Annotated in this window: 119 protein-coding genes and 2 pseudogenes (2 of these 121 only partly in view); 41 read left to right on the top strand and 80 right to left on the bottom strand. The window is 63.2% G+C overall.

The window, feature by feature from the left end; translation table 11 throughout:
• From EJ075_RS22860 to EJ075_RS22830, 7 genes are all read left to right on the top strand, one after another.
• Window positions 1-2659: the final stretch of an alpha-2-macroglobulin family protein gene (locus tag EJ075_RS22860; RefSeq protein ID WP_126105838.1), read on the top strand. The gene continues 2822 nt to the left of window position 1, outside the view; only the last 2659 of its 5481 coding nucleotides appear in the window; the start codon falls outside the window, past its left edge; its stop codon occupies window positions 2657-2659.
• Between the two features lie 258 nt (window positions 2660-2917).
• The gene (pbpC, locus tag EJ075_RS22855) at window positions 2918-5008 is read left to right on the top strand and encodes a penicillin-binding protein 1C (protein WP_126105837.1); all 2091 of its coding nucleotides are present in this window, start codon (window positions 2918-2920) and stop codon (window positions 5006-5008) included.
• Window position 5009: 1 nt separating this feature from the next.
• Window positions 5010-5735, top strand: a complete 726-nt coding sequence (locus EJ075_RS22850; protein WP_126105836.1) for a M15 family metallopeptidase — start codon at window positions 5010-5012, stop codon at window positions 5733-5735.
• Between the two features lie 244 nt (window positions 5736-5979).
• A complete protein-coding gene (locus tag EJ075_RS22845) occupies window positions 5980-7008 on the top strand; it encodes a sulfate ABC transporter substrate-binding protein (RefSeq protein ID WP_126105835.1) in 1029 nt (342 codons plus the stop codon).
• Between the two features lie 32 nt (window positions 7009-7040).
• Window positions 7041-7892 carry a sulfate ABC transporter permease subunit CysT gene (gene cysT, locus EJ075_RS22840; RefSeq protein ID WP_095482918.1) on the top strand — a complete coding sequence of 284 codons (852 nt, stop codon included), beginning with the start codon at window positions 7041-7043 and terminating at the stop codon, window positions 7890-7892.
• Complete coding sequence (cysW, locus tag EJ075_RS22835) at window positions 7885-8769, top strand: sulfate ABC transporter permease subunit CysW (RefSeq protein ID WP_095482919.1); 885 nt, start codon at window positions 7885-7887, stop codon at window positions 8767-8769. Before cysT ends, cysW begins: the two co-directional genes overlap by 8 nt.
• Before the next feature lie 68 nt (window positions 8770-8837).
• On the top strand, window positions 8838-9878 hold the full coding sequence (locus EJ075_RS22830; protein ID WP_126105834.1) for a sulfate/molybdate ABC transporter ATP-binding protein: 1041 nt from the start codon (window positions 8838-8840) through the stop codon (window positions 9876-9878).
• A gap of 67 nt (window positions 9879-9945) precedes the next feature.
• Here the strand turns inward: EJ075_RS22830 and EJ075_RS22825 are convergent, their stop codons facing one another.
• Window positions 9946-10422 (bottom strand): GNAT family N-acetyltransferase, encoded by a 477-nt coding sequence (locus EJ075_RS22825; protein ID WP_126105833.1) that lies wholly within the window; start codon window positions 10420-10422, stop codon window positions 9946-9948.
• Entirely contained in the window at window positions 10422-10703 is a 282-nt protein-coding gene (locus EJ075_RS22820) for a DUF1778 domain-containing protein (RefSeq protein ID WP_095482922.1), read from the bottom strand. Before EJ075_RS22820 ends, EJ075_RS22825 begins: the two co-directional genes overlap by 1 nt.
• Before the next feature lie 271 nt (window positions 10704-10974).
• On the opposite strand from EJ075_RS22820, the gene EJ075_RS22815 reads away from it, so the two are divergent.
• Both EJ075_RS22815 and EJ075_RS22810 read left to right on the top strand, forming a co-directional pair.
• On the top strand, window positions 10975-11961 hold the full coding sequence (locus EJ075_RS22815) for a sulfate ABC transporter substrate-binding protein (RefSeq protein WP_126105832.1): 987 nt from the start codon (window positions 10975-10977) through the stop codon (window positions 11959-11961).
• A 251-nt stretch (window positions 11962-12212) separates the two neighbouring features.
• Window positions 12213-12662, top strand: coding sequence for an Rrf2 family transcriptional regulator (locus EJ075_RS22810; protein ID WP_006202816.1), 450 nt, complete (start codon window positions 12213-12215; stop codon window positions 12660-12662).
• A 111-nt stretch (window positions 12663-12773) separates the two neighbouring features.
• Here EJ075_RS22810 and EJ075_RS33805 read toward each other — a convergent pair.
• The 15 genes and pseudogenes from EJ075_RS33805 to EJ075_RS22735 all read right to left on the bottom strand — a co-directional run.
• Window positions 12774-12872, bottom strand: a pseudogene (locus EJ075_RS33805) (IS5/IS1182 family transposase); the annotation flags it as partial.
• A gap of 104 nt (window positions 12873-12976) precedes the next feature.
• The gene (locus EJ075_RS22800; protein ID WP_126105831.1) at window positions 12977-13525 is read right to left on the bottom strand and encodes a dihydrofolate reductase family protein; all 549 of its coding nucleotides are present in this window, start codon (window positions 13523-13525) and stop codon (window positions 12977-12979) included.
• Window positions 13526-13743: 218 nt separating this feature from the next.
• Window positions 13744-14670 (bottom strand): SRPBCC family protein, encoded by a 927-nt coding sequence (locus EJ075_RS22795; protein ID WP_126105830.1) that lies wholly within the window; start codon window positions 14668-14670, stop codon window positions 13744-13746.
• On the bottom strand, window positions 14667-15008 hold the full coding sequence (locus EJ075_RS22790; RefSeq protein WP_126107425.1) for a metalloregulator ArsR/SmtB family transcription factor: 342 nt from the start codon (window positions 15006-15008) through the stop codon (window positions 14667-14669). The genes EJ075_RS22795 and EJ075_RS22790 overlap by 4 nt, the downstream gene beginning before the upstream one ends.
• Window positions 15009-15282: 274 nt before the next feature.
• On the bottom strand, window positions 15283-15768 hold the full coding sequence (locus EJ075_RS22785; RefSeq protein WP_095482927.1) for a gluconokinase: 486 nt from the start codon (window positions 15766-15768) through the stop codon (window positions 15283-15285).
• Window positions 15769-15838: 70 nt separating this feature from the next.
• Complete coding sequence (locus EJ075_RS22780; protein ID WP_126105829.1) at window positions 15839-16825, bottom strand: ABC transporter permease; 987 nt, start codon at window positions 16823-16825, stop codon at window positions 15839-15841.
• Window positions 16822-17802, bottom strand: a complete 981-nt coding sequence (locus tag EJ075_RS22775) for an ABC transporter permease (RefSeq protein ID WP_126105828.1) — start codon at window positions 17800-17802, stop codon at window positions 16822-16824. Before EJ075_RS22775 ends, EJ075_RS22780 begins: the two co-directional genes overlap by 4 nt.
• Entirely contained in the window at window positions 17799-19346 is a 1548-nt protein-coding gene (locus EJ075_RS22770) for a sugar ABC transporter ATP-binding protein (protein ID WP_126105827.1), read from the bottom strand. The genes EJ075_RS22775 and EJ075_RS22770 overlap by 4 nt, the downstream gene beginning before the upstream one ends.
• A 71-nt stretch (window positions 19347-19417) precedes the next feature.
• Complete coding sequence (locus tag EJ075_RS22765; protein ID WP_095482929.1) at window positions 19418-20542, bottom strand: sugar ABC transporter substrate-binding protein; 1125 nt, start codon at window positions 20540-20542, stop codon at window positions 19418-19420.
• Between the two features lie 296 nt (window positions 20543-20838).
• Window positions 20839-21867 (bottom strand): LacI family DNA-binding transcriptional regulator, encoded by a 1029-nt coding sequence (locus tag EJ075_RS22760; protein WP_126105826.1) that lies wholly within the window; start codon window positions 21865-21867, stop codon window positions 20839-20841.
• Window positions 21868-22115: 248 nt separating this feature from the next.
• The gene (locus EJ075_RS22755; RefSeq protein WP_126105825.1) at window positions 22116-22331 is read right to left on the bottom strand and encodes a hypothetical protein; all 216 of its coding nucleotides are present in this window, start codon (window positions 22329-22331) and stop codon (window positions 22116-22118) included.
• Between the two features lie 135 nt (window positions 22332-22466).
• Window positions 22467-22877 (bottom strand): SRPBCC domain-containing protein, encoded by a 411-nt coding sequence (locus EJ075_RS22750; RefSeq protein ID WP_095482932.1) that lies wholly within the window; start codon window positions 22875-22877, stop codon window positions 22467-22469.
• The gene (locus EJ075_RS22745) at window positions 22874-23197 is read right to left on the bottom strand and encodes a metalloregulator ArsR/SmtB family transcription factor (protein ID WP_126107424.1); all 324 of its coding nucleotides are present in this window, start codon (window positions 23195-23197) and stop codon (window positions 22874-22876) included. Before EJ075_RS22745 ends, EJ075_RS22750 begins: the two co-directional genes overlap by 4 nt.
• A 149-nt stretch (window positions 23198-23346) precedes the next feature.
• Window positions 23347-24318 (bottom strand): squalene cyclase, encoded by a 972-nt coding sequence (locus EJ075_RS22740; RefSeq protein WP_126105824.1) that lies wholly within the window; start codon window positions 24316-24318, stop codon window positions 23347-23349.
• A 281-nt stretch (window positions 24319-24599) separates the two neighbouring features.
• Window positions 24600-25772, bottom strand: a complete 1173-nt coding sequence (locus EJ075_RS22735) for an MFS transporter (RefSeq protein WP_126107423.1) — start codon at window positions 25770-25772, stop codon at window positions 24600-24602.
• 236 nt (window positions 25773-26008) lie between these two features.
• Here EJ075_RS22735 and EJ075_RS22730 point away from each other — a divergent pair, with 236 nt between their 5' ends.
• Window positions 26009-26296, top strand: coding sequence for a DUF3175 domain-containing protein (locus EJ075_RS22730; protein WP_095482934.1), 288 nt, complete (start codon window positions 26009-26011; stop codon window positions 26294-26296).
• Window positions 26297-26341: 45 nt separating this feature from the next.
• Here EJ075_RS22730 and EJ075_RS22725 read toward each other — a convergent pair whose 3' ends face one another.
• Together EJ075_RS22725 and EJ075_RS22720 are read right to left on the bottom strand one after the other, a co-directional pair.
• Window positions 26342-27118, bottom strand: a complete 777-nt coding sequence (locus EJ075_RS22725) for a FadR/GntR family transcriptional regulator (RefSeq protein ID WP_126105823.1) — start codon at window positions 27116-27118, stop codon at window positions 26342-26344.
• A 100-nt stretch (window positions 27119-27218) separates the two neighbouring features.
• Window positions 27219-28115 (bottom strand): NAD(P)-dependent oxidoreductase, encoded by an 897-nt coding sequence (locus tag EJ075_RS22720; protein WP_126105822.1) that lies wholly within the window; start codon window positions 28113-28115, stop codon window positions 27219-27221.
• Window positions 28116-28270: 155 nt separating this feature from the next.
• Here EJ075_RS22720 and EJ075_RS22715 point away from each other — a divergent pair, with 155 nt between their 5' ends.
• On the top strand, window positions 28271-29197 hold the full coding sequence (locus EJ075_RS22715) for an NAD(P)-dependent oxidoreductase (RefSeq protein ID WP_126105821.1): 927 nt from the start codon (window positions 28271-28273) through the stop codon (window positions 29195-29197).
• A 148-nt stretch (window positions 29198-29345) separates the two neighbouring features.
• Here EJ075_RS22715 and EJ075_RS22710 read toward each other — a convergent pair whose 3' ends face one another.
• From EJ075_RS22710 to EJ075_RS22700, 3 genes are all read right to left on the bottom strand, one after another.
• Window positions 29346-30551: an integrase core domain-containing protein gene (locus tag EJ075_RS22710; protein WP_126105820.1), complete on the bottom strand. Its 1206-nt coding sequence runs from the start codon at window positions 30549-30551 to the stop codon at window positions 29346-29348.
• A gap of 186 nt (window positions 30552-30737) precedes the next feature.
• Window positions 30738-31535: a FadR/GntR family transcriptional regulator gene (locus EJ075_RS22705; protein ID WP_095482938.1), complete on the bottom strand. Its 798-nt coding sequence runs from the start codon at window positions 31533-31535 to the stop codon at window positions 30738-30740.
• A gap of 135 nt (window positions 31536-31670) precedes the next feature.
• The gene (locus EJ075_RS22700) at window positions 31671-32660 is read right to left on the bottom strand and encodes a sugar-binding protein (protein WP_095482939.1); all 990 of its coding nucleotides are present in this window, start codon (window positions 32658-32660) and stop codon (window positions 31671-31673) included.
• Between the two features lie 431 nt (window positions 32661-33091).
• Between EJ075_RS22700 and EJ075_RS22695 the strand changes: the two genes are divergently transcribed.
• The 12 genes from EJ075_RS22695 (at window position 33092) to EJ075_RS22640 (ending at window position 44091) form a co-directional block, all read left to right on the top strand.
• Window positions 33092-33832 carry an ATP-binding cassette domain-containing protein gene (locus EJ075_RS22695; RefSeq protein WP_126105819.1) on the top strand — a complete coding sequence of 247 codons (741 nt, stop codon included), beginning with the start codon at window positions 33092-33094 and terminating at the stop codon, window positions 33830-33832.
• Window positions 33833-33872: 40 nt separating this feature from the next.
• Window positions 33873-34871 carry an ABC transporter permease gene (locus tag EJ075_RS22690; protein WP_126105818.1) on the top strand — a complete coding sequence of 333 codons (999 nt, stop codon included), beginning with the start codon at window positions 33873-33875 and terminating at the stop codon, window positions 34869-34871.
• Between the two features lie 90 nt (window positions 34872-34961).
• Window positions 34962-35729, top strand: coding sequence for an SDR family oxidoreductase (locus EJ075_RS22685; RefSeq protein ID WP_126105817.1), 768 nt, complete (start codon window positions 34962-34964; stop codon window positions 35727-35729).
• 326 nt (window positions 35730-36055) lie between these two features.
• Entirely contained in the window at window positions 36056-36883 is an 828-nt protein-coding gene (locus EJ075_RS22680) for an AraC family transcriptional regulator (RefSeq protein WP_126105816.1), read from the top strand.
• A gap of 103 nt (window positions 36884-36986) precedes the next feature.
• A complete protein-coding gene (locus tag EJ075_RS22675; RefSeq protein WP_126105815.1) occupies window positions 36987-37430 on the top strand; it encodes an SRPBCC family protein in 444 nt (147 codons plus the stop codon).
• Between the two features lie 31 nt (window positions 37431-37461).
• Window positions 37462-38256 (top strand): FAD binding domain-containing protein, encoded by a 795-nt coding sequence (locus tag EJ075_RS22670; RefSeq protein ID WP_126105814.1) that lies wholly within the window; start codon window positions 37462-37464, stop codon window positions 38254-38256.
• A gap of 50 nt (window positions 38257-38306) precedes the next feature.
• On the top strand, window positions 38307-38789 hold the full coding sequence (locus EJ075_RS22665) for a (2Fe-2S)-binding protein (protein WP_126105813.1): 483 nt from the start codon (window positions 38307-38309) through the stop codon (window positions 38787-38789).
• Window positions 38790-38803: 14 nt separating this feature from the next.
• Window positions 38804-40171, top strand: a complete 1368-nt coding sequence (locus tag EJ075_RS34050; protein WP_126105812.1) for a xanthine dehydrogenase family protein molybdopterin-binding subunit — start codon at window positions 38804-38806, stop codon at window positions 40169-40171.
• Window position 40172: 1 nt separating this feature from the next.
• Window positions 40173-41183 (top strand): molybdopterin cofactor-binding domain-containing protein, encoded by a 1011-nt coding sequence (locus EJ075_RS34045; protein WP_126105811.1) that lies wholly within the window; start codon window positions 40173-40175, stop codon window positions 41181-41183.
• A gap of 9 nt (window positions 41184-41192) precedes the next feature.
• Window positions 41193-42074: a MoxR family ATPase gene (locus EJ075_RS22650; RefSeq protein WP_126105810.1), complete on the top strand. Its 882-nt coding sequence runs from the start codon at window positions 41193-41195 to the stop codon at window positions 42072-42074.
• Between the two features lie 53 nt (window positions 42075-42127).
• Window positions 42128-43204 carry a VWA domain-containing protein gene (locus tag EJ075_RS22645; RefSeq protein WP_206437572.1) on the top strand — a complete coding sequence of 359 codons (1077 nt, stop codon included), beginning with the start codon at window positions 42128-42130 and terminating at the stop codon, window positions 43202-43204.
• Window positions 43204-44091 carry an amidohydrolase gene (locus EJ075_RS22640; RefSeq protein WP_164547312.1) on the top strand — a complete coding sequence of 296 codons (888 nt, stop codon included), beginning with the start codon at window positions 43204-43206 and terminating at the stop codon, window positions 44089-44091. The genes EJ075_RS22645 and EJ075_RS22640 overlap by 1 nt, the downstream gene beginning before the upstream one ends.
• Window positions 44092-44309: 218 nt before the next feature.
• Here EJ075_RS22640 and EJ075_RS22635 read toward each other — a convergent pair.
• Window positions 44310-45744, bottom strand: a pseudogene (locus EJ075_RS22635) (DHA2 family efflux MFS transporter permease subunit).
• A gap of 200 nt (window positions 45745-45944) precedes the next feature.
• On the opposite strand from EJ075_RS22635, the gene EJ075_RS22630 reads away from it, so the two are divergent.
• Both EJ075_RS22630 and hutH read left to right on the top strand, forming a co-directional pair.
• The gene (locus EJ075_RS22630) at window positions 45945-46946 is read left to right on the top strand and encodes an ornithine cyclodeaminase family protein (protein ID WP_126105807.1); all 1002 of its coding nucleotides are present in this window, start codon (window positions 45945-45947) and stop codon (window positions 46944-46946) included.
• Window positions 46943-48424, top strand: a complete 1482-nt coding sequence (hutH, locus tag EJ075_RS22625; RefSeq protein WP_126105806.1) for a histidine ammonia-lyase — start codon at window positions 46943-46945, stop codon at window positions 48422-48424. Before EJ075_RS22630 ends, hutH begins: the two co-directional genes overlap by 4 nt.
• Window positions 48425-48441: 17 nt before the next feature.
• Here the strand turns inward: hutH and purU are convergent, their stop codons facing one another.
• The 15 genes from purU to EJ075_RS22550 form a co-directional block, all read right to left on the bottom strand.
• The gene (purU, locus tag EJ075_RS22620; protein ID WP_126107422.1) at window positions 48442-49290 is read right to left on the bottom strand and encodes a formyltetrahydrofolate deformylase; all 849 of its coding nucleotides are present in this window, start codon (window positions 49288-49290) and stop codon (window positions 48442-48444) included.
• Between the two features lie 29 nt (window positions 49291-49319).
• Window positions 49320-50120, bottom strand: a complete 801-nt coding sequence (locus tag EJ075_RS22615) for a 3-methyl-2-oxobutanoate hydroxymethyltransferase (protein ID WP_095482635.1) — start codon at window positions 50118-50120, stop codon at window positions 49320-49322.
• 37 nt (window positions 50121-50157) lie between these two features.
• Entirely contained in the window at window positions 50158-50472 is a 315-nt protein-coding gene (locus EJ075_RS22610; RefSeq protein ID WP_095482636.1) for a MocE family 2Fe-2S type ferredoxin, read from the bottom strand.
• A 45-nt stretch (window positions 50473-50517) separates the two neighbouring features.
• Window positions 50518-51606 (bottom strand): fatty acid desaturase family protein, encoded by a 1089-nt coding sequence (locus tag EJ075_RS22605; RefSeq protein ID WP_126105805.1) that lies wholly within the window; start codon window positions 51604-51606, stop codon window positions 50518-50520.
• Window positions 51607-51697: 91 nt separating this feature from the next.
• The gene (locus tag EJ075_RS22600; RefSeq protein ID WP_095482638.1) at window positions 51698-52879 is read right to left on the bottom strand and encodes an aldose 1-epimerase family protein; all 1182 of its coding nucleotides are present in this window, start codon (window positions 52877-52879) and stop codon (window positions 51698-51700) included.
• Between the two features lie 16 nt (window positions 52880-52895).
• The gene (locus EJ075_RS22595) at window positions 52896-53678 is read right to left on the bottom strand and encodes an ATP-binding cassette domain-containing protein (protein ID WP_164547311.1); all 783 of its coding nucleotides are present in this window, start codon (window positions 53676-53678) and stop codon (window positions 52896-52898) included.
• The gene (locus tag EJ075_RS22590) at window positions 53675-54679 is read right to left on the bottom strand and encodes an ABC transporter permease (protein WP_245457993.1); all 1005 of its coding nucleotides are present in this window, start codon (window positions 54677-54679) and stop codon (window positions 53675-53677) included. The genes EJ075_RS22595 and EJ075_RS22590 overlap by 4 nt, the downstream gene beginning before the upstream one ends.
• 61 nt (window positions 54680-54740) lie before the next feature.
• Window positions 54741-55682: a substrate-binding domain-containing protein gene (locus tag EJ075_RS22585; protein WP_095482641.1), complete on the bottom strand. Its 942-nt coding sequence runs from the start codon at window positions 55680-55682 to the stop codon at window positions 54741-54743.
• Window positions 55683-55750: 68 nt separating this feature from the next.
• Entirely contained in the window at window positions 55751-56665 is a 915-nt protein-coding gene (locus EJ075_RS22580) for a sugar phosphate isomerase/epimerase (protein WP_126105803.1), read from the bottom strand.
• Window positions 56666-56691: 26 nt separating this feature from the next.
• A complete protein-coding gene (locus EJ075_RS22575; protein WP_126105802.1) occupies window positions 56692-57789 on the bottom strand; it encodes a Gfo/Idh/MocA family oxidoreductase in 1098 nt (365 codons plus the stop codon).
• A gap of 35 nt (window positions 57790-57824) precedes the next feature.
• Complete coding sequence (locus tag EJ075_RS22570) at window positions 57825-58901, bottom strand: ABC transporter ATP-binding protein (protein WP_126105801.1); 1077 nt, start codon at window positions 58899-58901, stop codon at window positions 57825-57827.
• Window positions 58902-58905: 4 nt separating this feature from the next.
• Window positions 58906-59997: an ABC transporter ATP-binding protein gene (locus EJ075_RS22565; protein WP_126105800.1), complete on the bottom strand. Its 1092-nt coding sequence runs from the start codon at window positions 59995-59997 to the stop codon at window positions 58906-58908.
• The gene (locus EJ075_RS22560) at window positions 59994-60953 is read right to left on the bottom strand and encodes a sugar ABC transporter permease (protein WP_126105799.1); all 960 of its coding nucleotides are present in this window, start codon (window positions 60951-60953) and stop codon (window positions 59994-59996) included. Before EJ075_RS22560 ends, EJ075_RS22565 begins: the two co-directional genes overlap by 4 nt.
• Window positions 60950-61810: a carbohydrate ABC transporter permease gene (locus EJ075_RS22555; protein ID WP_095482646.1), complete on the bottom strand. Its 861-nt coding sequence runs from the start codon at window positions 61808-61810 to the stop codon at window positions 60950-60952. The genes EJ075_RS22560 and EJ075_RS22555 overlap by 4 nt, the downstream gene beginning before the upstream one ends.
• Before the next feature lie 77 nt (window positions 61811-61887).
• A complete protein-coding gene (locus tag EJ075_RS22550; protein ID WP_126105798.1) occupies window positions 61888-63501 on the bottom strand; it encodes an extracellular solute-binding protein in 1614 nt (537 codons plus the stop codon).
• Between the two features lie 341 nt (window positions 63502-63842).
• Here EJ075_RS22550 and EJ075_RS22545 point away from each other — a divergent pair, with 341 nt between their 5' ends.
• On the top strand, window positions 63843-64874 hold the full coding sequence (locus EJ075_RS22545) for a LacI family DNA-binding transcriptional regulator (RefSeq protein ID WP_126105797.1): 1032 nt from the start codon (window positions 63843-63845) through the stop codon (window positions 64872-64874).
• 67 nt (window positions 64875-64941) lie between these two features.
• Here the strand turns inward: EJ075_RS22545 and EJ075_RS22540 are convergent, their stop codons facing one another.
• The 7 genes from EJ075_RS22540 to EJ075_RS22510 form a co-directional block, all read right to left on the bottom strand.
• Window positions 64942-65967 (bottom strand): aliphatic sulfonate ABC transporter substrate-binding protein, encoded by a 1026-nt coding sequence (locus EJ075_RS22540; RefSeq protein WP_126105796.1) that lies wholly within the window; start codon window positions 65965-65967, stop codon window positions 64942-64944.
• 40 nt (window positions 65968-66007) lie between these two features.
• Complete coding sequence (locus EJ075_RS22535; RefSeq protein WP_095482649.1) at window positions 66008-66916, bottom strand: ABC transporter permease; 909 nt, start codon at window positions 66914-66916, stop codon at window positions 66008-66010.
• Window positions 66917-66927: 11 nt separating this feature from the next.
• The gene (locus EJ075_RS22530) at window positions 66928-67764 is read right to left on the bottom strand and encodes an ABC transporter ATP-binding protein (protein ID WP_126105795.1); all 837 of its coding nucleotides are present in this window, start codon (window positions 67762-67764) and stop codon (window positions 66928-66930) included.
• Between the two features lie 17 nt (window positions 67765-67781).
• A complete protein-coding gene (locus EJ075_RS22525; RefSeq protein ID WP_126105794.1) occupies window positions 67782-68105 on the bottom strand; it encodes a ferredoxin family protein in 324 nt (107 codons plus the stop codon).
• Window positions 68102-69736 (bottom strand): FAD-binding protein, encoded by a 1635-nt coding sequence (locus EJ075_RS22520; RefSeq protein ID WP_126105793.1) that lies wholly within the window; start codon window positions 69734-69736, stop codon window positions 68102-68104. The genes EJ075_RS22525 and EJ075_RS22520 overlap by 4 nt, the downstream gene beginning before the upstream one ends.
• 54 nt (window positions 69737-69790) lie before the next feature.
• Window positions 69791-70378 carry a thioredoxin family protein gene (locus EJ075_RS22515; RefSeq protein ID WP_126105792.1) on the bottom strand — a complete coding sequence of 196 codons (588 nt, stop codon included), beginning with the start codon at window positions 70376-70378 and terminating at the stop codon, window positions 69791-69793.
• 319 nt (window positions 70379-70697) lie between these two features.
• Window positions 70698-71648: an ABC transporter substrate-binding protein gene (locus EJ075_RS22510; protein WP_126105791.1), complete on the bottom strand. Its 951-nt coding sequence runs from the start codon at window positions 71646-71648 to the stop codon at window positions 70698-70700.
• A gap of 184 nt (window positions 71649-71832) precedes the next feature.
• Here EJ075_RS22510 and EJ075_RS22505 point away from each other — a divergent pair, with 184 nt between their 5' ends.
• Window positions 71833-73959: a TonB-dependent hemoglobin/transferrin/lactoferrin family receptor gene (locus EJ075_RS22505; protein WP_126105790.1), complete on the top strand. Its 2127-nt coding sequence runs from the start codon at window positions 71833-71835 to the stop codon at window positions 73957-73959.
• 2 nt (window positions 73960-73961) lie between these two features.
• Entirely contained in the window at window positions 73962-75047 is a 1086-nt protein-coding gene (locus tag EJ075_RS22500) for a siderophore-interacting protein (protein WP_126105789.1), read from the top strand.
• Here the strand turns inward: EJ075_RS22500 and EJ075_RS22495 are convergent.
• The 9 genes from EJ075_RS22495 to EJ075_RS22455 all read right to left on the bottom strand — a co-directional run bounded on the left by EJ075_RS22495 (window position 75044) and on the right by EJ075_RS22455 (window position 83406).
• Window positions 75044-75481, bottom strand: coding sequence for a DUF126 domain-containing protein (locus EJ075_RS22495; protein ID WP_126105788.1), 438 nt, complete (start codon window positions 75479-75481; stop codon window positions 75044-75046). The two genes, EJ075_RS22500 and EJ075_RS22495, sit on opposite strands and share 4 nt — an antisense overlap.
• Window positions 75478-76725, bottom strand: coding sequence for an aconitase X (locus EJ075_RS22490; protein WP_126105787.1), 1248 nt, complete (start codon window positions 76723-76725; stop codon window positions 75478-75480). The genes EJ075_RS22495 and EJ075_RS22490 overlap by 4 nt, the downstream gene beginning before the upstream one ends.
• A gap of 66 nt (window positions 76726-76791) precedes the next feature.
• On the bottom strand, window positions 76792-77856 hold the full coding sequence (locus EJ075_RS22485) for an ABC transporter ATP-binding protein (protein WP_126105786.1): 1065 nt from the start codon (window positions 77854-77856) through the stop codon (window positions 76792-76794).
• Entirely contained in the window at window positions 77856-78644 is a 789-nt protein-coding gene (locus tag EJ075_RS22480; RefSeq protein WP_126105785.1) for an ABC transporter permease, read from the bottom strand. The genes EJ075_RS22485 and EJ075_RS22480 overlap by 1 nt, the downstream gene beginning before the upstream one ends.
• Window positions 78644-79513, bottom strand: a complete 870-nt coding sequence (locus EJ075_RS22475; RefSeq protein ID WP_126105784.1) for an ABC transporter permease — start codon at window positions 79511-79513, stop codon at window positions 78644-78646. Before EJ075_RS22475 ends, EJ075_RS22480 begins: the two co-directional genes overlap by 1 nt.
• A 27-nt stretch (window positions 79514-79540) precedes the next feature.
• Window positions 79541-80602, bottom strand: a complete 1062-nt coding sequence (locus EJ075_RS22470; RefSeq protein ID WP_126105783.1) for an ABC transporter substrate-binding protein — start codon at window positions 80600-80602, stop codon at window positions 79541-79543.
• Between the two features lie 55 nt (window positions 80603-80657).
• Window positions 80658-81626, bottom strand: coding sequence for a PfkB family carbohydrate kinase (locus EJ075_RS22465; RefSeq protein ID WP_126107421.1), 969 nt, complete (start codon window positions 81624-81626; stop codon window positions 80658-80660).
• A gap of 17 nt (window positions 81627-81643) precedes the next feature.
• Window positions 81644-82678 (bottom strand): ADP-ribosylglycohydrolase family protein, encoded by a 1035-nt coding sequence (locus tag EJ075_RS22460; protein WP_164547167.1) that lies wholly within the window; start codon window positions 82676-82678, stop codon window positions 81644-81646.
• 2 nt (window positions 82679-82680) lie between these two features.
• Window positions 82681-83406 carry a GntR family transcriptional regulator gene (locus tag EJ075_RS22455; protein ID WP_095482664.1) on the bottom strand — a complete coding sequence of 242 codons (726 nt, stop codon included), beginning with the start codon at window positions 83404-83406 and terminating at the stop codon, window positions 82681-82683.
• 106 nt (window positions 83407-83512) lie between these two features.
• On the opposite strand from EJ075_RS22455, the gene EJ075_RS22450 reads away from it, so the two are divergent.
• Complete coding sequence (locus EJ075_RS22450) at window positions 83513-83986, top strand: hypothetical protein (protein WP_245457990.1); 474 nt, start codon at window positions 83513-83515, stop codon at window positions 83984-83986.
• 80 nt (window positions 83987-84066) lie between these two features.
• On the opposite strand, the gene EJ075_RS22445 is transcribed toward EJ075_RS22450, so the two are convergent.
• The 4 genes from EJ075_RS22445 to EJ075_RS22430 form a co-directional block, all read right to left on the bottom strand.
• Complete coding sequence (locus EJ075_RS22445) at window positions 84067-84327, bottom strand: DUF2934 domain-containing protein (protein ID WP_126105782.1); 261 nt, start codon at window positions 84325-84327, stop codon at window positions 84067-84069.
• 80 nt (window positions 84328-84407) lie between these two features.
• Window positions 84408-84614, bottom strand: a complete 207-nt coding sequence (locus EJ075_RS22440; protein ID WP_095482666.1) for a hypothetical protein — start codon at window positions 84612-84614, stop codon at window positions 84408-84410.
• Between the two features lie 100 nt (window positions 84615-84714).
• Entirely contained in the window at window positions 84715-85020 is a 306-nt protein-coding gene (locus EJ075_RS22435; protein WP_095482667.1) for a DUF1236 domain-containing protein, read from the bottom strand.
• A 324-nt stretch (window positions 85021-85344) separates the two neighbouring features.
• On the bottom strand, window positions 85345-85659 hold the full coding sequence (locus EJ075_RS22430; protein WP_095482668.1) for a hypothetical protein: 315 nt from the start codon (window positions 85657-85659) through the stop codon (window positions 85345-85347).
• A 265-nt stretch (window positions 85660-85924) separates the two neighbouring features.
• Between EJ075_RS22430 and EJ075_RS33250 the strand changes: the two genes are divergently transcribed.
• Window positions 85925-86071 (top strand): hypothetical protein, encoded by a 147-nt coding sequence (locus EJ075_RS33250; RefSeq protein ID WP_164547166.1) that lies wholly within the window; start codon window positions 85925-85927, stop codon window positions 86069-86071.
• 56 nt (window positions 86072-86127) lie between these two features.
• Here the strand turns inward: EJ075_RS33250 and EJ075_RS22425 are convergent, their stop codons facing one another.
• From EJ075_RS22425 to EJ075_RS22400, 6 genes are all read right to left on the bottom strand, one after another.
• Entirely contained in the window at window positions 86128-86421 is a 294-nt protein-coding gene (locus tag EJ075_RS22425; RefSeq protein WP_095482670.1) for a hypothetical protein, read from the bottom strand.
• A 120-nt stretch (window positions 86422-86541) separates the two neighbouring features.
• The gene (locus tag EJ075_RS22420; RefSeq protein WP_245329720.1) at window positions 86542-86868 is read right to left on the bottom strand and encodes a hypothetical protein; all 327 of its coding nucleotides are present in this window, start codon (window positions 86866-86868) and stop codon (window positions 86542-86544) included.
• Window positions 86865-87062 carry a hypothetical protein gene (locus EJ075_RS22415; RefSeq protein WP_126105781.1) on the bottom strand — a complete coding sequence of 66 codons (198 nt, stop codon included), beginning with the start codon at window positions 87060-87062 and terminating at the stop codon, window positions 86865-86867. The genes EJ075_RS22420 and EJ075_RS22415 overlap by 4 nt, the downstream gene beginning before the upstream one ends.
• Complete coding sequence (locus EJ075_RS22410) at window positions 87047-87313, bottom strand: hypothetical protein (protein WP_095482671.1); 267 nt, start codon at window positions 87311-87313, stop codon at window positions 87047-87049. The genes EJ075_RS22415 and EJ075_RS22410 overlap by 16 nt, the downstream gene beginning before the upstream one ends.
• 1 nt (window position 87314) lies before the next feature.
• Window positions 87315-87533, bottom strand: coding sequence for a hypothetical protein (locus EJ075_RS22405; RefSeq protein ID WP_126105780.1), 219 nt, complete (start codon window positions 87531-87533; stop codon window positions 87315-87317).
• On the bottom strand, window positions 87530-88315 hold the full coding sequence (locus EJ075_RS22400) for an N-acetylmuramidase family protein (RefSeq protein ID WP_126105779.1): 786 nt from the start codon (window positions 88313-88315) through the stop codon (window positions 87530-87532). The genes EJ075_RS22405 and EJ075_RS22400 overlap by 4 nt, the downstream gene beginning before the upstream one ends.
• A gap of 80 nt (window positions 88316-88395) precedes the next feature.
• Here EJ075_RS22400 and EJ075_RS22395 point away from each other — a divergent pair, with 80 nt between their 5' ends.
• The 4 genes from EJ075_RS22395 to EJ075_RS22385 all read left to right on the top strand — a co-directional run bounded on the left by EJ075_RS22395 (window position 88396) and on the right by EJ075_RS22385 (window position 90534).
• Window positions 88396-88581, top strand: coding sequence for a hypothetical protein (locus EJ075_RS22395; protein WP_095482674.1), 186 nt, complete (start codon window positions 88396-88398; stop codon window positions 88579-88581).
• A 422-nt stretch (window positions 88582-89003) separates the two neighbouring features.
• Window positions 89004-89204 carry a hypothetical protein gene (locus EJ075_RS22390; protein ID WP_126105778.1) on the top strand — a complete coding sequence of 67 codons (201 nt, stop codon included), beginning with the start codon at window positions 89004-89006 and terminating at the stop codon, window positions 89202-89204.
• Window positions 89205-89354: 150 nt separating this feature from the next.
• Window positions 89355-89525, top strand: a complete 171-nt coding sequence (locus tag EJ075_RS33245) for a hypothetical protein (protein ID WP_164547164.1) — start codon at window positions 89355-89357, stop codon at window positions 89523-89525.
• A 262-nt stretch (window positions 89526-89787) separates the two neighbouring features.
• Window positions 89788-90534 carry a hypothetical protein gene (locus tag EJ075_RS22385; RefSeq protein WP_126105777.1) on the top strand — a complete coding sequence of 249 codons (747 nt, stop codon included), beginning with the start codon at window positions 89788-89790 and terminating at the stop codon, window positions 90532-90534.
• Window positions 90535-90730: 196 nt separating this feature from the next.
• Here the strand turns inward: EJ075_RS22385 and EJ075_RS34040 are convergent, their stop codons facing one another.
• From EJ075_RS34040 to EJ075_RS22365, 4 genes are all read right to left on the bottom strand, one after another.
• The gene (locus EJ075_RS34040) at window positions 90731-91318 is read right to left on the bottom strand and encodes an acyltransferase (RefSeq protein ID WP_095482677.1); all 588 of its coding nucleotides are present in this window, start codon (window positions 91316-91318) and stop codon (window positions 90731-90733) included.
• A gap of 33 nt (window positions 91319-91351) precedes the next feature.
• Window positions 91352-94084 (bottom strand): SGNH/GDSL hydrolase family protein, encoded by a 2733-nt coding sequence (locus EJ075_RS22375; RefSeq protein WP_126105776.1) that lies wholly within the window; start codon window positions 94082-94084, stop codon window positions 91352-91354.
• A gap of 329 nt (window positions 94085-94413) precedes the next feature.
• Complete coding sequence (locus tag EJ075_RS22370; protein WP_245457989.1) at window positions 94414-95244, bottom strand: thermonuclease family protein; 831 nt, start codon at window positions 95242-95244, stop codon at window positions 94414-94416.
• A 57-nt stretch (window positions 95245-95301) separates the two neighbouring features.
• Window positions 95302-95598: a hypothetical protein gene (locus EJ075_RS22365; RefSeq protein WP_126105775.1), complete on the bottom strand. Its 297-nt coding sequence runs from the start codon at window positions 95596-95598 to the stop codon at window positions 95302-95304.
• 217 nt (window positions 95599-95815) lie between these two features.
• On the opposite strand from EJ075_RS22365, the gene EJ075_RS22360 reads away from it, so the two are divergent.
• Window positions 95816-96037 (top strand): hypothetical protein, encoded by a 222-nt coding sequence (locus EJ075_RS22360; protein ID WP_245457988.1) that lies wholly within the window; start codon window positions 95816-95818, stop codon window positions 96035-96037.
• 374 nt (window positions 96038-96411) lie between these two features.
• A complete protein-coding gene (locus tag EJ075_RS22355; protein WP_126105774.1) occupies window positions 96412-96618 on the top strand; it encodes a hypothetical protein in 207 nt (68 codons plus the stop codon).
• A gap of 488 nt (window positions 96619-97106) precedes the next feature.
• Here EJ075_RS22355 and EJ075_RS22345 read toward each other — a convergent pair whose 3' ends face one another.
• Window positions 97107-97529, bottom strand: coding sequence for a YidB family protein (locus EJ075_RS22345; RefSeq protein ID WP_126105772.1), 423 nt, complete (start codon window positions 97527-97529; stop codon window positions 97107-97109).
• A gap of 242 nt (window positions 97530-97771) precedes the next feature.
• Between EJ075_RS22345 and EJ075_RS22340 the strand changes: the two genes are divergently transcribed.
• The gene (locus EJ075_RS22340) at window positions 97772-97984 is read left to right on the top strand and encodes a KTSC domain-containing protein (protein ID WP_126105771.1); all 213 of its coding nucleotides are present in this window, start codon (window positions 97772-97774) and stop codon (window positions 97982-97984) included.
• Between the two features lie 367 nt (window positions 97985-98351).
• Here the strand turns inward: EJ075_RS22340 and EJ075_RS22330 are convergent, their stop codons facing one another.
• Window positions 98352-98537 (bottom strand): hypothetical protein, encoded by a 186-nt coding sequence (locus tag EJ075_RS22330; protein WP_126105769.1) that lies wholly within the window; start codon window positions 98535-98537, stop codon window positions 98352-98354.
• 102 nt (window positions 98538-98639) lie between these two features.
• On the opposite strand from EJ075_RS22330, the gene EJ075_RS22325 reads away from it, so the two are divergent.
• Window positions 98640-99503 carry an ATP-dependent DNA ligase gene (locus tag EJ075_RS22325; RefSeq protein WP_126105768.1) on the top strand — a complete coding sequence of 288 codons (864 nt, stop codon included), beginning with the start codon at window positions 98640-98642 and terminating at the stop codon, window positions 99501-99503.
• Window positions 99504-99578: 75 nt separating this feature from the next.
• Window positions 99579-99872 (top strand): hypothetical protein, encoded by a 294-nt coding sequence (locus EJ075_RS22320; protein WP_126105767.1) that lies wholly within the window; start codon window positions 99579-99581, stop codon window positions 99870-99872.
• A 349-nt stretch (window positions 99873-100221) separates the two neighbouring features.
• On the opposite strand, the gene EJ075_RS22315 is transcribed toward EJ075_RS22320, so the two are convergent.
• From EJ075_RS22315 to EJ075_RS22270, 10 genes are all read right to left on the bottom strand, one after another.
• Window positions 100222-100626: a hypothetical protein gene (locus EJ075_RS22315; protein WP_245457987.1), complete on the bottom strand. Its 405-nt coding sequence runs from the start codon at window positions 100624-100626 to the stop codon at window positions 100222-100224.
• 258 nt (window positions 100627-100884) lie between these two features.
• Window positions 100885-101748, bottom strand: a complete 864-nt coding sequence (locus EJ075_RS22310) for a hypothetical protein (protein WP_206437503.1) — start codon at window positions 101746-101748, stop codon at window positions 100885-100887.
• On the bottom strand, window positions 101748-102239 hold the full coding sequence (locus EJ075_RS22305) for a hypothetical protein (RefSeq protein WP_126105766.1): 492 nt from the start codon (window positions 102237-102239) through the stop codon (window positions 101748-101750). The genes EJ075_RS22310 and EJ075_RS22305 overlap by 1 nt, the downstream gene beginning before the upstream one ends.
• Before the next feature lie 2 nt (window positions 102240-102241).
• Window positions 102242-102685, bottom strand: a complete 444-nt coding sequence (locus tag EJ075_RS22300; RefSeq protein ID WP_126105765.1) for a hypothetical protein — start codon at window positions 102683-102685, stop codon at window positions 102242-102244.
• A gap of 164 nt (window positions 102686-102849) precedes the next feature.
• Entirely contained in the window at window positions 102850-105315 is a 2466-nt protein-coding gene (locus tag EJ075_RS22295) for a hypothetical protein (protein ID WP_126105764.1), read from the bottom strand.
• Window positions 105315-105914, bottom strand: coding sequence for a hypothetical protein (locus EJ075_RS22290; protein WP_126105763.1), 600 nt, complete (start codon window positions 105912-105914; stop codon window positions 105315-105317). The genes EJ075_RS22295 and EJ075_RS22290 overlap by 1 nt, the downstream gene beginning before the upstream one ends.
• Before the next feature lie 298 nt (window positions 105915-106212).
• The gene (locus EJ075_RS22285; protein WP_095482685.1) at window positions 106213-106464 is read right to left on the bottom strand and encodes a hypothetical protein; all 252 of its coding nucleotides are present in this window, start codon (window positions 106462-106464) and stop codon (window positions 106213-106215) included.
• A gap of 214 nt (window positions 106465-106678) precedes the next feature.
• Window positions 106679-107668 carry a Coat protein gene (locus EJ075_RS22280; protein WP_126105762.1) on the bottom strand — a complete coding sequence of 330 codons (990 nt, stop codon included), beginning with the start codon at window positions 107666-107668 and terminating at the stop codon, window positions 106679-106681.
• A gap of 203 nt (window positions 107669-107871) precedes the next feature.
• A complete protein-coding gene (locus EJ075_RS22275) occupies window positions 107872-108783 on the bottom strand; it encodes a hypothetical protein (RefSeq protein WP_126105761.1) in 912 nt (303 codons plus the stop codon).
• 212 nt (window positions 108784-108995) lie between these two features.
• A complete protein-coding gene (locus tag EJ075_RS22270) occupies window positions 108996-109568 on the bottom strand; it encodes a hypothetical protein (RefSeq protein ID WP_126105760.1) in 573 nt (190 codons plus the stop codon).
• A 283-nt stretch (window positions 109569-109851) separates the two neighbouring features.
• Between EJ075_RS22270 and EJ075_RS22265 the strand changes: the two genes are divergently transcribed.
• Window positions 109852-110169 (top strand): YMGG-like glycine zipper-containing protein, encoded by a 318-nt coding sequence (locus tag EJ075_RS22265; RefSeq protein ID WP_095482688.1) that lies wholly within the window; start codon window positions 109852-109854, stop codon window positions 110167-110169.
• Window positions 110170-110426: 257 nt separating this feature from the next.
• Window positions 110427-110801: the 5' portion of an IS5 family transposase gene (locus EJ075_RS22260; protein ID WP_126103272.1), read on the top strand. Its footprint extends 612 nt past the window's final position; only the first 375 of its 987 coding nucleotides appear in the window; its start codon is at window positions 110427-110429; its stop codon lies off the right edge, out of view.

The following is a 110801-nucleotide window of genomic DNA, read 5'->3' as shown; positions in this document are numbered from 1 at the left end:
CGACGCCGGCTGGTATGTCAGCTCCGCCACCACCGAAACGCCCGACGGCCTCGAGATCGCCCTCGACAAGGATACCTATGCGGCGGGCGAAGTGGCTAAGCTCAAAGTGTCGCCGCATTTTGCCGGCGAGTTGCTCGTCACCATTGGTGCCGACAAACTCTTGAAGACCGTCACCGCGACCGTTCCAGAAGGCGGCAGCACCATCGACATCCCGGTCGGCGACGACTGGGGCGCAGGCGCCTATGTCACGGCAACGCTGTTCAGGCCGGGCGATGCGCAGGAAACCCGCATGCCGGCGCGCGCCATCGGCGTCAAATGGCTGAAGGTCGATCCGGGCTCGAAGAAGCTCGCCGTCACCTTGACGCCGCCGGACAAGACCATGCCGCGCCAGCAGCTGTCGATCCCGGTCTCGGTGGCCGGCGTGCAGCCGGGCGCCAATGCCTATGTCATGGTCGCGGCCGTCGATGTCGGCATCCTCAACCTCACCAATTACAAGGTGCCGGATCCGGAGACCTGGTTCTTCGGCCAGCGCATGCTCGGCCTTGAAGTGCGCGACCTCTACGGCCGCCTGATCGACGGCTCGCTGGGCACGTCAGGCAAGCTGCGCACCGGCGGCGACGGCGCCAACATGCAGTCGCAAGGCAGCCCGCCGACCGAAAAACTGGTCGCCTTCTTCTCCGGTCCGGTCCAGCTCGACGCCGGCGGCAAGGCGCGGATCGATTTCGACATCCCGCAGTTCAATGGCACCGTGCGCGTCATGGCCGTCGCCTGGACCAAGGACGGGGTCGGCCATGCCCAGTCCGACGTGATCGTGCGCGATCCGGTCGTGATCACTGCCGGCCTGCCGCGCTTCCTGGCGCCCGGCGATTCGGCCGTCATGCGGCTCGACGTCGCCGACACCGATGGTCCAGAGGGCGACTATGCACTGTCGATAGATACCACCGGCGGGCTGTCGACCGGCACTGCCGCCCTGCCCGAGAAGCTGACGCTCGCCAAAGGCAAGCGGCAGACGCTGACCGTGCCGCTGATGGCTGAGAAGCCAGGCAACGCCTCGATCACGATCAAGCTCGCCCATGCCGACGGCACGGCTGTTGAACAGACGCTCTATGTTCCGGTGCGTCCGGCGCAATTGCCGGTGACCACCCGCATGGTGGTCGACCTCAAGGGCAATGGCGGGTCGCTGCGCGTCGACAAGGAGCTGCTGGCGGCAAGCGTGCTCGACGGCGCTTCGGTCAGCGTCGGCGTTTCGCAGGCGGCGGCCTTTGACGTGCCGTCGCTCCTGATGACGCTCGACCGCTACCCCTATGGCTGCGCCGAGCAGACCACCAGCCGCGCCATGCCGCTTCTCTATGTCAACGACATGGCCTCGGGCATCGGCATGGCCAGCGACCCCGACCTGCGTGGCCGCATCCAGGACGCCATCTACAAGGTGCTGAGCTATCAGGCCTCGGCCGGCAGCTTCGGCCTGTGGGGTCCGGGCTCCGGCGACCTGTGGCTCGACGCCTACGTCACTGATTTCCTGACCCGGGCGCGTGAGCAGAAATACGACGTGCCGGCCCAGGCGATGAACCAGGCGCTGAGCAATCTGCAAAACGCGATCGGCTACGACCAGGACGTCAAGGGTCGCGGCAGCGAGATCGCCTATGCGCTCTATGTGCTGGCCCGCAACAAGAAGGCTTCGATCGGCGACCTGCGCTACTATGCCGACACGCAGCTCGAAGCCTTTACGAGCCCGATGGCCCTTGCCCAATTGGCGGCAGGCCTGGCGCTTTATGGCGACACGCAGCGTTCGGAAGCCACCTTCCAGGCCGCCCTGCAACTGGCCCAGTCGACCTCCGCATACGACTACTACAGGTCCGACTATGGCTCGCCGCTGCGTGACGGCGCGGCGATGCTCGCGCTCGCCGCCGAATCGAAGCCGGTGCCGACGATCGTGCCGGCGCTGATCACGCTGGTGACGAAGGAACGCGCCGCCGTCAGATGGACCAGCACCCAGGACGAGTCCTGGATGCTGCTGGCGGCCCGCGCGCTGAAGGCCGGCAACGATGCGATCGCGCTGACCATCAATGGCGCACCGCATGTCGGCGCCTATTCGGAGCAGATCGCCGGCAGCGACCTGGTCGATAGCCCGCTGACCGTCGCCAACACCGGCAGCAACCCGCTGCAGGCAGTCGTCACCACGGTGGCCTCGCCGATCCAGCCACTGCCGGCCAGCGGCAACGGCTTCACCATCGGCCGCACCTACTACAAGCTCGACGGCACGGAAGCCGATGTCACGGAGGCGACCCAGAACGAACGCTATGTCGTCGTGCTCAAGATCTACGAGCAGAACAAGTGGCCGTCGCGGCTCGTGATCACCGATCTGCTGCCGGCCGGCTTCGAAATCGACAATCCGGGCCTGGTTTCCAGCGCCCAGTTGTCGAACTTCTCCTGGCTGGCCCAGACCGACGCCGCCCATCTCGAATTCCGCGACGACCGTTTCGTCGCGGCCTTCAATCCGAACGATGGCGACGGCGACCGCAACATTACGCTCGCCTATGTCGTGCGCGCGGTGACGCCGGGCACCTATGCCCATCCGGCGGCAACGGTCGAGGACATGTACCGGCCGCAATATTCGGCCCGCACCGCGACCGGGATGATGGAGGTCAAGGCGCCGTAAGGCGCCGATGGCGAACAGGAACATGGCGATGGCACCTTCGCAAAGGATTTCGCCAATCTTCAGCGCTGCAGAAAGGGAGCCGAGGTGGCCGGCTCTCCCTTCTCCCCTTGTGGGAGAAGGTGGCCGAGCGCAGCTCGGTCGGATGAGGGGTGTTCCAGCTTGGCACCGATAGCGCTCTGGCCAGCACCCCTCAACCGTCTTGGCGCTGCGCGCCAATCCACCTTCTCCCACAAGGGGAGAAGGAAGAAGGGCGGAGCGATGCTCTCCAGAAAATTCCTACGCCGAACGGCCATCACCGCCGCCGCTTGCGCCGGCCTCATGGCCATCTCCGCCGCCACCCTTTGGCAGCTCGACCGCGCCTTTCCGCCGCCGCTGCCGGCCGAACCCACTGTGTCGACCGAGGTGCTCGACCGCGACGGCCAGCTTCTGCGCGCCTTCGCCACGCCGGACGGCTACTGGCGGCTCGCCACCCGCCTCGACCAGGTCGACAAACAGCTCGTCGACATGCTGGTGACGTACGAGGACAAGCGCTTCTGGGACCATCAAGGCGTCGACGTGCTGGCGCTGGCCCGCGCCGCCGGTCAGTTCGCGACCAATGGCCGTATCGTCTCCGGCGGCTCGACGCTGTCGATGCAACTTGCCAGGCTGGCAGAGCCGCGCGACAGCCGCAGCCTCGGCTCGAAGATCAAGCAGATGCTGCGCGCGCTACAGATCGAGCGGCGGCTCACCAAGCGCGAGATCCTCGAACGCTATTTGACGCTGGCGCCCTATGGCGGCAACCTCGAAGGCGTGCGCGCCGCCTCGCTGGCCTATTTCGGCAAGGAGCCAAAGCGGCTGACGCTCTCGGAGGCCGCCCTGCTCGTCGCGCTGCCGCAATTGCCGGAAAAGCGCAGGCCCGACCGCAACCTCGCGATCGCTCACGCCGCTCGCGACCGGGTGCTGGCGCGCATGGTTTCATCAGGCCTGCTTGGCGAGCGCGAGGCCGCACGTGCCGCGCTCGACGACGTTTCAGCCATCCGCCGCACGCTGCCGGCGCTCGCCGCCCACGCCGCCTATGCGGTGCTGCCCAAGGCCGTCCCCGGCCAGAAGCTGCAACTGACGATCCGCAAAAGCGTTCAGGAAGGGCTGGAACAGGTGGCCAGGGATGCCGCAACCAGGCTCGGGCCCCGCCTGTCGGTCGCTATGGTGCTGGCCGACGCCCGCACCGGCGAAATCCTCGGCGAGGTCGGCTCGGCCAACTTTTTCGACGCCAGCCGCTCCGGCTGGATCGACATGACCAGGATTGTGCGCTCGCCAGGTTCGACGCTGAAGCCGTTCATCTATGGGCTCGCCTTCGAGCAGGGACTGGTCGCGCAGGAAACTCTGATCGACGACAGTCCGGCGGATTTCGGAGGCTATCGGCCGAAGAATTTCGACATGGGCTACCAAGGCGACGTCAGCATCCGGCAGGCGCTGCAATTGTCGCTCAACGTGCCGGCGATCAGGGTGCTTGACGCCGTCGGGCCGGCGCGGCTGCTCGCGCGCTTTCGGCAGGCCGGCGTCACGCCGATCCTGCCGGTCAACAAGGCGCCGGGTCTCGCCATCGGCCTTGGCGGCGTCGGCGTGACGCTGCGCGACCTCGTCCAGCTCTTTGCCGGGCTTGCCAATGGCGGCAAGGCGCACACGCTGCATGACGGCACCGAGCCGGCCAATGCCGAACGCTCCACCACTACCATCCTCGACGATCAGGCGAACTGGCAGATCACCGACATATTGTCGGGCGTCAAGCCGCCGGAGGGCGCCGCCCAGCGCGGCATCGCCTACAAGACCGGCACCTCCTACGGCTACCGCGATGCCTGGTCGGTCGGTTTCGACGGGCGTTACGTGCTGGGCGTCTGGGTCGGCCGTCCCGATGCCGGCGCGGTGCCCGGCCTGTCCGGCTATGTCTCGGCCGCACCCATCCTGTTCGAGGGCTTTGTCCGCGCCGGTCTGGCCGCCGTGCAACTGCCAAGCCGGCCGGCCGGCGTGGTCAGACCCAGGCGCGACGATCTGCCGGTGACATTGGCGCGCTTCGGTTCTGGCGCCGATGGGCTGGTCCAGGCGACGCCGACCGAGCCCGCGCCGACGATCATCTTTCCGCCTGACGGCGCCCGCGTCGATCTCGACACCACTACCGCCGAAGCCTCGCCACTGGTGCTGAAGCTGCAAGGTGGCCGCGCGCCGTTCCGCTGGCTGGCAAATGGCAAGCCGCTGGTCGGCATCGACCGGCGACGCACCGCGACCTGGCAGCCGGACGGCGCCGGCTATTCGACCCTGACCGTGATCGACGCGGCCGGGCGCGCGGCCAGCGTGAAAGTGTTCGTTGAATAGAATGCGCCAAGCGATTCAGCGCATTGCGTTTTGCGCCCCGCTGTTGGCTGCCGGTATTGTCCCCGTCTTTTCCGCAGACCTCCCCGCCGGCTTCGTCCGCCTTGCCGACATTGACCGCACCATCCGGCAGGACATCCGCTATGCCGGCACAGACAATTTCCTGCACCGCAAGGCGAGCGGCTATGATGCGCCGCTGTGCATCCTCACCAGGCAGGCCGCCGAAGCGCTTTCCGGCGTCCAGAAAGCGATTGCTGCCGAAGGGCTGACGCTGGTCGTGTTCGACTGCTACCGCCCGGCGCGCGCGGTGTCCGATATGGGCGAATGGACCAGGGAAGGCGGACCACCCGACCCGCAATGGTATCCGGCGGTCAAGCGCAAGGACCTCATCGCCAAGGGCTATATCGGCGAACTGTCGACCCATTCGCGCGGCTCGACCGTCGATGTCGCGATCGCGCGAGCCGACCGCAACACCGCCACCCCGAAACCGGCCTGCGGTGTATCAGATGCCGACATGCTCGATTTCGGCACCGGCTTTGACTGTTTCGACCCAATGAGTGAAACGGCGCACCGTCCGCTCGCCGAGGAAGCAACCGCAAACCGCAAGAGGCTTATCGAGACCATGCGCGCCGGCGGCTTCAGGAATTATCCGCGCGAATGGTGGCACTTCACGCTGGAAAACGAGCCATTTCCGAAGCAGCGCTTCGATTTTCTCGTCACCGCCGACTGAACCTGTGGCCACCGCGAAAGCAAATCGCGCCCAGATCACATCCAGCCATTGCCGAGGCGCGACCTGTCTCTAGATAGATCGCTTCATGAGCCCGGATTCGGCACCCCGGCGTCGAGAGGAAAGAATTTCTTCATGAAACCAAAGATCAGCGAAAAATTGCTTCTGAGGGACAAAAAAAGCAACATTGAGTGCATCTAATTTCTACCAATTCGGTAGATTTGAGGTGATCTCAACGGAGGCGTAAATGACCAATCCTCATTTCAGGAAACTGCTCGGCGCCCTTGTCGCTGCATCGGTCCAATTCGGAACACTCGGTTTCGCGTTTGCCGATACCACCATTCTCAACGTGTCCTATGATCCGACGCGTGAGCTATACAAGCAATTCGACGAGGCCTTTGTCGCCCACTGGAAGGCCGAGACCGGTGAGACGGTAACCGTCCAGCAGTCGCATGGCGGGTCGGGCGCGCAGGCCCGCGCCGTGATCGACGGCCTCGACGCCGACGTGGTGACGCTGGCGCTCGAAGGCGACATCAACGCCATCGTCTCGAAATCGCAGAAGATCAATCCCGACTGGCGGACCAAGTTCGAGAACAATTCGGCGCCCTACACCTCGACCATCGTCTTCCTTGTCCGCAAGGGCAATCCGAAGGGCATCCAGGACTGGGGCGACCTCGTCAAGGACGACGTCCAGGTGATCACGCCGAACCCCAAGACTTCGGGCGGAGCGCGCTGGAACTATCTCGCCGCCTGGGCCTATGCCAACGCCAAGGATGGCGGCGACGAGGTCAAGACCAAGGAATTCGTCGGCAACCTCTACGCCCATGTTCCGGTGCTCGACACCGGCGCGCGCGGCTCAACGGTGACCTTCGCGCAAAAGGGCCTGGGCGACGTGCTGCTGGCCTGGGAAAACGAAGCCTATCTGGCGCTCGACGAGTTCGGCGCCGACAATTTCGATATCGTCTACCCGCCGACCTCGATCCTGGCCGAGCCGCCGGTCGCCGTGGTCGACGCCAATGTCGATGCCAAGGGCACGCGAAAAGTCGCCGAAGCCTATCTGGGCTATCTCTACTCCAAGGAAGGCCAGACGCTGATCGCCAAGAACCACTATCGCCCGTCGAAGCCCGATTTGGTGCCGGCGGAGGACCTCGCCAAACTGCCGGAGATCAAGCTGATCACCATCGACGATCCACTTTTTGGCGGTTGGAAGAAGGCGCAGCCTTACCATTTCGGCGACGGTGGTATATTCGACCAGATCTACAAGCCGGCCCAGTAGGCCTAACAAGCTAGACTCTAGATCAGGACGACATGACCACAGCACCCGCAAAAGCGGGGTGGCGGTTCAGACAGCCGAGCGTCATTCCGGGTTTCGGATTGACGCTCGGCTTCTCTCTTGCCTACCTCACGCTCATCATCCTCATCCCCCTTTCCGGGCTGATCTGGCGATCGGCCGCGCTCGGCTGGGCCGATTTCTGGGCGATCGCCACCGATCGCCGCACCGTCAACGCGCTTGAAATCAGTTTTGGCACCGCTTTCATTGCCGCCGCGGTCAATGTCGTCTTCGGCACGATCGTCGCCTGGGTGCTGGTGCGCTACAACTTTCCTGGCCGCCGCATCGTCGATGCAATGGTCGACCTGCCCTTCGCGCTGCCGACGGCGGTCGCAGGCATCGCGCTGACCACGCTCTACGCGCCGAATGGCTGGCTCGGCAGCCTGCTGGCACCGCTCGGCATCAAGGTCGCCTACACGCCGCTCGGCATCGTCATCGCGCTGATCTTCATCGGTCTGCCTTTTGTCGTGCGCACCGTCCAGCCGATCATGGAGGAGATCGACAAGGAGGTGGAGGAAGTGGCCGCGACGCTCGGCGCCAACCGCTTCCAGACCATCGCCCGGGTTCTGCTTCCGGGCCTCGCGCCCGCCATTGTCACCGGTTTCGCACTGGCTTTCGCGCGCGGTGTCGGCGAGTACGGCTCCGTCATCTTCATCGCCGGCAACCTGCCCTACAAATCCGAGATCGCGCCGCTTCTGATCGTCATCCGGCTGGAGGAATACAATTATGCGGCGGCGACCGCGATCGCGGCAATCATGCTCGCTTTGTCGTTCGTGATGCTGCTGGTCATCAATCTGGTGCAGACGTGGAGCCGTAAGCGCTATGGCTGACCCGGAGATCAAATCCTACGCACCGCACCACGAAAGCCAGTCGGCGGCAGTGACCGAAAGCCGCCCGGCGAAAGCCGTGCTGATGATCGTTACCTTTGCCTTCCTCGGCATTTTCCTGCTCTTGCCGCTGATCGTCGTCTTCAACGAAGCCTTCGCAAAAGGTCTCGGCGCTTACACGGAGGCGCTGACCAACCCAGACACGCGCTCGGCGATCCATCTGACACTGCTGGTGGCGGCGATCTCGGTGCCGCTCAATGTCGTCTTCGGCATCTCCGCCGCTTGGGCGATCGCCAAATTCGAGTTCAAGGGCAAGGCCTTCCTGACCACGCTCATCGACCTGCCGTTTTCGGTCTCGCCGGTCATTTCCGGCTTGGTCTATGTGCTTTTGTTCGGCGCGCAAGGCCTGCTCGGCGCCTGGCTGAAGGCGCATGGCATCGTCATCCTGTTTGCCGTGCCGGGCATCGTGCTCGCCACCATCTTCGTCACCTTCCCCTTTGTCGCCCGCGAACTGATCCCGTTGATGCAGGAACAGGGCAATGGCGACGAGGAGGCAGCGCTGTCGCTCGGCGCCAATGGCTGGCAGGCTTTCTGGTACGTGACGCTGCCCAACGTCAAATGGGGGCTGCTCTACGGCGTGCTGTTGTGCAATGCCCGCGCCATGGGCGAGTTCGGCGCGGTGTCGGTGGTGTCCGGCCACATACGCGGGCTGACCAACACCATGCCGCTGCATGTCGAAATCCTCTACAATGAGTACAACGCCGCCGCCGCCTTCGCCGTCGCTTCGCTACTCGCGGGCCTGGCGCTCGTCACGCTGGTCTTGAAAACACTTCTCGAAATGCGCTACGGCGCCGAGATCGCCGCGACGCGCGGACATTAATGCCTGTTGCCCAAAAGTGTATAGCGGTTTTGGGATAACGACATGCATCGACAAAAAAGGGACGGTTGATGGAAGTTCGCGTTGCCAACGTGCGCAAGGAGTTTGAGCGGTTTCCGGCCCTCCACGATGTTTCGCTCGACATCAAGTCCGGCGAGCTGATCGCGCTGCTCGGGCCTTCCGGCTCCGGCAAGACGACGCTGCTCAGGCTGATCGCCGGACTGGAGCGACCGACGAGGGGAAAGATATTCTTCGGTGAGGAGGACGCGTCGCAAAAGTCGATCCAGGAGCGTAATGTCGGCTTCGTCTTCCAGCACTATGCGCTGTTTCGCCATATGACGGTCGCCGATAATATCGGATTCGGACTCAAGGTCCGGCACGGGCCGACACGCCCGTCCGCGCAGGAAATCCGCCGCCGGGCCTCCGAGCTTCTCGACCTCGTCCAGCTTTCCGGCTTGGAAAAACGCTATCCGGCGCAGCTTTCGGGCGGCCAGCGCCAGCGCGTGGCGCTTGCCCGCGCCATGGCGATCGAACCGGCTGTGCTTTTGCTGGACGAGCCGTTCGGCGCGCTCGATGCCCAGGTCCGCCGCGAGTTGCGGCGCTGGCTGCGTGATATCCACGACGCCACCGGGCACACCACGGTCTTCGTCACCCATGACCAGGAAGAAGCGCTGGAGCTTGCCGACCGCGTCGTGGTGATGAGCCAAGGCCGCATCGAGCAGGTCGGCACCGCCGATGAAATCTACGACACGCCGAATTCGCCCTTCGTCTACGGCTTCATCGGCGAATCGAGCTCGCTTCCCGTCAAGGTCGAGGACGGCCAGGTCTGGATCGCCGATCGCCCGATCGGCCTCTCCGCGCCACAGGCGCCGCAGGGCGAGGCGACGCTGTTCTTCCGCCCGCACGATGTTGAGCTGGTGGACGAATGCAATGGCTGCATTGCCGGCACGGTCGCCGCCAGCCGCCGCGTCGCCGGCACCAGACGCGTGGAGCTCGAAATCGGCGGCGAGCGTCAGCGGGTCGAGATCGAGCTACCCGTCGACCATCCGGCGGCGCAGAAAAGCCGGGTCGCATTCAGGCCGCGGCGCTGGAAGCTTTTTCCGGCCGCTTAGCCGCAAGGCGATGGTGAATCCGGCTGATGGTGGTCGCCTCTTCATGCTGAGCGACATCGACTACCTTTCAACGCGCCTTTAGCGAGAGCACCAAGGTCATCGGATTTTTTGGGGAAGCAGCAAAGCCGTAGTGCTCATAGAAAGCTTTCGCTTCAGCCGATATGGCATGAACAAAAATGCCGCGAATCCCGAGGATCGTCGCGGCATGGCCGGTGCGCAGAACGGCATCTTGCAAGAGCGCTGCGCCTAGCCCCTTCCCTTGCCAGCTTGCGTCCACGGCGAGACGCCCGAGCACAGCCATAGGGACGGGATCCGGCATGTTGCGGCGAATGGCGCCTGGCGCTTCCGCAAGATCGAGCCCACCCGAGGACAGACAGTAGTAGCCGACAACGCGCACGCCTTCCGTTACGACATAAGTGCGCGACGCGCCGCTGACCTGGTTGGCCCGCGCCCTGCGGCGAAGCCATTGATCCAGGCTCTCGGTCCCGCTTTGGAATAGTTCGAGATCGTGGTTCTCGGCAAGAGGCGTGGGCGCCGACAGCATCAGCCCTGCCAGGGCTTGGGCGCATTCATAAGGCGTGCAAAACCTTCGCCGCTCGGTGGCTCGTCAAGAATGTCGAGATAGTGTTGGTAACTCTCGGGATCGACCTTGATCAGCGCTTGATCGAGCAACGTGTCCTCGGCCGCGCGGTAGGCGGCATCGATCATAAAATCGGAGCGGGTTTTACCGCGTATTTTCGCGGCGCGGTCAATCAGAACTCGCACATCCTCTCGGATGCGCAGATTGACAGGCTTGGCGTGGGTTTCAGGTGCAGTTTTTGTCATTGAGGACTCCTCTTTCCCACCATAACACTCCGCATACACAATGTGTATCTATTTCATTGCCTCACTAGGAAGGTGATTGGAAAAGCACCGGCGGTGTGGCGGGAACACACCGAAATGACTCTGCTTGGAAGAAAATCCTAGCAATGGGCTGTCTCGGCAATCTTTTTTCTCACAGCAACACCATAGATCCGGCTTGCATGCCTCGTCGTCTCGGGCATCGTCCGATTATTCTGCGGCATTCGACAAACGACATTTTCAGGAGCCCGTTTTCATGAAGCGATTTTTGCTTGGCGTCGCCACATTGGCCGGTCTGTTCCTGGCATCCTCCCAAGCCTGGTCGGCCGACAAATTATTGAACGCGTCCTACGATGTCGGCCGCGAATTGTTTGCGCAGGTCAACAAGGCCTTCATCGCTGGGCACCCCGGCGTCACCATCGATCAGTCGCATGCCGGGACGTCGGCGCAGGCGCGCGCCATCGCCGAGGGGCTCGGCGCCGATGTCGTCACCTTCAACCAGGTCCTCGACATCGACTTTCTGGTCTCGAAGGGTCTTATCTCCGCCGACTGGCAAAAAGACTTCCCCGACAATGCCTCGCCTTTCTATTCGCTGCCGTCCTTTTTGGTGCGCGCCGGCAATCCGAAGAACATCAAGGATTGGAACGATCTCGTGCGCGACGACGTCCAGGTGATCTTCCCCAATCCAAAAACGTCGGGCAATGCGCGCTACACCTATCTCGCGGCCACCGCCTACGCCAAGGAAGCCTTCAAGGGCGATGACGCCAAGGTGAAGGAATTCGTCACCAAACTCTTCAACAACGTGCCGATCTTCGACAGCGGCGGACGCGCCGCCACCACCACCTTCGTGCAGCGAGAAATCGGCGACGTGCTGATCACCTTCGAGTCGGAAACCCGCGGCATCAGCAGGGAGTATGGCGAGGACAAGTTCGAGCAGGTGACGCCTTCGGTCAGCCTGTTGGCGGAGTTTCCGGTGGCGATCGTCGACACGGTCGCCGACGAGCACGGCACACGCGATCTCGCCAAGACCTATCTCGACTTCCTCTATACGCAGGAGGGCCAGGACATCGCCGCCCGCAACGGCCTGCGGGCCCGCGACGCGGCGGTCGCGGCCAAATACAAGGCTGAGTTTCCCGATGTCCGCCTGCTGACGGTGGAAGATGTCTTCGGCGGCTGGGCCAAGGTCCAGGCCGAGCATTTCGCCGCGGGCGGATTGCTCGACCAGACCTACGGCAGTCGCTGAAGCAAGCGATCTTCGAACTGATACGAAAGTCGGCTTTTGCCGGCTTTCTTCGTTTTTCGCTCCGGAAAGGTGATTTCCCGCTTTCCGGGCGCCTGCCATCCAAAAACGTTACGAAGAATCAACGCGTTTGCGCGCAATGTGTCAGCAGGCGGCTTGTCTGCGCGAACGGCATCGCAAGGCTCAACCGTCATGATTTGCACACAAACAGCCGCCAGACGCGGGTGGTTGGGGCTTCATGGGTTGACTCGGGCATGCTGACCAAAAAAGGCAAATACGGCCTCAAGGCCCTCGTGCATCTGTCCGGCCTGCCGGTCGGCCAGCTCGCATTCGTCAATGACATTGCGGTCGCCAACAACATCCCGAAGAAATTCCTGGATGCCATTCTGGGCGAGTTACGCAATGCCGGCTTCGTCCAGAGCCGCAAGGGCAAGGAGGGCGGCTATCGCCTCGCGCGGCCGGCCTCCGAGATCAAGATCGGCCATGTCGTGCGTGTCCTCGACGGGCCGCTGGCGCCGATCCCTTGCGCCAGCCGCACGCAGTACCAGCGTTGCGAGGATTGCGACGAGGCGACCTGCCAGGTCAGGCACATGATGCTGGAGGTGCGCCAGGCGATCGCCGAGGTGCTGGACAATCGCAGCCTCGCCGCCATGCGCGATGCCGACAATGACGATTTTCCGGTCGAACTGACGTCGCAGATCTAATCTAAATTTAGGCCGTAGACTCATAAGCGCGGAGCCAAAGCCGCATTGACCGAGACAATGATCTGGACCTCCTTTTTTGCTGTCACAGCCTGCTGGTGGGCGCGAACGGAAGGTTCTGTCGATCATCTGGATCTCGCCGTCGTGCGCAGCCGTGATACACTCCATCAGTCGGCCCCGCACGCCTGCCTTCCGCCATCGCACGAAGCGGTCGACGGCGGCTGCGCCCCTTGGCCGGCGATCGTCTGGAGCGCGCCGCTTCCCCAGGCCCTCCCATTTCGGCAAAGCCTAGTTGACGGGAAAGAGCGGATCGATCGTCATTGTCTGCTCTCCGGCGCGTAATGGAGGATGACAACACCTGACTTGAGCGTCCTCGTCTCCAGATGCTTCAGGGGTGTCCGGTTCGGGCCGCCCTTGAAGAGCGGCGTGCCTCTCCCGAGAATGACGGGGTTGATCCCGAGGTGATACTCGTCGATCAGTCCGTGCTCCATCAGGGTGGCCGTGAGGTCGGCGCTGCCGAACACGAAGATGTCTCCGCCGTCCCTGGTCTTCAGCTTGGAGACTTCTTCCGCGACATTGCCGTTGAAGAGCTTCGTGTTGTTCCAGTCGGCGCTTTTCAGCGTGCGCGAGAAGACCACCTTCTCGATCTTGTTCATGAAATCCGCGATCCAGCCTTGCTCGGACGGCCAATAGGCTGCCATGAGCTCGTAGGTCACGCGACCGAAGATCAGCGTGTCGGCCTTTTCCTGGGTCTCACGAATGTAGTTCTCAAGTTCTTCTTCGAAGACGAACCAGCTGATGTCCCTGTCCGGACCTTCGAAGAAGCCGTCGACGGTCATCATGTCCCATATGATCAGTTTTCTCATAGAACCCCCCTCTTCATGTATCCCTTTGTGAATTCTCGGCCCTATCCCGCGAACCGGAAGCGCATGTTGGTGATTTGCCCCGCTTCCGAGATCTCGGTCTTCTCCAGCCTGACCGGCTCCATGCCTTCTGACTGAAGAGGCGGATGCCGCCGCCGATGAGGACGCGACACGGATGAGGACCTCGTCCACAAGCCTAATTCGGGGCGAGTCGCAGCACCTCAGCGGGATGCGACGAAGCGTTCCAGTTTGCCCAGAGTTTGCAGTCCCAGCTCCACGGCACCGAAGCCCTTCGCCTCCTGGAACTCGGCAGCCGTGCTGAATACCATGCCTAGCGTTACCTTCGTTGCCCCGTCCTGATCCTCGAACGAGGCCCAGGCGTCGGCATGTTTCGGCCCGTTTTCACCCCAATGCAGCGTATAACCGATCCTCTCCTCGGGCCGGACCTCGTTATAGAGATGGTGGTTCGGGAAGACCCTGCCGTCAGGCGCGATCATGTCGAATACCCATTCGCCGCCCGTTCGCAAGTCGATCCTCTTCGTCCGACAGGAGAAGCCTTCCGGCCCCCACCATTGCGGCAGCGTTTCAGGATTCATCCACGCGCCCCACACGATGGACCGCGGCGCCTGAATCACCCGCTGCAGCACCATGGTCCGTTCAGCCGCGCCCGCGAGGTTGTCTAGTCCCGCGCCGAAGCCTTCCCGATAGCCTGCCTCCATGTCCTCCGCCAGCGAGGAAAGCTGCACCGTCACGACCAACCGGCTGCGCTCGTCCGCACCTTCGAAATCGGCTGTCACCAGCGCTGCTGATTGCGTCACGCCTTCGGACGAGATCACCTCGTAGTCCACGCTGCACAGCGCCGGCTGCAACGCCAGCCAGCCGCACTCGCAGCGGATGTCCGGATGGCCCTCTACCTTGCAGAGCGAGACCTCGCGTCCACCCACCCTGGTATCGACCTCCAAGAACTCCACGGTGACCGAGGGCGATGGCGCAGCCCAGATCGCCCGCGCGGCCGGAGCCGTCCATGCCTCCCACAGCACGGCCAGTGGCGCGGCCACGTCCCGTTCGAAGGTGAGCGTCGCAAAGCGGCCCTTCCTTTCATCAGGCACCGCATGGGTCGCACTGTTTGTAGCGAGGTTCTGTGTCATTCTGCGCGCTCCTTCATCACATTCATCACAAATGCGTCCAACCGGTCGAGCCGAGCTTCCCAGATGGCCCGCTGTTCATCGAGCCATGTCCGCGCTGGGTCCAGAGCCTCGGGCACGATGGCGCAGGTGCGTATCCGCCCGTCCTTGGAGGTGGAGATCAACCCTGCCTCCTCCAGCACAGAAAGGTGCCGCATCACCGTGGGCAGACGCAGTCCCGTCGGACCAGCCAAATCCGTCACCCGCGCAGGCCTTTCGGCGAGTCGAGTCAGGATCGACCGACGGGTCGGATCGGCCAGAGCGCGGAAGAGCAGCGATAGATCGGGATAATGCTTAGCCATATCGCTAACTATCGCCCACTTTTCCGGTGGCGCAAGCGAAAACTTCGTCAAGTCGCTAAGTTTTTTTCCCAACGCGCCGAGTTCTCGGAGTAGGCGGCTTCCATTGCCGAGTCCGCTGAGAAGTTGCTCGCAGCGATGCGAGCGCAGGCCGATGCCTGCAATCGAAGACAAATTCCTGAAGCCGCCAGTCCGCTTCCCACCAATCTCAGCCGTTCGCGTTTTATGGGTTCACGGACTGGCACCCTGAAAGCGAGAGCCGCGCCGGCGAGCCGGCTCATGAATTCGCCTCGAACAGGCTCACGGCGTCGGCGACAATGTCGGCGATCGGGCGCGTCGCATCGAGCGTCACTGCGTTCTCGTCGGCTGCCGGCGCTTCAAGCGTGGCGAACTGGCTGTCGACCAGGCTTGCCGGCATGAAATGGCCCTGGCGGGAGCCGACGCGCTGCTTGGCGGTCGCTGGATCGATTTCCAGATAGAGGAAAACGATATCCTGGCAAAAGCCACGCAGGCGCTCGCGGTAGCTGCGCTTCAGCGCCGAGCAGGCGGCGACGACACCTTGCCCATCGCCGACCGATCCCGCAATGCGCCGGCCGATCGCGTCGAGCCAGCCTTCGCGCAATGCGTCGGTCAGCGGCTCGCCGCTTGCCATCCGCGCGACGTTTTCCGGCGGATGCAGCCTGTCGCCCTCGACGAAGATGGCGCCCAACGCTGCGGCCAGCGCTTCGCCGACGGCCGACTTGCCACAGCCGGCAACGCCCATCACCACGACGGCCGGTGCGGACCGGACGGGATCCCTCTGCAATTGTGCTGCCTTTTCGTCCACGATGCGGTCAGCGGCTGGCCGGCGCGCGGCCGTAAAGCAGGAGCATGGCGACGATGACGACGCCGTAGATGATCTGCCGCCCCGCCTCAGGCATCTGCATGACCGAAAGGATGGATTGCAGGAGCGTGATCAGGATGACGCCCGCGACGGTGCCGAGATAGGAGCCGCGGCCGCCGAGGATCGAGGTGCCGCCAAGCACGACCGCTGCTATCGACGGCAGGAGATAGGCATCGCCCATCGACTGTGCCGCCTTGGAGGCATAGCCGGCCAGAAGCACGCCGCCGAAAGCCGAGAGGCCGCCGGACGCGGCGAAGGCGATCAGCACCACGCGCCGCGTATCGATGCCGGAGAGGTAGGCGGCGCGCTCGCGATTGCCGATGCCGTAGACCGTTCGGCCGAAGCCGGTGCGGGTCAGCACGAAAACCATCGCAGCACCGATCAGCGCCCAGATGATGACGGCGTTGGGCACTCCGGGAATGGCAAAGCCGGTCGCCAGATAGCGCATCGCCCGGGTCGCCGAATCCTGCGGCGAGAAGCCGCCCGTATAGACCACCATCAGCCCTTGCGCGACGGCGTTGGTGGCGAGCGTGATGATCATCGAGGGAATGCGCAGATAAGCGACACCGATGCCGTTGACGATGCCGATCGCGACACCGCAGAAAATGCCGAACGGGATGGCCAGCGCCACGCCGACCGGGCCGTAGGCGGCGGCCGCACAGGCCATCATCGCGCCCGCCGCCACCGACCATGGCACCGACAGGTCGATCTGGCCGAGCAGGATGACCAGCATCATGCCGGTGGCGATAACGCCGAGAAACGAGGCCACCTTGAGCTGCTGCAGCAGATATTCCGGCGACAGGAAGCTGCGCGAATAGAGACTGCCGACAAACAGCAGCAGCACGATGCAGGCGAAGGCGGTCAGCACGGCCGGGTCGGCGCGGCGGATGAATTTCGGCATGCGGCCGGCGATGCCGCCGATGGTCGTTTCGCTCACAGGAACCACTCCAGGCGGTTGCGGACCCTGAACAGGGCGAAGGCGCCGAGGCTGACCGCGATCAGCAGGATGACGCCCTGGAACAGCGGTTGCCAAAGCGGATCGAAATCAAAGACGAAGAGCAGGTCGCCGATGGTGCGGAAGGCGAGCGCTCCGAAGATCGCGCCGATGGCACTGCCCTTGCCGCCGAACAGCGAGACGCCGCCAAGCACCACGGCGGCGATCGAGAACAGCGTGTAGGCATTGCCGCTGGCATAGGCCGCCTCGCCCGTATAGGTGAAGAAGGTCAGGAACAGCCCGCCGATCGCGGCCAGCAGGCCGGCCAGCGCATAGGCGGCGAATTTTCCGCGGCGGATCGGCACGCCGGACATGTAGGCCGCCATCTCCGAAGATCCGGCCGCGTAGGCCGCGCGGCCAAGCACCGACCGGCTGAACGGCACCCAGACCACGAGCACAACGGCCAGCAGCACCACCAGGCTCGCCGGCACCACACCGAACAGCCGCCCGGTCAGCGCGTCGGCAAGATCCTCGTTGACCGAACCGCCCGGGAAGGGTCTCAGCAGCAACGCGATGCCGAAATAGACCGCACCGGTGGCGATGGTGGCAACGATCGGCTGCAGCCGTCCGTAGATGACGATGGCGCCGTTGATCGCCCCGCACAGCAGCCCTGTGCCGAGCACCGCGACGACGCCGAAGGCGGTCTCGATGCCGGTGCCGACGACCAGCCATGAGGCCAGGCAGTTGGTCAGCAGAAAGATCATGCCGACGGAAAGGTCGATACCGGCTGTGATCACCACCAGCGTCTGCGCCATGGCGACAAAGGCGAGCAGCACGCCCTTGTTCGAGGCCGTCTGCACGACATTGGCGGTAAAGCCCGCCGGATGGTTCGAGGTGTAGATCGTGAACATCACGATGAAGATGCCGAACGCCAGCAGCGTTCCGCGTTGTTCGGCAAGCCAGTAGCGCCAGTCCTTCACGCGTCCGCTCCTTGGCTGACAGGCATCTCTTCGCCGTGGATGTTGAGCGCGCTGGCGATCAGCGCCCGCTCTGTGATCTCGGCGCCGACCAGCTCGCGCTTGACCGCCCCGTCATAGAGCACCAGCACCCGATCGCAGCAGCCGATCAGCTCGTCATAGTCGGTGGAGTAAAACAAGATCGCCGCACCTTGGTCGGCGAGCTTGCGCATCAGCTGATACAATTCCTGCTTGGTGCCGACATCGATGCCTCGCGTCGGATCGTTGAGCAAGATGATGCGCGGCTGCCGCATCAGCCATTTGGCGATGACGACCTTCTGCTGGTTGCCGCCGGACAGCGCGCCGACCGGAATGTCGAGACCGGCCGTCTTGATCGCCAGCAGACCGACCATGTCGTCGATCAGCCGCTGCTCGGCGGCACGGTCGATGATGCCGGCCCTGGACAGCCGGTCGAGCGCTGCGAAGGAGAGATTTTCGCGTACCGTCATCGGCAGCATCAGGCCTTCCGTCTTGCGATCCTCCGGGATCAGCGCCATGCCGATCCGGTCATCGCGCGCCGCGGCCGGGCTGGCGATGGTCGCCGGTCTGCCATCGATCAATATCTGGCCGCTGAGGCCGCGAAGCACACCGAAGAAGGCGAGCAGCAATTCGCGCTGACCCTGGCCGTCGAGACCGCCGAGACCGACGACCTCGCCTGCCCCGACCGACAGCGAGATATTGTCCAACCGGTCGGTCCAGGACAGTTTTCGCGCCTCCAGCACCGGAGCGGCGGTGGCCGGCGCGCGCACCGGTTTTGGTGGGAAGATGTGGCTGTATTCGCGGCCGATCATCAGCTCGACGACTTCGTTGTCGCTCTTCGTACCTGCAGCGTAGCTGGCGACATTGCGGCCGTTGCGGAACACCGTGCACTGGTCGGCCAGCTCGGCGATCTCGTTCATCCGATGCGAGATGTAGAGCAGCGCCAGCCCTTCCGAGCGCAGCCGCTTCAAGACGCCGAATATCTTGGCGACGTCGGCCGCGGTGAGCGCTGAGGTAGCCTCATCGAGGATCAGGATGCGAGGCTTCCTGGCAAGTGCTTTGGCGATCTCGACCATCTGCCTTCTTGAAAGAGGGAGGTCCTTGACCAACGCCAGCGGGTGGATGTCGGCAGCGCCCGCGCGAGCAAGGGCATCTTCCGCAATGCGTCGCTGCGCCCTGCGGTCGATCATGCCGAAGCGCTTGGGCGGATCGGAAATAACGATGTTATCGGCGACGCTGAGTTCGGGGACGAGCGACAGTTCCTGGAAGATGCAGACGATGCCGGCCTGGTTGGCGGCGGCCGGCGACGCGAAGGTCACCTCGCTTCCGTCCAGCATCATGCGGCCTTCGTCAGGCGCGACGACGCCGGCCATGACCTTGATCAGCGTCGATTTGCCGGCGCCGTTTTCGCCAAGGATGGCGTGAATGCTGCCCGACGTGACCGAAAGCTCGGCCTTTTCCAGCGCCCGCACACCGCCATAGCGCTTGGATATGCCCTCCATGCGGAAGAGCGGAACCGCACCGTCCATCGGCCCCTCCCAAGGCGCTTGTTCTTCGGGACCGGCGCCGCGGGATTATCCCGAGGCGCCGAGCGATCACTCTATTGGTTTTCCTTGCTCTGGCCCATGATTTCCTGCGCGGTGAAATTGATGCCGCAGGTCGGGAAGGAATTTCCGACGAAGAAATTGTCGGACTGGTCGGGGAAATAGTCTTGGCCTTCCTTGAAGTTCGGATCCTCGACGATCGCCAGCGGCAGCTTCACCGCTTGCGGGATGACCTGGCCTTCGAGCGCTGCGATCGCCGTCTTGATGGCGACCGCCACCTGGGCGGGCCCGGTTCCGGCCGACGAGCATTTCAGCCCGTCTGCGGCAAACTTGGCGCAGAATTTGCGGAAGCCATTCTCCGTTTCGCCGCCGAACGGCACGAACGGATGCTTGGCATCCATCATCGCCTGGACGATGCCGGTGTCGCCGCCCTGCCCGGTGACGCCGTCGAAGGGACCGTTAGTGGCGATCGCGTCGGCCGAGGCCTTTTGCGCCACGCCATCATCCCATTTGCCGACGACTTCGGTGACCTCCCACTTCTTGCCTGAAGCATCGAGGACCTCGTGGATGCCATTGTGGCGGTCGGTGTCGACCGACGTGCCGGCAACGCCGCGCACCTCGAGGATCTTGCCACCATTGGGAATATGCTTGATCAGCCAGTTGGCCCACAACTCGCCAAGGCCTTTCTGGTCGACATTGACGTTGATGGCGTCCTTGGTGTCGAGAATATTGTCGAAAGCTACCAGCACGACGCCGGCTTCCTTGGCGCGCTTGATAACCGGTCCGAAAGCCGTCGGATTCTGCGCGTTGACGACGATCGCGTCATAGCCGGAATCGATGAAGTTGTTGATCGCCGAAATCTGCGCCGGCACGTCTTCGCCGGTCGAGACGACTTTGAATTCTTTCAGTTTGGCGGCGACCTCCGGCTGCGCCGCATAGGCCTTCGCCGTCTGCACCATCTGGATGCGCCAGGTGTTGGCGATGTAGCCATTGGCGAGCGCAATGCGGTATGGGCCTTCCTTTTTAGGAAATTTGAAGAACTGCGTATCGGCGGCCCATGGCGCAAAGCAGTCCGGCTCGGCGGACGGGCCCGTGACGATTTCGGGTTCGGCGAGCGCCGACGAGCTCAGCATGACGAATGCAGTGGCGGCAACGATGCCACCAACGAGTGACTTGATCATCGATATTCCTCCCAGTTGCAGTTTCTGATTGTTCTTACGCGTCTCGCGCGTTTGGCCCGGCACCTCCCGCCTTGCCCGTCGCGCTTTTTCAGGTGGCCGAATGCCGACCCGATCTCCTCCCTTGCCGCTCGGCAACCGAAGTAAAAACTATCATATTATATATAATAAACAAGTTGAGCTGTCGCTTATATATAATAAACAGACTTTGGCCCTTGCCGCGAGTTTACCCAAGCATGGATGGTAGCGCTACCATGACGTAGTGTAAAGTAGCATCTCGCGATGCCTGCAAAGTGCTTTCAGCGGGCCGTGCTCTCGCGGCGCTTGAGCTCGAAGCCGAGGTCGACGACCGGCTCTTGCGGCCGTTTGCCTGCAATCGCCGCGAGCGCCATGGCGACCGACCGCCGGCCGATCTCGTAGCGAGGCGTCCGGATGCTGGTGACCGATGGAAAAGCCACTTCCATCATGTCGAGATCGTTGAAGCCTGTGATGCCGATCGTCTTCGGCACCGCGATCGAGGCGCGATGGCACTCGAACAGCACGCCGAGCGCGATATCGTCATTGTTGCAGAAAACCGCGTCGAGCGTCGGCACCTTGGCCAGCGCGTCGCGAAACAGTTCGCGCCCGAGCGTCACGCTGGACGGCACCGGCGTGGTGGTGACCAGCCGCGCGTCGAACAAACCGGCCGCCTCCATCGCCGCGCGATAGCCGGCCAGACGCCGCTGCGAGCGCGGGTCCATGCGCGCGCCGATGAAGCCGATGCGGCGATAGCCCATTTCGATCATGTGCTCCGTCGCCGCCTTGCCGCCGTCGAAATGCGAGAAGCCGACCATCATGTCGACCGGATCGGGCCCGGTCTCCATGACCTGAACCACCGGGCAGCCGGCCGTCTCGAGCAGTCTTCGCGAAATTGGCGTCTGGTCGATGCCCGCCACGATCAGCGCCGCGGGGCGCTGCGGGCCGAAAACCTGCAGCAGCCGTTCCTCCTCCAGACCGGAATAATGGGTGTTGCCGAGCTGGATGCGGTAGGAGCTGTCGGACAGGCTGTCATAGATGCCGCGCAGCACTTCGGCAAAGACGCTGTTGGTGAGCGACGGCACCAGCACGCCAAAGACTTCGGCGCGCGCCGAAGCCAGCGCTCGCGCATTCGGGTCGGGTAAATAGCCGAGCTCATCGACGGCCGCCTGGATCTGCCGGCGCAGATCCTCCGAAACGCGCTCCGGCTCGCGCAAGGCGCGGGAGACGGTGATGGCGCCGACCCCGGCCTTGCGCGCGACGTCGGCGATGGTCGGACGACCGCCGCCGCGGCGCGAGCGCGGTTTGGTCACAGCCTTGTCCCGAACGCGGCGCCTTCGCCGAAGAGCGGCCGCGAAATGCTATTCAGCGTCTTTGCCACTGTCGCCATGCCAACCCATGCTTGCCAGAGATTATGGCTGCTGCCGCACCCGTCTGGCGTCGCGCAGCCTTACCCCATTGTCAAGTGAACGGGCCAGGACAGGCGCCCGAACTCGGGTAATGTCTCAGTTTGAATTTTCGGCTGTGAGTGGATTTGCAAGTGTCTTCTCGTCCATCGCCTCTACGCCGTGCGTCGTCTGCTGCTGCGCCACCTGCCGGCATAGGGCAACGCGAACAAGTACAGACCGCTGAGCATGAGCAAGGCGAGCGGGATCAGCGGCATCAGGTATACCCAGTAGGCGGGCTCCACACCTACGCCCAACGTGATGAAGATGGCGGCGACGACCGCCGTAAAAATGATCGACAGCCAGCGGTGGAATTGCCGAATCCAGTTCATGAGGACCTCCCCTGAAGACGAGCCGAAGCGGATCGGGCGACCCGCTTGGCGACCTTCCTTGCAACCTCGTTTGATTTGATGGACGTCTTGTTGGCCATTGCGTTCATCGCAGATGCCTATTGGTGCCGGCGCGCCTCACTCTATCCGCGCCAGGACCTGCTCCAGGTTCGCAAAGAACCGCTGCCAGCCGTATTTTGCGCCCTGGTAGTACTGTTGCTGATCCGGCCGGAAACCCATCTGCTCCATGCGCAGATGGGTCCCTGTGCTCGTAGGGGTGAGCGTCCACGTGACGACACTTTTGAGATCCTTGGTGTCCCAGCTGTAGGACAGCGACTTGTTGGGCTCGACTGCCTGGACCTGACAGTCGACTGCCCCCCAGTCCGCGCTAAGATTGAAACGGTGACCCTCATCTGGCTTGAAATCGTTCTTCATCAGCCACTCCTCGATCAGGTGCGATTGCGTGAGCGCGCGCCAAATCTTTTCCGGCGGAAAAGCGACCTCCCGTTCGACAACGACGGAGCGCGTTTCGGTCGCAGTATTGGTCATTGGTCCATCCTTTTGAGCAGATCTTCGAGGTCGTCGAACCGGCTTTTCCATAACCCGGTCATTTGGTTTGTCCAGTCGATCAGCGGGGCCAAGGCGCTGAGCTCCGCGCTATAATGCGTGTTGCGGCCTTCGTGGCGGTCGCGCACCAACCCTGCCTGCTTCAGCACCCCAAGATGCTTTGACACGGCCGGTTGCGAGACCCCGGCCCGAGCCGTCAGGGCCACGACCGTCTGGTCTCCATCGCGACACAGCCGCTCGAAGATGGCCCGTCGCGTCGGATCGGCAAGCGTTCTGAAAAGGATTTCGTGGGTCTGTGGCATCGAAATCGATAACTCATTGGCTATTGATCGATCCAATAACCGACGAGATATGTGTTAGTCAAGCAGGAAGGTGGACCGGCATTCACGTCACAGGGGCCGCCGGCCATGTTTTTGCTACCGTCGACTGCAGATTACAGTCACCGAGCGTTTCAAGCGCGCTGCTTCCACCATTTGAGCACCCGCATTGCACGGAGGGTCACCCACTTGGACGGCTTGCCCGGGCCGGCGTCGACCTCGAACCATACCTGCCCTTTAGGAGTCCAGTCTAGGGGCCAAGTGCCATCTGCCAGGCGCTTGGAGCGGAGGCGGGCGATGGCGTCGGCAAGCCGCGGATCAGGTTCGGCACCAGTAAGCATGGACGCGGAACGGAAATAGTCCAGCGCACGCAGTATGTCGTAATGCCAGCGGTTGGGGTGATGGAGACACAGAAACTGATCGTCCGCAGGGTTTCCCGAGCTTAGACGTCGGAAGAGGCTACGCTCCAAAAGGAACGACTCTCCAGATTGGCGAGCTTGTCTGGATTCGGATGTGCCGCCGGTCGCCTTCTCATACTCCAACAGCCCTTCCAGCACATTGATCGTGGTGTGGAACGACGAGCGGATCGAACCATTGGCCCTCTCGCAATTCCAACCGCCGTCATCGAGACGCTCACCAAGCAGCCGAACAACAATGGATGAAATATCGGCTCCAAAATATGCACCATCAGCAACAGTTCGCCCGTTGATGCACTCTTCGACCTCCCCCTCCCAATAGGGCTGGCCACCCTCATCCCAGCGCGAGTTGAGGCCAACCAACTCGACGATCCGCTTCGCACGATCCGAAGATGGATCGAAACCAAACTCGCGAAGCTGCGAGAGCGAGAAGGTTGTTGCCGTCCAAGGCTGGCCGAACTTTTCCCAGTCTTGAGGTTTGAAACCGCGCGGGACAAAAGAGCCTGCCGCCCATTGCCCGTCCTCATCTTGGCAAGCCAGAAGCTTGGCTCCCCAGCCAATGGTTTCGATCTTGGCCCGTTCAGCCGCCCACTCCGGTACCGGAGTGTCGAGGAGGTCGCGCATCACTTGCCAGCGGATCGCCGGGTCGGAATCGAGAAGCCAAGCAATCACATCGCCTGCGTCAGTCATCTGAGCCGTCCAGTTAACAACTTAGAATTGACATTACAGCGTGTGTCGCTGGTAGGCATAGCTGACATCTGCAATGGGGCGTGGGCCGAAATTCAAACTGAGACACCGCCCGAAACTCGTGATCCGTTGCTAAATGACGGCAGATATGCTAGGTATTTAGGCATGGTGCTGATTTGCGCCAGCAACCCGTCCCTGAGGCGGGTTTTTTTACGCCGTGTTGGCTATTTCGCTGGCTCTGGCCGTCGACAGGCCTGGCAGGCCAGCCAGCTCCGTTCTCCGCTTCACGCAATCGCCGTGGCGCTGCGCCGTGCCTTCCACAGCAGCAGCACCATGGCCGCTATGTTCAGCAGGTTCCAGGCAATGCCGTTGAGGAACGCGGCGGCATAGGAACCGGTCAGATCGTAAATCCAGCCCGACATCCAGCCGCCGATCGCCATGCCGAAGATCGTCGCCATGATGACGATGCCGACGCGCTGGCCGGCCTCTCGGGCCGGCATGTATTCCCGCACGATGATGGCATAGCAAGGCACGATGCCGCCTTGCGACAGGCCGAAGACCAGCGAGACGACGTAAAGCGAGGCGAGCCCGTCGAAGGGGATGTAGAGCGACAACGACAAGGCTTGCAGCACCGAGCCGATTAGCAGGGTTTTCACGCCGCCGATGCGATCGGCAAGGAAGCCGGACGCCAGCCGGCTGACGACGCCCGCCGCCATCATGATCGACAGCATGTCGGCGCCCCGCGCAACGCCATAGCCGAGGTCCATGCAATAGGCGACGATATGGACCTGAGGCATCGACATCGCCACGCAGCAGCTAAGGCCGGCGACGACGAGCAGCACCTGCAGGGCTGCCGGCGACAGCGATATCGGTTGGATGGGCCGGCTGCCGGGTGAACCGGAAATGGCGGCGCGTGGTGCGCCGCGCCTGAGCAGCAGGATCAGCGGCACCATGGTCACGAGGCAGACGACACCGATCGCGGCATAGGTGAAACGCCAGCCTTCGCTCTGCATGATATAGGGCATAACCATCGGCCAGATCGCCCCGGCGAGATAGCTGCCGGCAGCGGCAGCCGACACCGCGACGCCGCGCCGGCGGTTGAACCAGTGCGAGATGTCGGCGATCAACGGCCCGAAGATCGCCGAGGTGCCGACGCCGATCAAAACACCCTGGACAAGGGTGAACTGCAGCACCGAGGTGGTCAGCGACGCCAGCAGGAAACCGGCACCGAGCGCCACCGAGGCAATGAGCGCCGGTATCCAGTAGCCCATGCGGTCGATGGCGCGACCGATCGCAACATTGCCGACGGCGAAGCCGACCATGGTCGCGGTATAGGGCATCGACGCGGCGGCGCGATCGACGCCGAATTCCGCCTGCATGGCGGGCAGGACCACGACCACCGCCCACATGCCGACACCGCCGATCGTCGACAGCAGCATCGAGATGCCGAGCCGCATCCAGGCATAGGCGCTGTCGATGCCGGGGCTGCTTGCCTGGCTAGAGACGGTTGTGATCAAGGCGTTTCCTGTCCGCGGTTCTGCAAAATCGACCGGTTCAACACCACTATCGGCACATTCGTGGCGCCGTGCAGCGCCACATCACGCAATCCGTGGCTCCAGGGATTTAAGCTGAAATGGAACAGTGGCCGCCGTCCCGGAGTTTTCCATTAACTCACCGATGGAAGGAGGTTGTCATGACCGCGAAAAGGAAATGGTCGGCCGAGGTGAACGAGCACAGCGATGCGCTGGACCTCGAGGAACATGTCTTCGAATCCCACGACCCCAAGAAGATCGCGGCCTCGCTCAAGCGATCGGCCGAGCACAGCGATCGGCGCAAGGCCGAGCCGTTCCAGTCCGCCATGTCGATGCTGAATTTCTACATCAACCGTGCCGGTAAGAACCTGCCGGCCAAGCAGAAGAAAGTGCTGGAGGACGCCAAGGACGAACTGCGCGCAGCGTTTGGGCGTCCGCGAGAAGACTAAGGCGCCGGCAGGAAACTTCGCGGGCGCGACATCCGACGTGCTTTGTCAGCGCGACTTGATGACGCCGTCGGTGTTGGCCAACAGCTTGCGGACCGCGTTCCGCGCCGCATCCGGCCGCTGCAGGCGGATGCTCTTCTCGATCGCCTCGTGCAGCTTCTGCGCATGCTGCAAATCGTCCAGCTCCCGCGTCGTATAGGCGAACAGATGATCAAAAGCCGATTCGATCAGAACGCCGAGCGGCACCAGGAGATCGTTGCCCGAGGCACGCAGGATGGCCAGATGAAAACGCGTATCGGCGCTGGTGCGCTCCTGCAGCGTCGTCGCCTCCCCCATCTCCCGGCAGGCCTGGCTGATCTCAGCCATCTGCTCGTCCGTGCGCCGCATCGCGGCAAAGGCGGTCGCTTCCGGCTCGATGATGTGGCGGAACTCCTGCACCGTTTTCAGGAACACCTCGCGGTCGGGCGATGTCGCGTACCAGGCGAGCACGTCGCGATCGAGCAGGTTCCAGCGCTCTTTCGGCTCGACCCAGCTGCCGATCTTGGGGCGCGAGGCCAGCAGGCTCTTGGCCATCAGCATCTTGATCGCTTCGCGCACCGCCGAGCGGCTGACGTCGAAGGTCTCCGACCACTTGGCTTCGTTGGGCAGGATGGTTCCCGGCGGATAGTCGCCGCGCACGATCCTCAGACCAATCTCATTGGCCAGCGACGCATGCACGCTCGATCCAGGCATGCGCGCCGCATCCGCACGGCGAACGGCGGTCGGGCGCTCGGCGGACGCCGCCTTGGCCGGTGTTTTTCCCTTATTCGGCTTGCCGTCCCGCATGTGCTCACAAAGTCCGGATTCCGAAGACTGTCAAGCACGGGAAAGACCCCGGGTTGGAAACCCGGCCGCCGTGCACAGATCAGCCAGGATCGACGCCCTGTCAGGCCGTCTTGACGTATTTGCGCCAGCTATGCTCAGGACGAAACCCGAGCACGTCCCGCGCCTTGCGGTTGGAGAGCAGCGTCTCGTATTCGCCAAGCTCGCCCTTAACCGGCACGCCGGGATAAAACCGCTTCAAGAGTTCGGCCGTCGGCAGATCGGACGAGGTGTCGTCATTGGCGGCGTTGAACACCTGATAGCCGAGCCCCTCCTTCTCGATGGCACGCAACGTGATCTGGCCGAGGTCGCGCGCGTCGATGTAGCTCCAGGCGATGCGCTTGCGGAAACCCGGATCGGCGAACCATTTCGGAAACAGCGAATATTCGTGCGGTTCGATGACGTTGCCGATGCGCAACGCGTAGATGTCGATGCCGCTGCGCAGCGCGAAGGCACGCGCCGTCTTCTCGTTGACGATCTTGGACAGCGCATAGCTGTCCATCGGATCGACATCATAGTCCTCGTCGAGCGGGAAATGCGTCGGGTCGCGCGGCTCGTTGGCAAAGACCAGCCCATAGGTCGTCTCGCTGGAGGCGATCACCACCTTACGGATGCCGAGCTTCACCGCCGCCTCGATGACATTGTAGGTGCCGAGCGCGTTGATGCGGAACACCTCGTTGTCGGGCGTGATCATGATGCGCGGGATCGCCGCGAAATGCACCACGGCATCGACCGGCTGCGCGCGCAGCGACGGGTCGAACTCGTGCAGGCCCATATAGCTGGACAGTGCATTGAACACCTGCCCGCTGTCGGTGATATCGGTGATCAGCGTGCGCACCTTGGGATTGTCGAGCGGCTTGGTATCGATGTTGAGCACCTGGCAGCCCTGCTCGACCAGATACTGCACGACATGACGCCCGGCCTTGCCGCTGCCGCCGGTGAACATGATCCGCTTGGTCATTTTGCTCTCCACATTCCGTAGGATTCATGTGTATTGTCAGACAATATGGCATTCCGCAATCGCCTGCCAACCGTCTGCGGCAAAAACCCGCTTCAACAATTCGCCTGCCAAAGCGCAGCGCCGTCATCGACATCAGCAACACAGGACGACACGACATGAACACGACTGCCGCGAGCGAAAAGATCGGCTTCATCGGACTTGGCTTGATGGGCCACGGGATCGCGAAGAACATCGTCGACAAAGCCTATCCCCTGACGTTTCTCGGCCGCAAAAACCGCGCTCCGGCGGAAGACCTGCTCGGCCGTGGCGCAAAGGAAGCGGCGACCTCGCGCGATGTCGCGGCGGCATCTGATATCGTCTTCATCTGCGTCACCGGCTCGCGCGAGGTCGAAGCCATCATCCGCGGACCCGGCGGCCTCAAGGAGGGCCTGAAGAAGGGCTCGGTGGTCGTCGATTGCTCCACCTCGGATCCGACCTCGACCGTAGCGCTTGCCGCCGAACTCAAGGCGCTCGGCGTCGACTATGTCGATGCCCCGCTCAGCCGCACGCCGAAGGAGGCGTGGGAGGGCACGCTCGACGCCATGGTCGGTGCGTCCGACGCGGTCTTTGCCCGGCTGAAGCCGGTGCTCGACACCTGGGCCGGGCGCATCGTTCATATCGGCGACACCGGCGACGGCCACCGCATGAAGCTGCTCAACAATTTCATCTCGCTGGGCTATGCGGCGATCTATTCCGAGGCGCTGGCGCTGGCGCAGAAGGTCGGCATCTCGCCGCCGCGCTTCGACAGCGTCATCCGCAACGGCCGCATGGATTGCGGCTTCTACCAGACCTTCATGCGCTGGACGCTCGAAGGCGACCGCGACGCGCACAAATTCACCATCGCCAACGCCTTCAAGGACCTCACCTATCTCGAATCGATGGCGGGTGCTGCCGGCATCGCCAACCCGCTCGGCAATGCCACGAAGAACGCCTTCGCCGGCGCCTTCGCCGCCGGGCCCGCCGATCAATATGTGCCGATGCTGGCAACGCATATCGGCAAGATCAACGGCGTCGACCTGACACCGAGCAAGGACGGCAAGTAGTAGAAGATTTGAGGTGACCGACCTTAGTGTTTGGTCAAGGCTGGCGCTGCCCCCTCGGCTGCCTGCCGGGCACCCTCATTCCGGAGTAGGCGCGGTCGGCGAAGTGTCCAGTTGATAGATGGGTAACACTTTGAACCGGATACATGGGTTACAGTTTTCCCCCTGTGCTGTCGGCCGCAGCGCCAAGCGGTTTGGTTGGCGCGGCGCTGCGGCGGACGAGCTTCATGCGCCTGGTGTCGATGATGCCGAGCGGATGGGCGTGGAAGCTGAGCGCCCATTCACCATCCTCGGTCTCTGCGGCGGCGACCGCTTCGCCGGCCAGCGTCTTGGAAACGTAGATGAAGCCGCCATTCCACCTGATCTCGCCATTGTGACGCACGCTGCGCACCGCCGCCTCGGCCGGATAGTCGGGCTCGGGCGGTGTCGCGGGCATAGCGCGCGGCGAGGCGCGGTAATGCTGCGCTGGAGTGTCCATGGCCAGCGCCTCATGCGGACGCTCCTCATTGTAGCTGCGCCGGAAGGCTTCGAAGGCCTGGCTCTGGGCCATTCTGTCGGCCTCCGGCGCCTTGGCCAGCGGCAGCATGGTCAGGTGGAAGCGCTCGTGGCGCCCGTTCTGCTGCGGCTTGCCGGGCGCGATCCGCTCCAGCGTGATGCCGAGCTTGATGAAGCGCACTGAAAGCGGCGTCAGCCCAGTGACGCCGGCCGACGCGAAAGGCGGGCCATTGTCGCTTCTGAGCCGATCCGGCAGACCATGCGCCTCAAACAGCCGTTCGAATACCGGCCAGGCCTCGTCATCCGCCGTCGAGCCCGTCGCTTCGAGCGCCAACAGGTAGCGGCTCGACGCATCCATCACCGTCAACGGTTCGCAGCGCCACCCGTCACGGGTCCGGAACCAGCCCTTGTGATCGCCCGTCCATACCGCGTTCGGCTCCTCGGCTTGCGGCCATGGTCCGTTGCCACAGGCCCGCAGCCGTGCCCGCTTGCGGACGCTGACAAGCCCGTGCCGCGCAAGGATCGCACCAGCCGTCGAGGCCGACGGCCACAGCAGCTCGGGAGCGGTGCGCTTGAGCCGCGCCATGATCTTCTTCGGACCCCACAGCGGGTGCGTCTCCTTGGCCGCAACGATCCGCTCCACCAGATCCAGGGCCGTCGCTCGGCCATGATTGAGCGGCGCCCGCGGCAGATCATGCAGGCCTTCCGGGCCGAGCGCGCGATAGCGACCCAGCCATTTGTAGCCGGTCTTGCGCGACACGCCGAAGTCTCCACACAGCTGCGTCATCGTCTCCTCGCCTGCCAGGCACTCCACAACAAACCGAAGCCGCTCGTCCATGATGCCAGTCTCTCGCCAAACCATCGCCGGTCCTCCCGGCGGACAAGAAAACTGTCACCCATGCAATCGGTCCATTCTGTTACCTATCTATCCGGTTCGGACAGAAGCGGCCGATCTCCCCCGCAAGGGGGGGGAGATTGGACGTCACTTCGGCTTTCGCCAATCGCCAACGTAAGGCAGGGGCAGACGGCGCCAGCCTTGCTGGATGAATTACCGCCGTGACCGTCCGATAACGTCGTCAGTGTTGGCGAGTAGTCTGTGCACTGCCGTGCGGGCTGCAGCCGGCCGCTGGAGACGGATGTTCTTCTCGATGGCCTCATGCAGCGCCTGCGCCCGAGGCTGGTCGCTGGTTTCGCGCGTGACGAAAACGAAGAGGTGGTCGAGCGCCGATTCGATCAGCACGCCGAGCGGCACCAGGAGATCGTTGCCCGAGGCACGCAGGATGGCCAGATGAAAACGGGTATCCGCGCGGGTGCGTTCCGGCAGCGTCGCCGCCTCCCCCATCTCCCGGCAGGCCTGGCTGATCTCGGCCATCTGTTCGTCGCTACGCCGGATCGCGGCAAAGGCGCTGGCTTCCGGCTCGATGATGTGACGAAACTCCTGCACCGTGCGCAGGAACATTTCGCGATCGGGCGCCGTCGCGTACCAGGCGAGCACGTCGCGATCGAGTAGATTCCAGCGCTCCTTCGGCTCGACCCAGCTGCCGATCTTCGGGCGTGAGGCGAGCAGGCTCTTGGCCATCAGCATCTTGATCGCCTCGCGCACGGCCGAGCGGCTGACGTCGAAGGTCTCCGACCATTTAGCTTCGTTGGGCAGGATGGTTCCCGGCGGATAGTCGCCGCGCACGATCCGAAGACCGATCTCGTTGGCCAGCGACGCATGCACGCTCGATCCGGGGATCAGCGCCGCGTCGGCACGGCGAGCGCCGACCGGACGGGCGGCCCGTGCCTTGATCTTGGCCCGTTCCTTGACCGTGGTAAGTCGCTTTTTCGGTCTTGCGTCCGGCATCCACGTTCCCCCGGTGCAGGCTGAACTCAAGGCGCGGCAAAGCAGGAGCGGTTCGCCCCGGCAATGTCGCCTCGCACGTTTCATGAACCGGCGTGACGGGGCGCCCGTCGATCGGACGCCCCGAAAACTGCGAACCTACTTCTGGATGCAGGTGTCGACCGTATCTTTGGTGCACTCGTCGAGACCGGTGAAGACCGGATCGGCGACGGGCTTGCCTTCGACCAGGTCGATCATCACCGAGGGCGCCTTGTAGCCCATCTCGAACGGCCGTTGGCCGACCAGCGCGGTCACCAGACCCTCCTTGGCAATGGCCACTTCATCACCGATCGTATCGGCGGCGCCGATGACGAACTCGTTCTTGGCGATCTTGTCGGCCATCGGCTTGAACAGGTCGCGATAGGGCTGCGGCGCGCCGAACAGCGGCCAGCCGCCCATGATGCCGAAGGCGTCGAGATCGGGATTGGCGGCGAGGATATCGGTCATCGCCTGCACGCCCTTGGCGCCGTCGTCATTGGTGAACACCGGGCAGCCGGCAACTTCGGTCCAGCCGCCCTCGCCGGCGAGCGCCGGGAGATCCTTCTGGCCTGTAAGCGCGTCGCGCATGCCTTGGGCGCGGCGCAGGATGTTGTCGGCCGCCGGATTGCCTTGGATGGTGCAGATCTTGCCGCCATCCGGCTTGCCCTTCTTGATGTACTCGCCGATCTTGTATCCCATCAGGTAGTTGTCGGTGCCGAGATAGGTCTTGCGCAGCCCCGCATCTTCCTTGCTGAGGTCGGCGTCGAGCGTCATGATCGGGATCGACGGATTGGCGCTTTTGATCGTCTGCGCGATCAGCGGCGCGTTGGACGGCGAAATGGCCATCGCCACTGTATCGGGCTTGCTCAGCATGTCCTGAACGATCTGGGCTTCGCCGGCCTCGTCCGAGGTCGATGCCGGGCCGGTGTAGAAGCACTCATACTCCGAGCTGGCATTTTCCTTGTTCCATTTCTGGCAACCCTGGTTGATGGCCTCGAAGAACGGATTGTCGAGCCCCTTCACCACGATGACGAGCTGTTTCTTGGCCAAAGCCGGCCCGGCACCCAACGCCATGACGGCGACGGCAGCGAGCAATAGTGATTTCCTCATGTCAGTCCTCCCTTGAAACAGACGGACACGGCGTGCCCGCCACACAGACCAGCCCGGATCAAGCGATGACAGAGGTTCGTTTCGCGAGCGCTCGTGTCGCCAAGCCGGGCCGATAAGCATTTCCAGATGCGGTAGCAGACCAGCGCGATACGGACGCTGCCAGATCCTCGACCGATAAACCTCCGCCTACTCCGCCCGGCGAGCCGGAACAGGAGATCGGCATAATCTCCTCCGGCGCTTAGCTAATATCGGCTTGCGACGAACGTCAATTGCTATTTGTCCTACAAAACGGATTTTTCGAAAGAAGCCGCTGTTGACGCCAAGGGGGCATGTGCGTAAATGGGCGAAAGCGCTGTTTCCGGGAGGGGCCGGGAAAGAGCGAGGGCCGCGGCAGAACCGCCGGCCGGAAAGCACGGGGAGGAAGTAGTCTGGTGTCGGTTCTCGAACTCGCCAACATCTCGAAACATTTCGGCGCCATCCAGGCGGTCAACGACGTTTCGCTGTCGATCGAGGCCGGACAGGTGGTCGGTCTGATGGGCGACAACGGCGCCGGCAAGTCGACGCTGGTCAAGATGATCGCCGGCAATTTCCCTCCGAGCCATGGCACGATGCAGATGGACGGCAAGGACCTGATCCTGCACAAGCCGGTGGAGGCGCGCCAGCACGGCATCGAGATCGTCCATCAGGACCTCGCGCTGTGCAACAATCTGACGGCCGCCGCCAATGTTTATCTCGGACGCGAGTTGCGCCGCGGCATCGGCCCGTTTCGCATCCTCGACTACGCTGCGATGTACAAGCGCGCCGGCCAGATCTTTGCCGAGCTGAAATCCGAGACCCGCCCGCGCGACCTGGTCAAGCAGATGTCGGGCGGCCAGCGGCAAGCGGTGGCGATCGCCCGCACCATGCTTTCGCAAGCCAAGATCGTGCTGATGGACGAGCCGACGGCGGCGATCTCGGTCCGGCAGGTCGCCGAGGTGCTGAACCTGATCCGCCATCTGCGCGACCAGGGCATTGCGGTCGTGCTGATCAGTCACCGCATGCCAGACGTCTTTGATGTTGCCGATCGCGTCATCGTCATGCGGCGCGGCCGCAAGGTCGCCGACAAGACGATCGCGTCGAGTTCGCCCGAGGAAGTCACCGGGCTCATTACCGGCGCCATCGAACAGGTTTGATGTCAGCGGGTTCCACCACGCAAGCAAATAAAGGTCGACGATGGCAGTAACTCTTGACCAGACGATCGCGCAGAAACAGCACACTTTGCTGAGCAGGGTGTTTGCCAGCCAGACCTTCTGGGTGGTGATCGCGGTCATCCTCGCCTGTCTGTTCCTGTCCGTGGCCACGGATTCCTTCGCCACGACCAAGAACCTCTACAACATCACCCGCAACGTCACTTTCGTCGCCATTGTGGCGCTCGGAATGACGTTCGTCATCATCACCGGCGGCATCGACCTGTCGGTCGGCTCGGTACTTTGTCTGTGCTCGATGGTGCTGGCCGTCACCATGCATGCCGGCTACGGCATCGAGGTCGGCATCGCCGCTGCGATCGCGACAGCGCTGATTATCGGCGCCTTCAACGGCATTTTGATCGCCTATCTCGGCTTTCCGCCCTTCGTGGTGACGCTCGGAATGCTGTCGATCGCCCGCAGCCTGGCCATGGTCGCCTCCAACAACACCGTCGTCTTCCAGTTCGGACCGGATCACGACAAGCTTCTGGCGCTGGGCGGCGGCGCCTGGGTGTTCGGCATCGCCAATCCGGTGCTCTACACCATCTTGCTGGCGCTGATCACCGGCTTCGTGCTGCGCTGGACGAAATTCGGCCGGCACATCTTCGCCATCGGTGGCAACGAGCATGCGGCGACGCTGACCGGCGTTCCGGTGCGCCAGATCAAGGTCGCGGTCTACATGATCTCGGCGCTGGCAGCGGGCGTTGCCGGCATCATCCAGACCGGCTGGCTGGGCGCCGTCACCACCAATCTCGGCAACGGCATGGAGCTTCAGGTTATCGCCGCCACCGTCATCGGCGGCGCCAATTTGGCGGGCGGCATGGGTACGGCCTTTGGCGCCGTCGTCGGCGCAGCGCTGATCGAGGTGATCCGCAACAGTCTCGGCCTGCTCGGCATCAATGCGTTCTGGCAAGGTACTTTTATTGGCGGCGCCATTCTGATGGCGGTCTTGTTCGACCGGCTACGCAATTTCAGGCGCAACGAATAGGACCATGATCCCGAACCGAAGGTCCGCGCCGGCGAAAGCGGCGCTGACCTTCGGTTCGGATAAGATCATGGTCAAACAAAAGACAGTCTGATGGTGAAATCCCTCTTCAGCCTCGACGGGCGGCTGGTGCTGATCACCGGTTCCGGCCAGGGAATCGGCTTTGCCCTGGCGCGGGGCCTTGCCGAGCATGGCGCGAGCGTGGTGCTGAACGGCCGCGATCCGGGCAAGGTCGCTGGTGCGGTGGCAAGGCTGGGCGACGCCGGCTTCAAGGCGCATGCCTCGATCTTCGACGTGACCGATTTTCATGCGGTCGATGAAGACATTGCCCGGATCGAGGCCGAGATGGGCGCCATCGACATCCTCGTCAACAATGCCGGCGTGCAGTTCCGCGCGCCGCTCGAGGATTTTCCCGAGGAGCAGTGGGAGCGCCTGTTCAAGACCAATGTTTCGGGCGCCTTCCACGCCGGTAAGGCGGTGGCCCGGCACATGATTCCGCGCGGCAAAGGCAAGATCATCAACATCGGTTCGGTGCAAAGCGAGCTCGCCAGAACCGGCATCGCCCCCTACACGGCGACCAAGGGCGCGATCAGGAACCTGACCAGGGGCATGTGCGCCGACTGGGCGAAACACGGCCTGCAGATCAATGCGATCGCACCCGGCTATTTCCGCACCGAGATGAACCAGGCGCTGGTCGACAATCCGGAATTCTCCGCCTGGCTGGAGAAGCGCACGCCGGCCGGGCGCTGGGGCAATGTCGATGAACTGATCGGCGCCGCAGTCTTCCTGGCGTCGGATGCATCGTCCTTCGTCAATGGCCACACGCTTTATGTCGACGGCGGCCTGACCGCGTCGGTTTGAGAGGTGGCGCCTTCCCCTTCTCCCCTTGTGGGAGAAGGTGGCCTCGCGAAGCGAGGTCGGATGAGGGGTGTTCCAGCTTGGCAATAGCAAAGATCCACCGCCTCATTTCTTCCAACACCCCTCATCCGTCTCGGCGTTAACGCGCCGATCCACCTTCTCCCACAAGGGGAGAAGGGGCGCTAAGCTATCGCTCAGTCTGAAAATCGGCCGGCGTGATCCATGGCGGGCGCCAGGCGTGCGCATGTGCCTTGACGCGGACATGAAGCCCGCCGCACTATCTCCATTGCAGGCGAAGGGAGGCCAGTCGCCTGCGGGAGGATATACCCATGACGGAAGCGATCAGGCTCTACTGGGGCCGGTTCGGACATGTTTCTGTCCTGAACGTCGCCAGCGACTTCGTCACCCATGCCCATGTCGAGGCGCATATCATCATCTGGCTGGAAGGCACGGCCGGCGAGATGACCATCGGCCGCGAGACGGTGCGGCTTGGACCGGGCACCGCCGCCGGCATCAATTCCTTCCAGCCGCACAGCCACGCTCTGTCCCGCGACGGCCGGCCCGGCCTGTTCCTCGCCTTCTACATCGATCCGGACTGGGCGCGACGACGCCGCGATCTGCCGTCCGCCGCGCCGCTGTTCTCGACGCCGGCGATCATGCTGGAGCCATGGCTGCACAAGGCGGCGGCCAACCTTCTCGACCATCTCAGCGACAATGAGAGCATCGACGACATCGCCAATTACGAGATCGAGCGTTTTATCGACAGCGTGCTCGATGCTGCTGACGCTTCGGCCCCGCCGGTGACGCGCGCCCGCGTCCATACCATGCAGGACTTCCGCGTTCGCAAGGCGATCCAGCTGATGAAGGCCAATGTTTGCGAGCGCATCTGCTTCGATGACGTTGCGCGCAGCGTCGGCCTGTCGCGGCCGCATTTCTTCGCGCTGTTCAAGGAGCAGACCAATCTGACGCCTAACGTCTATTGGAACACGCTGCGCATGGAAGAAGCGGTGCGGCAGTTGCAGTGGTCGCAGGAGCCGCTGATCTCAGTGGCCTGCAATCTCGGCTTCACCACGCAGGGCAATTTCTCGCGCTTCTTCCGCGACCATGTCGGCGTTCCGCCGACGCTCTATCGCGAGGCGGCGCGGGCCATTTCCTGAACCATTTTCAGACTATTTGATAGGCGTTCAAGACGCATTGATAAGCGCCGCCGGGCTCGCCGCCCTACCCTCGCGACATACATATTCGCAAGGGAACGATCATATGGCGAAAGTCACCATCTCCAGCGTCATCGACGCACCGGTCGAAAAGGTCTGGGCGCGCATACGCGACTTCAACGGCCTGCCGAGCTGGCACCCGCGCATGGTCGAGAGCCATATCGAGGACGGCAAGGATGCCGGCACGATCGGCTGCGTGCGCAATTTCGAGCTCGCCAGCGGCGCCCGTATCCGCGAAAGGCTGCTCGACTTCTCCGACGACAATTTCCTTGTCAGCTATTCCATCCTGGAGACGCCGCAGCCGCTCACCAATCACAAGGCGACACTGCGATTGCGGCGGGTGACCGACGGCGACCGCACCTATGCCGAATGGACCGCCAGCTTCGACGCTGCTCCGGAAGAGGCCGACAAATTGGCCGAGGGCATGGGCGCCAACGTTTTCCAGGGCGGCTTCAACGCCCTGAAGAATCATTTCGCCGGTCAAGGTTGAACTGAATTGGGCTGACAAACAGGAGCGTTCCATGGCGCTTACATTGCAGACTTTTTCGACGGTGAAGGACGCGAATGCGGCATTGAAAGCTGCCGGCACCCGCTATCTCGGCGGCGGCACGCTGGTCGTGCGCGCCGCCAATGAAGGCGATGTCTCGGCCTCCAGCCTTATCAGGTCGACCGAACCGGTGCTGTCGGCCATCACCGTTTCCGGCGGCAAGGTACGCGTCGGCGCTTCGGTGACCATGGCGGCGATCGCCCGTCACCCGGATCTCGCTGCGCTTAGCGGCGCGGCGCGCGCCGTCGGCGGCCCGGCGATCCGCAACATGGCGACAGTCGGCGGCAATCTCTTCGCCCCGGCGCCCTATGGCGATTTCACCGTCGCGCTGCTGGCGTTGGATGCCACCGTCAGCACCGATGGCGGTGACCTGCCGATCGAAACCTTCCTGGCAAAACGCGAAAGCAACCGCGCCATCGTCACCGCGGTCGGCTTCAGCTTGCCAGTGGACGGCGGCTTTCGCTTCCTGAAAGTGTCACGGGTCAAGCCGAAGGGCGTCTCGGTGCTGAGCATCGCCGCCGTGCTGGAGCAGGCGCCGGACGGCACCGTGTCATCGGCGCGGATCGCGCTTGGCTGCATGGCCGACCGTCCGATGCGCGCGAAGGCGGCAGAAAAGGCGCTGCTCGGCAGGAAACTCACCGGCGATGGCATCGCGCCAGCACTTGCCTCGGCCAGCGACGGGACCTCGCCCGTCACCGATCCGATCGCCAGTGCCTGGTATCGCAACGAAGTCCTATCGGTCCATCTCGGCCGGCTGCTGCTCGGCTGAAATTGCTCATTGGGGCGCGCGCTTGCTTGGCTGCGCGCAAGGAGGAAAACATGGCAAAGGTCCCGGTTCAGTTCACGCTCAACGGCGCGGAGAAGGCCGAATTCATCGACGGCGGCACGACGCTGCTTCATGCACTGCGCGACAAGATCGGCGACACCTCGCCGAAAGGCGGCTGCCATCAAGGCACATGCGGCGCCTGCTCGGTCATCATCGACGGTGAGCTCCGGCTTTCCTGCCTGACGCTGGCCGAGACCTGCAACGGCGCGACCATCACCACGACGTCGGGGCTTTCTGAAGGCGGCGTTCTGCATCCCTTGCAGCGCGCCTTTCTCGATGCCTTTGCCACCCAATGCGGTTTCTGCACACCGGGCATGATCATGGCCGCCAAGGTGCTGCTCGACCACACGCCGAACCCCAGCCGCGAGGATGTAGTCGAGGCGCTGTCGGGAAATATCTGCCGCTGCACCGGTTACGAGCCGATCATCCAGGCGGTGCTTACCGCCGCGCGGTCCAATTCGCAGAACGCGGCTTGAGGGGAGTAAAAAAGATGGAACTCCGCAAGAGCTATTTCGCCGACCAGCGCAAGGACGATCTGCACGAGATCGGCCAACCCCGTCCGCGTTCGGACTCACCCGGCCATGTCACTGGCAAGACCGCCTATTTCGCCGACCGCAACTTTCCCGGCATGCTGCATCTGAAGATGGTGCGCAGTCCGCACCATCACGCCCGCATCCGCAGCATCGACATATCAGAGGCGGAAAAACATCCAGGCGTGGTGAAAATCCTGACCGCCAAGGACGTGCCGCACAATGTCTACACCATCCTGATCCTGATCCAGATCGGGCCGGAGGACGAGACGGTGCTGGCCGACGGCAAGGTGCGCTGGAAGGGCGAGGCGGTGGTGGCAGTGCTGGCTGAGACCGAGCGTGCCGCCCAGGAAGCCGCCGCCAAGGTCAAGGTCGATTACGAGGTGCTGCCGGCCGTCTTCGACATGGAGGAGGCGCTAAAACCCGGCGCGCCGGTCGTGAACGAATATCACGGCCAGAACTATTACCTCTATGACAGTGGCGAATGCCGCAAGGTGCGCTTCGGCGATGTCGAGGCGGGCTTCGCCGGCGCCGACCACGTGCTTGAACAGACCTACCAATCCTCGCCGATCGAGCACGCGCCGACCGAGACGACAGGCTGCATCGTCGCGCCCGAGGGCAATGATCGCTTCACCTGCTACACCAACACGCAGGCGATGTTCTTCACCCTCGACAACGCTTCGATCATCCTGCAGATGCCCGGCAACAAGCTGCATTTCGTCGGCGGCACCGTCGGTGGCGGCTTTGGCGGCAAGGTCGACGTCATTGTCGAGCCGATCGCCATCCTCGGCGCCAAGCTGACCGGGCGTCCGGTCTCCTTCATCTACAGCCGTGAGGAGGAGATGCAGATTTCCTCGCCGCGCGCTGCTGAAAAGGTCGTCATCAAGGACGGCGTCATGAAGGACGGCCGCATCGTCGTCCGCAAGGTCACCGGCTACACCGATGCCGGCGCCTATTCGCGCCATTCGCCCTATGGCGCGCAGAAGGGCGCTGGCCACTATCCCGGCCCCTACACGATCCCGAATGTCTGGATCGACACCTATTGCGTCTACACCAACCGCACGCCCTCCTCCGCCATGCGCGGCTTCGGCGTCACCATTGGCGACTTCGCGCTGGAGGTGCAGATGGACAAGCTCGCCCGGCTGATCGGCATGGACCCGCTCGAATTCCGCTTCATCAATGCCTACCGCGACGGCGATATGAAAGCGCATCGCCAACCGACGGAAGGGGCCGCGCTGATCGAGTGTATGCAGGAAGCGTCGCGCGTCGCCAACTGGCCGGTGGCGGAAAAATATCTGGCCATGTCCTCCTACGCGAAGGGAGCTTGAGATGGCGATCAGGCGCGGACGCGGCGTTGCCGCGATCAACTACCCCACCGGCATGAATCTCGGCGGCGACCCAACCCAGGCCCTGGTGCATTCGACCCCGACCGGCAATTTCATGGTCACGCTTTCCAGCGTCGATCTCGGCCAGGGCATGAAGCAGATCATGGCGCAGATCTGCGCCGAGACGATCGGCGTGCCGACCGAACGCGTCGTCGTCGACACCGCCGACACCGACACCGGCCCGCACTGCATGGGCACCTTCGCCTCGCGCGGCACGCATCGCGCCGGCAACGCCGTCATCCAGGCGGCCAGGGAAGCCCGCCAGGTGATGCTGGAAGTGGCGGCCGAGGAGCTGGAAGTGAATGCCTCGGACCTCGAGACCGACGGCCAGGGCAACATCCTCGTCAAGGGCGCGCCGCAGAAATCGATCTCGATCTTCGATGTCGCGCTGTCGGCGCATTTCAAGCGCGGCCGCTCGATTTCCGGCCGTGGCATGTTCCTCATCCCGCGCTCGTACCCCGAAAAAGAGACCGGCGCGATGAAGCCGTCGACCTGCTATGCGCATGCCTGCACGGTGGCGGAGGTCGAGGTTGATGACGAGACCGGCGAGGTCACCGTGCTGACGGTCAAGAACGTTTTTGAGATCGGCCGCGCGCTGAACCCGAAAATGGTCGAGCAGCAGCTTGTCGGCGGCTCGTGGATGGGCATCAGCCACGCGCTCTACGAGACGACCGAACCCTATTATCCCAATCGCGATCATGGCGGCACCGACTTCAACCAATATCTGATGCCGGGACCGGGCGATCTTGCGCAAACCGAGATCATCGTGCTGGAACGGCCCTCGACCGACGGCCCGTACGGCGCCAAGGGGCCGGGCGAGATGTGCGCCAACCCGCAAATCCCGGCGGTCGCCAACGCCGTCTTCGACGCCGTCGGCGTGCGCATCGACACGCTGCCGATCACACCGGAGCGCATCCTACGGGCGCTGAAGGCGCAAGCCGGCGCGCCAAACTGAGTGTTGGAAATGCCCAAGAGAAGCGCCGAAACTGTCGCGACCTCGCCGGAGGCGGTGGCATCGCGCCTCGCCGCTTCGCGCTATCTGGCGGACGAGAGCCTGGCGACCGCCATCTTCCTGGCGATCAGGCTGGGCAAGCCGCTGCTGCTCGAAGGCGCGCCCGGCGTCGGCAAGACGGAAGCGGCGAAGGCGATAGCCGAGCTGCTCGGGCGCGATCTGGTGCGGCTGCAATGCTATGAGGGCATCGATGCCGCGCATGCGCTCTACGAATGGAACTACCAGCGCCAGTTGCTCGCAATCCGCCATGCCGGCGAGCATGAGGTCGACATCTATGACGACCGTTTTCTGATCGCGCGGCCGCTGCTGCAGGTGCTGAAGGCGCCGGAAAAACGCGTGCTGCTGGTCGACGAGATCGATCGCTCGGACCATGAGTTCGAAGCGCTGCTCCTGGAATTCCTTTCCGATTTCCAGATCAGCATTCCCGAGCGCGGCACCATCCGCGCGACGGCGCAGCCGATGGTCATCCTGACCTCGAACCGCACCCGCGAACTGGCGGAAGCGCTGCGGCGTCGCTGCGTCTACCACTGGATCACCTATCCAGGCGCCGAGCGCGAGGCCGAGATCATCATGCTGCGCGCCGGTGAAGTCGCCGAGGCGACCGCACGTGCCGTGGCTTCTGCCGTGCGCGACATCCGCGCCCGCCCGCTGGCCAAACCGCCGGGCATCGCCGAAGCGGTCGAATGGGCGAACGCCGCGACGATCCTCGAAAAAGGCGGCAGCCCGTGGCCGGAAGCGTTCCGCCGCGCCATCGGCGTGCTGATCAAGGACGAGGAGGATCTGTCCTACATCGCGCCTGAGCTTGGCCGGATCGTCGAGGAGGCACTGGCGTGAGCGCCACAGCCTTGCCCCGGGCCGCTGCGCCCTTGCTCGGCTTCGGACGGCTGCTGCGCCGCTATGGCTTTCCGGTGGCGCCCGAGCAGGTGTCCGGCTTCATGCAGGCGGTGACGCTGCTTGGCCCGCGCTCTATGACCGATATCCACGAGGCGGCCCTTGCCACGCTGGCGCCGCCGCCCGACCGCCGCGATGAATTCGAGGCTCATTTCCAAAGCCATTTCTATGGCAACACCGCGGCTGTGGTCGAAGGCGAAGCGGACGAGGAAACCCGCATCAAGGACGACGGCGGTTCCAGCGATGAAGAGAGCGAGGTGGCGCGCCAGGCGGATGGTGGCGAGCTGTCGTCCGGCGCCGAACGGTTGAGCGCCCGCGACTTTCAGCGTGACGGCGACGGGCTTGCCGCCTTCCGCCGCAAGCTTTCCGCCGCCTTGCCCGCCCGCCGCTCCTTCCGCACCGTGCGCACGCATGCGCGCGGCAAGCTCGATCTGCGCCGGTCGCTGCGGGAAATCGTCAGCGCCGATGGCGACGTGCCATCGCCGCTGCTGCGCCGCCGGCAGACGGTGCCGCGTAAGCTGCTGATCCTGATCGATGTGTCAGGCTCGATGAAGCTACACACATCGGATTATCTCAAACTGGCGCATGCAGCGGTGCAAGGTGCGGACCGGGCTGAAATTTTCACCTTCGGCACGCGGCTGACCCGCATCACCGGGGCGTTGCGCACACGCGACCGCGACCAGGCGCTCGCCCGCGTGGCAGCGCTGGTCGATGACTGGGATGGCGGCACCCGTATGGGACCGACGCTGCTCGCCTTCCTGTCGGTGCCGCGCTTTTCCGCTTTCGCGCGCGGGGCGGCGGTCGTCATCCTGTCCGACGCGCTGGAGCGCGGCGATCATGCCGAGCTGGAAATGGCGATGCGCCGGCTGAGCGCCCGCGCCTTCCGGCTTTCGCTGGCGACACCACTGGCCGGCGACCCGCGTTTCCAGCCGGCCACGGCAGCTCTGCGCGCCATCCTGCCGGTGCTCGACGATCTGGTCGATGGCTCGTCGATCTCGGGTCTCACCGATTTCATCCTGTCGCTCGCCCGCCCTGCCCCGGCGGCCGCGGCAATCTGGAAAAGGGTTTCATGATGCAAAAGGCGATCGACGCGCATTTCCACATCTGGCGCCAAAAGGATCAGCCCTGGCTGCGCGGGCCGATGGTGCCGCGCATCTTCGGACCTTATGAACCGATCCGCCGCGACTATCCGATCGAGGAATTTCTCGCCGACCAGCAAGGCTCGGGCGTCGAGAAGGCGGTCTATGTCCAGACCAACTGGGCGAAGGAGGATTTCGAGACCGAAGTCGCCTTCCTGCAGAAGACAGCTGACGAAACCGGCTGGCCGCATGCCATCGTCGGCTATGCCGACATGACGGTGGACGATGTCCGCCCCCAGATCGATCGCTTGAAAAAATATCCGCTGCTGCGCGGCGTGCGCATGCAGCTGCACTGGCACGAAACGCCGGCCTTCCGCTTCGCCGCCGCGCCCGATCAAGTCGTCGACCCGAAGGTGCGGGCCAATGTGGCGCGGCTGAAGGACTATGGCCTGTCCTTCGACCTGCAGCTTTTCCCGGCCCAGATGAAGGACGGGCTGACGCTTGTCGCAGAGAACCCGGAAACGAATTTCATCCTCACCCATGCCGGCATGCTGACCGGCATGGACCCGGAGACCACGGAGGCCTGGAAGACCGGAGTGCGCACCCTGTCGGCGGCGCCCAATCTCTATGCCAAGCTCTCCGGCCTCGGCACCTTCGTCCACCGCAACGACCCGGCGCTGATCGCTTACATCGTCGACAACGCGATCGACATGCTCGGCAGCGATCATCTGATGTTCGGCTCGAACTTCCCGATCGAGAAACTTTGGACCAGCCACGCCGAACTGATCAAGGCGCACCGGGAGGCGGTGGCCAAGCACGGCGCGGCCGCCGAGGCGGATATCTTCTGGAATACGGCGGAGAAGGTGTATAGGCCAGCGTAGCGCGGCGCCTGTGGGGAGAAGGTGGCCGAGCGAAGCTCGGTCGGATGAGGGGTGCTGGAAGGATCGCTATCTTGAAGAACTAAGCACTTAAAATCCCTCGATTTTTTTTACGCTGCGTTTCTTCCAGCACCCCTCATCCGTCTCGGCGCTAGTGCGCCGATCCACCTTCTCCCACAAGGGGAGAAGGAAAAAAGCTCCTCCGCCGCAGAGTTTCGGTATCAATTCTGCGGATGATGACCCGAGACCTCGGCGCCCGCGGCCGGCGGCAGCGCCAGGAAGCGGAACGAGGCCGCGAGCCCGATAGCGCCGATCGCCAGGAAGGCGAGGCGGAAGTCTATGAGGTCGAGCGCCGGCCCGCCCCTCGCGATCTGCGACAGGTTGAGCAGCGCCGCGGCGATCGCCACGCCGAACAGCATCGCCACCTGCTGCAGCATGCTGGACAGCGTCGCCGCCGAGCTGCGCTGCGGCGGGGCCACATCAGCGAAGGCCAGCGTGTTGAGTGCAGTGAACTGCATCGAACGCGACAATCCGGCGATCAGCATCAGCGCCACCACCAGCGCTTGCGGGGTCTGCGGCGAGATCGCCGCGCAGGCCATGATCGACAGCGATGCGATCACGCCGTTGATGACCAGCACAGAACGGAAGCCGAAGCGCTTCAGCGTCGGTGTCGTCACCGCCTTCATGCCGAGATTACCTAGGAAATAGGCGAGGATCAGCATGCCGGCATCCACCGGGCTCAGCCCGAAGCCGACCTGGAACAAAAGCGGCAGCAGGAACGGCGTGGCGTTGATGGCGATCCGGAAAATGGTCCCAAGCCGACAGCGTCGATAGGGCGAAAGTCTGCACCTTGAACGCTGTGAGATCGAGCAGCGGATTTTTTGTGCGCGCGAGATGCCGCACCGCCAGCCAGCCGATCAAGGTGCCGGCCACAAGCAGCGCCACGGTCGGCAAGGTGCCGTCTTCCGCATGCGCGATGCGCTCGAGACCGTAAAGCAGGCAAGCAAGCCCGACCGAGGTCAAAAAGAAACCTGGCCAATCGAGCGGTTTGGTCTCGGACTCGCGGTCGCCGGGGATGAAGCGGGCGACCAGCGCCAGACCGGCCACGCCGAGCGGAATGTTGATGAAGAAATTCCAGTGCCAGGACAGATAGGTGGTGATGAAGCCGCCGAGCACCGGCCCGATCACCGGCGCGAACAGCGCCGGCCAGGTGATCAGCGCCGTGGCATTGAGCAGCTCGGACTTCGGTGCGTTGCGCAGCACCAGGATTCGCCCGACCGGCGTCATCAACGCACTGCCCAGGCCTTGCACCGCACGCGCGGCGACGAACTGGGTCAGGTTCTGCGAGATGCCGCAGGCGATCGAGGCCAGCGCGAACAGCGCGATCGCCACGAGGAAGATGTTGCGCGCGCCGAAGCGGTCGGCGAGCCAGCCCGACAGCGGCACGAACACCGCCATGGTCAGCATATAGACGGTGATGCCGATGCTCATCGCCACCGCCGGCACGCCGAAAGATTCTCCCATCTGCGGCAGCGATGTCGAGATGATCGTCGAATCCAGAAGCTGCATGAAGAAGGCAACGGCGACGATCAGCGCCACGCGACGCGCCTGTGTCGCGCTTTCGGGCAAGGCTTCGTTTTCGGGAATGGCGGTCATGCGCAGAACTGTACGAGAGTTTTTCCCGTGCCACTGGGAACCAGGCAATTGTCCGGCAAATCGATGACGCACCGGTTTGAACAGCATTTGGGCGGCGCCGTCCAGACATGGCCCAACAAACTTTCGTGTCGTATCGCGACCTGTTATGCGATGACTGAACCTCGCCATCGAACCTCTTCTGACTTAGGAATTGTGTGCGCATGAAGCCCATCTACATCGATTATCTCAACGCCCTCGATATCGAAGCGCTTGATATGACCGATGCAGAAATCATCGGAGCGGTCGAGGCCGGGCTGGTGGCGCAGGGCAACGGCCAGACGGTGATCGAGCCGCGCGTCCATCTCGAGCCAGACCCGTCCTTCAACGGCCATTTCAACGTCCTGCGCGGCTACGTCGCGCCGCTCGATGCGGCCGGCGTCAAGATCGTCGGCGACTATGTCGACAATTACCTGCACGGCCTGCCGTCGGAATTCGGCATCCTCAACCTGTTCGATCCGCGCACCGGCACGCCGCGTGCCATCCTCGATGCCACCGTGATCACCGATATGCGCACCGGCGCCGTCACCGCCATCGGCGCAAAGCATCTGGCGAAAAAGACATCGAAGATCCTCGGCCATGTCGGCGCGCGCGGCACCGCGTACTGGAACGTGCGCCTGCTCGACCATCTCTTCGATTTCGACGAGATCCGCGTTCATTCGCGCCGGCCCGAAAGCCGCGACGGCTTTGCCGCAAAGCTATCCGCCGATCTCGGCAAGAAGGTCACGGCGGTCACCGACTGGCGCGCTTGCGTCGAAGGAGCCGACATCGTCGTCGAGGCCTCGCGGCTGCTGGAACCGCAGCCGTTGCTGAGGACGCAATGGATCAAGCCCGGCGCGCTGGTGATGCCCTACGGCACGATGAGCGCGGTGGAATTGTCGCTGACCGACATCATGGCCAAGATCGTCGTCGACGACTGGGGCCAGTGCAAGGGCGGCAAATTCGGCTCGCTGCGCGCCCATGTCGAAACCGGACGCCTGAGCGAACAGACGCTGCACGCCGAGCTTGGCCAGATCGCCGCCGGCCTCAAGCCGGGGCGTGAGAGCGACGACGAGACGATCCTGTTCTGGCATCGCGGCCTGTCGCTCTCCGACATCGCGTTGGGCAAGGCGATGCTGGCCAAGGCGCAGGCGCAAGGCATCGGCCAGCGGCTGCGCTTCGCATGAGTGCGCTCATCCTCACCGGGGCCGACATCAGGGTCGAGGATGTCGCGGCGGTTGCCCGCGACGGACGCAAGGTCGAGGTGGCATCCATTGTCATCGATAGGCTGGAAAGAGCGCGCAAGGTGCTCGATCGCGTCGCCGCTTCGGGCCAGCCGATCTATGGGCTCAACACCGGTCTCGGCGCTAATCTCGGCGCGTCAATCAGCGGCGACGCCAGCGCCTTCCAGCGCCAATTGCTGGAAGGGCGTAGTGGTGCGGTGGGTGACGCGCTGCCGCAAGACATCGTGCGGGCGACGATGCTTGCCCGCGCGGCGATGTTTTCGGCCGGCGGTTCAGGCATTTCATCGGAGGTTTTCGTCGCACTCATCGACGCGCTCAATGCCGGCGTGCATCCCGTGATGCCGTCGCTGGGCTCGATCGGCGACAGCGACCTTGTGCTGATGGCAACGCTTGGCCGCATGCTGACCGGCGACGGCGAAGCCGACTTTCAGGGCCGGCGCATGCCGGCGGCCAAGGCGCTGGCAATGGCGCGCCTCGCCCCCGCCAGCCTCGCCCCCAAGGACGGGCTGTCGCTGATAAGCGCCTTGGCGGTGTCCGCCGGCAGCGGCGCGCTGGCGGTGGCCGACGCACTGTCCGCCTTCGCACAACAACAGCAGGCGGGCGCGTTGACCATGGAAGGCACCGGCGCCAACCAGACGATCCTCGATCCGCGCTTGCAGGCGGCGCGACCGGCCGCTGGCCAGCAGCGGGCCGCGCAAGGCTTGCGCGATCTGCTGGCCCGCGACAAGGCGCCGATGCCGACGACCTTGCAGGACCCGCTGTCGATCCGCTGCATGCCATCGATCCATGGCGCACTGTTGCAGGCAATCGATCAGGCCAGGCAAGCCGTCGAGATCGAGCTCAACGCCGCCGCCGACAACCCGCTGGTACTGGGCGATGACGACATGGTGCTGTCGACCGGCAATTTCCACACCCCGTCGCTGTCACTGGCCTTCGAGACGCTTGGCCTCGCCATCGCTCAATGTGCGGCTGCCTGTGCTGCTCGCTTCGTCCAACTCACCGGTTCAGGCCGCAACGGCCTGCCCAAATATCTGTCGCCGGTCGGCGGTGCTTCGGCCGGTTTCGTGCCGCTGCAAAAGACGGTGAGCGCGATCCTCGTCGCCATCCGCCACAAGGCCAATCCGGTGATGCTCGATTTCCTCTCGGTCTCGGAAGGCGTCGAGGACCATGCGACGCAAGCACCGCTGGCCGTCTCCAAATGCGCCGAGATGATCGTGCTGTGGCAGCGGCTGATCGCCTTCGAGCTGATGGCCGCCGCACAGGCCGTAGACCTGCGCAACGGGCTGACGCTGGGGCCGGCGACTGCCGCGATTCATGCGGCGGTGCGCGCGCTTGTCCTGCCGCTCAACGAGGACAGGCCCCAGGGCATCGATGCCGAGGCGATTTACGCAGCGCTCGCCAGCGGATCGTGGCAGGCGTAGCGCCGAGCGACCGCTCGTCAAAAGACGATTGTCTTGTGGCCGTTGAGCATGACGCGGGCTTCAAGATGCAGCTTGACGGCCCGCGCCAGCACGCGGCTTTCGATGTCGCGGCCGACGGCCACGAAATCCTCCGCGCTCATCGCATGGGTGACGCGCTCGGTTTCCTGTTCGATGATCGGGCCTTCGTCGAGATCGGATGTCACGTAATGCGCTGTCGCGCCGATCAGCTTGACGCCGCGGTCGAAGGCCTGGTGATACGGCTTTGCGCCCTTGAAGCTTGGCAGGAAGGAATGGTGGATGTTGATCGCCCGCCCGTAAAGCCGGTCGGATAGTCCCTTCGAAAACACCTGCATGTAGCGCGCCAGGACGACGAGCTCGGACCCCGTCTCCTGCACCAGGTCCAGCAGCTTCTGCTCCTGTTCGGCCTTGTTTTCCCTGGTCGTGGGCCAATGGTGGTAGGGGATGCCTTCCATCTCGGCGAAGCGCCGGGCGTCTTCATGATTGGAGACGACGGCGGCGACCTGTGCATTCAGCCAGCCGACCCTGATCTGGTAAAGCAGATGGAGAAGCGCATGGTCGAACTTCGAAACCATGGCGATGATCTTCGGGCGACGAGCCTGATCGACCAGCGCGGTCTTCATCCCGAACCGGTCGACGGACGATTTCAGGGCTCGCTCCAGATCGTCCTTCGTCGAGCCTGCCGGGCTGGTGAAGGCGATCCGCATGAAAAAGCGATTGCTCTGCCGGTCCCAGAACTGGCTGCTTTCGGCGATGTTGGCGCCGTTCGCGGCAAGCTCGGTGGTGACGGCGGCAACGACCCCCGGCCGGTCTTCACACGAAAGAGTGAGAATATGAACCGGCTTCATATCGCCAGTTGCAGCATTGCCGTCAGGTTTCACGCGCCGTCGACCCTTTTCATGAACAGACCGAGTTGGTCCGGGTCCATATGCACCACATGCTTGTCTTCGGGATAGGCCAAGCTGTTCACGTCGGCGACATATTCGGAAAAAGCGGCGATGCGTTCCGCCTGCAGGCGGTCATATTCAGCGGCGAAATTGCGGTAGACCTTGGAATGGCGGGGCATGTGGCCGCGGTTCTGGCCAAGGATGTCGTCGGCGAACAGATACTGCGCGTCGCAGCCGGTGCCCGCTCCCATCGACAGCATGATCAGCGACGTCCGTTCCGAAATCGCCTTGGCCACCTCGACCGGCACCACTTCGATCTCGGCGCCGACAGCACCTGCGGCCTCATACTGCTTGACTGCCTCGAAAATCTGCATGGCGCTGTCGGCGGTCTTGCCGACGGCCTTGAAGCCACCGGTCCAGGTCGCGCGGGATGGAATGAGTCCGACATGGCCGATCACCGGTATATTGTCATCGGCCAGCCGTTTGACGGTGGCATAACCAGCGCTGCAATAGACCGCGTCGGCGCTCGCCTTGTAGAGCCGGAACGCCCAGCGCACGAAATCGTCGGCTGTGCCGATCTCGTAGAAATTGTCGCCCGGCATGGTGAACAGGCTGGGTGCGGCATCGCGGTATTGCGGGTTGAGCACCAGCTCCGGCGGCACCGAGACGATATCGATCCCAGCCCTTTCGGCGGCCTCGGCCTCATCCATCGTCAACACGCGCAGCATGGTCAGTTGCCGCTTGCCCTTCATGGCGCGCAGATCGGCGATCGTGGGTCTTTTACGGCTCATCGAGTTTGGTCCCTTTGTTGCGTGAATGGAAGGCCGGTCAGGCGATCTGGATCATCACCTTACCGGCCTCGACCTTGACCGGGTAGGTCACAAGATTGACGCAGACGGGAGCCCCCTTGGCCTGGCCGGTCTTGTAATTGAAGCGGCCATTGTGCTTGGGGCATTCGATGATGTCGTCCATGACAAGCCCGTCGGCCAGATGGGCCTTCTCATGCGTGCAAAACCCGTCGGTGGCGAAGAATTCGTCGTCAGGGGAACGGTAGATCGCGAAGGTGCGGCCGCCATGGTCGAAGCGGATGACATCCTCTTCTTCGACATCGTCCACGGCGCACGCTTCGACCCAATCGGCCATCTCTACTTCTCCTGAATTTTCTGTAATGCGGCGGGTGTGCAGTGCCTATTCCGCCGCCGCTGACATGTTCACCTCGTGGAACTCGCCACGATAGGGCCGCGCCGTCGGCGGCAGCTCACGCTTGAGGAAATAATCCTCATATCTGAGCTGCCTGAGGAGGACCGGCCAAACCTCGCGATAGGCATGCCACATCGACGGGTTCGGCTCCGGCAAATCGTGCTTGATCAACTCATGCAGCCTGGGCAGCGCATGATAGGGCACCATCGGGAACATGTGATGCTCCACATGGTAGTTCATGTTCCAGTAGATGAAGCGGCTAATCGGATTCATGTATACGGTGCGGGTGTTGAGCCGGTGGTCGATCACGTTGTCGGCCAGGCCGATGTGCTGCAGCAGGCCGGTCAGCACCATGTGCCAGGTGCCGTAGAGGCGCGGCACGCCGATGAGCACCAGCGGCACCCACGACCGCATGGTGAGGGCGAGCGCAATCGTGGCGACATAGATGGCGACATGCCAGCGCGCGGCGATGACGGCCTTGTGCTGTTCCATCTCGGGAACGTAGCTTTTCTCGTCGGGCGTGAGCTTGCCGAACGCTTGGCGTACCAGCGCCGGAAGCGAATAGCGAAAATCAAGAATACCGGTGAAAGCGAGCGCTGCGCGCAAAACGTCCGGCGGGCGCATCACGGCGATCTCGGCATCGCGTCCGACGATGATGGTATCGGTGTGGTGTCTGGCATGGCTCCAGCGCCAGGTCACGGGATTGCGCATCAGCATGAAGCTGGCGATCTGGTAGACCACATCGTTCATCCAGCGCGTGCGGAAGGCAGTGCCATGGCCGCATTCATGCCAGCGTGAGTCGCTGGAGGAGCCGTAGAGCACGCCGTAGACGAAGAAGAACGGCACACACCACCAGGTGCCCCAGAAATAGACGCCACCGGCCGCCGAGCCCAGAATGGCGACGATCCAGATGATCGTGTCGCGGATCGCCGGGCCATCCGACCGTTGCATCAGCTCCTTGATTGCCTTGCGGGAGACGTCGGTGTGATACCATTCGGCCGAAGCCAGCCCTGTCTCGATCGCCCTGCGTGTGCTCTCGCCGACCAGGCTGTAGTCGCGCTTCACTGTGCCAGCCATTGTGACCTCCAAATCCTGATGGGCCGCGAGCCCTCCCCGCTCCGACCGGACCCAGCCTCCCAACTGGTGCTTCGCATCGTCCTCGCCATCATCACGACCTGTCTCCGAGCACCGGAAAATTGCCTGACGGCTGCGGATAATCTTGCTGCGGCTGCCTGGCGATGTCAGTGATCCGGCTTTCGGCCGCCGCAATCTCGTCGGCACCGTCAAGGACCCGGAACACCGCATTGTAGGAGCGGCTCTCGCCATGCTCCAGCCAGATCATCTCGCCGCGTTCGCGCGCGGCCAGATTGCCGAGCACATGATGCGTCGACGGTTCTATGCCCAGCGCATACTGCCCTGCCTGGAAATTCTGCCACTCGTAGGCGCAAGGCAACTGGTCCTTGCGGGTGACGACTTCAAGGCCCAGGCCAAGACGGTCGTTGACCACCGCCACCGGCACCTCGCCCTTGGCGTCGGCGGCGAGCTCGTGCTGCCAAACCTGTTCCTGGAAACCCAATTGCGGCGCCGGCACCGTGCGATAGCCGACCTTCTGCGCCTCGTAGCGCTCGCCGGCATGGCCGGCCCAGACGACGTCGCGGATCGGCGCCAGATAGCGAGAGCCCTCGTCGAGCACCGGATGGCTGACATTGATGTGGTAGAAATACATATGCGGCGTGCGGTTGAAGCCGTGATTGACGACCCGGTCCGAAAGCCGGATCTCGTTGCCGCCGACATCGGCCTCGATCCGCCGCAGCAGATGCAGGTCCTCGCCGAACACCGTCGACTGCTGGACGATAGCCTCGGCCCACAGCACGCAGCGGTCGCCGTCCCATGTCTCGCCATAACCGGTCAGCCGCGCCGGAATGGTGCTGACGCGGCCATGCAGCGAATGGCGCACCGTCTTCTTCGCCGGATAATTGTAGCTGTCGGCCGGCACTTCATCCATGAACAGAATATGATCTAGACCGCAAGTGAGCAGCAGTCCGGAAAATGACCGCGCCCAGGCGAGCCCCTCCTCGCCTTCGTACTCGTGCAGGCCGGGATGGCGAAAGCCGCTCGGCGAATGCCAGCCGATCGCCTGTCCCCTAAAGTCGCAGTCGGCGATATCGAGCGCCCGGTCGACGAGCGCGGTGAAGCGCAATCCCGAGCCGGTGCGAAATTCGAGCATGCGGATGCCTCGCTCCACGCCGTCGCCGAGCGTCATCAGCCGCACGCCGGCGAATTGCGACAGCATGCCGGAGCGTTCCGAGACCTGCCGGCGCGAAAGCGTCTTGCCGTAAAGCTCTACCATGTGACGGCCAATTCCTTCACTTCGCTCTCGTCTCCTTGAGCAGGGCCGACATGTCGGCGCCGGTGATGATGCTCTCCACCGTCAACAGGTCGGTATCGGCGACCGTCTGCTCAGCGACAATCTCGCCGCGGCGCATGACGATGATGCGGTCGGCGACCTGGAAGACATGGTGGATATTGTGGGTGATCAAAAGCACCGAATGACCGGCTGCGCGGACCTCCTTGACGAAGCGCAGCACGCCATGTGTTTCCTCGACACCGAGATTATTGGTCGGCTCGTCGAGGATGATGACCTTGGCGGCGAACTGCATGGCCCGCGAAATGGCGATCGACTGGCGCTCGCCACCCGACAGCGTGCTGACCAGCGCATCGGCGTCGAGCTTTTTCGAGATGCCGACGCGCTTCAAAAGTGCCGAGGCGGCGTCGCGCAACTTGGCGAGGTCGAGCGGCGCGAACACGCCCAACCATTTGAGATTGACCGGCTCGCGACCGAGAAACAGATTGCGCGCGATGCTGAGATCCGGCGCCAGCGACGTATCCTGGTGGATGGTCTCGATGCCGAGATCCATCGCGTCGCGCGTCGAGCGGATGGAGACCTTCTGGCTGCGCACATAGATCTCGCCGCGGTCAACAGGGAACACGCCGGAGATCGCCTTGATCAGGGTGGATTTGCCGGCGCCATTGTCGCCGAGCAGAGCCACCACCTCGCCCTCGTTGAGTGTGAAGGAGGCGCTCTTCAGGGCGCGGACGCTACCGAAGGACTTTTGCAGGTTCTGCAGCCGAAGCACTTCCATGATCAGCTCCTGGCGGCGTTCTTCTGCAGCAAAGCGTGCAGGATGAGCATGGCGAGGATGATGACGCCGACGAAGATGTTGTAGGCGAGCCCCGGCACGCCGATCAGCACGATGCCGTTGCGGATGCTGCGCAGCATCAGCGCGCCGACGATCGTGCCCAGGATCGTGCCGCGCCCGCCGGTCAGCGCCGTGCCGCCGACCACCACCATGGCGATCACTTCGAGTTCGTAGCCGGTGCCGGCCACCGGCGAGGCAGCCGAGATGCGGAAGGCGCTGATCATGCCGGCCAGACCCGCCAGCACCGAGGTCAGGATGAACAGCCAGATCTTGACCGCATCGGCCGGCACGCCGCGCGCCACCGCCGCATTCCGATTGGAGCCGACGGCGCTGATCCAGTTGCCGAGCTTGGCGTAGTGCAGCACGTAGATCGCCAGCAGCGACAGGCCGACGAACCACCACAACGAGGTGTAGAACCGGAATGAGCCGATGTTGAAGCTCCCAGCCAGCAGCGTCACGAAAAAGCCGGGCTGGTCCCAGGATTTCAGCGGGAAGCCTTGTGTGATGTAGAGCGCCGCCCCTCGCACCACAAGCAGCATCGACAGCGTCACCAGGAAGGAGGAGATACCGATCTTGGTGACGATCAATCCGTTGATGGCCCCGATCGCCACGCATAACAACAGCCCGGCAAGCAGCGCCACACCGATATCAACCTGGCCGCTCTGCACCAGAAGCATGACCACGACCGGCGCGAGCCCGAACACGGCACCGACCGAAAGGTCGAATTCGCCCGCCGTCAGAAGCAGCGTCATGCCGAGGGCGATGATGCCGAGCTCGGGCAGGAACGCCATCATGTTGGAGATGTTGAGCGGCGACAGGAAGTTGGCGTCGGCGATAGCGAACGCCGCCAACAGCACGACGAGGATGACGAGCGAGGAGAATTGCGGCGAGCGGATCAGGCTCGACCTGCGCTTGACGCCCGGCATTTCCTCTTCTGCGGCAATTGTCATAACGGTTTGAACCATATCGTGGAGCGACGTCCGCCGCCTGCGCGGCGGACGTCAATTTCCATCACTTGTTGTAGAGTTTCAGGATCGGCTCGACGCTTGTCGCGTCGTAGAGGCTAAAGGTGTGGATGTCGTAGCCGATCGGTTCGCCCGAGGCGGCGAGACCGAGCAGCGCGACCGGCATAAAGCCTTGCGCCGACGGGAACTGCCAGGCGGCCGCGTTGACGAAGCCGGCCTTGACGGCTTCAGCGGTTTCCTTGGAATTGCCCCAGCCGACGACCGGGATCTTGCCGGCCGGCACGCCGGCGCCGTCGAACACCCGCTTGATGCTGGCCGCCACGGAATCGCCGAGTGCGATGATCGCCGGCGGATTGTTGGCCACCATATAGTCGGTCATCTTGGCGATGATGCCGGCTGGATCGGTGCCGCAATCGACCACGTCATATTTGATGCCAAGCGGATCGAAGACGCTGGCGATGCCTTCGGTCTCGAGCTGCTGATAGCTGGCGCCCGGCACCTCCACCGGCAGGAACACCTTGTCGCCCTGCTTCACCATCTTGTTGTCGACCAGATACTTGGCCCAGATGACGCCGGCCTCCTTGAGGTCGGCGCCGACATACGCCTGCCGCCCGGTTGCCGGATCATCGGTGTTGAAGAACACGATCGGGATGCCCGCAGCCTTCGCCGCCTTGACCTCCTCGGTCCACAGGCCGGGCTGCGCCGATGTGGTGCCGATACCGTCGGGCTTGGCGGCCAGTGCCGAGTTGAAGGCCTCCTTCTGCGCCGCCATGTCGCCGCCGCTGAAGGAGATCTTGCAGGTCACCTTGAGCTGGTCGCAGGCCTTGGTGGCGCCGGCATTCCAGTCGAGCCAGAATGCATCTGAGGGGCCGCCATGCGACAGGAGATAGAACGTCTTCTGGCCGTCCTGTGCGAATGCCGGCGAGCCCAACCCTATCCCTGCCAACAAAGTCGCGGCCGTCGCCAGTTTCAATCCGAATTTCAACATTTCGCTTCCTCCATTATATTTCCTCCCGGTGGAAAGCGCCGCCGCATAGCGGCGACGCAGGACTCCTATCAGAGGCCGTTGGCGCGGAACTTGCCGTCGAGGAATTTCTTGGCCCGCGGCACGTCGTCTTCCGAAAGGTGCTCGATGATGACCGGGATGTTCGGATGCTTCTCGGCGAGCCGCCTGAGATAGAGGTCGTAGTTCAGCGAACCGAGGCCGGGCGCCGGCAGCTCGATCTCGCCGACACCACGGAAAGTGTGGCTCTCCAGCGCGTCCTCGTCACCAATGTCGGCGTGCTTCTCCGACTTATCGCCGCCCGAACGCTTGACGTCCTTGGCGTGGGCTATTCTGATCTTGTCGGTCAGGGTGTCGAACACCTGGTTCAGGATCTGGTCCATCCTGTCGATGTTGTGCGTCTCGAAATAGTTGGTCGGATCCATCAGCAGGCCGAGACCAGGATGGTCGACCTGTGCGAACATCTTCACCGTCTCCTCGACCGAACCGACGACATTGTTGACATAGGTTTCGAGCAGGAACACCGCGCCGTGATCATAGGCCGTCTGGGCAAGGTCGGCGATGACCTTGCGACATTCCTCGAAGCCTTCCTCGGTCTTGTTCTTGGGATGGTGCACCCAATCGGACTCGGTGTTGTAAGTGCCGGTTTCCGAGATCACGTAGGGCGAGCCGAAATCACGGGCGCTGCGGATGATCTCCTTGAGATAGCCGACTCGCTTCTCGCGCTCCGCTCTGTCCGGATGGATAATGTTGGTGTAGCCCGACACGCAGCACACCGGCAGATTGTGGTCGCGGAAGGTGTCGCGAACAGCCCGGGCCTTGTCCTTGGTGATCTGCCCGGCCGACAGGTCAACGTCCTTGAAATGCAGGTCGAGCTGCACCGTGTTGAAATCGAGGGCGCGGATCTTCTGCGCGGTTTCCTTGAGGCTGTACGGGAAATAGCCCGTGAAAATACCTGCCTGCATCATGATATGAAGTCCTCCCTGTAAGTGATTCAGCTGATTGGGTTTGTCGAGATTTCGGAAAGCTTGACCGTGCGGCCCTCGTTGATCGAGCGGTAGCCGGCTTCGATCAGCGCCATGGTCTTGACGTTGTCGGCGACGGAAAGTGCCGGCGGCTCACCCGTCTTCACCGCGTGCTGGAGCTGCTCCATCACGCCGATGAAGGCATGCGGGAACCACATCGTGTCCCAGCTTGGCGTCACCCATTCGCCGCCAGTGGTTTCGGTCGAAGCATAGGTCAGCGTCGAGGCGGAACCAGTCGGCCAGCCGATCGTGCCCTTGGCGACGCCCTTGGTGCCGTCGACGCGCCAGTTGATGTGCTGGTCGTCCTTGTAGCCCTCCTGGCGCGGGCCGGACCAGACATCCTCCAGCGACACGGCGAGCACGCCGGACGGGAACCGCAGCGTCGAAACGGTGATGCCGTCCGAATGATCGAAGCGGGTGCGCGGATCCTTACGGGTCAGCGTGGTGATCTCCAGGGGATCGCCGAACAGGAAGCGCAGCACGTCGAGGTGGTGGACGCTCATATTGGCGAGCGTCAGCCGATCGTAGTCCTCGAGGAAGCTCTGCCAGTGCGGGATCGCGTGCATGTCGATCTGCGCGAACACGATGTCGCCAAGCGCGCCGCTGTCCATGATCTGCTTCAGCACGCGCATCGACTGGTCATAGCGCATGTTCTGATTGACCGAGAGGATCTTGCCTGCCTTGGCGGCCTCGTCGCGCAGCTCGATCGCGTCCTTGAGCGAGAGCGCCAGCGGCTTCTGCGCCAGGATCGCCTTGATGTGCTTCTGCTTCAGCGCATGGCGGATCAGTGACGGCTGCTGGTCCGGCGGAAAGGCAAGGTCGATGATCTCGACATTTTCGTCCTCGATCAGTTGTTCAGGCGTGTCGTGGACGGTCGGGATCTCCCAGCGCCTTGCGACCTTCTCGGCGCTGGCTTTGGTCCGCGAGGCGATCGCCACCACCGGAAAGCCGGCATCGTGATAGGCAGCAAGATGGCATTCGGCCATGATCATGCCGGCGCCGACGCAGCCGATCCTGTATTCTTTCGTGCGAACCTTTACGTCCGGCTCGAAGCTTTTGCTCGCCATCTTTTCCTCCCGAAGCTCTTTTCTTGCGGCCGCCGTCATCGTGCCAGCGCTCCCCCGCCCTGTCCGAAATAATGCACTTTGGCCGGCTCGCAGGATATCGCCACCATGGCGTCCGGCCTGATGTCAGGCTGGCCGCGCAGCAGCGCCCTCAGGCGCGCCTGCCCGGCAGCGAGCGTCACCACGGTGTAGCCGCCAAGCGGCTCGACCTCGAACACCCGCGCCGGGCGGCCCGCGCGCCCATCCGATATTTCCCCATCCAGCCATGGCCGGACCTTGATATCTTCCGGCCTGAGCCCGATCTCGACGGCATCGGCCGGAGTGGCCTTGTCCGCAATACGGATCGTGCCTTCGGCCGCCTCGACACCGCCCTCGCCGCGCACCGACTTCAAGATATTCATCATCGGCGAGCCGAGCAGCCGCGCCACATAGGTGCTGGCAGGCCGGTCATAGATTTCGGCCGGAGCGCCGATCTGCCTGATCCTGCCGTTCTCCAGGATGGCGATGCGGTCGGCGACCGACATCGCCTCTTCCTGGTCGTGGGTGACATAGATCAGCGTCTTGCCGAGCTCGCGCTGGATGCGCTTCAGCTCGACGCGGGTCTCCTCGCGCAGCCGGGCGTCGAGTGCCGAGATCGGATCGTCCATCAGATAGGCGGCGGGATCGCGCACCAGCGCGCGGGCGATCGCCACGCGCTGCCGCTCGCCGCCCGAAAGCTGGGCCGGCGGCTTGTGCAGGATGTGGTCGATATGCAGCTTGGCCGCGACGTCGGCGACACGCTTTTCGATGTCGGCTTCTGCGACCCGGCGTTCGACGAGGGGAAAGCGGACATTGTCGCGCGCGCTCATATGCGGAAACAGCGCCAGGTTCTGGAACACCATGGCGACATTGCGCTCGGCCGGCGAAACTGTGTTGACCGGCCTGCCGCCGATCAGGATTTCACCCGCGTCAGGCGTTTCAAGCCCGAGCACCAGGCGCAGCACCGTCGACTTGCCCGACAGCGGCGGGCCGAAGAAGCAGAAGAACTCATTGTCGTCGACAGTGAACGAGGCGTCGTCGACGGCCAGCGTGTTGCCGTAGCGTTTCGTCACATTGCGAAAGACGATATCGGCCATGGTCTCAGCCCGCTTTCATCGCAAGGCCGGTGGCGGCGTCGAAGACGCGCACCGACTGCGCGGCCGGCGCGACGACTGCCGTTTGTCCGATGGCCAGCCCAACATCGTTGTCGAACACCGCCTTCACCGCGCTCTCGCCCAGGCCGAGATGCACGATGGTGCGCGCGCCGATGCGCTCGACGAAAGTCACTGGCAAGGAGAGACCTTGGCCGCCTTCAACCAACGTCGCCTGTTCCGGTCGGAATCCGTAAAGTACATCGCCCTGCGCCCGCCGCACGACGGCGGCGATTTCGGCCGGCAGCGGCGGTGTCGCGCCTAGCGGCCCGAGATCGACGACCAGACCACGGTCGCTTTCCGCCGGCCTGCCCCTGAGCAGGTTCATGCCCGGCGCACCGATGAAGCGGGCGACGAAGACATTGGCCGGATTGTTGTAGACCTCGAGCGGCGTGCCGACCTGCTGCAGCACGCCATGATCCATCACAGCGATGCGGTCGGCCATGGTCATGGCCTCGAGCTGATCGTGGGTGACATAGACCATGGTTTGCTTGAACTGGCGCTGCAACTGCTTCAGCTCGGTGCGCATGACCGCCCGGAAGGCTGCGTCGACGTTGGACAGCGGCTCGTCGAGCAGGAAGATCGCCGGCTCCATGATCGCCGAACGGCCGATCGCCACACGCTGCAAGATGTTGACCGACAGCCGGTCGGCCTTGCGGTCGAGCAGCGGCGTCAGTTGCAGCATCTCGGCAATGGCGCCGACGCGGCGATCGATCTCGGCCTTTGGCGCGCCGCGCATTTTTGGGCCGTAGGCGAGGTTCTGCCGCACGGTCATATGGGTGAAGATCGCATAGTTCTGGAAGACGAAGCCGACGCCCCGCCGCCCCATCGGCACGCCGGCCATGTCGCGCTCGCCAAACAGAATCTTGCCACCCGTCGGCTCTTCCATGCCGGCGATCATGTTCATCGTTGTCGACTTGCCGCAGCCGGACGGCCCGAGCAGCGCCATGAACTCGCCATCAGCGATGGCCAAGTCCATCGTCTTCAGCGCGGTGAAGTCGCCGAATTTCTTGACCAGGTTCTGCAGATGGATGGCGCTCATGCCGTCACCTCGCGTGCCCGGGCCATGCGCTTCATGGCAAAGACCGCGGCGATGGACAACACGATCAAGATCGCCAGCGCGATCGCCGCGACATAGCCCCAGATCAGGTCCTGCGTGGTGAGCTTGTAGATGTAGACGGAGATCGTCTCGGTGGCGACACCGGGGCCGCCGCCGGTCATGATGTAGAGCGTGTCGAATATCTTGAAGTTCTCGATCATCCTGATCGCCAGCGCGATGATTATGATAGTCTTCATCTTCGGCAGCACGATGGTGACGAAGCGCTGCCAGGGATTGGCGCCGAGCAGCGTCGCCGCCTTGATCTGGTCCTCGGGCACGCCGACCAGGCCGGCAAGCAGGATGAGGAACATCAGCGGCGTCCACTGCCAGATGTCGGCAACCATGACGGCGATGAGCGCCAGCGTCGGGTCCGAAAGCCAGGCGATGGTGACGGGAAAGCCTGATATCGCCGACAGGATGTCGTTCACCGGGCCGCCCGACTGGAACAGCATGAAGAACATGTAGCCGGCCACAGCCGGCACCACCATCATCGGCATCAGAAGGATCGAGTAGAAGATCCGCTTGCCGGGAAACTCGTCGGCAAACAGCGTGGCGAGCGCGAGACCCAGCAGGAATTCCGCCGGCACGCAGACGATCATGACGATGGCCGTGCGCTTCAGCGCGCTCCAGAAGCGCGCATCGGCAGCAAGGTCGGTGTAATTGGCGAAATTGTTCCATAGCGACCAGGCGCTCCACCAGCCGAGGCCCGAAAGCGGTGACCAGTCGGTCAGGCTGATGTAGAGCTGCATCAACAGCGGGAAGACCGCGATGAACAGCACCAGGATCTGCGCCGGCAATGTCAGCCGGAAGCCGAGCTTTGCGCCTTCGTCCCGTAAGGCTGGCTTTGCCTGGACGGTCTTCATCACGTCCTCCGAAATCGTCGCAGTCACCGCGCTCATTGCTTGAGCGCCCCGAACGTCAGCCCGCGGACCAGATGACGCTGGATGGCGATGCCCATGATGACCGGCGGCACCGCGGCGATCAGACCGAGCGCGGCCTTGGCGCCATAGAGCTGTCCGGTCATCGAGGAGGAGAGCGACGCCATGTAGACGGGAACCGTCACCCATTCGCGCGTCGTCAGAAGCAGCGCGATCAGATAGTCCGACCAGTTGAGGATGAAGACAAACAGCGCGGCGCTGGCCAGCGGCGCGCGCATCATCGGTAGTGTGATGCGGGTGAAGACTCGCAACCGCGAACAGCCCTCGACCAGTGCTGCCTCCTCGATCTCGCGCGGCATGTCGTCGAAGAAGGTCTTCATCAGCCAGAAGGCAAAAGGCAGCGTGACGATGCCGTAGATCAGCGACAGCCCCCACCAGCTGTCGGTGAAGTTGAGGAAGGCCCACATGATCATCACCGGAGTCATGACCGCCATGGGCGGAAACAGGCGAAGCTGGATCAGTGCCAGCGGCAGGTTCTGGCCCGAGCCGAAGCGCGATAGCCCGTAGGCCGCCGCAGTGCCCGCTGACATGGCGATCGCCGTCCCGAATACCGCCGACAGCAGCGACGACAGGATCGGCTTCAGGGCGGTGCGGTCGAGCGCGACGATCAGATTGTTGGTCGATTCACCGAAGACGAAGCGGAAATTGCTGAGTGTCGGGTTCTTCGGCCACCAGGTCAGGTCAGCGCCGGTCGCCGACCATTCGGCGATCGGCTTGAAGGCCATCGACACCATCCACAGGATCGGAACCAGCGTCACCGCCATTGCCGCTGATATTGCGGCATAGCGGAATATCTCGAAGGGAATTGAACGCTTCATCTTGCAGCTTTGCTGGTACCATCGTTTGCGGAGGGGAAGAGCAACTCCTCCCCTCCCTTGGCGCGATCCTGGGAGGATCAGCTGATCGGATCGAGAACGGTGGGCCATGCCTCCTTGTTGGTCTTGATGGCTTCGAGAAGCTTCTCCTCGCCGGTCCGGCGCGCGATCTTCTTCCACTCGGCCTCGGTGTCGGCCATCGCCTGCTCGGCGGTCTTTGCCTTGGTCAACGCGGCGACGAGGTTCTCGTCCAGCGCATTGTGGAAGGCGGTGGCACCGGGGTAGTTGACGGTCGGCACGGTGCGGGCGACCGTCTCGCGCACCACATCCATGTGGTAGGCGTGGTAGGTCTGGCGGACCAGCGGGTCGGAGAAATCCGACAGCCGGAACGGATCGAAATAGCCACCCGGATTGGCGGTCATCCAGGCGTAGATGCGGCTCGATCCGAGCCATTGCAGGAACAGGTAGCAGGCCTCCGGATTCTTGGCCTGCGACGAGACTGAGGCCGACAGATTGAGCCACAGCACCGAACGGCTGATCAGCTTGCCGTCGATCTCGCGGCCAGGCGGCAGCATCGAGCCGATCTTGCCGGTGACAGCTGAATCCTTGTTGCCGGCATTATCGAGGAATTTCGGCAGGTTGGAGAAGGCGCAGGTCATGGCGGCACCGCCCTTGGCAAAATTGCCGTACTGTTCCGGCCAGCCCCACGAGATCGCATCCGGCGAATGGTGGACCAGCGATGCAATGTACTCGTTGGTCGCCGCGATACCTTGCTCGGAATTGATCAGCGCCTTGCCGGTGTCGTCGAACAGGAACTGATTTGGCGAAGCCATTGAGACATAACGCTGGTACCAGTTGGTGTAGCCCCAGCCCTGGTTGCGCAGATCGGTCGAGCCGAACAGGCCCTTGTCCGGGCGCTGGAAGAAGGCCGCGATCTCGTCATGCTGCTTCCAGGTCTTCGGCGGCGCCAACTCGTAGCCATGCTTGTCGGAGAAGGCTTTCTTCTCGGCCGTGTCGCCGAACAGATCGGTGCGGTAGACCCAGGTCTGGAAATCGCCATCCAGCGAAACGCCATAGGTCGAGCCGCGATACTGGTTGAGCAGCGACACGCCCTTGGCGCCGTTAACATAGCCGCGCTCGGGGTCGTCCCATTCGGGCTTATGCTGGGCGACGAAGTCGTCGAGCTTCAGGATGCCGCCGGTTTCGGCTAGGTCACCGAGGCGGTTCCATTCGACCGCGTAGATATCATAGGCCCCACCCTTGGTGGAGATGTCCTGCATCGTCTTGGTGAATTCCTGGCCATTCGGCACGCCGACGATCTCGAGCGGAATGCCGGTTTCCTTTTCCCACAGATCCTTGATCGAAGGCGCGCCGGCGGGAAACGGCTGCGTCAGCTGGCCGATCGAGCCGTCGGACAGGCCGAGCACGATCTTGGCCGGCGCCTTGCCGGCACCCTTCATCGCCTTGGCCGCCTCGATGGCACGGCCTTCCGGCGTATCTGGCCCATATTGATAACGCTCCGAGCCGTCGAAGCCCGTGGGGCCGCCGATCATGCCCGGCGCGAGTGCGTCGGCGGCGTAGGCGCGGCTGGGACGGATGAATTTTGGCGCGATACCTGCTGCGGCAACAAGCACTGCCGCCTTTCCACCGGACGCCAACAAACGGCGCCGCGACATGCGGATCAAATTCGACATTGGAACTCCTCCCTCGGGCCTTGTTCCTCCATGGCCCTCGTGATGGATATTGACGGCACTGGGATAAGGCTGTCAACATCATAAATAATCAAAACACGTCATAACATCGCAATCGAGGAGGAAAAATGCATTCTGCTGAGATCACCATACAGCATCCGATGCTTGCATTTGAGGGAATCATGCACCACGCCAGCAAGTTGTGGTCCGCCCAGGCGATTTGGTGTAGCGCGCCGGCTTGCGCATCGGCTAAGGCCGGATACATCATTTCCCATCGTCCGACATCCGTCCGTTAAATCCGTGATTTTGATGCGCCCGTAGCGCCTAGCATGAGGTGATCGACTGTGCGGTCCACCCTGACAGACATAGCCCGGGAAGCCGGTGTTTCCGCCGCCACGGTCGACCGTGTGCTCAACAACCGCGCCGGCGTCAGGGCGCGCACCCGCGAAGTCGTGCTCGAAACGGCGCAGCGGTTAGGCTACATCGCCGAAACTTCGAACAGCCCGAACTCACGTACGGCGCTGCCCGGCGACGTCATGCGGCTCGACTTCGCGCTGCCCGCCGGCACCAATTCCTTCATCAAGATGCTGCACCGGCATATCGAGGCGCAGGCGCAGGCGCGGCCCGATCTCGACGTGCGCGTCGCCACGATTGAAGGCTTCAATCCCGACCGGCTCGCCCGCCTGCTGCAGGACTTGCATGGCCAGACGCAAGGCGTCGGCGTCATTGCGCTCGACCATCCGACCGTCCGCGAAGCGATCCGCTCGCTGTCGGCCAGCGGCGTCAAGGTCGTGACCATCGCGTCCGACATCCTGCACGTGCCGAGGGTTGCCTATATCGGCATCGACAATCGTGCCGCCGGCCGCCTCGCCGGCTATCTGCTCAACCGCTTCATGGGCACTGATCGTCCGGGCAAGGTCGCGCTGTTCGCCGGCTCGCTCTCCTATCGCGGCCACGAGGAGCGCGAGATGGGCTTCCGCCACATCCTGACGGAGGAATCGCCCAATTTGCAGATCGTCGAGATGCGCGAAATGCTCGACGACCGGGAAAAGGCCTATTTAGAGGCTTCCGCGCTGCTGGACCGGCATCCGGATCTGGCCGCGATCTACAATGTCGGCGCCGGCAACACCGGCATCGCCAGGGCGCTGAAGGAGCGCGGGCGCGCGCTATCGACCGTGTTTCTCGGCCACGAGGTAACGGAAGGCACCAAAGAGCTTCTACTCGACGGAACGCTCGACGCGGTCATCGACCAGAACCCGCGCGTCGAGGCCCGCGAAGCACTGAACACTTTGAGCCACGCGGTCAGGGGCTTGCCTTACGAACTGCACCAGCCGCGCTTGCAGGTGATCTTCAGGGAAAGCATCCCGGAGATCTGAACGGAACCTCAGGGATGAGAGAGAGGCCGCGCCGGCTGGCGCAGCCCCGCAGCATTTTCAACTAAGTCTACTGGACGGCGGCGACTTCCGTATAAGCACCATCGACAAAGCTCTTGTCGACCCATTTGCTATAATCGATCGAGCCTTTCAAAAGCCCGGCGCCGGCCATGAACTTCTCTTCGCTCTTGAGCGCCGCGATCGCATCGTCGGTGAGCTTCGGATCCTGGTAGAACAGGCCCTGGCTGTAGGTCTTGCGGACGGATTTTTCCGACGATTTGGTCGCCTCGACGAAGGTCTTGATCGTCTCGTCGGGATGCGCGTCGGCCCAGCGCGAAATCTCGATATCGACCTTCAGCAGCCGCTTGACGAGATCGGGGTATTTCGCCGCGAAGGCGCCGTTGACCGAGATGACATTCGGCACGTTCCATTCCGGATGCGTGCTGGTGTCGTAGAGCACGCGGGCCTCGCCGGTGTCGACCAGCTTGGCCGCCGTCGAGTCAGTCTCGACAATGGCATCGATGTCATCGCGCAGCAGTGCGGGCCCTGACGCCTCGAAGGGTAGGTTCAGCCCTTCGATGTCGCTGGTCGTCAGGCCGACGCTGTTCAGCGCCTTGCTGAAATTCGAATGCCGTACCGTGCCGGTGAGATAAGCGACCTTCTTGCCCTTCAGATCTTGCAGCGTCTTTAGCGGCGAGTCGGTCTTGACGATGATGGAGGAGCCGCCTGCCTTCACATAGCTCGACACGCCGATGAGCTTGACGTCGGCGCCGGAGGCGGCGACGCGCAGCGCTGGATTGTTGCCGGTATAGGTGACCTCGATCGCCCCGGTTGCCAGCGCTGTCGTCGCCTCGGAGCCGCCGTTGAACGTCACCAATTCGACCTTGATGCCGTCCTTGGCGAATTCCTTCTGCCACCAGCCGTCCTGCTGGGCGAGAATGAATTTGAGGTGCCCCGGTGCGGTGCTGCCGATGCGGATGACTTCAGGCTTGTCCTGCGCGAAGGCGGGAGCGACGACGACAGAGGCGCCGACGGCCGCGGCTATGGCGCCCTGCAAGAGCAATCGGCGTAATGCACTGAAAGATATCCTGGGCATCTGAAATTCCTTCCTGATTGGCATGAACTGCTTGGTTGGTTCAAATCATTGAGGCTTCCGACTGGCCCTTCCAGGCGGTTGCCCAGCGTTCGAACCAGACGAGCAGGTAGTTGACGACGAGGCCGATGACGGTGAGCGTCAGGATGCCGGCATACATGTCGGCCGTTTCCATCATCAGTTGCGAGTTCTGGATGAGAAAGCCGAGACCGGATTTGGCGGCCAGCATCTCGGCGCCGATCACCGCGAACAGCGAGGATTTCACGCCGAGCCGCGCGCCGGCGACGATCGAGGGAATGCTGGCCGGCAGGATGATTTTCCTGAACATGTCGAAGTCGGACGTGCCCATCGAGCGCGCCGCCTTGATCAGCAGCGGATCGACCGACTTGACGCCGCTGATCGTGTTGACGAGGAGGAAGAACACCGAGGAGTAGAAGGTGATCGCCACCTTCGATTCCTCGCCGATACCGAGCAGAAGGATGAACACCGGCAGCAGCGCGAACTGCGATGTGTTGCGCAGCGTCTGCACCAGCAGATCGGAGACCTTCTCGAACAGCGAATAGCGCCCCATCAGCAGGCCGAGCGGGATGGCAACGACCACGCCCAGCGCGAAACCAATGGCCGCGCGTTGCAGGCTGATACCGATATGCTCGACCAGCACGCCCGAGGCGAGCAGATCCCACCACGCGACCAGCACCTCACTCAGCGGCGGGAAGAAGATGCGGTTCAGCCAGCCGAGCCGTGGCGCGATCTCCCAGGTGAGAAAGAACAGGCCAAGCAGCGGCAGGCCGTAGATGAACGTGCCGAAGCCGGCTCCTCTCCTGCGCCTGACGGCCGGGGTAGCGCTGCGGGCCTTGATTGCCGGGACCCTGGCGGCGGCCACCGCTTCACCGGCTCCGGCAAACGGATGAAAGCCGCCGGCAGGGCCGAACTTTTCGGTCAGATAGGCCATGCCAAAACTCCTTAGTGGCTGAACGCCGGCGACAGCGTCCAATCCTTCTGTGCCTTGTTGACTTCGTCGCGCAGCACGTCCCAGACGCGGGCACGGTGATCGTTGAAGGCCGCGCTTGCGCGGATATCGCCGTCGCGCGGCCGCGGCAGGTCGATCTCGATGATCTCCTTCACCGTGCCCGGGCGTGCTGTCATGACGACGACCCGATCGGCCAGGAAAATCGCCTCGTCTATCGAATGGGTGACGAAGATCACGGTGGTCTTGATCTTGCCCCAGATCCTGAGCAGCTCGCCTTGCAATATCTCGCGCGTCTGCTGATCGAGGGCGGCGAACGGCTCGTCCATCAACAGCACTTCCGGATTGCTGGCGAGTGCCCGGGCGATCGCCACGCGCTGCTGCATGCCGCCGGAAAGCTGGTTGGGGAAGCGGTCCTCGAAACCGGCAAGGCCGAACAGCGACAGAAGATGGCGGGCCGTGGCGGTGCGCTCTGATTTGGGCACGCCGCGCACTTCCAGCGCATATTCGATATTGGCCAGCGCCGTGCGCCACGGAAACAGCGCATATTGCTGGAACACATAGCCGGTCTTCGGGTCCGGCCTGGTGATCCGCCTGCCATCGAGCTGGACACCGCCACTGGTCGCCGACGTAAGCCCGCCGATGATATCGAGCAGCACCGATTTGCCCGACCCGCTCGGCCCGACCAGCGTGATGAACTCGCCCTTGCGGATGGCGAGATCGACGCCGTCGAGCACGGTGACGCGGTCGGTCGCCTCGCCGTCGACGGTGATGGATTGTCCCGGCTTGAGCTGAAAAGTCTTCTTGATGTCGCTGACGACGATGCGATCCATGTCTGTCTCCGATCGTTTCACTGCGCCACGCGGATGCGGTGCGTCGGGTCGAGCTGCGAGCCGCCGGCCTTGCCGCGCTTCCAACCGAGCGCACGGGCATAGCCGCCGAACAAATGACGTGCCTCGACCTCCGCCTCGCTGATGCCGGTCGGACCTTCGGCGACCTCGGCCACGTAGAGCGCATCGGTCGGGCAGTAGATTTCGCAGAGAAAGCAGGTCTGGCAGTCTTCCTGCCGCGCGACCACCGGCACGCCGCCCGTCGCGTCGAAGACATTGGCCGGGCAGACCTTGACGCAGATGTCGCATTCGACGCACCGCGTGGCCGAGACGATCTCGATCATGACGCCAGCTCCGCCAACCGTTCGGGCGCCCCAGCGATACGGAAATCATCAACGCCGGTGATCACCAGCCGGTGCGCGAAGGCGGGGTTCTTGCCCGGCAGATCGGTGCGGCGATGCATGCCGCGGCTCTCGTTGCGATAACGTGCGGCAGCGATCGACCAGCGCCCGGCGGCAGCAATCGACGCGGCTTCGCGCGTGCGGATCCGCTCCAGTCCCTCGCCTTGCAGGTGATCGCGCACGTCGCGCCACAGCGTCTCAAGCCGCTCGCCGCTCTTTTCCAGGCCGGTGTCGCTGCGGAAGAAATTCTTGTCGAGCGGTGTGACCTCATTGCGCACGGCTTCTATCACCTCGCCTGCGGAAACATCGGCACGCGGCGAAGCCGCCGGCCGCAGACCGGCCTGGCCGAGCGGCAGCACCTCGCTGCGGAACGCCTTGCCGCCGCGGCGCCTGGCGTGGGTCGAGGCACCCTTGCCCGCCCACCAGCCGCTGGCCAGCGCCCAAGACGAGTTGACGGCGCCGCCGCCCGACACCGCACCGGTCATGATCTCGCGGCTGGCCGCATCGCCGGCGACATAAAGGCCGGGCACGCCGGTGGCGCAGTCGTCGGAGACGATGTCGATGCCGCCGGTGCCGCGCACCGTGCCTTCGGCGCGCAGCGTGATGCGGAACAGATCGTTGAAGGGGTCGATGCCGGCGCGGTCATAGGGCACGAAGCAATTCGGCTGTCCCTGGCGCAGCCAGCCTTGCAGCGCCGGCTCGGCCTGGTCGAGCCGCGCATAGAGCGGCCCCTCGATCAGCGCACGCGCCACTTCTTCCTCGCGGTCGCCGATGCCATTGCGCAGCGGCTCGCCAGTCGGTCCGAGGATGGGCGAACCGTCCTCGCGGTGGAACGAGGCCCAGCGGAACGGCAGGCCCTTGTTCAGCGACGAGCCATGCGGCGCCAGCGTGTACTTGCCGGTGAATTCCATGCCCGAAAGGCTGGCGCCGGCTTCCGCCGCCATCAGATAGCCGTCACCGGTCAGCCCGGTCGAGCCGAGGATGCGTTCGCGGAAGGCGCAGCCGCCGGTTGCCAGCACGACCGCCCTGGCATCGACGCGCCAGTCGCGCTCGACCTGGCGGCCGACCCCGGCCGCACCGACGATCGCATCGCCGTCGGACAGGAGTTCGAGCGCCGGATGATGATCGAGCACGGTGACGCCGGCCAGAAGCACCCGGCGGCGCATGAAGCGCATATAGTCCGGCCCGCGCAGATTGGCGATGTAGAGCCGCCCGTCATCCTCGCTCGGAAACGGATAGCCCCACTCAGAAAGTTGCAGCAGGTTGCGGTAGGCGGTGTCGACGCAGCGCAGCATCCAGCGCTGGTCGGCAAGCTCGCCGGTGCGCTGCCAGCGCCGCTCGACCACCGCATGCCTGTTGTCGCCCGGCGGCACGCACCAGGTGCCGGTGTTCGACGGCGCCGTGGCGCCGCTGGTGCCGAGATAACCCTTGTCGGCCAACACCACGGTCGCACCGTTCTCAGCCGCGGCGACCGCCGCCCAGGCAGCCGAAGGACCACCACCCAGCACCAGCACATCGGCTGCGAGGTGCAGCCTTTCGGGAGCGGATCGGACGGCTCTGGCAGTCTTCGGCATGATCACTCGCGGAAAGGGAATTGGTGGCCGGCCGAGGGGCGGCAGGTTGGGCTTTCAGGCCGCCCTAGAGAACCAGACCGGCTCGTTGCCGGCGCTCCACTTGATGTTGCAGCCGATCGACGGCACCTGGTCGGCGGCAAGCGCTTCGCCCTTCAGCACCGTGTCGACGGCGGTACGCAGATCAGCACCCGTCACCGGCCTGCCATTGCCCGGCCGCGCATCGTCGAACTGGCCGTGATAGGCCAGCCGACGGTCGGCGCCGAACAGGAAGAAATCGGGTGTGCAAGCCGCGCCATAGGCTTTCGCCGTCTGCTGCGAAGCGTCCTTGAGATAGGGGAAGGCATAGCCGAATTTTTCGACCTCCTCGCCGATGTGGGCTAGCGTCTCCTCGGGATGCGCCTCATGGTCGTTGGCGTTGATCGCCACCACTTGCAGGCCCTTGCCGGCATAGTCGTTGGCGAACGCCGCGAGAGCCTCGCGGATCAGCACGACGAACGGGCAGCGGTTGGAGATGAAGGCAACGAGCAGCGCCGGCTTGGCGTCGAAATCGGCGAGCCGATGCAGCGCGCCGTTGGCATCCGGCAGCAGGAAATCGGCGGCACTGGTGCCGAGATCGATAGGATTGGAGTTGGTTTTCGGCATCGATGCTCTCCCTTTGGGCGTCTGGCATTGCGGCATTCTCACCTTGTTAGGCTTGGTCGCGAATGCCACGGCGTCTAAATTCATCTTAGTCTATGAATTTAGTAGAATTATAGGCTGGAGAGGCCGTTCGCGGTCAAGCGGGCGGACTAGAATATCGTGCCAATGTTTGTGCCGGCCCGGCAACTTTGTTCGGCCGGCAAGCGCCTCTGAGAAAACAGTGCGCTGGCCGAGAGGTGGCAGTGAATCAGAGGTCCGGCTGGATTAAGCGGCCATGTGGAGACTCAGATCAGGCCGGCATCAATCAAATTATCGGCGTTCCTCAATCCGCGTCCGCCACCTCCGGATACAGCGCCTGCGCCAGGTCGCGGATCGCGTCGGCGGTGCGCGGGCCGAAGCCGATCATATAGGCGCCGTCCAATACGATCAGCGCCTTCTTCTCCGCCGCCGGGGTCGCGCTCAGCGCGCGCGTGCCGAACACCTGCTCGGCGGTCGGCCCGCCCTTGCCGTCGCTCATCATCAGGATGACATCGGGCGCCATTTCGATCAGCTTCTCCTCCGACGCCGGCTTGTAGCCCTTCACGACAGCCATCGGATTGATGCCGCCGGCATAACGGATGATCGCATCGGCCGCCGTGCCGGCGCCAGCCGCGCTGAGCCGCACGAGGCCGTGAAAGAACACCACCTTCTTGCGGCGCTCGGCCGGTATTTTTGCGGTGAGATCGGCGGCTGCCCGGAAGGCATCGAGCACGCGCCTTGAAACCTCCCTGCCCTTGTCCTCAAGGCGAAGCGCTGCGGCGATCAGGGTAATCTTGCGCTCGATGCCTTGTGGACTGTTGTCTTCCGGCACGAAGACGACGGGGATCGCCAGCGACTTCAGCACCTCGACGGCCTCCGGCGGCCCGCTGTCTTCGGCCGCCAGGATCAGATCGGGACGAAGCCCGACCAGACCCTCAACCGAGAGCTGCCGCCGGTAGCCGACATTGGGCTTTTGCGCGACGGAAGCGGGATATTTGCTGCCGCGATCGACCGCAATGATCCGCTCGCCGGCGCCCAGCGCATCGACGATCTCGGTAACGTCGGAACCGAGCGTCAGGATCCTGGTTGCCGGACCGGTCGCGACTGTCCGCCCTGATGCATCGACGACCGTCTCGGCGGCCAGCGCCTTGAACCCACAAGACGGCGCAAGACCAGAAAACGCCAACAGCAGCACCGCCATACTGCCCGGCCGAAACCAGCGCATTTGCCCGCACCCGCTATCACTGCCGACCATGCCATTTCGCTCCTGTGGTTAAGAATCCTGGAAGATGGTCGTGGCCTATAAAATTAAAGTTGACTAATGTCATCATGTTTCAATAAGTAGCGCTGCCCGACCCGCCGGTCGAGGCTTCTCCATCATGCCAGCCAGGGCCGACGGCCGCCGCCAGCAATCTTGCTTTTCCGGGGGCGGCATCGCTATGAGACTGACAAGCAACAAGACCTTGATGGCGAGCACCGCGCTCGCCTTCGCACTCGGCCTGTGTGCCGCGCCGCCCGCCGCCGCGCAGGAGGAGCAGAAGCAAGGCGCCGCCGCCAAGGCCGACCGTCCGCCCAAGCCCTCCCAGGCCGAAGCGAACGAGCCGACCGTGCTCGATCTGATCACCATCTCGGCGACGATGATCAAGACGGCCGTCATCGACTCGATGGCTGCCATCAGTGCCGTCGATCAGGAAGAGCTCGAGCGCATCCAGCCCGACACCGCCGCCGACATCTTTCGCACCACCCCCGGCGTTGCCGCCTCGATGAACGGCGACGATCCGGCGACCGCCATAAACATTCGCGGACTGCAGCAGTATGGCCGCGTGGTGGTGACGCTCGACGGCGCCCGCCAGGACTACTGGCGCGTCGGCCACGGCTCGGGCTCGTTCTATGTCGAGCCCGAATTGATCAAGGATGCGACAGTCATTCGCGGCCCGGTCTCGAATGCCTATGGCTCGGGCGGCATCGGCGGCGTCGTCTCCTTCGAAACCAAGGATGCCGGCGATTTCCTAAAGCAGGAGGAACGCTGGGCGCTGAGCGAGAAGCTCGGTTATGAGAGCAATGGCGACGGCTTCACCACCAGCACCACCGGTGCCTACCGCTTCAGCGACGACGCCGACATGATCGGCAATCTCATCTATCGCGACCGCGACAGCTACACCGACGGCAATGGCGACACTGTGCCGTGGACCGGCGAGCGCATCACCAGTGGCTATATGAAGGCAACGCTGCGGCCGGCCGACGGTCACGAGCTGAAGCTTGGCGCCATCCTGCAGCGCTACAGCGACCAGATCACCGGATCGAGCGGCTCGACCTCGCCGACGCTCAGCCGTTACGACACCGACACAACCAATCAGACCTACACGGCCGCCTACACCTGGAAGCCGGACGACAACGAGCTGATCGACTTCAGTGCCAATGCCTACCACAACCGCACGCGCGCCGAGCAGACACAGGTCTGGCCGACTTCCGCGATCGGCAACTTCCGCTACTATGACGTCGCCACGACGGGCTTCAACGTGAAGAACTCCTCGCGTTTCGACGCCTGGAAGATGGCCCACACGCTCACCTACGGGGTCGACTACTACTATCTGGAAGCATCATCGGAGGCCGCGCATTTCGGCGCCGGCGAACAACAGGGCTATGGCGGCTTCCTGCAATGGCAGGGCGACTATGATAACTGGCTGCAGCTCATCGCCGCCATGCGCTATGACGGCTACCAGCTCGACGGTGAGACAAAGACCGTGCCGCCGGAGGAAGCCTCGATGTCGGGCGACCGCTGGTCGCCGCGCCTCACCGTAGGCGTCACGCCGCTCGAAGGCTTCCAGCTCTACGGCACCTATTCCGAAGGCTACCGGGCACCGGGCCTGCAGGACGTCTATCGCGGCGGCGGTGCGCACGGCTCTGGCGACACCTACGTGCCCAATTTGCTTCTTCAGCCCGAAACGGCGAGGAACTGGGAAGCCGGCGTCAATTTGAAATATGACGACATACTGGCCGCTGGCGACCTGTTTCGTGCCAAGGTCAACGTCTTCCACACCGATGTCGAGGATTACATCGAAGTCGACCTGCGCCCCGACGTAACGCGCACGGCGATCAATATCGGCGACGCGCGGCTGAAAGGCATCGAGGCTGAGGCGGTCTATGACTATGGCTGGGGTTTCGTGAACCTTGCCGGCGCCCTCATCGACGCCAAGGTCGTCAGCGGCGTTTACTCCGGCCAGGCGCTGAGCAACACGCCGCTCGACCGCTTCTCGGCAACACTCGGCTTCAGGATGCTCGAAGACCAGCTCACCGTCGGCGCGCAATATCTCAGCGTCGGCAAGATCACGCGCACCAACCGCACCCGGCCGAACGAGCCGACAGTCGTCGATGACGGCTTCGATCTGGTCAACGTCTTTGCCAACTGGCGGATCAACGACCACGCCAAGCTCGATTTCGCTGTCGATAACGTCTTTGACACCGCCTACACCGACCCGCAAAGCGCATGGTCGACGTCGGCGGCGACGGAACAGGGCAAGGGCCGCACTTTCAAGGTGGCGCTGACCGGCAGGATCGGAGGTTGAGAGTGAGCGAAGCATCGGCAAGCGGACTGGTCTGCGAAGCGCGTTTGAACCTACGCAACCTGCCGCTTTACATCGACCGCATCGCCGAAAGGCTGCAGAGCTTCAATGCCGATGCCTCGCAAGAGGGGCAGCGCCTCGACTTTCGCTTCGCCTTCGGCGGCGCTTCCTTCGACATGGAGCGACTGGTGATGCGGGCCAATGCAGCCGACCGCGACGGCCTGGCCCGGCTCAAGGACCTTTTGGCCACCGCGGTCGAGGTCTATGCCAAGGATGAGAATCCCGAGATCGTCTGGACCGGCGATCTCGCCGGGGAAACCCGCCTCGCCCAGTTCCGCGAGATGGTCGTCACCCAAGTTGGCGACCTCACCCCGCATATGCGTCGCATCCGCTTTGCGGGCGAGGATCTGGAACGTTTCGCGAAATTCGGCGGCATGCATATCCGCATGCTGTTCCCGACCAGGGAGGTGCCGGATCCGCTCTGGCCCATGCTCGGCGGCAATGGTCTGCCGGTCTGGCCTTCGGACGACAGGCGCCCGGTGGCGCGCGTTTACACGATCCGTGCGCTCGACGTGGCCAAAGACGTCATCGATGTCGACTTCCTGGTCCATCCGGGCGAAAGCGTCGGTGCCGCATGGGCCATGCAAGCGGCACCCGGCATGAAGGTCGGCATCATGGGGCCGGTAGGCCGTCCGGTGCGGCCAGCATCATGGTATGTGCTGGGTGCCGACGAAACCGGCCTGCCGGCGCTGGCGCGGCTGTTGGAGACGCTGCCCGCCGAGACCAAGGGCGTGGCTTTCGTTGAGATCGCCGACGATGGCGAGCGACAGGAGATCGACAACGCCACCGGCATTGAGCTGCACTGGCTGACACGGGACGGCGTTGCGGCCGGGCTCAGTGACAGGTTGGCGGATGCTGTCCAGTCGGTTGAATGGCCGCAGACCGGCTCGGCCTTCGGCTGGTTCGCGGCGGAAGCCGCCGCCGCCAAGATCGTTCGTGAACATTGGCGCGGTCAGCTTTCACTCGGCCGCGACCAGACGTTGGCCGCGGCCTATTGGCGCCGCGGTGCCGCCGGATTGATGGCCGGCTAGGTCAGGCTCACTATCGCTTGCCCATCCTCGTCGATGTCGATGGCGATCCGATCGCCGGAGACAATGCCTGAGGTGTCGCAGACGACCAGCGGCATGCTGATTTCGTAGAGGAACTCGGCGACGATGGCGCCGACGGCAAGGATTGGCTCCGGCCGCTCCAGGATGATGCCGGCCGGCGCCGTACCCTTGCGGATCGCCTCGGCAAGTACCGACGAGGTGGACGACGAGCCTCGCCCACTCGCCATGACCAGGATCCGGCCGGCGACATTGCCGCCCAGAGCCGGGTGCGAATGGTCAATGATATCGCCCGTCTCGGCATCGACGCCGCCCCAGAAGCTGAGCGCTTGCGACAGCACCAGCGCTGAGCCTTGCGCCCTGCCGGCAAGCTGGAAAATGCCAGTTCTGTCCAGCGCTCGCCTGTCCTGCTCGCTCATCGCGTGCCCCGTACGACATGGCCGCCCGCGGCCGAGCGGATGCAGTCTTCCATGTCCCCGAACGCCACCGACACGCCGATATTGCCCGGTGCGTAATGCGCCCATTTACCGGAATTGGTCATCACCGCGCCATCGAGGCGCTCAAGGATCGACGTGACATAAGTGCAGGTGTCGGCGACCGGAATCAGGCCGAACGCGCCCATGCCAGCCAGAGCGCCCTCGTCCTGAAGCCGCGTCAGCGTCGCGCGCCCGGTGTTGACATAGATCGGGATGCCCCTGCCCGGCGCCACCTCGCGCAGCATCGGCAGCAGGCGCATCCACTCGTCGTGCGAGAAATGCGGCGTGCCTAACGAGACGGCCGCAAGCGGCGCGCCGTCGGGGACGCTCGACAGCTTGGCCAGCGCATTGTCGATGTCGGCGCGAGAGATCCGGATCGTCTCCTCCGGCGCCAGGCCATGCAGTGCCTCGTCGAGCGTCTGCGCCTCCGGCGTGATGCCGACGGCATGGAACAACGCCACGGCTCCGGTCGTTGCCGCCGCCGCGCCAAGCGCCTTCAACTGATCCTCGTCGCGGGGCTGCGGCAGGCCCGATATGACCGGAATGCGATCGCTGCTCCTTTGCCCGACAAGTAGTCCCACACCCACGAACAGCGCGTCGCTCGGCTCGATACTGCCAGTCAGCTCGAACAGGATCTGGCCGCGTCGATTATCGCTCAGATGCAGTCCCCAGGCCGGCGCGCGCCCGGTCATCGCGCAGCACAAGTCGATGAAATCGCCATAGCGGTTGGTCCGCGCTCCAATTACCGAATTGGCAAAGACGATGGCGTTGGACTCGCCCCAGGCGATCTGCTCGCCAAAAGCGGGCCGGAACCGCGTCTGATAGGGCGCGCAGGTGAAGGTCGCCTGGCAGCCCAGTTCCAGATGCGCCTTCATCAGACGGCGTGCCGGCGCCTCTTGTGACGGCGGCATCTTCACCAGTCGGGGATGGATGAGGTCGAACGAGCCGACATTCAATGTCGTCGGGACCCGAACGTGGCCACCGCCTTCGACCAGCCTCTCGACGAAATCGAGGCTGGCCTGACCGTGATACAGGCAGCCATCGATATGAGCACCGGCAATGTCCAACAGCTCGCGCGCACCGACCGCCTTCGAAAAGGCGACTAGGATCTTCATCGCGGCGGCCACGGCCGGGCCCTGCTCGCCCTGCAGCATCGACTGGTCGCCCGCATTCAGCTCAAGCATCATCAGGTATTTCGCTTTTCCGCATTGTGCCCGACCATGCTCTCACTGATTGCGGTCCGCCTGGCAAGATCAGTTCGCGGCGATCAGCACCGTACTCTCCGGCGACCAGCGCAGCACCACCTCTTGTCCTTCCGCCAACCTTTCAATGCCTGTGTTCTGCACGATGACCTTGAGCGTTTGCCCGTCGCGTTCGACGAAATAGGTGCTGTTGTTGCCGGCGAAGATGCGCTTGGAGATTTGGCCACGGAGCACATTGGCGTTCGGATCAGACGTTCCGGAATCGGTGGCAATGCGGATGCGTTCGGGCCGAACCGCGCAGCTAGCTTTGGCGCCGGCGGCAAGCGTCGCGCCTGCCCCGGCGGCAATCGCGGTGCCATCGACCAAGCGGATACCGGTTCCGGTGCTGTCGCCGCGCAAGATATTGGCATCGCCGAGGAAGGTGGCGGCGAACTCGCTCTTCGGGCTGTCGTAGATCTCCTCCGGCGGCCCCTCCTGCACCAGCCGGCCGTCGCGCAGGATACCGATGCGGTCGCTCATCGTCAGCGCCTCTTCCTGGTCGTGGGTGACGAAGATGGTGGTGATGCCGATCTCGCGCTGGATCCGCTTCAGTTCGATCTGCATGTCGACCCGCAGCGCTTTGTCGAGCGCGCCGAGCGGCTCGTCGAGCAAAAGCACACGCGGCTTGGTGACGATGGCGCGGGCCAGCGCGACCCGCTGGCGCTGGCCGCCGGACAGCTGATGCGGCCGGCGGCCACCGAGCTTGCCGAGTTGCACCAGATCGAGCGCGCGCTGCACCTCGCTGGCGATAATTGCCTTGGCCTCGCCACGCACCGACAGGCCGAAGGCGACATTGTCGGCAACGCTCATATTGGGAAACAGCGCATAGTTCTGGAACACCATGCCGATGCGCCGCTTCTCGACCGGCACCCGCTCGACGCTCTCGCCGCCAATGGCGATGCGGCCGGAGTCGGGAAAATCGAAGCCGGCGATCTGGCGCAAGAGCGTGGTCTTGCCGCTGCCCGACGGCCCGAGCAGCGCATAGAAGCCGCCGTCGGCGAAGTCGATGGAGACGTCATCCAGCGCCTTGTGCGCGCCGAAACTGCGCGACAAATTCGATACCTGCACGCCGGCCATTATTTTTCTCCGCCGAATTTGAAGAACCGTGCCGTGAGCAGCATCAGCGCCATCGAGACGACGATGATGATCGTCGAGACCGCGTTGATCTCGGGCGTGAAACCCTTGCGGATCGCGGCGTAGATTTCGACCGGCAGCGTCGTCTGGCCCGGCGTCGACAGGAAATAGGACACCACGAACTGGTCGAACGACACGGCGAAGGCGAACAGCCCGCCGGCGATGACCCCCGGCATGATCCACGGCAGCGTCACGCGCGAAGTTACCTGCCATTGGTTGGCGCCGAGCGACCGCGCCGCCTCTTCGAGTTCCGGCGCAAACGTCTGCAGCCGGGCCGAGACGACGACGATCACATAGGGCAGCGCCAGCGCCACATGGCCGAGCAGGATTGCAAACAGACCCCGCCCGATACCAACGCCGAAGAAGAAGATCAGCATCGCCGTGCCGGTGATCAGCCACGGAATGGCGATCGGCGGAAACAGCAGCGCTTGCAGGAATTTCTTGCCGCGAAATTCGTAGCGGAAAAGCGCTAGCGACGCCGCCGAGCCGAGCACGACGCAGATGATGGTGGTGATGATCGCGATTTCGAGGCTGTTCCAGGTGGCCGAGATCAACTGATCATTCTGCCACAACGAGGCGTACCACTCTGTCGTCCATTCGAACGGCAGTTGATAGAAGGGCGAGACGTTGAACGACATCAGCGCCATGATGATGATCGGGAGGTAGAGGAAGGCGAGCAGCAGCCAGATGTAGAGCCGGCCGAGCCATTCCAGGATACGGGTCGTTGCCATCACGCAGCCCTCCGCAGCACCGGCGACGCCAATGCCAGGATGACCAGCACGACGGCCAGCAGGATGAAGGAGAGTGCTGCACCCAGCGGCCAGTTGAAGACGGCAACGAACTGGTCCTCGATGACCGTGCCGTAGAAGGTGCCGGTGCGCCCGCCTAGGATACGCGGCTCCATGAACGAGCCGACGACGGGCACGAAGATCAGCGCCGCTCCGGCGACCAGCCCCGGCATGGACAGCGGGATGATCACCCGTCTCAGCATTTGCAGCCGCGAGGCGCCGAGCGAGCGCCCTGCCTCGATCAGCGAGTCATCGATGGCCTGCAGCGTGAGGTAACAGGTCAGCACCATGTAGGGCACGTAGGAGTGCACCAGGCCGATGATGACGGCCGGATAGGAATACATCAGGTCGATGTTGATCTTGAACGGCAGCACGGCGTTGAGCGCGGTGTCGAGAATGCCGCCTTCGCGCAGCACCATCGCCCATGAGAAGATGCGCACCAGCCCGTTCGACCAGAACGGCAGGATGACAAGCAGGAAGATCGCCTCGCGGCTGCGTCCCTTCAGCACCTTGGCCAGCACATAGGCCGCGGGATAGCCGATGAAGACGCACCACAGCGTCACCTCGAGCCCGAGCCGGAGCGAGGCCAGCAGCAGCGTCCAGTAGAGCCCTTGCGAGAAGAAGGTGGTGTAGTTCTCCAGCGTGAACGCCCACGCCTTGCCCGACAGCGGCAGCTCGGTCATGAAGGAAAAGAAGACCATGGCCGACAGCGGCAGGAAAATCGCCACCGTCAGCCAGAGATAGGCAGGCAGGAGCAGGGGCAAAGCCGATCGCAATCCGCTCCTCGAACCGCTCGCGACCTGTCCAGCCATATGCCCTCCTCCCCGAAAAGCCGGCCGCTACTTCACATTCACCTTCAGTTCCTGCCATAGCGCCAGATAGGCTTCGCGCTGCGCATCGGTGATCGGCGCCTGGAACTGGATGCGCTTGGCCACATCGGGATCCCCCATCACCTTGCGGTTGAAGGCATCTTCCGGAAGCGCCGCGACCGCTTTGGTGTTGGCCGACACCGGCGCGCCAACCTTGGTGACCCATTCGACATAGAAGGACGGGTCGATCATGTAGTTGATGAAGGCCTCGGCGCCGGCGACATTCTTGGAGCCGACCGGTATGGAAAAGGCGTCGAGCCAGGCGACGGCGCCTTCCTGCGGGATGACCAGCGCGACCGGCAGCTTGAAATGCGTCTTGGCGCGGTCGGCCGAGCCGCTCCAATAGGTGCCGATGTCGATTTGGTTGGAGGCGACCATCTGGTTCCAGTCGTTCTCAGAACTCCAGAATGTCTTGATCTGCGGCATCAGCGAGGTCAGCTTCGTCTTGACCGCTTCCATGTCCTTGATGTCGTTGATGTTCTGGCCGGTGGCGATGGCGCCGAATTGGACCGCTTCGACAGCGTCGTCGCGAATGACCACGCGACCCTTATGGGCCTCGTTCCACATTTCGGTAATGCTGGTCGGCGGCGTCTCGAAGGCCTTTTCGTTGATGGCGAGCGCGGTCAAGCCCCACACCCATGGCACGCCATAGACCTTGCCGTCGCGGGCGAGCATGGGCGAGCCTGCCTTGTCCGGGCTGATGTCGGCATAGTTGGGGATCTTCGAAACATCGATCGGCTGGATCAGTTTTTCCGCCATGGCCTGGTCGTTGAAGGCGGCGTTGATCATGACGACGTCGTAGAGGCCGGGATTGGTCCTGAGCTTGGTCAGCATTTCCTGTTCGGAATTGAAGAAGTCGTTGACGACCTTGTTGCCGGTCGCCTTCTCGAAGGCCGCGATGGCCCAGGGCTCATCGGCCCCGTAGCCCTTCCAGTTGAGCACATGCACTTCGGCGGCAGTGGCGGCCAGCGTGAATACGGAGGTGACGACGGCAGTCGCCGTCAGGAAAGCAGTCAGTTTGGGCATGCGCATGTTCGTTCCTCTCATTGTTTGCCCGGTTGGCGGGGCTTGTTACGTCTTTAGGCTGTCAGGCCTCTTGCTCCCGGCCGTGCACGGTCGTCATTCGATCGTCATGGCTGAGGAATGTCTGGATCTCCTGGTCGGTCGGCGCGGACGACCCGCCATGGCGGGTGACCGAGAGCGCCGCCGCCGCATTGGCGTAACTTGCCGCCTCGAAGGGCGGCACGCCGCGCGACAGTGCGCTGACGAAGGCGCCGATATGCGTGTCGCCGGCGCCATTGGTGTCGACGGCGGCGACCTTGAAGCTGGGCACGGCCTGCCTGCTACCGTCTGCCAGCCGCACGAAGCAGCCTTTTGCCCCGGCGCGGATGATGACCCCGTCGGCGCTCGGGCAATGATTAGAAAGAAGCCCGGCGGCAATGGCCTCGACATCGCCGGCACCGGCGATCTGGACCGCTTCGGCGGTGTTGCAGCTCAGCCAGCTCGTGCGCGCAAGCACCCGATCGAGAATGGCGCGCGGAATGTCTGATATGACCGGCGTCGGATCGAAGACGAAGGGAATTTCCGCCGGCAGCGCCTCGATCCAGTCGGCCAGCGCATCGCGGCTGCCGGGATAGCTCAGCGTGTAGCCGGAGGCGAACACCCAGTCCCCCGGCGCAACCCGGACAGACGCCATCATGTCGAGATTGAGCATGCTCTCGGCGCCAGGCCACGACACGAAGGTGCGCTCGGCGTCGCCGCTGATCATGGCGACGCAATTGCCGCTATCCATCACTGGCGATGGTGGCGTCAGCGTTGCGATGTCTTCGGCGGCGAAGGCGGCCCGCAGGAAATCGCCATTCGGCCCGCTGCCGAGCTGGCCGCCGAAGGCGACCTTCATCCCGGTGCGGCTGGCCGCGACCATCATGTTGAAGCCGCCGCCGGCGACCTGGGCATAGCTCGATGCGGTCTTTTCGGTGCCGGGCGCCGGCAAGGCGTCGATGCGGTAGACATAGTCCACCACCGCGCTGCCGACATGGAGGAGACGGCCGCTCATGTCAGGCTGAGCTCTGCTCATGCCGCCGCATCCTTGCCGGAGCTGCTTTTCGCCATCCGCATAGCGACCAAGTCGGCGGCAAGAGCGCGCACCTGAGCAATATCGAGGCCTTTCAGCCGGGCGATGTTTTCCTGTGGCAATCGGGAAAAACCGGCGCAGGCGCCCGCCATGCCGGCGGCGATGGCCCCGATCGTGTCGGTGTCGCCGCCGAGATTGGCGCTGATGACGGCCGCCTGCCAGGGATCGCCGCCGGCGATTTCCAGCACCGCGAAGGCCGCAGGAACCGATTCCTGGCTGGCGACGCCGGTGCCGACCAGATCGACGATCAGCCGGATTCCGTCAGCGACAGCCTTGCCGCGGACGAGGTCCCTCCCCCAGTCGATGCGTGCGGCAATATCACCGCCGGTGACCCAGTGTCCGAGCACTGCGCCGCGCCTAGCCGCCGCGATAGCTCGGTCCGAAGCTGCGCGCCAGCCGCCGCCGGCAACGCCGCAACTGACAGCGGCGGCGACGGCAGCGGCCGAGGCGATGGCGATCGAGGTGTTGTGCGTGGCGCGGCAGGTTTCGGCGACCTTGGCGACCAGCGCGTCGAGCGGCTCGGCTGGCATCATGATGCCGACCGGCGCGATGCGCATGGCCGCGCCATTGGTGTCACCGCCGCTTCCGGCCTCCTCAGCCGGCACGCCGTCATTGATGGCATCGATGGCGCGCTTGGTCGAAGGTCCGAGCAGATCGTAGCTGCCGCGCGCCTTCACGTCGCGCTCCCAGTCGAGCAGTGCGTTGACCCAGCGCGTATGGTCGAAGCTATCGCCTGAAACAACCAGGATACGGCCGAGCAGCAGCGCCTGTTCGGTGTCGTCGGTGACAGTGCCGGCGACCAAGCCTTTCGATACCGGATGGTCGACGACGGGCGCAACGAAATCCTCGACATTGCCGTAGAGCTCGGCGATGCGGGCCGGCGACAGCAGCTGCGTCGGCATGCCGAGCGCATCGCCCAGCGCACCGCCGATAAGCGCCCCCATCGCTCGGTCGATCGCCTCGGCGGCGTCCATGCTCAGAACTCCAGGTGAAGGGCGAAATGCGCCGGATTGAGCAGGCTGGTGACATATTCGATGGCGCGGCCATCGGCGGCGCGCGTCAACCGCCGCGTGCGCAGGAACGGCGCGCCGGGCGCGCAGTCGAGAATGGCCGCGTCCTCGGCGCTCAGCATCTCGATATCGACCCATTCCTCGCCATGGTCGGGGACAAGCCCCGCCCCGCGCAGTGTCTGGTGCAGCGAGCCTTCGCGCAGGCCGCGCAACGGCACGTCCTCCAGTTCGGGTGACAGCGGCAGGCGGCTGCGTTCGATCGAGATGGCGTGGCCGTCATCGGCGTTGGAGCGCACCCGGTCGACGGCGATGAAGAACGGGCTTTCGACGCCCAGCCTGGCGGCGAGCTCGGCATCCTGCATGACTTCGAGCCTGAGCGTGCGCGTCTCGGCATTGGCGCCGGCATTGGCCAGCGCGCGCGACCAGCCAACGGCGTCGTCGACCGGCATGCCGTCGAAGGTGACGAACGAGCCGATGCCGACCTTGGTGGTGATCAGCCCACGGCTCGACAACTCCTCAAGACCTTTGCGGATGGTGTTGCGGCTGACGGAGAAGCGCTGGACGAGTTCGTTCTCGCTCTGCAGGCGGTCGCCGAAACCGAGCACGCCGGAGCGGATCTCGTGCTCGAGGACGGTGGCGATCCGTTCGGGCTTGCCCGTTCCGGGAGATGACAGAGCCGTGCGACGCGCCATGGAATACCTGTTCAGTGGACCTGTATAGTCCTGTTCAATACTGTGACGTGGCCGTCATGTCAACGGCTCATGGCCAGCACGCTTGTTGAGTTCCCTGGCGTCCTCCATGCCGGGCAAGATCGCCCTGCTGATCACGAACGGTTCGTCGCAGGCCGGAATTTTATGGGAACCTTCACCACCCCCGAGCGGTTTTTTCTATAGTCGCAAATGCGGCGACAATCGAAAAAATGGAGACAAATGGAGACAAGCTATGCTTACGAAAATTCTCGCAGCGTCCTTACTCGCCGCTGGTCTGGCGACCTCTGCGATGGCCCAGAATGCCAGCGACCCAGACGCTGACATGGGTACTGGCAGCGACAGAAGCGTCGTCACCGACCCGGCCCCGATTGATCCGAACCTGGCCGAACCGGATACTGTCGATCCCGGGATTACTGGTAGCATTATTGCGGGCCCTGATGGCTTGAATTCCAATGCCGATCAGAACTGCCCTATAGGCCCGCAGGGCGCGATGCCCGATGCAACGAACAAGGCTCCCGGCACGGTTTCACCGACCGTCAACGACAATCACTGCGGCAAGTAACCGAGATCGATTTCGGGAACTCACGCTTTTCGGCCGCGGCACGGACAGAGCTTCGTCTCGCGGCCGAAGCGCTATATGTTCTAGCTCGCTGAAGCCTTGCGCGGCCGGGCAGCCTTTGGCTTAGTGCCCTTGGGCTTGCTATCCTTGGCCGTGCTATCCTTGGGCTTGGCGGCCGCCGGCCCCTTCGGCCGAGCCGCCTTCGCTTTCGGCTTGCTGTCCTCACCGTCGATCTCGGCTGTGGCCTGGTCCCAGTGCTGCTGATGCGCACCGTCGGGCCGGCCGGCTTGTTCCCAGATCGCGTGGGCCCGCTGACGAATGCGTTCTTGCCTGTCGTCCGTCACTGTTGCCTCCATCGGCTCGAATCCGTGAGCGACAACTGTTTTAGCTGAAATTTCGATCGGCGTCTTGAGCGGCTTCAGCCCTAGTCGGATAGAACCGCGACACCGAGGAGTGCTGCCTTCTTGGTGATCAGCCCCGCCAGATCCGCGTCCGAGCGCTCCGTTCCAGTTCGCTCACGCACCGCTGCAATCAACTCCTTCATCGACAACAGGGCAGTGCCCCGTTCAGCAAGCAATTTGTCGACAGATGCGGCCACATTGACATTGGAAGACTCGACATGCGGCAACATGGAAATGGCTCCTTCCCGCGACAAGACGATCAACAGCCGGCTGCCTGCCGGCGAGCCGCCGCTCCCTCTTGCGTCTTCCCGAGAGAGCGGCGGGTGAAGGTCAGTCGATGACCTGCACGATCCTGCGGGTGCCGGGATCGACCAGCACGGTGCGATCGTCGACGACCACGTATCTGTATTCCATGTCGGGAACGTCGATCGGATGAAGCTCAACCGTGTCGGGCAAGGTGGAACCGACATTGAGCTCCACTCCCAGAAGGCTGATCGACGCCAGCGGGTGCCTCTGCACGTATTCGCGGACGACTGTCTGCTGCTCGGGCGTGATAATCACCTGGTCTGCGGTGGCCACGCCGACACCGGCGAGCAGAACCAGCCCGGCGGCGGCAGGAACAAGGTGGATTTTCATCGTCTTCTCCTGTCTGGTTTGCGGACTCCGCCTTCCACAGTCAGGAACGGCAAGCCCAGATTGCAAAACGCCCACGCAACCTTCTTGTTCCGTGAGCGGCCGCTAATCGATCGCCGCATTGGCGCAGCCTTGATGCGTTGCTGCGAGAAATCGCAGTGGCCCGCGTTCCTGTCCGCAGGCACGCGGGCCGATCGGATCTCCCGATCAGCAGCGATACCGGAGGGGGGTGATATCGACTGCTTCGACAAGAACAATTAGCAAGAACTAATGTTCCGGGCCGCAAGCGAAAAAGCCTGCGAACCGCCGCGAGACGGCGAGCGCGGCCTATTGTTTCGGCGGCTGCGCCGGCACCTCGCCGGGCTTGATCACCGGCGTCCTGCCTTCGTCCGGCGGCGGTGCGGCCATGCCCTGATCGCCCGTCGGCGGCGGCTGCAGCACGCCGTTGCAGGGATCAAGCATCTCAGTCAGGCTGTTGTTGATGGCTGGCGGCTTCTGCTGCTGGCCGTTCTGCGGTTCGGCCTGGCAAGGGCCGGCGGGCGCCTGGTCGGGTGTCTGGTTATCCGTCTGGGCGGCAACCGGCGCCGCCAACGCCAGTGCGCCCAGCATCAACATGCTCGGCAAGAGTGCGAAAGGTTTCATATCGAACTCCTTTCCTGCGAAGGACCATCTCCTAGCCAAAGCAGTGGGCGGCGATTGGTTCCCGCATGCGGCAACGCGCCCAGCCCCATGCTGGTTCAGGAAACGCCCGCAAATTCATGAGCTCCGTTGCTATTCGACCGACACGATAGTTTTGAGCAGCAATGCGGATGACATCCGTTGAAGACGCAAAAAAACCGCCCCGTTTCCGGGGCGGGCGCGGCATGTTGAGGAATCGTTAATCAGCGATTGCTACTATAGCGAGATCATGACCAAGAACCTCGGAAACGCCGTCAGGAACGCCCCAAAGGAACCGGCAAGGAACTCCGTGCTCAGCCGGCTGGCGCCGGCCTTGTTTCCCCTGGCGGTCGTCGCGCTGGGGTATCTGGTCGGCCGGCAATTCTTCGGCTTCTAGGGCATCCGGTCCCGCGGCTTCACACGAAAAACCTTGGATCGAGCGCCGGCTGCTTCTCAGTCCGGGAAATCGAAGACCGGTTCCTCGCATCGATGGACACGACATTGACCGTCACGCGTCCGGATATAGGAGGTGACAGGCACTTCGGGCCAGTCGCATTCATTGCCGAATTGGCGGACATATCGATCATAGGTGTTGCGGCCGGTGGTCAGGACGACTGCACGCCGGCTCTGGATCAGAAGTTGCGTCTGTTCGCATGTCATGGTGCGCGCATCCGGCCGGGCGTAAGCCATGCTTGTGGCGGCGAGCAGGATCGCTGCGGCTGTCGAGACGATTGGGCGAGCTGGCATGGGTACATCCTCACAAGGGTCGTGCCTAACGCGCACCTTCGCCCGTGGTTCCGCAATCTTCACCCCGAGCGGTATCTCCCGCGGGAGACTGTTTACCGCGGCGCAATAAGACAGGCGCAATCACTCCTCCTTCCCCGGCTTGAACCGCCTCACCACCACCTCGAAGACGATGTCCGAGATCCACATCGCCGAGACGCCGATGAGGAACGCCGCGGCCAGCGTCGTGGTGTCGTCGTCAGGCGACGGAATCGGCAGGCCGGTGGCGCGGAAGTAGTGCACCACTGGCAATGTCAGGTAGGCCGCCGCCAGCGCGCCGCAGATCGGCGACGCCACCATCTCGCGAACCTTGTAGCGGTGGCGTGACAAGGCTCGCAAGATGCCGCCGGAAAGGCCGGCGACCACCACCGGCGCCTTGATGCCGAGAGCATCGAGAAGCTCCTGTATCATGGCTTCCACCCGCACCATCTGGCGCCCTTCCCGTTATAGGCATTCACCTCGTCGAGCTCGGGTCGCGTCATGGCTGCGACGACCGCCACCGACGGACGGCGCTGCTGGTTGTGTTCGCACCAGACCTGACGCGCCGGCGAAACCGGCGTTGTGCATCCGGCGAGCAACAGGCAGAGGATCAGTGCTTTGCCCATCGCATCGCCTCCCGCCGTGCCGCTTCGTCCGGCAGGTCGCGCGCCGCGCGTTCGGCATCGGTCGCCTCGCGGCCCATTTCGAGGCGATCCTGCGCGGCGGCGAGTTCTTCCGCCGCTCGCCTGGCCGCGTCCTTCTTGGCCCGGCTGATGCCTCCGGCGACATAGAGCCCGACGCCGCCAACCAGCGCGGCGAAGATCGACATGACCGTCTTGTTGCCGGCGAGCGCGCTCAGCATGGAAAGCACCCACATCTCAATTGCCCTCCACGGCGGGCTGCTTTTTGACGAGGCCGGCGACGCCGTCGCGGACGACATTCATCAGGATCTTGAGCAGGGTCAGCACCCCGGTGATCTTGAGCGCCAGGGCGGCGTCGATGCCGAACATCGTCCAGTCGAAGCCGACCAGGCTGGTGAGCAGCAGGATCAGCACATTGATCAGATTGTGTGCGGCATTCGTATTGAACCACTTCATGGCTTTGCCTTTCGAAACAAGGAAAGGATTGCGGCAACCAAGGAGGCCACGACTACGGCCCAGGGCCGGACTCCAGCCTTGCCCGGCTCTGCCTTCGGGGCCGAAGGCGTGGGACCGTCCGGTTGTGGAGCCTGTGGGATCGGGACAGGCGCTGGAGGCTGCGCTGGGGCAGCGGGCGGCCACGGCGTGTCCTTGATCCCAGACCATTTGCGGAACGCGTCGGCAAGCCGGGTGTCATAGGCGTTCTTCCTGTAGGACGCGCCGTTGTAGCCCTTGGCAAAGCCGGCCCAATCATGCTTGCGCAATTTGTCGTCGAGCCGGTTCGCGGCGATGAAATTGACCGCCGCCGCCAGCTGCAGCGCCTCGTCCTCCATCATGGCTTCGACCATGGCCTGCACGGTGAGGAAGCCGGCCGCCTCGAAATTCTCGCCGAGAACCTGGCCGAGACCCCATGACGCCGATCTGAGCGCCGCCGTCTCGTCGATCGCGCAGGCGGCTTTCAGGCGCGGATAGCTGTCCCGGGGATAAGGCTTTTCGCCCCACCTGACATAGGCAAGGCCAGCCGCGACAGCTTGTGCCCGCGCCGTCCCCGACAGGTTGCGGAAAAAGACATGCGGCTCGAACAGGATGATCGGCCGGCCCTGGGCGTCGAAGCCATGCCCGCTGGTCTTGACATCGAGGAAGGCATGGATCTCATCCTCGCCGACGCCGATCCTGGCGCCAAGCCTCGGCAGATCGAGATCGGTGAGGCGCCTGGCGGCGCCCTTGAACGTGGTGTCCATGGGTTTCCTTTCCGCCCTCGCGGGCAGGTTGATGTTTGCAAGCGATTGTGTGAAATGAGCCCAAAGGGGAGGACAGGCCCATGTCGCAAGATGACGGAACGGCCGCGGCGCGCTGGACGGTGAAGGCCGAACTATGCGCGGTCGGCCGCGATAAGCCGTTGCTTGTGGCTCTGGCAGCGATCTTCTGCCTCTATTGTGGGGTGGTCGCCGGGCCGATCCTCTATGCGTTCCTGGCCATCCGGGGCATGGCGGATTTCTTCAAGTGACGGTGTCGACCATTTGAGAACAGCTCGATCCGTCTTGCCAACTCAAGCGAAATTGCTTAGCCGGGATGAAACTGCTCCCATGAACCGTTCGTACCTTGTGGGACACAGGGTGCGGGAGGGCACGTGACAATAAGGATCAGGCTTCCGGGCGGGACGTTGAAGATCAAGAAAAGGGACGAGCTTCGCCGCCGCGAGCAGAAGCGCGAAGTCCCGGTCTGGCAGGTCGGAAAGTACTTCATCGTCTGGTGGCCGAGCAGCATGTCGCCGTCCGGGCGCCCACCAAAACAATGATCCCGAGCCTGCGACCCGAACCCTTCTGGAACCAGTTGCAGAAATAGCCCCAGAAATAGTCAACGACCGGCCATTGACTATTCCGCCGCGGAAGCTCTTTAATTGCTGCGCTGCACAATGGGGTTGGGCTGATGGCGGTTCGTATCAAGTTGCCGGGCGGCACCTTGAAGCTGAAGGTGTATCGGGAATTGCGCGAGCGCGAGCGCGCCCGCCGCGTGCCGGTTCTGAAGATGGGCTCGCTGTATTTTACCTGGTGGTCGAGCCGCCAGCGTCCTTTGAACGACCAGCCGGGTGCATCGGACGATCCTGACCGGCCCCAGGCAATGCGTTGACGACCTGGACCATCATCGGGCGCCTGCGCTCAAATCCTTCCGGAAAATAGTCAAAGAACTCGCCTATCGGCTGTTGACTCTTCCTTGGGGGAAGTTCTCTAATTGCTGCATTGCACATCATCGTTGCGTTGCACGGCGGGAGTTGAACCGATGGCAGTGCGTATCAAATTGCCGGGCGGCACCCTGAAGATGAAAGTTTATCGCGAATTGCGGGTGCGCGAACGCGAGCGCCGCGTGCCGGTCATGAAGATAGGTTCGCTGTATTTTATCTGGTGGTCGAACAGCCAGCCTCACAACAAGGCGCAAGACAGCCATCAATAGCTGTTGCGCCATTCGCCTGTCTTAGACGCGCAAAAGACGCTCCAAGTCTTTCAATCCATACGCCAAGCCAGCTCAACCGGCGGTCAGATGCGCCGGCAGAAAAATCATCGACCGACAAGACGCAGCCGCTCTCTACCTGCGATGGCGAAGTGTCTGCGCAGCCCCTTTGCCAGAGACCTCACGATCACGCTTGCAAAACGGAGGTGCTTGCCGCAAATGATGGGCAGATGGGCAGATGGGCAGACGGTCGAGGAGTCGATCTATGAGCATCCGATCCCGTATGCACACCTTACTTCGCGCGAGTCCCCTCCGCTACTATTATCACCTCATCAAGGGGCAGATCGGCGGAGCCCCTCAGTCCGATGAAAGCGTAATTTTGTCCCGGATTGCCGGACAATGCCCCCGTACTTTCTTGGAATTTGGGTTCCATCCCACAGAGTACAATTGTATCGGGCTTCGAGACTTTCAGGGCCTTCTGGTGGACGGGGACGCACAAACTGTTCGATTGGCCCGTTCCCTCCTTCCGAAACATATCGAAGCACGCCAGAGTTTGATCACTCTCGACAACATCCATAGCTTGGGAGTGCATTTTCCGCAGCTTGGGGTGCTTTCGGTCGACGTGGATGGAAATGACTACTGGTTCCTCAAAGCCCTGCTGCCGGTGCGTCCATCAGTCATCGTGGCCGAGTACAACGCCAGCTTTGGCCTCAATCCGATCACCGTGCCGTATGATCCGTCGTTCGATCGGAATCAGAAGCACGACAGCGGCTGGTATCACGGCGCTTCGATCACCGCCCTGACGAAGCTCTGCAAAGACCAGGGATACAAGCTCGTCGCCGTGTCGGCCGCTGGCGGCAATGTGTTCTTCCTGCCTCAATCATCAGATCTACCCGAATTGGAACCTGCGCAAGCCTATCGCGAAAGCGCTCTGCGCAATCGTTGGTCCGGCACGACGGCGAAAGACCAGTGGCAGTGCATCAAGCACATGCCTTTTGTCGATGCGTCCTGAGATCGAAGAACAATGCCCACCTCTTCGCTTCACAATCTACGCGGTTGATCAGCAGCGACAAATTTCCATGCCGATCGCCATGCGTGGATGAGGGAAAGATGCGCGAGCATTTCAAAGAGGTTGCAGCAAAATGCCGCACATGCATGTAGCGCTCTACGATGGCGCAGTGCTCATTGATGAGCGGCAGCCAAACGCATCATTTCACCAGTCGCGGCTCAGGCCGGACCAAAGCGTCGGCCGGGACGTCCGAACGCACGATCGAGCCGGCAGAAATTACCGCCCGGTCGCCTATCGTCACCCCTTTCATGATCATGGCGCTGTTACCGATCCAGACATCATCTCCAATCGTGATCGGTGCTGAGCGGATGCCTGGGTCGACGCGCGGATGGCCCTCGCGAAAGATGGCCTGCATCTGCGCGAAACGCTTCTGCGGGTCCATCGGATGCGAGTTGGTATCGTGGATGGCTACCCCCCATGAGACGTGGACATGCTTGCCGATCTTGATACCCACTGGATCAGACGACCAAATCGTCGAGCCTGGACCAAGATAGAACCAATCATCGATCTTGATCCGACCCTCGTGGGCGAAGACCTGCAAATGCCCGTCCAAATGGCTGTCGGATCCGATTGAGACCCGAGACCGGTCGCCGTGGATGTTGAAGATTTCCGCCCCGGCGCCGAACTTCGTGCGCGACCCGATGATGGCATTTTCCCTTGCAGCGCCGGTAGCGATCCATGACCAAAAGCGGCGGCGAAGAGCGAGGATGGCGGAGAAGATGCGCATTCGCGAACATCTGCCACACACCACCTTTCCAGTCTAGGCTCCGAAGAGGCCCCGCCGCGCCATCTGACGCAGGCACTCGGCGTCATAGGTGGCGTGGCGCAGGGAGCCAGCGGCGTTCGGGTGCAACTCGTCAGCCATGTAGAGTGTCGACGTGAGGTAGCCCATGCCGCTCTGGGAGATGTCGATGAACGGAATGCCCAGCGCGTGAGCTACCTCGCGCTCAGCCTTGAAGAACTGATCCATCGTGTTGCCCTGGCCGTTGACGCGACCGACACGGTGGGTCGCGTGACCAGGACCGCCGCTGTAAGTTCCGATCATGACGATCTTGGCGTTCGGTGCCTGTGCCCGAATGGCGACGCATGCCGCCCACAGCGACCCGTAGTGAGTGGCGTAGGTCGTGTCGCCAAAGGCACCGAGAGGCACCTCCTGCGCACCAAAGGCGTTTGGACCAGGCTCCAGAGTGACGAGCTCCGTGTCGGCCGGAATGTCGACGATCCTGTTCGACATTCCGTAGCTAGGGTAGGCGGTAGTGCTCAGTCCCAGTGCCGAGCCACTGACGCCGAGGTTGGTCAGGACCATGCCCGTCTGGCCTGCGAGCAGCGTCGCATAATAGGCGCCGATCGTGATGCTTGATCCCAAAGCCGCCCATTTAACGCCAACCAGGGCTTCGCTTTCATCGTCGTAGGGATCGCCACCAATGTTGGACGGGTCTGCTAGGAGGCCGAGATACAAAGCGGCATTCGGGGTGACCGTGAGACCTGCGCTTTTCGACCAAGAAGAGGTGGACAGGTCCTCCGAGGAGAAGAAGGCATTCGTCCCGCCATTGATGCGGAATTCCGACCGCTGAATGTAGAGGCCTGACACACCGTCGCCTACGTAAGGGTGCGTCCCCGTCTCTTTGAAGATGCGGTGCTGCCAATTAGAGGAAGCCGATGCCGTTGCTGTCGCCTCGACCGTGCATTGAAACCAACCGTTGCCAAGAGCCAGAACGCTCGCCGCAGTGACTGCCGCGCCTCCCTGTGAGACAGTTCCGAGTTCCAGATCGAAGGTGCAGTCGATGACCGCCGCGCTATTCGAAAACAGGTTGAGGCGTTTTCTCTCAGCCCTCTTGGCGATCACCTTCCAGACAATGAGGTCCCCGACGGCAACAGATTTCGCCTGCCAGGTCGAGGGACTTCCCGACACAGCCGACTCAACGACCTTCGATGCCGTTATGCGGCCTCTGACGATCACGTCTAGGTCATCAACAATCGGAGGCAGGGGGATTAGGACCGGTTCATACGGACTGGTCGTGGTGGTCACAGTCACGCTCTGCTTGGTGAAGGCAGCATTGGCTGGGTCGCTGCTCGGGAACAGGTTGGCCATCAGGCCCTGTTTGCGCAGCACGATGCTTCGGATGTACATGCCGCTCACACCGTCAGCCGCGTATGGCAAGGCGCCGGCAGCAGACATGCGGGCCTGCACATTGTTCGTGACGTTGGCGGCGACAAGAACGACGGCCTTGCACTCATACCAACCTCCGCCGAGAGCTGCCATGGCTGTGCTGACCAAGTTCGCTCCCGAACTACTGGAGACGAGACCTTCTTCGAGGTTGAAGTTGGCTGTGTAGGATGCTCCAGCCGCAGAGTGGATAAGCTGCAGGGCGCTTCGCTCTCCAGCCTTGGCAACGACAACGTGCTCGATCGTCTCGCCCGACACAAAAGAGTAGGATCGATAGACGGACGGGCTGACCGCCCCGGCCGCCTCTACGAGCTTGGCGGTCGGAACGCTTAGGCCTTCGATCATCGCCAAGCTATCGACGTTCGAAAGCAGCGCGGACATTGCCGCCCTGACGCCGGTATCGGTCGCTGCCGGGCCGACCGTCACATGGTAGAGGCCAAGAACGCCGGTCGAAACTTCGGTCCAGAAATATTCGCCAACTGCCGCATTTGTACCGAGCACGACAGCGGCGGCCGCGCCTGCCAACCCCGCCGATGCCGCGAAATTGAAGCTCGGCGCCACAGTGTAGGAGCCGGACGCGGTGATCAGGATTTGCGTCAGCGCGCCGCCGGCGACCACGAAGCGGCCGGCGGCACCCGAACCGGCACCGCCGGTAAACGCCAGGTCGAAGGTGCCGTCCGTGCCACTGGCGCCCGCCGTGATCGCACCGCTGCCGACGACGCCAAGGCCGATCGCCGCCGCGATCGTCGGAAAGACGCCCTTGCCGTATAGCGACGCATCACGCGCCGCCTGGGCACTGGCCAGATTGGTCGCGGTAGTGACGACATCGGCGGCGGTTTGTCCGGCATTGGCGGCGGAGTTGGACGCGCTGGCAGCTGCCTGGCCGGCACTGGCCTCAGTGGCATCTTTCAGCACCTGCGTTTCATCGCGCAGCGCTTCGACCTCATCGACAACGCCCGAAACGTCGGGCGGCACAAACGGGATAATGGCGATGGCGTCAGTGCCCACGACCGGCTCGTCGGCCGTAAACTGAAACACCCGGTCGGAATTGGCTGACCCGACCTGCGTGTGAACCGTCGTTCCCTTCTGCAAGGTGCGGGCGGTTCGGGCGTCGGCGGCACGGAACCATTCGCCTTCGCTCGCCGTGTAGATGCCGTTCTGCGTCGGGTCGTTCTGGTCCTTGACCAGCACCCGGTCGCCGACCGCCGCCAGCACGCCGTCGATGGTCTGCAGGCCGTGGAGGATGACGTTGACCGTGGTCGCCTGACGCACAGGTTCGCGTTCGCCGGTCAGAAGTCGAACGGCGGCAGTTGCAGGTCGGGCCATCAGGCTTGCTCCATGAAAAAAGCCCCGCGAAAGCGAGGCTGGAAAGTGCTATGATTCCAGCGGGCGCGGGACGCGCGGTCTATGGCACATCCGCGGTTGGCGTAACCGGCGAGCGCCCCTGCGTGATGGGTGGCCAGCGCAAGGCCGGCGACAAGGACGCTGATGACGTCTGCTGGACTGATTTGTTTCGGATGCGCCGTTGTTTTGGATCGTCTCTGCCGCTTCCACTGCATCCTCGCTGAGATGTCGGCCCAGCAGTCAGTTGGGGACGAGCGAGCGTATTTCGCATTCTGCGGGACGCCGCGTAGGCACGTTAGGTGCTGCGCATTTCAGCAAAGGGTTTCACAGGCTATGCCGTCCTTGTCGCGGTCTAGCTTCCCACCCCACGAGCAGTTGCCGAGATACCATCGGGCTTCGTCGCAAGAGCTTATCTGAGAGCACGTTCGGCGAGGCTGGCAGGTCCAGCTTTGAACAAGAGCACTTGGCGACACCAGGCCAAGGGGTTTGCCTGTCGAAAGACCTTGGTCATGGCGCTCTGCGCGCCAGTCCCAAGGCTCCTGAAATGAACCGGCCCAAATGCCGCGCATGGCTGCCTTTGCAGCTGCCTGCTGGCCCGCATAGATGCCGCTGCTGTATTTCGGCCAGTCGAGTGCCAGACCTTGCTCTACAAGCCACTGCTGGACGCCGCGACCGTCAGCACGCTCACAATCACCGACGAGCCGACCGTAACGATCCCGGTCGACAAAGGTACAGTGCAGGGGCCGTGATGCGGCAAGGAAGGTGTCCAACGCGTCGGCAGCGCGGCGCCCACAGGGATATTCGAATCCCTTGGCGTCATCGCAATACTGCCGGCTCTCAGGTGCGTCGATGCCGTTGAATCGAATCCTTTGGCCTGCAATCTCTACCGTGTCGCCATCGATCACGGAGGCGCGGCCTTCCATCGAACCGGGCAACGGCTCGGTCCAGTTTGTTATCCTGCTCTGAAGGCTTGCGGTGCTCTGTATTACGAATTGGGTGATTGTGGCGGCAAGCGTACCAACGGCGAGAAAGAGGAGCCCCAAGAGCGGTCGCGGCAGCCGCCGTGACGGCCTTCTTCTGCCGGCGTGCCTTCGCCAGCGGCCAGCCTGATTGGCGCCTTGATAACGGTGGTCTTTGCCCACGCCCGCTCTCCCCGAAGAGAGAATGCCGCCATTCCGGGCGAGAGTCCAGAAGCTGCCCTAGCCGGTCGGCAGCGGCGTTGTGCCTTTCGGTCGGCGGGACTTTTTCACCAGTTCGACCGAGCTGGCATCGACCGTGATCCGCCCGAGCACCTGCACCGTTACGCGGCGCAACTCCTCGTCAACGTGTACGACCTCGCCTTCAAGCCTGATCCTGTCGCCTGGCTTGGCCTTCGGATCGATGGTTGAATAGGGCTGATTTGCCGTCCAGATATGCAGGGTCACGCGATCCTCAATACGCTTGCCCACCGTGGCCATGATCGCCACCTTGTCGCCGATATTGATCTCCCGCGGCATGGATAGGATTCTGGTGCGGGTGGGGTCTTAGTCAAGAGATTGGTAATATCCGAGACAGCGCGCTTCGCTCTAGCGGGGACGGCCCCAGCGGCTTGGTTGCGAGGTAGGGACTTCCCCGGCACAGTCAGATCGCTCCGTCCCGGCGCTGCGCCGCGTGCGGTCGGAACAAATGGGATCGAAGCCGGTTAACAATCGAAGGGACCGCAAACGAAGCGGTATGATGATGATTGATATTTTTAGCTTCGAATTGGCCAATGCCAGGCTGCGCGTAAAACGAGCCGAGCGATCGCTTAAGCAAGCGAAGTTGGCGGACGATGGCTGCGTCGCCGTCAATCTCGCGTTGTGCGACCGCATACGGTCCGAGCAAAGGCGCGTGAGCGAGGCGAGGCAACGCATGACGAAGATCGATGCCAACAGCCCCGCCAGCAATCATATGTGAGTGTTCGCCTCACCTGAAATTGCCCCGGCTACTTTGCCCCGCCACACCTCTAAAGGGGTGGTGGTGAGGCTGTATAGTTGCCACGGGCGCCACACCTTGCCACACCCGCAGGTGAGGCTGTGGGGCAGATGCCGGCGAAGAAGAGGCCTTCGTCTTTCATGCCGGCTCACCGCAGACATAAAATGCGAGCGGGTTCCGCTTGCTGTCGAGGCGTTCCTCAGTGCCAATAGCGCCGGTTTCCTGCCATGTCCGAAGAATGCACTTGATCTTCGCTCTGGCAGGCTTCTAAAGCCCCGTGCGTTCGCTCGACTTCCTGCCAGCACCGTTTCGCCCGACATCAGGGAACGATATTGCCCGCCATGTGTTAGAAACTCATGGACACCATGAAACCCCACGGGCGCGGGATGGCGGCCGATACTGCCGAGCAGCGCATCAAACGCGCCGAGCTCGCGCTTCAACGCACTGAAGAAATGCTGGCCGAGAACCTCGCGCTGCGCAACAGGATACGAACTGCGGTCGAGGCCGCAGACCGCTTGGTGAAGATCGATCCCCCCAGCTTTGAAGGACGTCGCGCGGGTTGAACTGGGCCGGCGTTTCATTCGTCGCGACCTTCAGGCCACCGGCGCCACCACTCTCGCCCCAGAACTGTGCCAACCACATCAACGTCTGGGCTGCACGCTCGCGAACAGCCGGAACCACCGGCGCCCACAAGCGGTTTACCAATCGAAGGGACCGCAATGGATTCGGAATAATGGAACTTTTAGATATGGAACTGGCGCGAGCCCGACAGCGGCTTAATCGGGCCGAGCGCTCCCTTGAGCGTGCGAACGAGATGCTGGATGATGACCGCGGTGTCGGCCTCAATATCGCGCTGTGCAGCAGGATACGGGCTGCGCAACAGCGCGTAATTAAGGCCAGATCGCGGTTGACGAGGATCGATCCCACCAGCGTTGACGGAGTTCGCACGGGTTGAACCATCCGGCCCGTCGACATGAAGGGGCAGCCGGGGGGGTACGGTCTCCCTCCGATCAGCCCGCGACCTCTCCCGGGGGCGCGGGCGTTTTTCGCGCTAGGTGCGACTAGGTCCTGGTACCTCGTCGAGGAGATTTGGACCATTGCTCACAGGCATCTGGCCAACGGGAGTAAGCTTGTCCACCGCGTCGGGCAGTTCTCTTGTGAGCCGGTCGAGAAGTTCGTCGCGGGACAATCCGGTTTGCTCAGCGAGATCGCTCAACGTTTGCGGGTCGATCGCTTGCGCAACCTGGTCGCGCTGAACGGGGCGATTTGATCCTGTACCGACCCAAGAATCTACTTGATCACCCGCCCCCGCGTTCCGCAGACGGTCCAGGATATCGCCGAGCCCGCCGGGGGAGCCCGCGTTTTTGGGATCTGTCGTGTTCGTGCCGGCGATTAACTCGCCGATCTTGTCCCTGTTCTTGTAGGCAAGCAGGCCAAGCAAGGCTATGGCGACTTTTCCTATGTCAAGGCTCATTTCGGATCTCCTTCCATGAAGAACGGACAAGGCATGCGGCTTTGAAAGGTTCCACGGAATTGCTGCTGGGCTGGTTTTCCGTTCGGTTAGGGTGGTTGGGGCGCCCCGGTCGGCTCCTGGCGAGACTTCAGCACGCGCGCGTCGCGCAGGAATGACGCGCGATCGTCCCCGTTTGGGGCGCGCCAACAGAAGGAACGCGACGGCCTCTCCCCTCGTTGACTGCTTTTGGTGGAGCCATCGTCATGCCATCCACCTCGATAAGCAAAACGGAATACGATCCGGAGCGCAAAATACTTTCGGTGTGGTTCGTCGCCAGTGGCAAACGCTACGAGTTTGAGGACGTGCCGCCGGAGACCTTCGCCGAGTTCCGAGCCGCCTTCGCCAAGGGCCGCTTCTTCAACGACCACATCCGCAATCACTTCCGCTACCGTCTGGTTGGACCCGCGGTCGGCTGAGCAGCATCAGCGGACCTTTTGGCAGGGATGCGGCTCATTCGCCGTTGCCCTCCGGCCAGCCCTTTGCGAAGGCAGGTCCGACATCGGAACGAAAGGCGGATTCGCGAATTCTACTGCTAGATAATCGGAATCGTCGCCCATGAGGCTCGCGACTCTCCACCTTGAAACTGCGAGATACGGCGACGTATATCGCGCCGAAAGGCTCGCGCGGCTGAGGCAGCAAATGATCCGGCACATCAATCGCACTGACGCCTCGGCTCAAAAAGTCGAGCAAGCGCTGGCTAGTCTGGCCGAAGTAAACGCACCCATGGACCGGCTCGCGCGGCATCAGTAGGGCCCGCGCTCATGCGCAAGATGCCGCACTCTTTCAATTCACAGGCTGCAGCGGTTGATGCTCTGGTTTCGCGTGATGAAGGACCTGGCCAAGATCGCGCATGTCGAAATCTTGTCCGCACACTGGACAATGTTCGAAATGCTCCGCCTCGGGCTTGATCGGCCGGTCGTGGTCTTTGCCCGTGTAGCCAGTGGCCTCGTTGTCGGTACGGATCTTCATTGACCTGCAACGTTGACGATGCCAGTTTTGTTGCCCGCACCGTTTATTTCCGGAACCTAATATAACCAGACGAATTGAATGGCGGTCTCGTGAGTGCCGTTCATGCGTTTAGAGTTTATCGAGCCGTTGATGCCGACGTTGGTGGACAAGCCTCCGGAAGGAGGCGACTGGATCCACGAGGTCAAGTTCGACGGCTACCGCTCGCAAATCATCATCGACGAAGCGGGTACGCGCATCTTCACGCGCAACGGAATGGACTGGACGGCGAAGTATCCCGATTTGGTCGAGACGGCGAAAGGGCTTGTTGTCGAAAGCGCGATCGTCGACGGGGAGATTATCGTTCCGAATGAAACTGGTCTCGCCGATTTCGCTGCTTTGCGGAGGGCGATTACCCGCCGCCAGCATGACCTCTATTTCGTCGCCTTCGATCTCCTGCACTTTAATGGTAATGACCTGCGCGACTTGCCCCTGGAACATCGGCGCGAGCTGCTTGCCGATTTGATCCCCTCGGAGACTCGCATCCAATTCAGTCAGTCTCTCCCCGGGGAAGCCAAAGCAATTTTTCATCTGCTTGATCAGGCCGGTCTCGAGGGGATGGTCTCGAAGCGCTGTGGCAGCAAGTATCGCAGCGGCCGGTCGATCAACTGGCTGAAGGTGAAGTGCTACACTGTCGACGAATATGAACTGCTCGGCGTCGAGCGCGAGGCCGGCAAGCCGGCATTCGCCCTGATGGGCGAGATCGGCACGCGCAGGTATGTCGGCTCAGCATTCATCAATTCGAGCCGAGCGATCCGCGAGCGGCTATGGAAGCGGGTCCAGGAGCACGCCGGCGAGGCCCCTAGGGGTATGAAGAAGCGCCCGGCAACACAGTGGGTGAAACCGGGGATCAAAGCCCGCGTGAAGCACCTCCGGGGCGAGGAAGACCTTCGGCACGCTTCGCTGCAGGATTTTTGGGATGAGAGTTAGCGACCAGTGGCAAAGGATCAACATTTCAGGAATATAATCCTCCCGTTGCGGCGAGCCCTTCAACGGAGATTCGCCATGCCTCGAAAGACCCTCGCCGACACTCTGACCGCCGGCGAGACCATCTATGTCAATTGTGCGCACCCGATGTGCTGCAAATCGACGAAACTCGACATTCAGGCGCTGATTGACAGGCTCGGCCGTGACCACGGCTCGATGCATGACGACTTGGTCGGGCTCTTTGTCTGCTCAAATTGCAATACTGCCGGCCGTGACCGCCGGCAGGTGTTCTTCACATGCATTCCTGACTACGAAGGCCAGCAGCGGGCACGCAATCGCGACTTGAAGCCAACCTTCGAACGAAGGGACTGAAAGTGGCGGGCGCCGCTTGGGGGGCGTTGGGGTAGATTGCCTGTAGACGCAAGCAGCGCCCGGCAGGGCGCGCTTGACGATTGGAGCGTGGGCTCGTCTGTGCTTAGGGCCCTGCTTTGACGGCGCATTGCGGAAACTGTCCCGTTGCCCGATCTGCAAGCGCCTTTTTCGTCTCAGCTTCTGTCACGCAGGCTCGGCCAACCATCTTGACGGTGAAGCCGTTGGACTGGAGGCAGCGAACTATATATCGGTCGCGCAACTCCATCTCCCATGCTGGCGATTTGCCACCTGACAGGAATCTGTCGCGTTCGCCTGCCGGTCGGCCTCGATCCGGTCGAAAGGCTGCGGCTTATGACAATCCGACAACGCGCCTGCCAACGCGCCTCTTTGTCCAGCCGGCGATTGTCAGTCCCAACGCCATGCCGGCGCAGTCGGCAACCCAGTCCAGCCCATCCAGATCGCGCCCTATCAGCTGCGAGCCCTGAAGAACCTCGATCGCCGCGCCGGTAAAGGCGAGGACGAAAATCAGCTTTGCCCTGTGTTCCGGCCAGCCGAGGCTTCCCAAGGCCGCCAGCACGACGAAGGCGATGGCGTGGTTGAGCTTGTCGTCATGAAACGTGACGGCCATGCCGAGATCCGGCAGGAACCGCACCGGCAGAAGAGCGAGCAGGAGAACGCCGGTCAACGTGACCAGAAAAACGATCCTTGCCAGCATCGGATAAGAGTCTAAGCGCAACAAGATGGGGTCCTTCATCTGAAAAGCCTAGTTGGGCCAGGTGAATTTCCGTTCCAATGATCGCATCAGCGTTTGGGAATTTCAAATCCAGAACCACAAGCCTGTGTCGTAAGAAAGGCCGCCGTCGCTCTTGTCGTCCTTGGATAACGACCACATACCTGTGTGCATTGCCACCGGCGATTTCAGAAACCTTGGGTTTTCCCATGAAAAGGCCTGCGGCCAATGCAACAGGGGCAGGTAACGAGAAAATCTAGCCCGGCCGCCTGGTTGCGGACATCAGTTTTGCGCCACCGAGGCGCCGGCCAGCCGGGCGAGCGCAGCCATATCGTCCGGCGTAAGATCAGCAAGGCGGTCGTCGCCCGAAGCGGGCCAATTCGGGTTTTTCGCCGACAGATCAGTGCCTTCAGCGCCCGTGGTTTCACCGTCACCGGCCTGCGCGACAGGCGCGGCGCCAAGTAGTTCGATAGCGCGGCGCGGATCCTTGGCGATCATCGCCTGGACGAGCGCCTTTGCCGTGTTGCTGCGCCAGCCGGTTTCGGCCAGCTGCCGGGCCATCGGGTTGCCCATCTTGGCGATGAAGTTGAACCCACTCTGCCTGATCGCCTCGAACGTTGCGGTGTCGTCCGGATTACTCTGCGCGATAGCATTGAGCTCCGCAGCCTGCGCCTTTGACCATTCGGCCTGCTCATAGTCCTGGCGGCGCGCATATTGCTGTGCGGCCATGCGCGCCGAGCCGGCCAGCCTCAAAGCCTCTTTTTGCCTGATGAAGCTGGCGCGTTCGCTTTCCGGAATTTTTGGCACGGTGCTGTCGAAGATATTGTCGAACAGGCCGGGCTTGACGACACCATTGCGCGGGTCGACCTGGCCATACATGGCGTCGTGCAGGCCGCGGCCGTCGGCCGGCGCATTCTGGATCGCTTCTTTCTCGGCCTCGGCAATCCGCCCGTTCAGCTCGCGGCCGATGACCTCGGCGTCGAACGCATCCTGCTGCTGTTTCTGCTGCCGGAAACGCTCGGCGACGGCCGAGACCTCGTCGCCCAAGCCCTGCATGGCGGCGCCGACCGGCGAGCTGTTGGGATAAGAAACTGCGTTGCCGGTATCGAGCCGGCGCTGGGCGAGTTGGAGGGGGATGGTCGCCATCAGTAAAGCCCTCCGCCCGGCGCCGACGGAAAGGCGCTCTTGCCGAACGTCACCGCTCTGCTGGGGTCGTACAGCCCGGAAAGGCCGGACACGAGATTGCCGCCTGCCCTGAAGATCGAGGCGCTCACCGCCTGCTTGCCGGAAAAGCGCGAGATCGCGGCCTGCGTGGTCAGATTGTTCTGGCGCAGTTGCGAGCCATACTGGATCGCCTTGATGTCGAGTTGGCCCTGCCTGGCATTAGCGGCCAGCACCTCGGTCGGCGAGCCTGATATGCCGACGCCTGAGGCACCCGCCTGGGCGCGCGCCTGCGCTTGCAAGAGGTCCTGCTGGTGGCGCTCCTGACCCTGTTCGAAGGCCGCGCTTTGCGCGTCGGCCCGCGCATGCTGCTTATAGGCCTTGGCCTGGTAGTCGGCCATCTGCCTCGACTGCTGGCCTTCGACCAGCGCGCCGCCAACCGAAAGAGCCGTGCCGATGAGGGCAAGTGTGCACATGGTCAGCCACGGCCCCGGCCACGCAGCGAATATCGACCCGCGATGCCTCCGACCGGCGCGCCAAGCGCCGGGCGCGGGTCGAGCGCGCCGCCGGGGCTGAGCAGGGACAGAAGCAGTCTGTCGGCCTGGATCGCTGCCGCGCTGAGACGAGCGGGGGCTGCGGCTCGCCGCCCGGTCATGGCGGCGCGCCGGATGGCCGTCGGGTTGATTTTCAGGTCGGCAACGCCGGCCGCGTCGAACTGGCTGTTGGCGGTGGCGACGGCGCGGCGCAAGGCATCGGCGTCGAACAATTGCTGGCGCAGCTGCTCGATCAGCCATTGGGCCATGCGCCAGCGCTCGTCGAGGGAAGCGGCGTTTGCCCTGATCTCGTCGGCAAGTGCTGCGATGTCGACGCAGGCTTCACTTTGCGCGGCGGCGCGGCGCTCGTCATGGGGGAATGGGGTCACGGGAGGGTCCTTGGTGGGGTGGAATGGGGGAAGGCAGAGCGGGTGATCTCCCCCCTCGAGGGGGAGATGGCCGGCAGGCCAGAGGGGGTCGTCTCGCGAGGAGCGGCGACCCCCTCTGTCGCCTTCGGCGACATCTCCCCCTCAAGGGGGGAGATCAGCGGTTCCTAAGGCTCGGCATCAAAAACCGGCGTGAACGCCCGGATCGTACAGGGCGTCGGGTTGACGTGGCGGATCTTCACTCTGCCCTGCCCTTCCCAGCTGTCGTCGATCGGCACCTCGACATTGCCGGTGAACAGGCTCGCCTTGCCGTCTGGCGCGACAATGCTTGGCATGCGCTCCTTCTCCCAGCGGCCGCGCAGGAAGGACTGCACTTCGAGCCCCGACGTGTCGGTCTCGAGTAGCGAAAGCATCACCTTGGCGATCTTCTTGCGGCGGCCGACAATGGAGCCGTCGCGCCCGCCGACATCGAGTTCCAGCGTGTTGGCCTCACAGCGGTAGCCGAGCCCGACCTGCCATTTGCTGGCCACGGCGCCGCCCGGCAGCGTCACCTGGCCGGCAGCGACGGGCAGGCCCTTATAGACTTTGCCGCCGGCCAGCACGTCGACGCTCTCGCCGTCGAGATGATCGAGCCCGGAGATGGCGTTGACGGCGGCCCCCAAATAGGTCAGGCCGCAATCGACCTGAAAGGCGTCGTCGAGGCCGCCATATTCGAACGGCGCCGTCATGATCTCGATGGTGCGCTTGGTCACGCCACTGAGCGTGCGCTTGACGAACAGCCAGACATCGTCGGCGCCGTTCTGGCCTGGCGTCACAACCGCACTTTCAACGATCGCCCATTCCGAACCGGCAAAGCCGCCACCGAGGCGATGCCGGTGCATGCCGCGCACATCCTGCGACGGCTGGTGCGTGTAGCCGCCGAGCTCGCCATTTTCGAGCGGGAACCACAGCACCGGATCGGGGTCGGTCTGGAACGCCAGCTCGACGACGCCTTGCTTGGGAATATGCTCGGAGACCTGGCCGATATCGTCGGAGGTGAATTTGCTGACCGAGGTCTGCACCAGCTCGGCGATCGATTTGCGGCTGCGGGTGACATAGAGGAACGACTGCCCGGCAGCGACCGGGCGGATGCGGGCGCAGCCGAAGGTGCGCGAATTGCGGTTCTTGAACGACGACGGTGTCAGCGCCTCGTCGATGCCGGAGCCCGACAGCGCCCGGATGCCGCCTGATGTGCCGATCAAAAGCGCGCCGTCGGAATCGGCGATCCAGACGATGTCGTTGGCCTGGCCGCCGCCGGCCTGCACGAATTCCAGTGCGGCGTCGTCCTTTTCGCCGAGCGCAAAATTATCGAAGTCGCCGGTCGCCGAGGCATAGACCGAGAATCTGCGGCTGAAGGCCAGCCGTTCCTCGTAGAGCGAGCCGGTCTCGACATATTTGCCCGGCACGAAGGTGCCAAGCCGCCAGCGGGTGATCGGGCTCAGGTTCGGCAGAGCATGGTTGTGGAGCACGATCTTGACGACGGTGGGGCTGGTGCGGCTGGTGATCCTGGCCCAGCGCCAGCGACCGTCCGAACCCAGCAGCCGGATGGCGCGGCCGACATCGCTTGACTGGAAGCCGGCGTCGCCATTGATGCCGACGATCGAGGAAGCAGTGAGGTTGAATGGCGTCTGGTCCGAAGCCTTGATGTGGAAGGCGATTTCGGCGCAGCGTGTGTGCGTTGCGTCGTCGCCGCCGCCGCCGCTGAAGACGATCTGGTGGTATTCATAGGCTGTCGAATTGGTGAATTCGTAGAACCTTGTCTCGCTGTTCGACCAACCAGTCTCCGCCGTCCTGGTGTCCAGGGTGACCCAGTTCGCTCCATCGTTGGAACCCTGGATTTCCCAGGCCGTGAAGAAGTCGAAATTGGTCGTCGCCTTGCTGGCCGCGGTGATCCAGTAGGCATCGACGACGCGCTGCGCGGCGGACGCGTTGCGGTAGCGGATATAACCGATCGAGTCGCCGGCGATCAGTATGTTCTGGACCCTGTCGCGGTCGAACATCTGGTAGGCGTCGGGATCGCCGCCCGCATTCGAGACCGTCCCACCTGGCGTCGTATTGCCAGTCATGGCCGGCGTCAGATGACTGGTCTCGGCTGGTGTCAGCGTCGTGCCGGTCTCGTTGATGTCGTCATAGGGACCATCGAGGAATTCGAAATCCTCCAGCGTCCATGTCTGATGCGCGGTGCGCGTCAGCACCTTCGGTGGATAGTCCTTGTGGCTGATCCACATCTGGTCGGCAGACTGCACATAGGCGAGATCGAAGAGGTCGGCTTCCGCATAGGGCGAAGCGATCTCGACCGTGCCGACGCGGGCGCCATAGGCATAGACGCGGATATAGAAATCGCCGAACTCCAGGCAGTAGGCCTGCTCGGAGGAGAAGATGAACGGGATGCCGCGCGTTGTCTTGGCCGCGCTCTTTACCTCGCCGACGAAGATGGTGCCGCCGCGCTTCCTGATGCCGCCATGCGGCAAGGTGACGAAATTCTCGCATTTGGAAAGCGCTGCCCGATAAAGATCGAGCGAGGCGCGCGCATGCAATCGCGGACTGATCTCGCCACGAACGAATGCGTCCTGGACCGGATAGAGCGTCGTCATCAGCGCACAAACCGGTTGTCGCCGCGCTGGATCGCCCAGGACGACGTCGAAAGCCTGCCGCCACGCTGGATGGCGTTGGTGTGGAACGCCGCATCGAGCGCCCGGTCATAGGCACCGCGGGCGATGTCGATCATGCCCGCCTTGTGGGTCAGCGGATGCGCGATCTTGATGGCGAGCGCTGCAACCAGCACCTCCGTGAACAGCGCGTCCCAGTCGTTCGGATCGGTGAGATTGGCGACGTAGCGGATGAGGCGCGGCCCGGACTGGTCGGAATAGATCAGCCCGGCCTCCTGGCGCCACGAGATCGGCATGCCGTCCGGCTCGCCACTGTGGGTCAGCGGCAACGGCCGCAGGCAGTCCAGCGGCAATTCATAGGCAAAGTTCAGCGTGCCCGCGCCGCTACCAGTGTCGGCTCCGGCGACTGCGGCCGCGAGGATGGCGAAGACCCAGGCGTGTTTCGTCAGCTCGGCTTCGCGGGTCAGGTCGAAATGCAGGTTGAGCAAGCGCGCGGCTTTCACATCCTGATCAAGGCTGTCGATCGGCGCCTCGTCGAGGACGCCAAGCGCCATGTTGGCGATGTCGAGCGGGGTGATGGCCATGGTTTAGGCCTCCGTGAGTATGGATCGGGAAAAGCAGGGCATGGCGGCCCCACGGCAAAAAGCCGCTTCGTAGCGGCTGGGGATCTGGTGATTTTGGGCTTGGGCAAAACGTTCGCACGTCTTGTGCGTGGAACCCGTCACGATACCAGCCACCCGTCAGGAAACGGGTGGCGTGGGATGTGTTTTCAGTCCCTTGTGCTCGTTCGAGCAACGAAAAGACGACAATATTGTCGCTATTGCAGTTTCACGATGTCGCCGCGCAACGCGGCGATGATTTGCGGCCTGAATTCCTGCGGCATCAGCCGAGGCGTGCGCTCGTCGAGATCCGCCGCCCTGCTTCGGCTGACTTGGCAAAGGCGCTTGCTTGCAGCCTTCCGGTACCTCTTCCCATCGCCAAACCCTTGTCCAGGGCATCTTGAAGACTTGTCGTGTAGTAGGCGGTGTTTTCCAGACCGCTGAAGAAGTTTATACGGTGAACTTCCCCCTTTTTGCTTATGACAATGCCCGCTTTTCGGAGCACTTCCTGAACCGCCTTATATGTCATACTCATGGTTACCCTCCTTTGCCAAGACAAGGCAGCATCGCCCTTTTGTGTAACCGTTTGGTGACGGCGATTGATTAAAGTGCAACATGAATATGTTGCGAGCCCCAAGACTTGTTTCACTCTGGAGCAGCACAGCGCGTGAATCTGGAATTCGCTACATTGGGCCGACCTGGTGTCCGGAAGGGGCGGGAGGTCTGATGCTCCCGCCCTTCCGGTCCGATCACGCCTCGGTCGTCTTCAGCGCGATGAACGTCATGTTCTTGACGCTCGACGCAGTGCGGTCCCAGTTCGCCGCCAGCGCAAGCTCGGCGTCAGTGGCGAATTCGCCGGCCGAGGAGGCGTCGAGGAAGCGCGTGCCCGGAACGTGCGGGACGAAGTGCCGGCGGCCGACCATTTCGGTGACGCCGCCGCCATGGCCCTGGCGCGGCTTGCGGTCGAACTCCAGCGGCCCGCCTTCGGTGTTGACCGGCAGCTCGTTCCACAGGATCGCCTTGTCCTTGAACATGAAGGCAGTGTAGACGCCCGCCGCGACCGGGATGTCGTCGTCGACGACGGCCCGCAAGCCCATGTAGTATGGGATCAGCGGCCCGCCCTGCTCGGAGGGCGGCACATAGTCGATCAGGTCGGCGAGCTTCAGCGCCTTCATCTGCTTGGAGTGCATCCAGATCGTCTTGAACTTGTCGGCGCGGTCGCCCATCAGATAGGCGGCCTCGATGATGTCGGTGTCGACGATGGAGGCGCCGGTGACGCGGACGAGGTCGCCCGCATCATTGGCGAGGTTGTCTGCCAGCACGCCTTTCAGGATGCCGAGCAGCGTCAGCTTGTTGGCACGCTGCCAGTAGTCGGTCTGGCGACGCACGATCAGCTTCTGCGGATCGTCGCCAGCCAGGATCGAGGTCAGGTCCGGAATGCCCCACGCCTGGGCGCGGACATTGCGGGCAGCCACCTCGCGGCGCGCGCCGATCTTCTTCATCTCGATCGAGTCGGCCGGATCGTCATTGACCGGTTCGGACGGATCGTTGCCGAGATCCTTCCATCCGGGCATGTCGACGGAGCGGCCCCCCATCGAGAGTTTCGAGGCGATGGCCGGGTCGGAAAACAGGATCCCGGCTTGATAGATCTCGAGCGACTGGACATGCTCCTCGAACGAGTATTGTGCATAAACGGACGGAACGATCGCGTCCGCGATACGGGTGTAGGCGTCTGCCATTTTTGTCTTCCTTCATGGGTTGATTGGCGGAGAAGGTGTGTTGAGATTCAGGTCAGGCCGAGCCGGAGTCGAAGACGGGCGCGAAGCGACCAAACAAGGTGGCTTTTGAGAACTGGAGCGGAGCGGACATTTGGGTCCGTGAGCACCGGAAGCGCAGAAAGCCGTCGTTTGCAGGCCGGCATCACCTGGATATCGACACAGCTTTAGAGGGGGTTGTTGGGCATCCACAGATCGGGGTTTTCGCCGGCCTCGCGTGCCAGCCGCCGGGCGCGGGCGGGGTCGCTTTTGACGAGGGCTGAGATATCAGTCAGGTTGCGTTCGCCGGCGGCGTTGCGCTTGAAGGGGTTGCCTCCACTCAAAGCCGCGCCGCCGTCGATCGTGTCTTCCCTGAACATCGCCTCGCCGATGGCGTGGAACGCCTTGGCGATCTGCGGATCGGTCAGCGCCCCGTCAGACAGAAGGATGCCTTTCGCCTTGTAGGCATCGACCAGGCCGAGCTTCTTCATCGCCCGGTTGGCGACCTCCAGCCTCTGGCGAAAGCCATCGCTGTCGGTCGGTCCCCAGTCCCTTACCAAGTCGTCGTGGGTGGTCTCGACCGAACGCGCCAGGGTTTCTTGCTGCATCTTGGCCTGCTCGGCCATGTAGCCCACGAACTTGTCGTGATAGGCCTGCGCGACTTTTGGGGTCGCGCCTGCCTCGACCGCCCACGCCTTGGAGGCGTTGGCAAGCTCATCCGAATAGGCGAAGTCTTCGGGAAGCCCGTCGGGACGCCTGTACTCGACCTTGTCAGGCGATGTCAGCGGACGCATCGCCAGGGGAAGCCGGGCATGGAACCTGTCCCAGTCTTCCCCAGGTGCGTCCGCAGCGGGAACGCGCAGGCTCTCACCCTGTTGCCGTTCCAGCTCCGCATAGGATGTGAAAACCCGATCGAGGCTTTCAGGCTTGGTCCAACCCTTGGTTTCAGCGAGCTTGCGGTTGCCTTCGGAAAGACCGTCAACCCAACTCTTGCCAGCCGGCGGGGCGGACCTGTTGTCCCCGTTGGCCGGTGGCCATGCAAGGTTGCCCGCCGGCTGCGTCTGCGCAGCCACGGACCCGGCGTCTGCCAGATCTGTCATGAGATGTTCCTTTTTGTGAGGTTAAAGGCCGATGATAGGAGTTGGCGGCGGAGTCCAGTATCTCCCCCCTCGAGGGGGAGATGGCCGGCAGGCCAGAGGGGGTACCAACGCGTGGAGCGCCAACCTCCATCTGTCGCTGAGGTCGCGCCCGGTCGCACCGCCCCCCTCTGTCGCCTTCGGCGACATCTCCCCCTCAAGGGGGGAGATTAACGCTACGCGTTATCGCCCCAGTTCTCCCACAGCAGCGTGATCGTGCCGGTGATGGCGAGCGTGCCGTCGGCGTCGATGTCGGTGCCGGTGGCGAACGCCAGGTTGAGGTAAAGATCGACCGGCGTCGCGGTCCCATCGAGCGTCAACGCCGCAACCACATCGGCGACCGATGCGGTCGATAGTGTAGCACCGGCCCCGTCCAGCGTGCGGCCGGTCGCGGCCAGAACGTTGACCATGGTGCCTGTGAGCGCGGCGCTCGACGCCGCCGCCGACCCGAGCGACCAGGTGAGTGCCGCATTGTCGTTGATGGTCGAGGCGCGTGTGGTCAGCACGGCGAATTGCAGCCTTGCGGTGCCGCCCTTGATGCGCACCTTGCCGTCGAGAAAATCGAAAAGCTTCTGGCTGGCATAGGCAAGCGCATCGGTGACCGGCACTTGCATGGCGTTGAACGAAAAGACGGTGCGATATGCGCCGCCCTGCCCGCTCGTCCTGACGGCAAGCCCGGCTTTGGGCGGGGCAAAGCCGGCCTCACGGGCCGCGGCACGGGAAAGCGTCCGGGAAAGACCTCGGGTCATGGCATTCTCCATTCTTGGGGATTTGGGATTGGCTAGACCCGCCGCAGGCGGGGTTCGTCACGGCCGGAGCCTGATTCATTTTGATAGAGCCCGGCTCTATCGCCTTGTTAAACCATGATCTTTATGATCTTTTTGTTTGACCATGATTTTTCCCAGCCGGAGGCTTGGGCCGTCAAGACGAAAGAAACCATGTCTTATTTCGTGAGGCATGGTGCCCCTGTTCCGCCGCAATGCGACCGCACTTGGCAAAGCATTGACCCAAGGCTTTAAAGGAGGACTCCAAATGACCATGCAGAAAGCCATTGCCGCCGCGCTTCTGACTGCCGTGCTGGCAGGGTGTGCGCAGACCGAAGGCCAGCAGAGAGCCGGAACCGGCGCATTGATCGGCGGCGCCGGCGGCGCTCTCGTCGGTCAGGCGATCGGCGGCAATACCAAGAGCACCGTCATCGGCGCAGCCAGCGGCGCCCTGCTGGGTGCGGTGGTGGGCAGTGCGACCACGCCGCAGCGGCGCGGCGAACAGCTTTGCCGCTATCAGGACCGCAACAGCGGCCGCATCTACACCGCACCTTGCGACGACCGCTACTACGACGGCAATTATTGAATTGAGCGTAGCGCCGGCGCTGGTCTTCCCTTCTCCCCTTGTGGGAGAAGGTGGCCGCGAAGCGGCCGGATGAGGGGTGTTCTAGCTTGGCGCACACCTCGTCCAGATCGGTGACTCGGTAGCCAGCCTCTCATTTCTTCCAACACCCCTCATCCGTCTCGGCGCTAAAGCGCCGATCCACCTTCTCCCACAAGGAGACCTTTGCACAGAAGCCGAACGGTGATTCTGTGGTGAAGGTTGGAGCAGGGAGATTCGGGATGGCGGATCGTGTTTTGGGTCAGTTGAGTCTGGCGGACGGTCTGGCGGCGTCGGATGAGACGATTTTCGACCTAGTATCGAAGGAACTGGACTGGGCGCCGATCCGAACATTGCTGGGTCAGCGCAGCGGTCCTGGCTCGGGCAACACCAGCTATCCGGCGGAACCGCTGGTGCGCTGTCTTTTGCTGGGCATGTGGCATGGGCTGAGCGATCCGGCGCTTGAGGCGCAGATCCGGGACCGATTGTCGTTCCGCCGCTTTGCCGGTTTCAGCCTTTCGGACCGCACGCCCGACCATTCGACACTGTGGCGCTTCCGCGAGGAGCTGACGCGTGAGCGACTGATCGACAAGGTCTTTGAGGAGATCAACCGTCAG

This window comes from Mesorhizobium sp. M6A.T.Cr.TU.016.01.1.1, assembly GCF_003952585.1.
GTDB lineage: Bacteria > Pseudomonadota > Alphaproteobacteria > Rhizobiales > Rhizobiaceae > Mesorhizobium > Mesorhizobium mediterraneum.
The sequence above is the reverse complement of the archived record's forward strand: the minus strand, read 5'-3'. Positions and strand labels throughout refer to the sequence as shown.

Bases quoted from the DNA above. Each gene is read 5' to 3' on its own strand.
- pbpC (WP_126105837.1), top strand. From the start codon at position 2,918: ATGCTCTCCAGAAAATTCCTACGCCGAACGGCCATCACCGCCGCCGCT.
- EJ075_RS22850 (WP_126105836.1), top strand. From the start codon at position 5,010: ATGCGCCAAGCGATTCAGCGCATTGCGTTTTGCGCCCCGCTGTTGGCT.
- EJ075_RS22845 (WP_126105835.1), top strand. From the start codon at position 5,980: ATGACCAATCCTCATTTCAGGAAACTGCTCGGCGCCCTTGTCGCTGCA.
- cysT (WP_095482918.1), top strand. From the start codon at position 7,041: ATGACCACAGCACCCGCAAAAGCGGGGTGGCGGTTCAGACAGCCGAGC.
- cysW (WP_095482919.1), top strand. From the start codon at position 7,885: ATGGCTGACCCGGAGATCAAATCCTACGCACCGCACCACGAAAGCCAG.
- EJ075_RS22830 (WP_126105834.1), top strand. From the start codon at position 8,838: ATGGAAGTTCGCGTTGCCAACGTGCGCAAGGAGTTTGAGCGGTTTCCG.
- EJ075_RS22825 (WP_126105833.1), bottom strand. From the start codon at position 10,422: ATGCTGTCGGCGCCCACGCCTCTTGCCGAGAACCACGATCTCGAACTA.
- EJ075_RS22820 (WP_095482922.1), bottom strand. From the start codon at position 10,703: ATGACAAAAACTGCACCTGAAACCCACGCCAAGCCTGTCAATCTGCGC.
- EJ075_RS22815 (WP_126105832.1), top strand. From the start codon at position 10,975: ATGAAGCGATTTTTGCTTGGCGTCGCCACATTGGCCGGTCTGTTCCTG.
- EJ075_RS22810 (WP_006202816.1), top strand. From the start codon at position 12,213: ATGCTGACCAAAAAAGGCAAATACGGCCTCAAGGCCCTCGTGCATCTG.
- EJ075_RS22800 (WP_126105831.1), bottom strand. From the start codon at position 13,525: ATGAGAAAACTGATCATATGGGACATGATGACCGTCGACGGCTTCTTC.
- EJ075_RS22795 (WP_126105830.1), bottom strand. From the start codon at position 14,670: ATGACACAGAACCTCGCTACAAACAGTGCGACCCATGCGGTGCCTGAT.
- EJ075_RS22790 (WP_126107425.1), bottom strand. From the start codon at position 15,008: ATGGCTAAGCATTATCCCGATCTATCGCTGCTCTTCCGCGCTCTGGCC.
- EJ075_RS22785 (WP_095482927.1), bottom strand. From the start codon at position 15,768: ATGGGCGTTGCCGGCTGTGGCAAGTCGGCCGTCGGCGAAGCGCTGGCC.
- EJ075_RS22770 (WP_126105827.1), bottom strand. From the start codon at position 19,346: ATGGACGGTGCGGTTCCGCTCTTCCGCATGGAGGGCATATCCAAGCGC.
- EJ075_RS22765 (WP_095482929.1), bottom strand. From the start codon at position 20,542: ATGATCAAGTCACTCGTTGGTGGCATCGTTGCCGCCACTGCATTCGTC.
- EJ075_RS22755 (WP_126105825.1), bottom strand. From the start codon at position 22,331: ATGAACTGGATTCGGCAATTCCACCGCTGGCTGTCGATCATTTTTACG.
- EJ075_RS22750 (WP_095482932.1), bottom strand. From the start codon at position 22,877: ATGACCAATACTGCGACCGAAACGCGCTCCGTCGTTGTCGAACGGGAG.
- EJ075_RS22745 (WP_126107424.1), bottom strand. From the start codon at position 23,197: ATGCCACAGACCCACGAAATCCTTTTCAGAACGCTTGCCGATCCGACG.
- EJ075_RS22740 (WP_126105824.1), bottom strand. From the start codon at position 24,318: ATGACTGACGCAGGCGATGTGATTGCTTGGCTTCTCGATTCCGACCCG.
- EJ075_RS22735 (WP_126107423.1), bottom strand. From the start codon at position 25,772: ATGCGGCTCGGCATCTCGATGCTGCTGTCGACGATCGGCGGTGTCGGC.
- EJ075_RS22730 (WP_095482934.1), top strand. From the start codon at position 26,009: ATGACCGCGAAAAGGAAATGGTCGGCCGAGGTGAACGAGCACAGCGAT.
- EJ075_RS22725 (WP_126105823.1), bottom strand. From the start codon at position 27,118: ATGCGGGACGGCAAGCCGAATAAGGGAAAAACACCGGCCAAGGCGGCG.
- EJ075_RS22720 (WP_126105822.1), bottom strand. From the start codon at position 28,115: ATGACCAAGCGGATCATGTTCACCGGCGGCAGCGGCAAGGCCGGGCGT.
- EJ075_RS22715 (WP_126105821.1), top strand. From the start codon at position 28,271: ATGAACACGACTGCCGCGAGCGAAAAGATCGGCTTCATCGGACTTGGC.
- EJ075_RS22710 (WP_126105820.1), bottom strand. From the start codon at position 30,551: ATGGTTTGGCGAGAGACTGGCATCATGGACGAGCGGCTTCGGTTTGTT.
- EJ075_RS22705 (WP_095482938.1), bottom strand. From the start codon at position 31,535: ATGCCGGACGCAAGACCGAAAAAGCGACTTACCACGGTCAAGGAACGG.
- EJ075_RS22700 (WP_095482939.1), bottom strand. From the start codon at position 32,660: ATGAGGAAATCACTATTGCTCGCTGCCGTCGCCGTCATGGCGTTGGGT.
- EJ075_RS22690 (WP_126105818.1), top strand. From the start codon at position 33,873: ATGGCAGTAACTCTTGACCAGACGATCGCGCAGAAACAGCACACTTTG.
- EJ075_RS22685 (WP_126105817.1), top strand. From the start codon at position 34,962: ATGGTGAAATCCCTCTTCAGCCTCGACGGGCGGCTGGTGCTGATCACC.
- EJ075_RS22680 (WP_126105816.1), top strand. From the start codon at position 36,056: ATGACGGAAGCGATCAGGCTCTACTGGGGCCGGTTCGGACATGTTTCT.
- EJ075_RS22675 (WP_126105815.1), top strand. From the start codon at position 36,987: ATGGCGAAAGTCACCATCTCCAGCGTCATCGACGCACCGGTCGAAAAG.
- EJ075_RS22670 (WP_126105814.1), top strand. From the start codon at position 37,462: ATGGCGCTTACATTGCAGACTTTTTCGACGGTGAAGGACGCGAATGCG.
- EJ075_RS22665 (WP_126105813.1), top strand. From the start codon at position 38,307: ATGGCAAAGGTCCCGGTTCAGTTCACGCTCAACGGCGCGGAGAAGGCC.
- EJ075_RS34050 (WP_126105812.1), top strand. From the start codon at position 38,804: ATGGAACTCCGCAAGAGCTATTTCGCCGACCAGCGCAAGGACGATCTG.
- EJ075_RS34045 (WP_126105811.1), top strand. From the start codon at position 40,173: ATGGCGATCAGGCGCGGACGCGGCGTTGCCGCGATCAACTACCCCACC.
- EJ075_RS22650 (WP_126105810.1), top strand. From the start codon at position 41,193: ATGCCCAAGAGAAGCGCCGAAACTGTCGCGACCTCGCCGGAGGCGGTG.
- EJ075_RS22640 (WP_164547312.1), top strand. From the start codon at position 43,204: ATGCAAAAGGCGATCGACGCGCATTTCCACATCTGGCGCCAAAAGGAT.
- EJ075_RS22630 (WP_126105807.1), top strand. From the start codon at position 45,945: ATGAAGCCCATCTACATCGATTATCTCAACGCCCTCGATATCGAAGCG.
- hutH (WP_126105806.1), top strand. From the start codon at position 46,943: ATGAGTGCGCTCATCCTCACCGGGGCCGACATCAGGGTCGAGGATGTC.
- purU (WP_126107422.1), bottom strand. From the start codon at position 49,290: ATGAAGCCGGTTCATATTCTCACTCTTTCGTGTGAAGACCGGCCGGGG.
- EJ075_RS22615 (WP_095482635.1), bottom strand. From the start codon at position 50,120: ATGAGCCGTAAAAGACCCACGATCGCCGATCTGCGCGCCATGAAGGGC.
- EJ075_RS22610 (WP_095482636.1), bottom strand. From the start codon at position 50,472: ATGGCCGATTGGGTCGAAGCGTGCGCCGTGGACGATGTCGAAGAAGAG.
- EJ075_RS22605 (WP_126105805.1), bottom strand. From the start codon at position 51,606: ATGGCTGGCACAGTGAAGCGCGACTACAGCCTGGTCGGCGAGAGCACA.
- EJ075_RS22600 (WP_095482638.1), bottom strand. From the start codon at position 52,879: ATGGTAGAGCTTTACGGCAAGACGCTTTCGCGCCGGCAGGTCTCGGAA.
- EJ075_RS22590 (WP_245457993.1), bottom strand. From the start codon at position 54,679: ATGACAATTGCCGCAGAAGAGGAAATGCCGGGCGTCAAGCGCAGGTCG.
- EJ075_RS22585 (WP_095482641.1), bottom strand. From the start codon at position 55,682: ATGTTGAAATTCGGATTGAAACTGGCGACGGCCGCGACTTTGTTGGCA.
- EJ075_RS22580 (WP_126105803.1), bottom strand. From the start codon at position 56,665: ATGATGCAGGCAGGTATTTTCACGGGCTATTTCCCGTACAGCCTCAAG.
- EJ075_RS22575 (WP_126105802.1), bottom strand. From the start codon at position 57,789: ATGGCGAGCAAAAGCTTCGAGCCGGACGTAAAGGTTCGCACGAAAGAA.
- EJ075_RS22570 (WP_126105801.1), bottom strand. From the start codon at position 58,901: ATGGCCGATATCGTCTTTCGCAATGTGACGAAACGCTACGGCAACACG.
- EJ075_RS22565 (WP_126105800.1), bottom strand. From the start codon at position 59,997: ATGAGCGCCATCCATCTGCAGAACCTGGTCAAGAAATTCGGCGACTTC.
- EJ075_RS22560 (WP_126105799.1), bottom strand. From the start codon at position 60,953: ATGAGCGCGGTGACTGCGACGATTTCGGAGGACGTGATGAAGACCGTC.
- EJ075_RS22555 (WP_095482646.1), bottom strand. From the start codon at position 61,810: ATGAAGCGTTCAATTCCCTTCGAGATATTCCGCTATGCCGCAATATCA.
- EJ075_RS22550 (WP_126105798.1), bottom strand. From the start codon at position 63,501: ATGTCGAATTTGATCCGCATGTCGCGGCGCCGTTTGTTGGCGTCCGGT.
- EJ075_RS22540 (WP_126105796.1), bottom strand. From the start codon at position 65,967: ATGCCCAGGATATCTTTCAGTGCATTACGCCGATTGCTCTTGCAGGGC.
- EJ075_RS22535 (WP_095482649.1), bottom strand. From the start codon at position 66,916: ATGGCCTATCTGACCGAAAAGTTCGGCCCTGCCGGCGGCTTTCATCCG.
- EJ075_RS22530 (WP_126105795.1), bottom strand. From the start codon at position 67,764: ATGGATCGCATCGTCGTCAGCGACATCAAGAAGACTTTTCAGCTCAAG.
- EJ075_RS22525 (WP_126105794.1), bottom strand. From the start codon at position 68,105: ATGATCGAGATCGTCTCGGCCACGCGGTGCGTCGAATGCGACATCTGC.
- EJ075_RS22520 (WP_126105793.1), bottom strand. From the start codon at position 69,736: ATGCCGAAGACTGCCAGAGCCGTCCGATCCGCTCCCGAAAGGCTGCAC.
- EJ075_RS22515 (WP_126105792.1), bottom strand. From the start codon at position 70,378: ATGCCGAAAACCAACTCCAATCCTATCGATCTCGGCACCAGTGCCGCC.
- EJ075_RS22510 (WP_126105791.1), bottom strand. From the start codon at position 71,648: ATGGTCGGCAGTGATAGCGGGTGCGGGCAAATGCGCTGGTTTCGGCCG.
- EJ075_RS22505 (WP_126105790.1), top strand. From the start codon at position 71,833: ATGAGACTGACAAGCAACAAGACCTTGATGGCGAGCACCGCGCTCGCC.
- EJ075_RS22495 (WP_126105788.1), bottom strand. From the start codon at position 75,481: ATGAGCGAGCAGGACAGGCGAGCGCTGGACAGAACTGGCATTTTCCAG.
- EJ075_RS22490 (WP_126105787.1), bottom strand. From the start codon at position 76,725: ATGATGCTTGAGCTGAATGCGGGCGACCAGTCGATGCTGCAGGGCGAG.
- EJ075_RS22485 (WP_126105786.1), bottom strand. From the start codon at position 77,856: ATGGCCGGCGTGCAGGTATCGAATTTGTCGCGCAGTTTCGGCGCGCAC.
- EJ075_RS22480 (WP_126105785.1), bottom strand. From the start codon at position 78,644: ATGGCAACGACCCGTATCCTGGAATGGCTCGGCCGGCTCTACATCTGG.
- EJ075_RS22475 (WP_126105784.1), bottom strand. From the start codon at position 79,513: ATGGCTGGACAGGTCGCGAGCGGTTCGAGGAGCGGATTGCGATCGGCT.
- EJ075_RS22470 (WP_126105783.1), bottom strand. From the start codon at position 80,602: ATGCGCATGCCCAAACTGACTGCTTTCCTGACGGCGACTGCCGTCGTC.
- EJ075_RS22465 (WP_126107421.1), bottom strand. From the start codon at position 81,626: ATGAGCGGCCGTCTCCTCCATGTCGGCAGCGCGGTGGTGGACTATGTC.
- EJ075_RS22460 (WP_164547167.1), bottom strand. From the start codon at position 82,678: ATGGACGCCGCCGAGGCGATCGACCGAGCGATGGGGGCGCTTATCGGC.
- EJ075_RS22455 (WP_095482664.1), bottom strand. From the start codon at position 83,406: ATGGCGCGTCGCACGGCTCTGTCATCTCCCGGAACGGGCAAGCCCGAA.
- EJ075_RS22450 (WP_245457990.1), top strand. From the start codon at position 83,513: ATGCCGGGCAAGATCGCCCTGCTGATCACGAACGGTTCGTCGCAGGCC.
- EJ075_RS22440 (WP_095482666.1), bottom strand. From the start codon at position 84,614: ATGTTGCCGCATGTCGAGTCTTCCAATGTCAATGTGGCCGCATCTGTC.
- EJ075_RS22435 (WP_095482667.1), bottom strand. From the start codon at position 85,020: ATGAAAATCCACCTTGTTCCTGCCGCCGCCGGGCTGGTTCTGCTCGCC.
- EJ075_RS22430 (WP_095482668.1), bottom strand. From the start codon at position 85,659: ATGAAACCTTTCGCACTCTTGCCGAGCATGTTGATGCTGGGCGCACTG.
- EJ075_RS33250 (WP_164547166.1), top strand. From the start codon at position 85,925: ATGACCAAGAACCTCGGAAACGCCGTCAGGAACGCCCCAAAGGAACCG.
- EJ075_RS22425 (WP_095482670.1), bottom strand. From the start codon at position 86,421: ATGCCAGCTCGCCCAATCGTCTCGACAGCCGCAGCGATCCTGCTCGCC.
- EJ075_RS22420 (WP_245329720.1), bottom strand. From the start codon at position 86,868: ATGATACAGGAGCTTCTCGATGCTCTCGGCATCAAGGCGCCGGTGGTG.
- EJ075_RS22415 (WP_126105781.1), bottom strand. From the start codon at position 87,062: ATGGGCAAAGCACTGATCCTCTGCCTGTTGCTCGCCGGATGCACAACG.
- EJ075_RS22410 (WP_095482671.1), bottom strand. From the start codon at position 87,313: ATGTGGGTGCTTTCCATGCTGAGCGCGCTCGCCGGCAACAAGACGGTC.
- EJ075_RS22405 (WP_126105780.1), bottom strand. From the start codon at position 87,533: ATGAAGTGGTTCAATACGAATGCCGCACACAATCTGATCAATGTGCTG.
- EJ075_RS22400 (WP_126105779.1), bottom strand. From the start codon at position 88,315: ATGGACACCACGTTCAAGGGCGCCGCCAGGCGCCTCACCGATCTCGAT.
- EJ075_RS22395 (WP_095482674.1), top strand. From the start codon at position 88,396: ATGTCGCAAGATGACGGAACGGCCGCGGCGCGCTGGACGGTGAAGGCC.
- EJ075_RS22390 (WP_126105778.1), top strand. From the start codon at position 89,004: ATGGCGGTTCGTATCAAGTTGCCGGGCGGCACCTTGAAGCTGAAGGTG.
- EJ075_RS33245 (WP_164547164.1), top strand. From the start codon at position 89,355: ATGGCAGTGCGTATCAAATTGCCGGGCGGCACCCTGAAGATGAAAGTT.
- EJ075_RS22385 (WP_126105777.1), top strand. From the start codon at position 89,788: ATGAGCATCCGATCCCGTATGCACACCTTACTTCGCGCGAGTCCCCTC.
- EJ075_RS34040 (WP_095482677.1), bottom strand. From the start codon at position 91,318: ATGCGCATCTTCTCCGCCATCCTCGCTCTTCGCCGCCGCTTTTGGTCA.
- EJ075_RS22375 (WP_126105776.1), bottom strand. From the start codon at position 94,084: ATGGCCCGACCTGCAACTGCCGCCGTTCGACTTCTGACCGGCGAACGC.
- EJ075_RS22365 (WP_126105775.1), bottom strand. From the start codon at position 95,598: ATGCCGCGGGAGATCAATATCGGCGACAAGGTGGCGATCATGGCCACG.
- EJ075_RS22360 (WP_245457988.1), top strand. From the start codon at position 95,816: ATGATGATGATTGATATTTTTAGCTTCGAATTGGCCAATGCCAGGCTG.
- EJ075_RS22355 (WP_126105774.1), top strand. From the start codon at position 96,412: ATGGACACCATGAAACCCCACGGGCGCGGGATGGCGGCCGATACTGCC.
- EJ075_RS22345 (WP_126105772.1), bottom strand. From the start codon at position 97,529: ATGAGCCTTGACATAGGAAAAGTCGCCATAGCCTTGCTTGGCCTGCTT.
- EJ075_RS22340 (WP_126105771.1), top strand. From the start codon at position 97,772: ATGCCATCCACCTCGATAAGCAAAACGGAATACGATCCGGAGCGCAAA.
- EJ075_RS22330 (WP_126105769.1), bottom strand. From the start codon at position 98,537: ATGAAGATCCGTACCGACAACGAGGCCACTGGCTACACGGGCAAAGAC.
- EJ075_RS22325 (WP_126105768.1), top strand. From the start codon at position 98,640: ATGCGTTTAGAGTTTATCGAGCCGTTGATGCCGACGTTGGTGGACAAG.
- EJ075_RS22320 (WP_126105767.1), top strand. From the start codon at position 99,579: ATGCCTCGAAAGACCCTCGCCGACACTCTGACCGCCGGCGAGACCATC.
- EJ075_RS22315 (WP_245457987.1), bottom strand. From the start codon at position 100,626: ATGAAGGACCCCATCTTGTTGCGCTTAGACTCTTATCCGATGCTGGCA.
- EJ075_RS22310 (WP_206437503.1), bottom strand. From the start codon at position 101,748: ATGGCGACCATCCCCCTCCAACTCGCCCAGCGCCGGCTCGATACCGGC.
- EJ075_RS22305 (WP_126105766.1), bottom strand. From the start codon at position 102,239: ATGTGCACACTTGCCCTCATCGGCACGGCTCTTTCGGTTGGCGGCGCG.
- EJ075_RS22295 (WP_126105764.1), bottom strand. From the start codon at position 105,315: ATGACGACGCTCTATCCGGTCCAGGACGCATTCGTTCGTGGCGAGATC.
- EJ075_RS22290 (WP_126105763.1), bottom strand. From the start codon at position 105,914: ATGGCCATCACCCCGCTCGACATCGCCAACATGGCGCTTGGCGTCCTC.
- EJ075_RS22285 (WP_095482685.1), bottom strand. From the start codon at position 106,464: ATGAGTATGACATATAAGGCGGTTCAGGAAGTGCTCCGAAAAGCGGGC.
- EJ075_RS22280 (WP_126105762.1), bottom strand. From the start codon at position 107,668: ATGGCAGACGCCTACACCCGTATCGCGGACGCGATCGTTCCGTCCGTT.
- EJ075_RS22275 (WP_126105761.1), bottom strand. From the start codon at position 108,783: ATGACAGATCTGGCAGACGCCGGGTCCGTGGCTGCGCAGACGCAGCCG.
- EJ075_RS22270 (WP_126105760.1), bottom strand. From the start codon at position 109,568: ATGACCCGAGGTCTTTCCCGGACGCTTTCCCGTGCCGCGGCCCGTGAG.
- EJ075_RS22265 (WP_095482688.1), top strand. From the start codon at position 109,852: ATGACCATGCAGAAAGCCATTGCCGCCGCGCTTCTGACTGCCGTGCTG.